Annotated in this window: 86 protein-coding genes (2 of these 86 running past the window's edge); 37 read left to right on the top strand and 49 right to left on the bottom strand. The window is 54.9% G+C overall.

Annotated elements, in window-relative coordinates:
* The 10 genes from J7I43_RS06045 to J7I43_RS06000 form a co-directional block, all read right to left on the bottom strand.
* Positions 1-1,360 carry the 5' portion of a RagB/SusD family nutrient uptake outer membrane protein gene (locus J7I43_RS06045; protein ID WP_209144271.1) on the bottom strand. It extends 425 nt beyond the left edge of the window, so only the first 1,360 of its 1,785 coding nucleotides appear in the window; it begins with the start codon at positions 1,358-1,360; its stop codon lies off the left edge, out of view.
* A gap of 21 nt (positions 1,361-1,381) precedes the next feature.
* Positions 1,382-4,714: a SusC/RagA family TonB-linked outer membrane protein gene (locus tag J7I43_RS06040; protein WP_209144269.1), complete on the bottom strand. Its 3,333-nt coding sequence runs from the start codon at positions 4,712-4,714 to the stop codon at positions 1,382-1,384.
* Between the two features lie 217 nt (positions 4,715-4,931).
* On the bottom strand, positions 4,932-6,611 hold the full coding sequence (locus J7I43_RS06035; protein ID WP_209144267.1) for a DUF5060 domain-containing protein: 1,680 nt from the start codon (positions 6,609-6,611) through the stop codon (positions 4,932-4,934).
* A 189-nt stretch (positions 6,612-6,800) separates the two neighbouring features.
* Positions 6,801-8,228, bottom strand: coding sequence for an alpha-L-fucosidase (locus J7I43_RS06030; RefSeq protein ID WP_209144265.1), 1,428 nt, complete (start codon positions 8,226-8,228; stop codon positions 6,801-6,803).
* Positions 8,229-8,245: 17 nt separating this feature from the next.
* Positions 8,246-10,003 carry a RagB/SusD family nutrient uptake outer membrane protein gene (locus tag J7I43_RS06025; protein WP_209144263.1) on the bottom strand — a complete coding sequence of 586 codons (1,758 nt, stop codon included), beginning with the start codon at positions 10,001-10,003 and terminating at the stop codon, positions 8,246-8,248.
* An 8-nt stretch (positions 10,004-10,011) separates the two neighbouring features.
* Complete coding sequence (locus J7I43_RS06020; protein WP_209144261.1) at positions 10,012-13,089, bottom strand: SusC/RagA family TonB-linked outer membrane protein; 3,078 nt, start codon at positions 13,087-13,089, stop codon at positions 10,012-10,014.
* Positions 13,090-13,125: 36 nt separating this feature from the next.
* The gene (locus tag J7I43_RS06015; protein WP_209144259.1) at positions 13,126-14,784 is read right to left on the bottom strand and encodes a RagB/SusD family nutrient uptake outer membrane protein; all 1,659 of its coding nucleotides are present in this window, start codon (positions 14,782-14,784) and stop codon (positions 13,126-13,128) included.
* Between the two features lie 12 nt (positions 14,785-14,796).
* Positions 14,797-17,616 (bottom strand): SusC/RagA family TonB-linked outer membrane protein, encoded by a 2,820-nt coding sequence (locus J7I43_RS06010; protein ID WP_209144257.1) that lies wholly within the window; start codon positions 17,614-17,616, stop codon positions 14,797-14,799.
* 206 nt (positions 17,617-17,822) lie between these two features.
* Positions 17,823-21,914 (bottom strand): hybrid sensor histidine kinase/response regulator transcription factor, encoded by a 4,092-nt coding sequence (locus J7I43_RS06005; RefSeq protein ID WP_209144255.1) that lies wholly within the window; start codon positions 21,912-21,914, stop codon positions 17,823-17,825.
* A 190-nt stretch (positions 21,915-22,104) separates the two neighbouring features.
* Complete coding sequence (locus J7I43_RS06000) at positions 22,105-22,485, bottom strand: nuclear transport factor 2 family protein (RefSeq protein WP_209144253.1); 381 nt, start codon at positions 22,483-22,485, stop codon at positions 22,105-22,107.
* A gap of 103 nt (positions 22,486-22,588) precedes the next feature.
* On the opposite strand from J7I43_RS06000, the gene J7I43_RS05995 reads away from it, so the two are divergent.
* Positions 22,589-22,999, top strand: a complete 411-nt coding sequence (locus J7I43_RS05995; protein ID WP_209144251.1) for a winged helix-turn-helix transcriptional regulator — start codon at positions 22,589-22,591, stop codon at positions 22,997-22,999.
* Between the two features lie 48 nt (positions 23,000-23,047).
* Here the strand turns inward: J7I43_RS05995 and J7I43_RS05990 are convergent, their stop codons facing one another.
* From J7I43_RS05990 to J7I43_RS05975, 4 genes are all read right to left on the bottom strand, one after another.
* Complete coding sequence (locus J7I43_RS05990; protein ID WP_209144249.1) at positions 23,048-23,452, bottom strand: VOC family protein; 405 nt, start codon at positions 23,450-23,452, stop codon at positions 23,048-23,050.
* A gap of 94 nt (positions 23,453-23,546) precedes the next feature.
* Positions 23,547-24,446, bottom strand: coding sequence for a helix-turn-helix domain-containing protein (locus J7I43_RS05985; protein ID WP_209144247.1), 900 nt, complete (start codon positions 24,444-24,446; stop codon positions 23,547-23,549).
* A 77-nt stretch (positions 24,447-24,523) separates the two neighbouring features.
* Positions 24,524-25,066, bottom strand: coding sequence for a hypothetical protein (locus J7I43_RS05980; RefSeq protein ID WP_209144245.1), 543 nt, complete (start codon positions 25,064-25,066; stop codon positions 24,524-24,526).
* An 8-nt stretch (positions 25,067-25,074) separates the two neighbouring features.
* Positions 25,075-25,551, bottom strand: coding sequence for a hypothetical protein (locus tag J7I43_RS05975; RefSeq protein WP_209144243.1), 477 nt, complete (start codon positions 25,549-25,551; stop codon positions 25,075-25,077).
* A gap of 128 nt (positions 25,552-25,679) precedes the next feature.
* On the opposite strand from J7I43_RS05975, the gene J7I43_RS05970 reads away from it, so the two are divergent.
* Positions 25,680-26,183, top strand: a complete 504-nt coding sequence (locus J7I43_RS05970; RefSeq protein ID WP_209144241.1) for a hypothetical protein — start codon at positions 25,680-25,682, stop codon at positions 26,181-26,183.
* 29 nt (positions 26,184-26,212) lie between these two features.
* On the opposite strand, the gene J7I43_RS05965 is transcribed toward J7I43_RS05970, so the two are convergent.
* Positions 26,213-27,457 carry a PQQ-dependent sugar dehydrogenase gene (locus tag J7I43_RS05965; RefSeq protein WP_209144239.1) on the bottom strand — a complete coding sequence of 415 codons (1,245 nt, stop codon included), beginning with the start codon at positions 27,455-27,457 and terminating at the stop codon, positions 26,213-26,215.
* A 203-nt stretch (positions 27,458-27,660) separates the two neighbouring features.
* Between J7I43_RS05965 and J7I43_RS05960 the strand changes: the two genes are divergently transcribed.
* The 3 genes from J7I43_RS05960 to J7I43_RS05950 are packed head-to-tail and all read left to right on the top strand — an operon-like array spanning position 27,661 to position 31,793.
* Positions 27,661-29,994: a TonB-dependent receptor gene (locus J7I43_RS05960; protein WP_209144237.1), complete on the top strand. Its 2,334-nt coding sequence runs from the start codon at positions 27,661-27,663 to the stop codon at positions 29,992-29,994.
* A 3-nt stretch (positions 29,995-29,997) separates the two neighbouring features.
* Entirely contained in the window at positions 29,998-31,032 is a 1,035-nt protein-coding gene (locus J7I43_RS05955) for a sensor histidine kinase (RefSeq protein WP_209144235.1), read from the top strand.
* Positions 31,029-31,793: a LytR/AlgR family response regulator transcription factor gene (locus tag J7I43_RS05950; protein ID WP_209144233.1), complete on the top strand. Its 765-nt coding sequence runs from the start codon at positions 31,029-31,031 to the stop codon at positions 31,791-31,793. The genes J7I43_RS05955 and J7I43_RS05950 overlap by 4 nt, the downstream gene beginning before the upstream one ends.
* Before the next feature lie 84 nt (positions 31,794-31,877).
* Here J7I43_RS05950 and J7I43_RS05945 read toward each other — a convergent pair whose 3' ends face one another.
* Positions 31,878-32,798, bottom strand: coding sequence for a helix-turn-helix domain-containing protein (locus J7I43_RS05945; RefSeq protein ID WP_209144231.1), 921 nt, complete (start codon positions 32,796-32,798; stop codon positions 31,878-31,880).
* A 146-nt stretch (positions 32,799-32,944) separates the two neighbouring features.
* On the opposite strand from J7I43_RS05945, the gene J7I43_RS05940 reads away from it, so the two are divergent.
* From J7I43_RS05940 to J7I43_RS05920, 5 genes are all read left to right on the top strand, one after another.
* The gene (locus tag J7I43_RS05940; protein WP_209144229.1) at positions 32,945-33,697 is read left to right on the top strand and encodes an SDR family oxidoreductase; all 753 of its coding nucleotides are present in this window, start codon (positions 32,945-32,947) and stop codon (positions 33,695-33,697) included.
* A gap of 54 nt (positions 33,698-33,751) precedes the next feature.
* On the top strand, positions 33,752-34,489 hold the full coding sequence (locus tag J7I43_RS05935) for an SDR family oxidoreductase (protein WP_209144227.1): 738 nt from the start codon (positions 33,752-33,754) through the stop codon (positions 34,487-34,489).
* Positions 34,490-34,634: 145 nt separating this feature from the next.
* Positions 34,635-35,159, top strand: coding sequence for a hypothetical protein (locus J7I43_RS05930; RefSeq protein WP_209144225.1), 525 nt, complete (start codon positions 34,635-34,637; stop codon positions 35,157-35,159).
* A 199-nt stretch (positions 35,160-35,358) separates the two neighbouring features.
* Positions 35,359-36,402 carry an MBL fold metallo-hydrolase gene (locus J7I43_RS05925; RefSeq protein WP_209144224.1) on the top strand — a complete coding sequence of 348 codons (1,044 nt, stop codon included), beginning with the start codon at positions 35,359-35,361 and terminating at the stop codon, positions 36,400-36,402.
* A gap of 123 nt (positions 36,403-36,525) precedes the next feature.
* Complete coding sequence (locus J7I43_RS05920; RefSeq protein WP_209144222.1) at positions 36,526-37,080, top strand: carboxymuconolactone decarboxylase family protein; 555 nt, start codon at positions 36,526-36,528, stop codon at positions 37,078-37,080.
* Between the two features lie 57 nt (positions 37,081-37,137).
* Here the strand turns inward: J7I43_RS05920 and J7I43_RS05915 are convergent, their stop codons facing one another.
* The 4 genes from J7I43_RS05915 to J7I43_RS05900 form a co-directional block, all read right to left on the bottom strand.
* A complete protein-coding gene (locus J7I43_RS05915; RefSeq protein WP_209144220.1) occupies positions 37,138-37,290 on the bottom strand; it encodes a hypothetical protein in 153 nt (50 codons plus the stop codon).
* Between the two features lie 40 nt (positions 37,291-37,330).
* A complete protein-coding gene (locus tag J7I43_RS05910) occupies positions 37,331-38,086 on the bottom strand; it encodes a nuclear transport factor 2 family protein (RefSeq protein WP_209144218.1) in 756 nt (251 codons plus the stop codon).
* Between the two features lie 93 nt (positions 38,087-38,179).
* Positions 38,180-38,548, bottom strand: coding sequence for an SWIB/MDM2 domain-containing protein (locus J7I43_RS05905; RefSeq protein WP_209144216.1), 369 nt, complete (start codon positions 38,546-38,548; stop codon positions 38,180-38,182).
* Between the two features lie 185 nt (positions 38,549-38,733).
* The gene (locus tag J7I43_RS05900; protein ID WP_209144214.1) at positions 38,734-39,141 is read right to left on the bottom strand and encodes a hypothetical protein; all 408 of its coding nucleotides are present in this window, start codon (positions 39,139-39,141) and stop codon (positions 38,734-38,736) included.
* A 184-nt stretch (positions 39,142-39,325) separates the two neighbouring features.
* On the opposite strand from J7I43_RS05900, the gene J7I43_RS05895 reads away from it, so the two are divergent.
* Together J7I43_RS05895 and J7I43_RS05890 are read left to right on the top strand one after the other, a co-directional pair.
* Positions 39,326-41,314 (top strand): tetratricopeptide repeat-containing sensor histidine kinase, encoded by a 1,989-nt coding sequence (locus J7I43_RS05895; protein ID WP_209144212.1) that lies wholly within the window; start codon positions 39,326-39,328, stop codon positions 41,312-41,314.
* Entirely contained in the window at positions 41,301-41,939 is a 639-nt protein-coding gene (locus tag J7I43_RS05890; protein WP_209144210.1) for a response regulator, read from the top strand. Before J7I43_RS05895 ends, J7I43_RS05890 begins: the two co-directional genes overlap by 14 nt.
* 2 nt (positions 41,940-41,941) lie before the next feature.
* Here J7I43_RS05890 and J7I43_RS05885 read toward each other — a convergent pair whose 3' ends face one another.
* Positions 41,942-43,168: a hypothetical protein gene (locus J7I43_RS05885; protein ID WP_209144208.1), complete on the bottom strand. Its 1,227-nt coding sequence runs from the start codon at positions 43,166-43,168 to the stop codon at positions 41,942-41,944.
* A gap of 30 nt (positions 43,169-43,198) precedes the next feature.
* Positions 43,199-44,488, bottom strand: a complete 1,290-nt coding sequence (locus tag J7I43_RS05880) for a hypothetical protein (RefSeq protein ID WP_209144206.1) — start codon at positions 44,486-44,488, stop codon at positions 43,199-43,201.
* Positions 44,489-44,622: 134 nt separating this feature from the next.
* Here J7I43_RS05880 and J7I43_RS05875 point away from each other — a divergent pair, with 134 nt between their 5' ends.
* A complete protein-coding gene (locus tag J7I43_RS05875) occupies positions 44,623-45,744 on the top strand; it encodes a LamG domain-containing protein (protein ID WP_209144204.1) in 1,122 nt (373 codons plus the stop codon).
* A 122-nt stretch (positions 45,745-45,866) separates the two neighbouring features.
* The gene (locus J7I43_RS05870) at positions 45,867-46,685 is read left to right on the top strand and encodes an SAM-dependent methyltransferase (protein WP_209144202.1); all 819 of its coding nucleotides are present in this window, start codon (positions 45,867-45,869) and stop codon (positions 46,683-46,685) included.
* Here the strand turns inward: J7I43_RS05870 and J7I43_RS05865 are convergent.
* The 11 genes from J7I43_RS05865 to J7I43_RS05815 form a co-directional block, all read right to left on the bottom strand.
* On the bottom strand, positions 46,635-47,036 hold the full coding sequence (locus tag J7I43_RS05865) for a RidA family protein (RefSeq protein WP_209144200.1): 402 nt from the start codon (positions 47,034-47,036) through the stop codon (positions 46,635-46,637). The two genes, J7I43_RS05870 and J7I43_RS05865, sit on opposite strands and share 51 nt — an antisense overlap.
* A gap of 82 nt (positions 47,037-47,118) precedes the next feature.
* Positions 47,119-47,712 carry a Crp/Fnr family transcriptional regulator gene (locus tag J7I43_RS05860; RefSeq protein ID WP_209144198.1) on the bottom strand — a complete coding sequence of 198 codons (594 nt, stop codon included), beginning with the start codon at positions 47,710-47,712 and terminating at the stop codon, positions 47,119-47,121.
* Between the two features lie 28 nt (positions 47,713-47,740).
* Entirely contained in the window at positions 47,741-48,781 is a 1,041-nt protein-coding gene (locus J7I43_RS05855) for an adenylate/guanylate cyclase domain-containing protein (RefSeq protein ID WP_209144196.1), read from the bottom strand.
* A 181-nt stretch (positions 48,782-48,962) separates the two neighbouring features.
* A complete protein-coding gene (locus J7I43_RS05850; protein WP_209144194.1) occupies positions 48,963-50,711 on the bottom strand; it encodes a hypothetical protein in 1,749 nt (582 codons plus the stop codon).
* Between the two features lie 2 nt (positions 50,712-50,713).
* The gene (locus J7I43_RS05845) at positions 50,714-51,937 is read right to left on the bottom strand and encodes a glycan-binding surface protein (protein ID WP_209144192.1); all 1,224 of its coding nucleotides are present in this window, start codon (positions 51,935-51,937) and stop codon (positions 50,714-50,716) included.
* 17 nt (positions 51,938-51,954) lie between these two features.
* Positions 51,955-53,598 carry a RagB/SusD family nutrient uptake outer membrane protein gene (locus tag J7I43_RS05840; protein ID WP_209144190.1) on the bottom strand — a complete coding sequence of 548 codons (1,644 nt, stop codon included), beginning with the start codon at positions 53,596-53,598 and terminating at the stop codon, positions 51,955-51,957.
* A gap of 18 nt (positions 53,599-53,616) precedes the next feature.
* Positions 53,617-56,829 carry a SusC/RagA family TonB-linked outer membrane protein gene (locus tag J7I43_RS05835; RefSeq protein WP_209144188.1) on the bottom strand — a complete coding sequence of 1,071 codons (3,213 nt, stop codon included), beginning with the start codon at positions 56,827-56,829 and terminating at the stop codon, positions 53,617-53,619.
* A gap of 394 nt (positions 56,830-57,223) precedes the next feature.
* On the bottom strand, positions 57,224-61,279 hold the full coding sequence (locus J7I43_RS05830) for a hybrid sensor histidine kinase/response regulator transcription factor (RefSeq protein ID WP_209144186.1): 4,056 nt from the start codon (positions 61,277-61,279) through the stop codon (positions 57,224-57,226).
* Positions 61,280-61,397: 118 nt separating this feature from the next.
* The gene (locus J7I43_RS05825; RefSeq protein WP_209144184.1) at positions 61,398-63,290 is read right to left on the bottom strand and encodes a M1 family metallopeptidase; all 1,893 of its coding nucleotides are present in this window, start codon (positions 63,288-63,290) and stop codon (positions 61,398-61,400) included.
* 146 nt (positions 63,291-63,436) lie between these two features.
* A complete protein-coding gene (locus J7I43_RS05820; RefSeq protein ID WP_209144182.1) occupies positions 63,437-64,009 on the bottom strand; it encodes an ASCH domain-containing protein in 573 nt (190 codons plus the stop codon).
* 38 nt (positions 64,010-64,047) lie between these two features.
* The gene (locus J7I43_RS05815) at positions 64,048-66,435 is read right to left on the bottom strand and encodes an ABC transporter permease (RefSeq protein WP_209144179.1); all 2,388 of its coding nucleotides are present in this window, start codon (positions 66,433-66,435) and stop codon (positions 64,048-64,050) included.
* 172 nt (positions 66,436-66,607) lie between these two features.
* Here J7I43_RS05815 and J7I43_RS05810 point away from each other — a divergent pair, with 172 nt between their 5' ends.
* Both J7I43_RS05810 and J7I43_RS05805 read left to right on the top strand, forming a co-directional pair.
* A complete protein-coding gene (locus J7I43_RS05810; protein ID WP_209144178.1) occupies positions 66,608-67,816 on the top strand; it encodes an NAD(P)/FAD-dependent oxidoreductase in 1,209 nt (402 codons plus the stop codon).
* A 217-nt stretch (positions 67,817-68,033) separates the two neighbouring features.
* Positions 68,034-68,726: a DsbA family oxidoreductase gene (locus J7I43_RS05805; RefSeq protein WP_209144176.1), complete on the top strand. Its 693-nt coding sequence runs from the start codon at positions 68,034-68,036 to the stop codon at positions 68,724-68,726.
* An 84-nt stretch (positions 68,727-68,810) separates the two neighbouring features.
* Here J7I43_RS05805 and J7I43_RS05800 read toward each other — a convergent pair whose 3' ends face one another.
* On the bottom strand, positions 68,811-69,305 hold the full coding sequence (locus J7I43_RS05800; protein WP_209144174.1) for an outer membrane beta-barrel protein: 495 nt from the start codon (positions 69,303-69,305) through the stop codon (positions 68,811-68,813).
* A 176-nt stretch (positions 69,306-69,481) separates the two neighbouring features.
* Between J7I43_RS05800 and J7I43_RS05795 the strand changes: the two genes are divergently transcribed.
* Entirely contained in the window at positions 69,482-70,648 is a 1,167-nt protein-coding gene (locus tag J7I43_RS05795; RefSeq protein WP_209144172.1) for a DUF2341 domain-containing protein, read from the top strand.
* On the opposite strand, the gene J7I43_RS05790 is transcribed toward J7I43_RS05795, so the two are convergent.
* A complete protein-coding gene (locus J7I43_RS05790; protein WP_209144170.1) occupies positions 70,645-72,303 on the bottom strand; it encodes an FAD-dependent oxidoreductase in 1,659 nt (552 codons plus the stop codon). The two genes, J7I43_RS05795 and J7I43_RS05790, sit on opposite strands and share 4 nt — an antisense overlap.
* A 62-nt stretch (positions 72,304-72,365) precedes the next feature.
* Positions 72,366-72,875, bottom strand: a complete 510-nt coding sequence (locus J7I43_RS05785) for a DUF4251 domain-containing protein (RefSeq protein WP_209144168.1) — start codon at positions 72,873-72,875, stop codon at positions 72,366-72,368.
* A 161-nt stretch (positions 72,876-73,036) separates the two neighbouring features.
* On the opposite strand from J7I43_RS05785, the gene J7I43_RS05780 reads away from it, so the two are divergent.
* The 3 genes from J7I43_RS05780 to J7I43_RS05770 are packed head-to-tail and all read left to right on the top strand — an operon-like array spanning position 73,037 to position 76,173.
* Entirely contained in the window at positions 73,037-73,351 is a 315-nt protein-coding gene (locus J7I43_RS05780) for a hypothetical protein (protein WP_209144167.1), read from the top strand.
* 44 nt (positions 73,352-73,395) lie between these two features.
* Positions 73,396-74,472 carry a DNA polymerase IV gene (gene dinB, locus J7I43_RS05775; RefSeq protein WP_209144165.1) on the top strand — a complete coding sequence of 359 codons (1,077 nt, stop codon included), beginning with the start codon at positions 73,396-73,398 and terminating at the stop codon, positions 74,470-74,472.
* A 57-nt stretch (positions 74,473-74,529) separates the two neighbouring features.
* Positions 74,530-76,173 carry a glycoside hydrolase family 32 protein gene (locus tag J7I43_RS05770; RefSeq protein WP_209144162.1) on the top strand — a complete coding sequence of 548 codons (1,644 nt, stop codon included), beginning with the start codon at positions 74,530-74,532 and terminating at the stop codon, positions 76,171-76,173.
* Between the two features lie 65 nt (positions 76,174-76,238).
* Here J7I43_RS05770 and J7I43_RS05765 read toward each other — a convergent pair whose 3' ends face one another.
* The gene (locus J7I43_RS05765; RefSeq protein WP_209144160.1) at positions 76,239-77,768 is read right to left on the bottom strand and encodes a S10 family peptidase; all 1,530 of its coding nucleotides are present in this window, start codon (positions 77,766-77,768) and stop codon (positions 76,239-76,241) included.
* A 186-nt stretch (positions 77,769-77,954) separates the two neighbouring features.
* Between J7I43_RS05765 and J7I43_RS05760 the strand changes: the two genes are divergently transcribed.
* A complete protein-coding gene (locus J7I43_RS05760; RefSeq protein WP_209144158.1) occupies positions 77,955-78,302 on the top strand; it encodes a hypothetical protein in 348 nt (115 codons plus the stop codon).
* 98 nt (positions 78,303-78,400) lie between these two features.
* Here J7I43_RS05760 and J7I43_RS05755 read toward each other — a convergent pair whose 3' ends face one another.
* Genes J7I43_RS05755 through J7I43_RS05735 form a run of 5 tightly spaced genes read right to left on the bottom strand, consistent with a single transcriptional unit; the run spans position 78,401 to position 83,164 of the window.
* Positions 78,401-80,524: a TIM-barrel domain-containing protein gene (locus J7I43_RS05755; RefSeq protein ID WP_209144157.1), complete on the bottom strand. Its 2,124-nt coding sequence runs from the start codon at positions 80,522-80,524 to the stop codon at positions 78,401-78,403.
* A gap of 60 nt (positions 80,525-80,584) precedes the next feature.
* On the bottom strand, positions 80,585-81,442 hold the full coding sequence (locus J7I43_RS05750; protein WP_209144155.1) for a metallophosphoesterase family protein: 858 nt from the start codon (positions 81,440-81,442) through the stop codon (positions 80,585-80,587).
* A gap of 10 nt (positions 81,443-81,452) precedes the next feature.
* A complete protein-coding gene (locus J7I43_RS05745; protein ID WP_209144153.1) occupies positions 81,453-81,932 on the bottom strand; it encodes a hypothetical protein in 480 nt (159 codons plus the stop codon).
* 3 nt (positions 81,933-81,935) lie between these two features.
* Positions 81,936-82,316, bottom strand: a complete 381-nt coding sequence (locus J7I43_RS05740; protein WP_209144151.1) for an SRPBCC domain-containing protein — start codon at positions 82,314-82,316, stop codon at positions 81,936-81,938.
* A gap of 11 nt (positions 82,317-82,327) precedes the next feature.
* Positions 82,328-83,164 carry a CvfB family protein gene (locus tag J7I43_RS05735; protein WP_209144149.1) on the bottom strand — a complete coding sequence of 279 codons (837 nt, stop codon included), beginning with the start codon at positions 83,162-83,164 and terminating at the stop codon, positions 82,328-82,330.
* Positions 83,165-83,354: 190 nt separating this feature from the next.
* On the opposite strand from J7I43_RS05735, the gene J7I43_RS05730 reads away from it, so the two are divergent.
* Positions 83,355-83,558, top strand: a complete 204-nt coding sequence (locus tag J7I43_RS05730) for a cold-shock protein (RefSeq protein WP_146864444.1) — start codon at positions 83,355-83,357, stop codon at positions 83,556-83,558.
* Positions 83,559-83,750: 192 nt separating this feature from the next.
* Here J7I43_RS05730 and J7I43_RS05725 read toward each other — a convergent pair whose 3' ends face one another.
* Complete coding sequence (locus tag J7I43_RS05725; RefSeq protein WP_209144147.1) at positions 83,751-84,494, bottom strand: DUF4846 domain-containing protein; 744 nt, start codon at positions 84,492-84,494, stop codon at positions 83,751-83,753.
* Positions 84,495-84,576: 82 nt separating this feature from the next.
* Here J7I43_RS05725 and J7I43_RS05720 point away from each other — a divergent pair, with 82 nt between their 5' ends.
* The 5 genes from J7I43_RS05720 to J7I43_RS05700 all read left to right on the top strand — a co-directional run bounded on the left by J7I43_RS05720 (position 84,577) and on the right by J7I43_RS05700 (position 91,100).
* Entirely contained in the window at positions 84,577-85,467 is an 891-nt protein-coding gene (locus J7I43_RS05720; protein ID WP_209144145.1) for a LytR/AlgR family response regulator transcription factor, read from the top strand.
* Between the two features lie 39 nt (positions 85,468-85,506).
* Complete coding sequence (locus J7I43_RS05715) at positions 85,507-85,863, top strand: bleomycin resistance protein (RefSeq protein ID WP_209144143.1); 357 nt, start codon at positions 85,507-85,509, stop codon at positions 85,861-85,863.
* Positions 85,864-86,060: 197 nt separating this feature from the next.
* Positions 86,061-88,811 carry a TonB-dependent receptor gene (locus J7I43_RS05710; RefSeq protein WP_209144141.1) on the top strand — a complete coding sequence of 917 codons (2,751 nt, stop codon included), beginning with the start codon at positions 86,061-86,063 and terminating at the stop codon, positions 88,809-88,811.
* A gap of 12 nt (positions 88,812-88,823) precedes the next feature.
* Positions 88,824-90,062 (top strand): parallel beta-helix domain-containing protein, encoded by a 1,239-nt coding sequence (locus J7I43_RS05705; protein WP_209144139.1) that lies wholly within the window; start codon positions 88,824-88,826, stop codon positions 90,060-90,062.
* A gap of 9 nt (positions 90,063-90,071) precedes the next feature.
* Complete coding sequence (locus J7I43_RS05700) at positions 90,072-91,100, top strand: SO2930 family diheme c-type cytochrome (RefSeq protein ID WP_236023330.1); 1,029 nt, start codon at positions 90,072-90,074, stop codon at positions 91,098-91,100.
* A 1-nt stretch (position 91,101) separates the two neighbouring features.
* Here J7I43_RS05700 and J7I43_RS05695 read toward each other — a convergent pair whose 3' ends face one another.
* The 3 genes from J7I43_RS05695 to J7I43_RS05685 form a co-directional block, all read right to left on the bottom strand.
* Positions 91,102-91,872, bottom strand: coding sequence for a sulfite exporter TauE/SafE family protein (locus J7I43_RS05695; RefSeq protein ID WP_209144135.1), 771 nt, complete (start codon positions 91,870-91,872; stop codon positions 91,102-91,104).
* Between the two features lie 72 nt (positions 91,873-91,944).
* A complete protein-coding gene (locus tag J7I43_RS05690; protein WP_209144133.1) occupies positions 91,945-94,788 on the bottom strand; it encodes a M16 family metallopeptidase in 2,844 nt (947 codons plus the stop codon).
* Between the two features lie 221 nt (positions 94,789-95,009).
* Positions 95,010-96,842: a glycoside hydrolase family 2 protein gene (locus J7I43_RS05685; RefSeq protein WP_209144131.1), complete on the bottom strand. Its 1,833-nt coding sequence runs from the start codon at positions 96,840-96,842 to the stop codon at positions 95,010-95,012.
* A 68-nt stretch (positions 96,843-96,910) separates the two neighbouring features.
* Between J7I43_RS05685 and J7I43_RS05680 the strand changes: the two genes are divergently transcribed.
* From J7I43_RS05680 to J7I43_RS05670, 3 genes are all read left to right on the top strand, one after another.
* Entirely contained in the window at positions 96,911-97,600 is a 690-nt protein-coding gene (locus J7I43_RS05680) for a 3-keto-disaccharide hydrolase (RefSeq protein WP_209144129.1), read from the top strand.
* A 95-nt stretch (positions 97,601-97,695) separates the two neighbouring features.
* Complete coding sequence (locus J7I43_RS05675; protein WP_209144127.1) at positions 97,696-98,151, top strand: RNA polymerase sigma factor; 456 nt, start codon at positions 97,696-97,698, stop codon at positions 98,149-98,151.
* A gap of 2 nt (positions 98,152-98,153) precedes the next feature.
* Complete coding sequence (locus tag J7I43_RS05670; protein WP_209144124.1) at positions 98,154-98,684, top strand: hypothetical protein; 531 nt, start codon at positions 98,154-98,156, stop codon at positions 98,682-98,684.
* Positions 98,685-99,032: 348 nt separating this feature from the next.
* Here the strand turns inward: J7I43_RS05670 and J7I43_RS05665 are convergent, their stop codons facing one another.
* Both J7I43_RS05665 and J7I43_RS05660 read right to left on the bottom strand, forming a co-directional pair.
* On the bottom strand, positions 99,033-99,488 hold the full coding sequence (locus tag J7I43_RS05665; protein WP_209144122.1) for a YhcH/YjgK/YiaL family protein: 456 nt from the start codon (positions 99,486-99,488) through the stop codon (positions 99,033-99,035).
* A 61-nt stretch (positions 99,489-99,549) separates the two neighbouring features.
* Positions 99,550-100,434, bottom strand: coding sequence for an AraC family transcriptional regulator (locus tag J7I43_RS05660; protein ID WP_209144120.1), 885 nt, complete (start codon positions 100,432-100,434; stop codon positions 99,550-99,552).
* 182 nt (positions 100,435-100,616) lie between these two features.
* Between J7I43_RS05660 and J7I43_RS05655 the strand changes: the two genes are divergently transcribed.
* Genes J7I43_RS05655 through J7I43_RS05625 form a run of 7 tightly spaced genes read left to right on the top strand, consistent with a single transcriptional unit; the run spans position 100,617 to position 115,083 of the window.
* Positions 100,617-103,736, top strand: a complete 3,120-nt coding sequence (locus J7I43_RS05655) for a SusC/RagA family TonB-linked outer membrane protein (RefSeq protein WP_209144118.1) — start codon at positions 100,617-100,619, stop codon at positions 103,734-103,736.
* 19 nt (positions 103,737-103,755) lie between these two features.
* Positions 103,756-105,333: a RagB/SusD family nutrient uptake outer membrane protein gene (locus tag J7I43_RS05650; protein WP_209144116.1), complete on the top strand. Its 1,578-nt coding sequence runs from the start codon at positions 103,756-103,758 to the stop codon at positions 105,331-105,333.
* Positions 105,334-105,343: 10 nt separating this feature from the next.
* Positions 105,344-106,960 (top strand): glycoside hydrolase, encoded by a 1,617-nt coding sequence (locus J7I43_RS05645; protein ID WP_209144114.1) that lies wholly within the window; start codon positions 105,344-105,346, stop codon positions 106,958-106,960.
* Between the two features lie 9 nt (positions 106,961-106,969).
* Positions 106,970-107,653 (top strand): SGNH/GDSL hydrolase family protein, encoded by a 684-nt coding sequence (locus tag J7I43_RS05640; protein WP_209144112.1) that lies wholly within the window; start codon positions 106,970-106,972, stop codon positions 107,651-107,653.
* 16 nt (positions 107,654-107,669) lie between these two features.
* Positions 107,670-109,007: a sugar porter family MFS transporter gene (locus J7I43_RS05635; RefSeq protein ID WP_209144110.1), complete on the top strand. Its 1,338-nt coding sequence runs from the start codon at positions 107,670-107,672 to the stop codon at positions 109,005-109,007.
* A gap of 11 nt (positions 109,008-109,018) precedes the next feature.
* Positions 109,019-112,375, top strand: coding sequence for a DUF5107 domain-containing protein (locus J7I43_RS05630; RefSeq protein WP_209144109.1), 3,357 nt, complete (start codon positions 109,019-109,021; stop codon positions 112,373-112,375).
* Positions 112,372-115,083: a glycoside hydrolase family 2 protein gene (locus tag J7I43_RS05625; protein ID WP_209144107.1), complete on the top strand. Its 2,712-nt coding sequence runs from the start codon at positions 112,372-112,374 to the stop codon at positions 115,081-115,083. The genes J7I43_RS05630 and J7I43_RS05625 overlap by 4 nt, the downstream gene beginning before the upstream one ends.
* Before the next feature lie 56 nt (positions 115,084-115,139).
* Here J7I43_RS05625 and J7I43_RS05620 read toward each other — a convergent pair whose 3' ends face one another.
* Positions 115,140-115,343, bottom strand: partial view of a flavin reductase family protein gene (locus J7I43_RS05620; protein ID WP_209144105.1) — the final stretch only. The gene runs 462 nt beyond the window's last position; the window shows 204 of its 666 coding nt (coding positions 463-666); its start codon lies beyond the right edge, outside the window — the gene reads right to left on this strand; the stop codon is at positions 115,140-115,142.

Raw genomic sequence — 115,343 nt, 5'->3', positions numbered from 1 at the left:
CCATGCGGAAGACGGGGAACTCGAACCAGATCCTGGTGCCCGCCATGTAATAGTATTTCGTGCTCTGCGCCGCTCCTTTACCGCGCCCTTCGTGGTTCTGACCGCTGCTGCACTGCGCGTAGCTCCACATATATTCGCCGGGATTGTTCCAGGTATCGATGCCGTGCGCATAGTTGGAAGCTTTGAACCTCGGTTCCATCGCTTCCATTTTCGCGCGGTAATCCGCGTAAGGCAATGCATTGCCGGCGCCCTGGCCGGGCCATTGCTGGTCCGTACCGTCTGCCCGGTAATAATTTTCCAGGAAGTTGGTGAGCATGCCGTAGTTATCGGTGAGGTACCGTTCGTTGCCGCTGTAACGGGTAGAGTTGTAGAATTTGAAGAATTTATTGCCGCCTTCGTCCAGCTTGAAGCCCAGCAGTACTTCGGCGTTGCCGGGAACGGACGTGGCCGTGCCGTAATCGTCGAACGCTTCCGGATTGGGCACGTTCACATCGCCGCCGGTGTTGATCATATGGTAACCGGCCTGCGTGGCCCAGGTGATCACGGCTTCATGCGCGGCGATGGCGGTGTTCCAGCGGTCGTTGTCCAGGCTGCCGAAACAGATCAGCGCGTCGTTGCCGCCGGTGGGCAAATAGGGCGTGGCGTTGTTGAACAAGGGCCGCGCGGCATAAAGCAGCGCCCGGGCTTTCACCGCGAGGGCCACGCCTTTGGTGATGCGGCCGTAATATTTCGCGTCCCAGTTATCGGGCAGGCCGGCGGCGGCTTCATCCGCCATTTTTACCACGAAGTCCAGCGTTTCCTGCAGCGTGGCGCGGGGGATATTGAGATTGTCGTCTGTTTTGAGCGTTTGCGTAACGATGGGCACGCCGCCGTAACGGATCATCATCCCAGCATAACGGAACGCGATGAGGCCCTTCATTTCGGCTTTTATGTATTCTTTTTCATTCCCGGGAATGTCGCCCACCTTATCGATATTCTCAAGGATGGTATAACATTGACGGATACACTGGAAGTTATCGAAGAAGTTGTCCGTGCTTTGCGCGCGGTTGTTTTCGAAAGGCGTGGGCGCAAACCCGGCGGACACAAAACGCTGCAGGCTGGCCCAGGTTTCGCCGAAAGAAGTTTCGCCGGATATGCCGGAAAGAATGCCGTTGTTCAGCGAGCGGCCGTTCCACAGGTTCTGCACCAGCACCTGGCGGTACGCTGCGGCAATGGCCCCTTCGGCGCCGGCGCGGTTGGAAAATACCGTTTCAATGGTGGTATTGCCCGTCGTTTCCGGCTTTTCGAGGAAATACTTCTGGCACGAAGTAAGGCTGAGCCCCACGATCATCATGCCTGCGATATATTGAAATACTCTCATGGTCTGTAATTTTGATGGGTGTTAAAACCGGACGTTCGCCCCGAATACATATACTCTCGTCATCGGGTACACGCCGTAGCCGCCCGTGTCCGTCGATTCCGGGTCAATTCCTTTGTCTACCGCTTCTTTGCTCCAGGTGATCACGTTGTTCGCGTTCACGAACAGGCGGATGGAGCTGATCTGCGCTTTTTTCAGCACGGGCGTGACCGGGAAAGTATAAGCCAGTTCGATGTTTTTAAGGCGGAAAAAATCCGTGGAGATCAGCCAGAGGTCGCTGGTGAGGTAATTCGCATTACCGCCCGTGCCGCCGTGCATGGTAGCCCGGGGATACAGCGCCTGCTGGCCCGACGCGGCCTTTTCGGGCGTCCAGCGGCCGTCGTATTGCCATTGCAGCGCATTGCCGGCTGTCTGGAAAAACGGTGTATTGAACTGGTAGTTGGCGAGATTGAAAGAGCCTTTCGCCGAGCCGTTGAACAGCAGGTTGAGGTCGAAACCGTGATAGTTGACGCTGGTGCGGAAACTGTACGTGTATTGCGGAAGATTCGAATAACCGATGGGCACAATGTCACGCGTGTCGATCAGGCCGTCGCCGCTGATGTCCCGGTAACGCACATCACCCAATGTGTTTTTATTGCCGTTGAAGGTGTTAAACGGGCGGTTGTTCAGTTCTTCCTGCGTGTTGAAAAATCCGTCCGTCACCAGTCCTTTGTACTGGCCGATCGCGAAGCCGGTCTGCGCCATCCAGTAGTACGCTTTCTCGGATTCCGCGCGGTATTTGATCTTATTGCGCGCATAGCTGAGGTTGCCGCCGATGGAATAACCGACCTTCCCTCTCCTGTCTTCCCAGTTCAGCACCAGCTCGTAACCGTGATTGGTGGTGACGCCCACGTTGGCGGGCGGCACGCTTCCGGCGCTCACGCCAAACGCATAAGGAATGATCTCGCTGAGACTGGTGAGAATGTTGTTGCGGTCGTCCTGGAAAAGGTCCGCGGAAAACGACAGGCGGTCTGCAAAAAAGCGCGCTTCCAAACCGACGTTTTTCTTCACCGCTTTTTCCCAGGTCACCATCGGGTTGCCGATATTGCCTTCCGTAATGCCCGAATAATAAGGGTTTACGGCGGAGCCGTTGCTAGTGCCCCAATAATAGCCGGCCTGGCCGGTATTAAAAGTGCTGGGCAAATAAAGGTATCGCCGCCCGCCGATCTGATCGTTGCCCACTTCGCCGTAAGAACCTCTTACTTTAAGAAAGGTAAAGGCGTCGCCTTTGGGAAAGAAGGGCTCGTTAGACACGACCCAGCCCGCCGAATACGCTGGGAAAAACCCGAAGCGGTTGCCTTCCAGGAATTGTTCCGTGCCGTTGTAACCGGCATTGAACTCGGCGAGGTAACGTTCCTTGTAATTGTAAGACACGCGGCCCACCAGGCCCATAATGCCGGAAGGCGTGTTTTCGCTGGAATTCGGCATGCTGTATTTCTGCGCCTTCGCCAGCAGCAAAGCCGTTACGCCATGCGCGCCGAATTTGTTGGCATAGTCGATGCCCGCATCAAAATACATTTTCCGCCACACGGAGTTATGCCCCGGGTCGGGGTTGTAGCCGTCCGCACCTTTCGCGCCGCCGAAGAAGTCCAGCTGGTTGGGATTGGCGGGATTGCGGCGAACGGAATAAACGGAAAGAGAAGGATAATAGGTATTGGCTTTTACGTAGCTGTCGTCGTAGTTCACGGTGCCGCGCAGCGAAAGGCCTTTAGCGAGGTACTGCATGTCGTGCCGCACCACCACGCTCCCGCTGAGCAGGGTATTGTAGAGTGTTTCGGAACCGCTGATGAGCAGGTTGTAAATGGCGTTCTGCGGGCCTTTCAAACTGCCCAGCTTGATGCCGAGCGGGTTGCCGAAAGAGCCGCCGGGGCCTGAATAGGCATTCACCAGCTTTCCGTCTACCAAACCCGGCGTGGTGATCGGGTTGGAATCGAAAATATATTGCATGATGATCTTGTAGCGGCCCGCCATATCGTACGGCCCCGCGCCGATACCGGGCCCGGTGGTGGTGCCGAACTGGCCCGCGAGATTCACGGATACCTGCAAGTTCTTCACAACGTCGATATCGAAATTGGAACGGAAATTATAGCGGCTGTAACGCGATTCGGTATTCGCTCCTTCGTAAGATGTATTGCGGAGAATGCTTCCCTGGTCGAAATATCCCAGCGAAGTAAAATACCGGATGCGCTCGGTGCCGCCGGAAATATTGACGTTCAGCTGCTTCTGCGGGCCGGTGCCGCTGAACTGGTCGGCAAACAGGTCGCGGCTGCCGTAGTACAGCGCATTGCTTTCTTTCAGCTTTGTTTTTTCTTCGGCGGAAAGCTGCGACATGGCGTCCACTTCTGCCGGCGTATAGTCGCGGTGGTTAGCGAACTTCCAGAGATCGTCGTCCGTAAACAGGTTGTTATCGAAGCTCGTATTGCCGAAAGCGCTTTGTTCCGCCCTGATGGCTTCGTTGCGCATCACTGCATAGTCGTGGGAGTTGACGTTGTGCAGCAGGTTGGTGGCGCGCGTAAAACCGAAATTGGCGGATGCGCCAAGCTGCGCGCGCCCGGAGCGGCCTCTTTTGGTCGTAACGATAATGACGCCGTTCGCGCCGCGGATGCCGTATACCGCTGAAGCGGAAGCGTCTTTCAGCACGCTGATGTTCTCGATCTCGTTCGCGTCCATCGCGTTGAGCTGGTCGTAAGCGCGTTCAGGGGCCTGCTCCACCCCGTCGATCACCACCAGCGGGTTGGCGCTGCCGGCGAAAGTGGAAACGCCCCTGATAAAGATCTGCGTGCCGTTGCGTCCCGGCTCGCCGCTGCTTTGCAGGCCGCTAAGGCCGGGCGCGTTGCCCACCAGCATGCTGGAAATATTGGTAACGGGCGTGCTCACCAGCTCTTTACCTGAAACCGCGGCTACGGAACCGGTAACGGTGACTTTTTTCTGCCGGCCATAGGCTACCACCACCACGTCTTCCAGGCCCACGCTTGCGTCCTGCAATACGATGGTGAGCGCGGCGCCGTTGCCCGCCGCCTGTTCATGCGGCTGGAAAGCCATGTGGCGGAATACCAGTATGCTGCCGGCGGAAGGCACGCGGATGGAGAATTTCCCGGCAGCGTCCGTAGCCGTGCCGTTATTGGTGCCTTTCACGCTGACGCTCACGGAAGGGATCAGCTCCCCGTTTTTGTCTTTCACCTGGCCCGTCACCAGGATGGCGCCCTCCTGGCTGTTCTGCGCCCTCATGCCGCTCCAGGGAAAAGCGCACAGGAGGAGGACAAACAGGTATAAAAGGCGGCGCAAATAGAACGGCTGGCCTTCAGTTACTGATTTCATACGTAGAATGTTTCATGATTTAATGAGATTAATTGCGGAAAGGAATGCCTGTGCCGCGCCTGCCACAAATAATGTACAGGCCGGTAAAGTTGGAATAATGGCTTGTGATTTGGTTGAATGCGATTTTTGTATCCCGTTATCAAAAGTATCAAAGAGTACCGCGCGATTCTGATGCATTCTTAACATTTGCTTATGCATAAACCAATGCCAAACCGCTCTACTTATCAAGTATCAGCACCATGTCCGTATTCGGCGCAAGCTGTATGCCGGCCACCGCGTTTTCCGCGCTCCTGCTGCCTTTCAGCGTGCCGAATCTGCCGGATTCGCAATCGTATGTGCGCCATTGCGGCGCCTGCGTTCCAGGTGATACTATGCTGACGTTCGCGCTAACGGCGGAGGTGGTGGGATTGTACACGTATACGTAGGTACTGTTGCCGCATTTCACAGCGTACACTTCGGTTTCCTTCGCGGAAGAAACGGCGGAAGCATGGGCAAAAGCGCCTTTTCCTGCGCGCGTCATATCGTCCAGCACGGTGCGCACCCGTGCAATGTAAGCGTCTGTGCCGCGGTCGTCGAAAAACTCCCACCACCAGCTGAGCGGCAGTACCGGCGTGGGAACGAACAGGCCGTACCACATGCCGCGTTTGAAATCGCTGTCCATGCTGTCCGCAAACTGGTTAAAATCTTTCTGCCAGTCGTATTCGTAGCCGTATTCGCCGATCACGTATGGTTTGCCGAACTCTTCGGAATATTTTACGATGGTCGTGGGCAGCGCGCGGTTGTTCTTATAAATGTGTTTCTGGTTAAAATCGATGTCTGGTATGGAATTGAGCCCTTCCAGGTCGCGGTGAGAAATGCTGGTGGTCACCAGGTGCTCATACGGGTCGATGGATTTGAGATATTGGCTCATCTCGGTATGCCACTGCGCGATGGAAGCCGCGCTGATGGGGTTGTTCCGGTCGCGGAACTGCACATTGTCGATCTCGTTGAAAAACTCCCAGGCGCCGATGGCGGGGCTATACCCCCACCGCGCAACGATAAACCGCAGGCGGTTCCTGTACTGCGCTTTTGCTTTTTCATCCGTAAAAAATTCGCGGGACGAAACGGCGTACCTGCCCTGGCGCGCATCGTGCGTGCCGGCGCCGAGGGTGAGCATGATGTAGAGGCCCAGCGAATCGGAAAGGTTCACCATTCGGTCCATTTTCTGAATGGCTTCGGGGTGGAAATATTCCTGCGAATCGTGGTAACGGTGATTGTTGATGCCCGTTTTCCAGTCCAGCGGCAGGTTCCAGGAGCAGATCCAGGTGCGGAAATAGTTACCGCCATGCGATGCCAGCGAACGGAGCATGTATTCGTAATTGTATTTCGGCTGTTCATGCAGCGCTTTGAAGAAACGGGAATCGTCGTTGGCGCGGGATTCCCAGCAGATGTTCTCCCCCACGCCGCGGAACAGCTCGCCGTTGTCGAAACGGAACGACCAGCTGTCGTGCGCGTGCAGGATGCCTTTGTCTTTGGTGGCGCGGGCGCTGAATGTGTTTTCTTTTGTGGCGAATGCTGGCCGGCCGTTTTGTTTCAGGCTGAAGCTGTAACGGTATTTACCGGTTTCCTGCGGGGCGAAGCGGGCTTTCCAGCGGGAAATGCCGCCGCCCTGGCCGGATTCATAATAACAGGGCAGCGAGAGTTTTTTGCCGGATGGCGTTACCAGTTCCATATCGAGCAATACTTCCTCCTGCAGGTACGGGTTCCTGAAATCCGCGCGCAGATCGATGTCCCATTCCGCTTTGCGATATTGTTCCGCGCTTTTGGCGGCGGGTTTGGCGGAGATGATCATTGATTGCGCAATGGAATAGAACGAACAAAGAATAATGCCTAATGTGATGAGCACGGTTTTTTTCATGACGTAAGAATATAGAGACGTGAACAATTCAATTTCCGCCTCCAAAACTAGCCCGCGAAACAAAAGGCGGTTAATGTATTTTTAACAAATATGCATGTTTTCCATTTCGGGAACATCAACTTTCCATGAAAAAAGGGCCAGCCTCTAAAGGCCGGCCCTATCCAATTTATCAATTCAAATCTAAAACGATTATGTTTTCGCGTCCTGGTATTGCGCGCCCTTCTTGCCTTCACCCCCGGTTTCCAGCACGATCACTTGCGGCATGGCAAACCATTTCCGCTCAAAATGGACCAGGTACTGGTTTTTGGCGATCTCCTCCACGCGCAGTTTTTTGCCGCCCGTGCTGGCAGTTGATATTTTCACGCCGGCGGGTACTTTTACTTTCAGCAGGCCGCTCACCGGCAGGTTAAATACGACCATGTTCAAGGTGTTCGGCCGGGAAGGAGCCGTGAAATATCCCCAATCCTGCTTTTCCCAACCGGCATAACCCGAGTTGTAGATCACATTGCCGTTGTTCTGCATCCAGGAACCGATCTCCGCCGCGATACGCTGCTCTTCCGGGCGGATGCTGCCGTCGCCGGCGGGGCCGAAATTCAGGAGGAAATTGCCGCCCATGCTCGTGGTATGCACCAGCATTTCGAGCAGTTCCAGCGGGCTTTTCACATGACTGATGCTCCAATCCTTATGGTATCCCCATTGGTTTTCAGGAACGGTCATGCAGGCTTCCCAGTCCCATTTCGTTACTTTCAGGTCGGTAACGGGATCGGGTAAACGGCGCTCGTAGCCGGATTCGTAATCGCCCATCAGCTGGCCGTTGGAATCGAAATGGCGCGCCCCGCGGTCGTCCGCGCGAAGGCGGCTGTTCACGATCGCACCGGGGGAAACCTGTTTCAGCATTTGTTCCACTTCATACGTCCACCAGCCGTTTTTCTTCACGGAGTTATCCCAGGTGCCATCGAACCAGAAAGCTTTTACGGTGGGGTAATTCGTCGCCAGTTCTTTTAACTGGTTGAACGCAAAATCAAGATAACGGCGGAAAGCGACACTGTCTTCCGGCGATTTGATATCGTACCGCCAGTCCGGGTGATGCCAGTCCAGCACGGAATAATAAAAATTCACATCGATGCCTTCCGCGTTGTAAGCGTCGACCAGTTCCTTTAAAATGTCCTTCCCATACGGCGTCCGGCTGATGTTGAATTCTGTGAACCTGCTCGGCCACAGGCAAAAACCTTCGTGGTGTTTGGTGGTGATGGTCATGTATTTCGCGCCCATGCGTTTCGCCATGCGCGCCCATTCTTTGGCGCTGAACTTTTTCGGGTTGAACTGGTACATCAGCGAATCCCAGGTGGAGCCGGGGATCTTCGCGCTGGATTTCAGGAATTCCGCCGCATAATTGTACGTTTTCCCGTTCCAAACCCCGCCGGGGATGGCGTACAGCCCCCAGTGGATGAATTGCCCGAAACGGTTGCCGCGCCAGCGTTCCATGGCAGCGTCCGTTCTTTTGCCGGTACGCTGCGCGCCGTATTGCAGCTTGAATTCTTTTTTTGCGTCCTGCGCGGCCAGGCTTCCCGTGGCGAGAAGCATGGCGCACAGGGCGGCTGTTCTTAATTTTATCATAATCATCTTTCTTTTTCTTACCATCCAGGGTTCTGCAACAATGTCGGCACCTTGTTGATCTCAACCTGCGGCACCGGCATAAAATACATCTGCGGGTTCGAAAACTTCCGGTTTTCGAAGGCGAACTTTTCGAACGTAAAGGTATCGCCATTTTTTATGGCCCTCATACCGTACATATCGCCGCTGCCTTTTTCATGGAATTGTTTCCAGCGCAGCAGGTCGAAAAAGCGGTGACCTTCTTCAAAGGCCAGCTCCACCCTTCTTTCGTTATGGATCGCTTCGCGCATCGCGTCTTTGGTCAAACCGGGGGCTAACTGGTAAGGAACAAGGCCGGCGCGGCTCCTGATGGCTTCCACGGCGGCGTATACAGCCGGCACGGGGCCATCGGCTTCGTTCAGCGCTTCCGCGTATCCCAGCAGAATTTCGCCATAACGGATGGAAGGCAGGCAGTGCGAAGGCGTAACACCGTAGTTGCCGCCGGCGTTTTCGTCCAGCGCTTTACGCCACAGGTAACCCGTGCGCGTGGAGGAACTGTTGGTGTTCAGCCCGTCCTGCGGGGCGAACTGGTACAGCCATACCGGTTCCTGGCGGTTGCTGGTGCGCAGCAGCCAGTTGGCGCCGTTGTAGAGGATAGAGTAATAAAAACGCGGATCGCGGCCGGTATACGGATCGTTTTCGTCGTAACCGCTGCCTGCTTCGCCGATCATTTTGCCGTTGGCCATCGGGAATGCGTCTACCAGCTGCTGCGTGGGAAAACTGTAGGTTTGCCCCCCACGGGACGAAGGCAGCAGCAGGTTTTCCAGGTTGCGAGTGTTGGCCTGCATGATGAGGAAGATCTGCTCCTTGTTCTTACGCTCGATAAACGTGGTGTAAAAACCGTAACCGGGGCGGGTGGTATTGTCCGTCACCAGTTCGTACACGCCCAGTTTCATTACCGCGTCGAACGCGTCGGCGGCGAGTTTCCAGCGTTCCGGGCGGATGGTCGTATTGCCTGTGAGCTGTTTCTGCGCATCGCTGGTGCCTACGTTCCCCTCGTTGAAAAGCGGGCTGGCGGCGTACAACAGCATCTTCGCCTTTACAGCGAGCGCCGCGCCGCGCGTGGGCCGGCCATATTCGCCGCCGAGCTGTTCCAACGGCAGCACAGGCGCAACCGCTTCCATTTCTTTCACAACATAGTCCACACATTCTTCAAAACTGTTGCGCGGCAGGTTAAAATCGTCTTCCAGCCCGTACACTTTATCGCCGATCAGCGGCACGCCGCCATGCGTACGCACCAGGTGGAAATAAAAGAACGCCCTAAGAAAACGCGCTTCCGCCTTTGCCAGTTCTTTGCGCGCGGGCGAAAGCGGGCTGGCCTCCACATTGGCCAGGAATATGTTGGCCCTGCGGATGCAGGTATACGGCATGTTCCAGTGGTCGTTGCGCATGCGGGTAAAGTCTGCCACGCCCTGGAACGTAGCGCTGTTGTAGGCTTGCGCGGTCTGCGCCGTAGCGCCGGACCAGCGGATCTCCGAATCGTCGGTGGCGTCTGAAAAAGACCAGAGGCCGCCGCCGAACAGGCCGTTGTCCATAAAATAAGTGTAAGACAAATTGCGGTAAACACCGTTGAGAAAATTCATCGTCAGCGCACTGTCCGAAAAGGTCTTTTCCCGGTCGATGGTGCCGGTATCTGTTTTATCGAGGAACCCGTCGCCGTCTTTGCGGCAGGCCGCCAGCAGCAGCAATGCGGCCGCGGCGCCCAGGAATATCTTTTTATAGCGGATGTTCTTTTGCATAAGTCGGATTATTTAAGTGAAACCTGTAAACCGAAATTGTAGATCTTCTGCTGCGGATAGTTGCTGTATGCTTCTGTTTGTGCGGAGCCGCGCGGCGATTCAGGGTCTACGTCGTAGATCTTCAGGTTGAACCAGGTGAGCAGGTTGAGGCCGTTGGCGTACAAACGGATGTCCTGCACGCCCAGGCGGCGCACGAGGCGCTGCGGGAAGCGGTAGCCCAGCTCTACGTTCTTCAGGCGCAGGTAATCGCTGGGGCGCAGCCAGAAGGTAGACAGGTCGAAGTTGACGCCGCCGAGGCGCGGGTATTCCGCCACGTCGCGGGTTTCGGGCGTCCAGCGTTTTTTATGTATTTCCGAAGGAATACCGTTGCTGTTGCCGATCTGCAGCAGCGTGGATGCGTCCATACTGCCGCGCGCGGCGCCCTGGAACAACGCGGAGAAGTCCAGCCCTTTCCAGGAGAAACCCGCGCTGATGCCGTAGGTCACCTGCGGGATGTTCGGGTAACCGATCGGGCCGATGTCGCGGGAATCGATGAGGCCGTCGCCGTTGATGTCTTTGAATTTGATATCGCCGGGCTGTACGGTTTTGCCTACTACTTCGGGGCTCTTTTCTATGTCTGCCTCGTCGTAATAAAACCCGTCGAACGTATACCCGTAGATCTGCCCGATGGGCCTGCCGGTTTGCGCCAGCAGCGGGTTGGCGGAGTTCTGCGGTTCGTCGCGGTACAGGACCTTGTTTTTCGCGAAAGAGAAATTGCCTTTCAGGAAATAATCCACGTTGCCGATCTTATGCCGGTGCGTTACATCCAGCTCGTACCCTTTGTTGCTTACGCGGCCTACGTTCATGGGCGGCAGGCTGATGCCGGAATAGTTGGGCACGGTGCCGCGCGTGGTGAGAATGTCGTAACGGTAGTTGTCGAAATAATCGGCGATCACTTCCAGTTTGCCTTTGAGCATCCGCAGCTCAACACCCACGTCTATCTTGCGCTCGCGCTCCCAGCGCACATCTTCGTTCGCCAGCGCGCCGGGTGTTACCACGCCGGACGTAGTGGGGCTTTCCCCGAAGTTATAGTTCTGGTTCGGCGTTTCGTAGATCTCTTCGTAGAGGTACTGGAAAGAGTTGGGGAACTTGTCGTTGCCCACTTCGCCCACAGATCCGCGGATCTTGAAATGATCGACGAAAGTGATGTTGTTTTTGAAGAACGGCTCTTCGCTGATGTTCCACCCGGCAGACACGGCCGGGAAAGAACCGTACCGTTTCTGCGCCTTGAACCTGTCTGTACCGTTGTAACCCCAGTTGAACTCGAACATATAGCGGGAACGGAAATCGTAACCCACGCGAAGCGAATAACCGCGGAAGTTTTCCGGCACATCGGCCGCTTCGAGACGGGTTTGCTGGTTAAACAGCGCGAGACCGTACACGGTATGGTCGCCGAATGCGCGGCGGTAATTGAGCATCAGCTGCGGGTTCACCACGCGCAGCGGTTTGGAGCGGCCGCCTTCCCAGCCACCGTCTGCCGCCAGCAACGGAATGCGGCTCAGCGTGGGAAATACCGGCTGGTAGGTATCCGATCCCGCTACATATTCGTATACCGGGAACTGGCCGCGGGTAAGGCTTCTGCGGCGTTCGTAGTTGTTCGTATAAGCGAGCGTTCCGCGCAGCGACAAACCTTCGGTGATGAAGTCGAGTTTCTGGTTGGCGGTAAGGTTCAGGTTGAGATCGGTGTGATATGCGCGTTTGTAGCCTGCGTATTGCAGGATGCCCACGGGGTTCAGCGTAAAGTCCTTGCGGCCGCCGTAAGACCCGTCAGGATTGTACACAGGGTACACCCAGGGCGCGAGCAGGCCGGACGTGATGCGGCGCCAGAAAGGCCATGCGCCGCCGGCCATTACGTCGGGAAAGTTCGGCTCGTTGATCTCGGAATTGCGGGCGGAAAGGTCGAGCCGGAGGCTGAGGTCTTTCGTTACGTCCACGTCGAGGTTGGAGCGGAAGTTGTAACGTTTCAGGTAATAGTTGCTGTTGAAATCCTCGTCCTTGGGCATGTCTTTCATGATGCCGTTCTGGAAGATGTAGCCGAGGGAAACGAAGTACCGCACATGTTCCGTGCCGCCGTTGATATCGAGATTGTTTCTTTGCTGTACCGTGTTTTTCTTCATCACTTCCTTGTACCAGTTCACGTTCGGGTAACGGTACGGATCGTCGCCGAGGCGGAAATGCTCGATTGCTTCGGGACTGGTATAACCGGGTAGGAACAGCTCGGGGTCCTGGTTGGAATTTTTGTAATGTTCTATCAGCAGCGGTATCGCTTCGTGCGCGGGCAGCGGCTTGCGGTACACGGTAGGCTGCTGGAAGCCGGTCTCGGAGCGGAAGGTGATCTTCGGCGGGCCCTGTTTGCCGCGGCGGGTAGTGATCACCAGTACGCCGTTCGCGCCTTTGATGCCGTATATCGCGGTGGTGGATGCGTCTTTCAGGATCGCCACGCTTTCCACTTCGTTCGGGTCTATCTGGTTCACCTGGTCGTAGCTGTATTCGATGTCGTCTACGATGATCAACGGCTGGCTGCCGCCGCTGTTGTAAGTGCTTTGGCCGCGGATGTAAAACGCCGCGCCGTCTTTACCCGGCTGGCCGCTCGTTTGCTGCTGGAAAAGGCCCGGCAAACGGCCTACGAGCGAGTTCTGCAAACTCGCCGCGGGGCTCTGCCGCAGCTCTTTCCCGGTGATCATGCTCACCGCCCCGGTATTCGTCATTTTTTTCTGCGGCGCATAACCTACGGTCACTACTTCACCGAGGCCCGTCACGGAATTTTCGAGCACGATGTTGATGCTGGTTTTTCCTTTAAAACTGACGGTCTTGTTGGCATAACCGATGGAAGAAATGATCAGTTCGTCGCCGTTGGCGCGGAGCGTGATGGAAAACGCGCCTTTGTCGTCGGTAAGCACGCCGTTAGACGGACTGGCCGCTTCTTTCACCGTAGCGAAAGGCACGGGGCCGTCTTTATCGCTCACGGTGCCGGTAATTTTCTTTCCCTGCGCCATGGCTCCAGCCGCGAGCAGTGAAAAGAAGAGGATCGATATGATGTGTTTCATGGTTGCTGGTTGAATTTTCATAAAAGGGAAAGTCGCTTATTCCCAGCCGGGATTCTGCACCATGCGGCTGTTGGTCTGCATTTCGTTGTTCGGCACAGGGTACCAGTACATCCGCGAGGCGTCGAACACGGAGGTGGACGCGTTGAACGCTGTGTAGGTAAAACTTCCGTCTGCCTGCTTTTCGATGCGCATGCCGCGCAGCGGCTGGTTCATCACGGCTTCCGCGATCTTCCAGCGGCGTATGTCCCAGAAACGCTGTTCTTCAAACGCCATTTCTATCCTTCTTTCATTCTGTATGATCGCGCGCAGTTCCGCTTTGGTAACCGTCGCCAGCTCGGGAAGGCCGTACAGCCCGTCCGCGCCGGCTTTGATGCCCGCGCGTTTGCGCACGAGGATGAGATGGTCGTACACTTCCTGCGCCGGCCCGCTTTCTTCATTACGCGCTTCGGCAATAGAAAGCAGTATTTCAGCGTAACGGAACAGCACCCAGTGGCGCGTTACGTTGGCATAGGCGCTGGTGGATTCAAACTTGCCCATCAGCTTGCGCATGTAATAACCGGTTTTGGTCTGGATGAGAATGCCGCCGGGTTTGTCCAGCCCGCCTTCGAATGTTTCGACGGAACGGTTGAGCCATTTTTTGCCGTTGTACAGCACCGTTGCATCCAGGCGCGGGTCGCGGTTTTTGTATGGCTCCGCGGGATCGTAACCGGATGTGGCGTCGGTGATCGGTTTGCCGTCGAGGGTGAGGAAGGCGTCTACCAGGTTCTGCGAAGGACTGGTCTGCCCCTTGCCCGCCGCGGCGTTCAGGTAACCGATGGGACCGTTGGCCTGTTCCACCGTTTGGTTCGGCGCGAGCATTTTGGCGAAGATCATTTCGCTGGTTTTCCCGGAAATGAACACGCTGAGATAATCTGCGGGAAGACCGTACACGTTCAGGCCGACCACGTCTTTGGCGGCATCGGCGGCATCCGCCCAGCGCTGCGTGTTGCCGGCAGGGTTATAAAGCGGGCTGGCCCAATACAGCAGCACACGGGCTTTGAGCGCCAACGCGGCGCCTTTGTTGGCACGGCCCAGGTCCGCATCGTTCAGGCTGGCGGGCACCAGGTCGTCTTTGATCGCGTCCAGCTCGGAAACGATATAGTTTTTGGTTTCTTCGAGCGTATTGCGGGGCAGGCTAATATTGTCGGTGAACTTAAATACGACATCGCCCACAACCGGCACGCCACCCCAGCGTTTCATCAGTTCGAAATAGAAAAACGCGCGCAGGAAACGCGCTTCCGCCTTCCACTCTTTTTTCAGCTCGTCGGTGGTAGGCACATTATCTATTTTCGACAGGAACATGTTGGTCATGCGGATGCCTTTGTAATTATTGTTCCAGGCATTGTCCTGCACATTGAACGGGCTGATCCATCCGCGCCGGAAATCGCCGCTGCGGTCGCCGTCTGTGGAAGCCATGGCATCGTCTGTTGCCGCATCGAGCACGGCGGAGCCCAGGCGGTTGCCATAAGCGGGCAGCAGGCCGTAGGTGCCGTACAGGAAAGCCTTTGCATTGTCCGCATTCACGTCTATCTGGTCAAACACAAGGTCTTCCGTGAGCTTGTCCATCGGCTCCGCTTCCAGCGTGCGCTTGCAGGAAGTATGCAGCGCGCCGGCCACGGCGAGTATAAGAAGGAAATGATTTTTTTTCATGATCATGGGAAAAATGATTTAAAGCTGAATGTTCATGCCGAAATTGACGATCCGTTGGTTGGGATAACCGGTGAAAAGCGCTTCCGGGTCCATGTTTTTCAGCGGGGTGAACGTAAGCAGGTTGTAGCCGCTGGCAAATGCGCGGATGGAAGCCAGCTTAAGGCGGCTTATCCAGCGTTGCGGCAAAGTGTAACCCAGTTCCAGGTTTTTGAGGCGCAGGTAACTGCCGTCTTTCACCCAGAAAGTGGAAGCGCGGTGATTGTTTACGTTGCCGTTTACCGTAAGCCTCGGGTAAGTGGCCGTGGCGGCGGTTTGCGGCGTCCAGCGGCCGAGGTGGCTTTCTTGCGCCTGCCCGGGCCCGCCGTTCAGCGAAGTGTTGAGGAATTCCCAAACATTGGCGCCGCCGAGATAAATATCGCGGTTGCCAACGCCCTGCCAGGTCATGTTCAGATCAAGCCCTTTCCAGGAAAGGCCCGCGCTGAGACCGTAATAAAAGAAAGGTTTGCCGTTGAAGATAGGGCGCTCGTCCAGCAGGTTGATGGTGCCGTCTCCATTGAGGTCGCGGTAACGGATGTCTCCCGGCACCGGGCTGTAACCCTCCGGCGAGGGGCCTTTCTGTATCTCGTCGTCGTTCTGGTAAAACCCATCGGCCACATAACCGAACTGCATGTTCACGGGCTGGCCGGTACGGCGGTTCCAGTCGTAGGCACGGCGTACTTCCTGCATTTCTTCCATACGCGATTGCAGGAAAGACAGGTTTCCTTTTACAAAATATCCCAAAGCGCCCGCCTGGCCGTTAAAGCCGGCGGTAAATTCCATGCCTTTGTACACCGATTCGCCGATGTTCTCGGAAGGCAGCGAATTACCGATGATGCCGCTGGCATTGTCCCCGCGTATCATCAGCAGGTCTGTATTGCGGTTGCGGAAATATTCGGCGGAAAACTCCAGCCGGTCGCGCAATGCGGAAATGTCCACGCCGATGTTGAGCTTGCTGGTTTTTTCCCAGGCCAGGCCGGGATTGGCCAGCACGCCTTCGGTGATGGCGGCTGCGGAAGTGGAAGGGTTACCGAAATTATAGGAAGTGGTGTTGTTGAAATATTGGATGTACTGGTAATAACCCGCGTCAGACGTGTTGCCGGTGATGCCGTAGGAAGCCCGCAGCTTCAGGATGCTGATGCCAGGCAGCGCAGAGCGGAACCAGCTTTCCCGCGCGATGTTCCAGCCGATGCCCGCCGCGGGGAAATAACCCCAGCGGTTATCCGGATGGTACATGTTGTTGTAGGAGCGCGACATCACGAATTCCAGCAGGTACTTTTCTTCAAAATCATACCTGGCGCGCAGCGCAATGGAAGCGTTCACCAGCGGCAGGTTCCGCACACTGGTGTAGCTGTCGCGGAAACCCACGGCCGTAACACCCACGTGATGCGAGCCGAAAGTGGAATCGTAACCGACCAGGAACTCGGTGTAAGCCTGGCGGTAGTCGTCTGCGATGGCGGACGAGTTATTCTGCTGCCCGTCCGTACCGATCTTGTTGATCAGCGTGTCTTGCCCCGGGCGGGGAATCACGTTGTACACGGCGAAAGATTTGGAGCGGTTCAGCGTTTCGTCGTAATAAGTATTCAGCGAAAAGGCGCCTTTCACGTACAGGCCCGGCAGAAAGGCATCCAGCCGCTGGGTCACGTTCAGGTCCGCCATCAGGTTGCGGTTGTAAGCGGGCCGGTAGCCGGAGCGTACCGCCTGACCGTAGATGTTGTTCTGGTAATCGTTATTGCCTCCCAGGCTGCCGTCGAAATTATGAACGGGGTACGCGTTGTTGGGAGTGCTCATGATGTTGTTGAAAATGCTGGCGGTGGTGGCCCCCGGCTCGTTGCTGTTGCGGATGCGGCCTGCCAGGCTCAGGTTCAGCAAAGTGGTTTTGGTCAGTTCCACATCCACATTGCTGCGGAAAATAAAACGCTGGTAGAAGTTGTTGGTTTTGTAGGTATTGTTCGGATCGGTCACGAAATATCCCTTTTGATTGAGATAATCCAGGTCCACAAAATACCGGGAGATGCGGTTGCCGCCGGAAATGTTCAGATTGTAGCGTTGCATGCCGGCCTGGTCTTTCAGCACTTTGTCGTACCAGTTCACATCGGGGTGACCATAAGGATCGCTGCCGTTTTTCCAGGCGTCCAGGTCGGCCTGGGTATACACGGGCTGGCGGCCGTCGTTGGCGAGGGCTTCGTTGTAAAGACGGGCGTAATCGTACGCGCCGAGGAATTTCGGTGTTTGCAGCATTTGCTGCATGGCGGTTTGCGCGGTGAAGGAAATGCGTTTTTTCCCGTTGTACCCGTGTTTGGTCTGGATCATCACCACCCCGTTGGCGGCGCGGGCGCCATACATGGCGGTGGCCAGCGCGTCGCGGAGCACGCTTACGGAGGCTACCTGTTCGGGATCGATGGAGGTAATGTCCCTGGGCACGCCGTCTACCACTACCAGCGGCGATGCGCCCCGGAGAGACATAGCCGCGCCGTCTTCGCCCGGGGCCAGGTTGTTTTGCGCCAGGCTAAGCCCTGCGAGTTTGCCGTAAAGCGCGTTTTCCACGGAGGTAACAGGGATGTTGCGCAGGGCGTCGTTGTACACGATACCATAAGATTGCAACAATTTTGCACTCGATTGCATACCAAACAATACCGGCACGGTGTCCCTCAAAGGCAATACCCCTCCGGGAGCGGGCAAACTTTGCGGAGCCGGAACTTTCCTGTCGGACGTGTCCGCCGCCGTAGCCCCCGCCTGTGAAGCCAGGGGTGCCAGCGCCGTCATTCCGAGGAAAAAGAACGTAGCGTACTTTTTCATCATGTAACGTGTTGAATTAAAAAATAAAAGCAAAAGCGATAGATCCAAATTGGTTGATGTTCGTTTGTTGGTTCTCTTAGCTGTTGTGATCAAAAATAGGCGGGCGCCCGGTGGCGGCTACCGGTCATTTCTTGCTTTCTTACGGGTGTAATCTGTCAGGAAAGGGGGTCAAATCTGTACGGGGAAAATGAAAGATCAGCCACTATGGCTCATTCCGGAACGGCGCCCTGTTTAGCGGCGGCATATTCCTTCGGGGTGCAGCCGAATTCGGCCTTGAAACATTTCCGGAAATAATCGACATCGGAAAACCCGACCATATAGGCTACTTCGGTAACGGTAAACTCGTTCCTTTCCAGGTATTGCGCCCCCCGTTTCAGCCGGTACACGCGGATGAACTCGATGGTGCTCTGGTTGGTCAGCGCCTTGATCTTCCGGTACAGGGTGATGGGGCTCATGTTCAGTTCGCGGGCCAGCTGCTCCACGTTCAGGGTCGGTTCAAGGATGTTGGCGTCTATGAACTGCATCACTTTATTCAAAAAGGTTTCGTCGGCAGACGTGATGGCGATATTGGCCGGCTGCAGCGTGATGTCTTTGCTGTACCGCTCCCGCAACAGCGCGCGCGATTGCAGCAGATTGCCCGCGCGCAGTTGCAGCAACCCGATATTAAAGGGTTTGGTAATATAATCGTCCGCACCGGTTTCCAGCCCTTCCATCTGGAAGATCACGGGGCTGCGGGCGGTGAGCAATATCACGGGGATATGGCAGGTGCGCTCGTCTTTTTTCAGCTTGCGGCAGAGGTCGGTGCCGTTGAGGCCCGGCATGGCCACGTCGCTGATAATAATATCCGGCAGCACTTCGGTGGCGATGCGCCAGCCTTCGTTGCCGTCCGACGCTTCGTGCACGGTATACCGGTCGCGGAAATGGGAAGCGATAAAGCCCAGCATCTCGGCATTGTCTTCCACGATAAGCATCACCGGCAGTTGCCCCGCTTCGTCCGCCCCGCTTTCTTCCCGCGCGGGCGAAGCCGCCAAAGGCTCCACTGGCGGCATCTCGGGGTTTTCCCGGAGCATTTCTTCCGGCGCGTATTGCGCCGCCTCCGGCGGGAATACCACCGTAAAACAGGTATAACCGGCTTTGCCTTCCGCGGCGGGTTCGCTCTTTACAGTAATGGCGCCGCGATGCAGCGTTACCAGCCCTTTCGTGAACGCCAGCCCGATGCCTGTGCCCGAAATGGGCTGACCGGTATTATTATAATGATGGAACGGGTTGAATATTTTTCCCAAATGCTGCGCGGCAATGCCCGCTCCATTGTCTTCCACATTAATTTCCACCATCCCCTCCCCGTTCACGGCCACGCTCACTTTGATGCGGCCGCCCGGCGGAGTGAACTTCACGGCGTTAGACAGCAGGTTGAACATGATCTTTTCCAGCTTGTCGTGGTCGAACCACAGCGGCATGAGCTGCCCCAGCATATCCAGTTCCAGCCGGATGCCGCGCTGGCGGGCGTATGCGTCGAAAGACAAAATGATCTCCCGCATGAACTTCACCATGTCGTACCGTGCTACCTGCAGTTTCATATGACCGGCCTCGAACTTCCGGAAATCCAGCAACTGGTCCGTAAGCCTGAGCAGGCGTTCACCGTTGCGCTGCATGAGCTGCAGCTGGTGCCGCACTTTTTCCCCCGCATCGTCTCCGCTCAGCAGCTTTTCCAGCGGGGCGAGAATAAGGGTGAGCGGCGTTTTGATCTCGTGGGAAATATCGGTGAAAAAAGACAGTTTCCGTTGGGCCAATTCCTGGTCTTTTTCCCGGCTGCGCTGCTGCATCTGCAATTCGTGCCGAAGCCGCGCGGTTTTGAGGGAATGGTTCCAGAAAAAATACAGCACGCCAGCGATCACGGCGAGATAAAAAAGATAGGCGTACCAGGTTTTCCAAAGCGGCGGCAGCACCGTGATGCGAAGGCTGGTATATTGTTCGTTCCAAAGCCCGTCGTTATTGGCGGCTTTTACTTTAAACACGTACTCGCCCGCGTCGAGGTTGGTGAAGGAAGCCTGTTGAAGGCTGCCTACGTAATTCCATTGCGGGTTGCCCTTCATGCCTTCGAGGATGTAGGCGTACTGGTTCGTGCGCGGGTTGATGTAGTTCAGCGCGGCGAACCCGATCGCGAAAAACGCCTGGTCGTGCCGCAAAGTGATATGTTCGGTATACGTAATGCTTTCGCTGAGCGGCGAGCCCTTCTCCCCGATGGCTACGGGCCTGTTTTTGATCAGGAACGAAGTGAGCGCGACGGGCGGTTTGGTTTTGTTGATGATGAGTTTGCCGGGGTTAAAAGACACGATGCCGTTGGTGCCGCCAAACATCACTTCGCCGGAAGCGGTGCGGCAGGTGGCCGCCAGGAATTCGTTGGAGCCGAGCCCGTTGTTCACAGAATAATTCACCACCTGCACGTCCTGTTTGTCAAACGGCGCATGCGCCTTGCGCAGCACGATGCGCGCGATGCTCTGGTTAAAACTCACCCAAAGATCGCCCAGCTGGTCCTGGATAATGCCGTGCACGATGTTGCTGGAAAGGCCGAAAGTGGTATCGAGGGTGAAGAACTGGTTGCGTTCGCGGTTGAGCAGCTTCAGGCCGCCGCCGCGCGTGCCGATCCAGATGTTGCGGCGGTCGTCTTCATATATGCAGAGGATCGCGTTTTTATTGAACACGCTGTCGTATTCGGCGAGATAGTTGCGGAAACGCCCGCTGCCCGCCGGCAGCCAGGAAAGGCCCAGCTCGGTGCCGATCCACACCCCGCCCTGGCTGTCCTGCATCAACGCATTGATATCGTTGGAAATAATGCTGCCGGGATTGTTCCTGTTGTGCCGGTAACGTACGGTATCGCCGCCTTCGATGCGGAAAAGCCCGCCCTTGGTGCCTACCCACAGGCGCTGGGCGTTGCCGGCAAGACCGTAGATCACTTCGTCCGACACGCTTTTCGGCGTTTCCTTGAGCGGAACGGGCCGTATGCCTCCCGATCCTACGTCGTACCGGTAAAGCCCTTCCAGCGTGCCGATATAGAGGTGCCCCTGCCCGTCGAACTGCAATGCTTTCACCATTTCGGGGTTCACATGATGCGGCGCGGCGGGGCTCACCCGGATATGACGGAACTCGTCGCTGCGGCGGTCGTACACATTCACGCCGCCGCCTTCCGTGGCGATCCAGAGGTTGCGTTCCGCGTCTTCGCGGATGCTGCTCACCACGCGGTAAGTAAGCCCGGGCTTGCGCCCCATCTGTTCGTTGATATAACTGAAATTTTCGTTGCCCGGGTGCTCCACGCTCACGCCGCCCGCAAAAGACCCGACCCACATGCTTCCCGCTTTGTCTTTCATAATGCTCAGGATGCTGTTGCCGGAAATGGAATACGGATCGTATTTGTCCGTCACAAAATGCCTGACGGCCGTGCGCTGCGCGTTCATGATATAAAGGCCGTTGCGCGTGCCGATCCAGGTTTCGCCGTTGTGGCTGTAGATGGCGCGCACCATATCGCTGCTTACGCGCGGCGTGGTGGCGGAATTATAGTTTTCGGTGCGGCCCGTGGCGCGGTCCCACACGATCAGGCCGTCTTTTTCCGTGCCCAGAAAGATGTTGCCCAGGCTGTCTACATGAATGCACTGCGTGGCGCTTTTCCCCATCAGCGGGTTGCGCATCAGCCCTTGGGGCGTGGGCAGCCGCCGGCCGGTAGCGGGATTGTAACAATACACGGAATCCAGCCCGGTAAGCCACAGCAGCCCGTCCGCATCAAAGGCCATGGAGCGCACGTAGGGTTTCCCCGGCTCGCGGCCGAGGTCTACGGGATGCAGCACGCGTTTTTCTTCGTCGTACCGCATCAGGCCGCGCGGCGTGCCCACCCACACGGTGCCTTCGCGGTCGCGTTTCATCACGTTCACGTGTTTGAAATTATACGCGGGCTGAATGTTATCTGGCAGGTCGCCGTCCGGAAGGATGCGGTGGAAACGCTCCAGCCGGCATTCGAACATATCGAGACCAAGCGCCGTGCCTACGAGCAGGTTGCCTTTGCGGTCTTCTTCTATGCTGAGCAGTTCGTTGCTGTTGATGCTGTAACGGTTGCCGGGATCGTAGCGGAAATGGCGGAAATTGTAACCGTCGTAACGGTTGAGGCCGTCGGTAGTGGCGATCCAGATAAACCCGCGGGAATCCTGGAAGATGCTGTAAACGGAGCTTTGGGAAAGACCGTCGGCGATGCCGAGATGGGAAAAACGCATGCTCCCCGCCTGCGCGGACGCGCCGGAAGCAAAGAGCAGCAATCTTATGAAAGCGAATGCAAAAACAACGCTTTTTATTCCCTTGGTTGATATCATTTCAAAAACATCCTCTAAAACCAGGCTAAAAATAACCTTTTAGCAACGAAAAAAAAATGCGGCGGCGAATGGGGCCGCCGTTACCCGCGGATGAACAGGTGTGATGGTATCTTGCTTTAAACCCGCCCCTGCCGTTTCAACGGGGTATGTTCCTGTCGAACGTCAGCGTGTCGAAAAAGATGGTCAGCGAAGCCAGTTTGCCGTTCTCCACTTTCCAGACCTCCGCCACATCCCCATTGATCTTCGCCCCATTGGGGAACACAAAATCGTAATTGCCGGTCACATACGCGCGGCCGCCTTCCACGATCATTTCTTTCACGCGCATACCCGTAAAGGTGCGGGAAAACCGTCTGATCACTTCAATGTAAGCGGCTTTGCCTGCTGCGGGCGCCGGGGCGGTCATATTGCCGCCGGTGAAAAGAAAATCGTCTGCGATCACATCTTCCCAACCCTGTTTGCAGGCAAAACCTTCATAATAAACATCAAGCAGCTGACGGGTAAGAGCGGAGTTTTCCATAATGTGCGTAATTTGAGGGTTATTGTTATCTTAGTACTTGCGTTTTGCAAGCACTAAGATAATAAGTAATTTCAATTTGCAAGTACTTTTCTAACATTCAGGTATGGAAAAAACCAGGTCGGATTGCCCCATCAGCTGTTCGCTCGACGTATTCGGGGATAAATGGTCGCTGTTGATCATCAGGGACGTGATGTTGCGCGGCAAAGTATCTTACGGCCAGTTCCTGGAATCGGAAGAAAAGATCGCCACCAACATCCTCGCCAACCGCCTCAGCGTGCTGGAAGCGGAAAACATCCTGATAAAACGCGTTTCCCCCGCCAACCGGTCCAAATTCATTTACAGTCTTACCCCCAAAGGCATCGACCTGCTGCCGATCGTGATCGAGATCATGGACTGGGGCGCGAAATACAACGCCAACTGCCCGCGAAGGGAACTGGGCCAAAAGATCAAAAAAGATAAAGCGGCGGTGATAAAAGAATATTACCAAAAACTGCGCGGCGACGCGGAACAATAAAGAAAGCCCCGGGCATTCGCCCGGGGCTTTAATTTTTTCAACCGTTTATCAACCGGGCAGCTGACTCATGTCCATGTACGCAAATTCCCATTGATGGCCGTCGAGATCGGCGAATGCGTGCTGGTACATCCAGCCATGGTCTTGCGGTTCGCTGTACACGGTCCCGCCCTGCTCTTTGGCTTTGGCCACGATGCGGTCCACTTCCTCGCGGGATTCCGTGTCCAGCGCGATCAGCACTTCAGTGTTTTTCTTTGCGTCGCTGATCGGCTTTTTGGTGAAGGTGCTGAAATAAGGCTCCACCAGCAACATGGCGTAGATCGCGTCGCTGATCACCAGGCAGGCGGCCTTTTCGTCGGTGAACTGCGGGTTGAAACCAAAGCCCAGTCCTTCGAAAAAAGCCTTTGATTTGTTAAGATCTTTTACGGGGAGATTGATGAAAACTTTTGTTGCCATTACGTTCGGTTTTTATGTGTATGTGTTTAACGATACAAAGGAAAACATTTCCAGCGTCAACGAATGGTCGAAAACTTGGTTAAACCGGTAAATTTTATCGATGGTCCTGTTTACGGAACTCCGAGGGCGACATGCCGGCCTGTGCGCGGAAAAACTTCCCGAAGTTGGCCGGGTCTGAAAAGTTAAGCTGGTAGGCTATTTCGGCGATCTCGACATGCGTATGTTGCAGCAGCGACTTCGCCTCCGTTAATAATCTTTCCGAGATATACGACAATGCATTTTTGCCGGACACGGCTTTTACCGATTGAGAGAGATAGTTCGGCGTCACCGCCAGCATGTCCGCATATTCCTGCACGGTGCGTTTGTCGATGTAATAGTTATTCACCAGCTGCATATATTTTTTCAGCAAAACCTGCTGCGGCGTAGCCGCCATCCTGACGCCCTGCATTCTTTCCGCCGCAAATTCTTTCAGATGGTACAACAGGGCCAGCAATTTCACGCGGGCTTCCACGTGCTGGTCTTTACCGGAGCGTTCGTATGCGGCGAACACTTCTTCGAAATGCGGCGCCAGTTTCTCGAAAACAACATGATCGAAGCGGAAAAGACTGGTATGCAGCACATCGAAAAAAGGAAATTCTTTCTGGAAATCAGGCCTGAAAAAGGAGAAACATTCGGGCTGGAAATAAAAGACATAACCGTGCATGGCTTTATCGCGGTAAAAGCTGTACAGCAATTCCGGCGATTGAAAAACCATGTACGAGCTCATGCTGGTTTCGTTGGTGCCGCCGTGCGTAACCCTGGATTTTGCGGCGTCGGTGAACAGGCCGACAAAATAAAAGCTGCGCCGGAAAGGCGGCCGGTAAATGTTTTCTTTATGCTCCGCCAGGCGCAGGCAATAAAAAACCGGGTTGGCGGTGCGGTGCGCCACATCGATGGATGCGAGGAATTCATTGATATCGTTGTAATAAGGAATGGCGGATTTCGGTTTTTCCATGTTTCAAGATACTAAAATTCTCCGCTGGCGGCGGTTCCTGACAGTCTTTTAATAGCTTCCCCTTTGTGAGCTGTTACCTATTTCCCCGGCACCGGCACAATACGGTTGAACGTATAGCTGTAATATTCGTTCCCGGTCCTGAATGTTTTGTTGTTATCCAGCACGAACAGCACATTATCATCGCCTTTCCAGAGATACAGCTTCGTGTTGACTGTAGCCGGTTCCAGCACGTACAATCCGGCCTTTGCATCGCCGGGCATGCCTTTTTCGGTATGCCAGGTGCCTTCCATGTTGAGGAGGCGGTACGAATCGCCGTCCTGCTGCTTCACTTCTCCCGCGCCCACGATGCGGAGTTTGAAAGTAGTGGGTTTTGAAGAAGCGGGATCGCGGTGAAGCTCGAGGCGGCACTTTAGTTTTTCGCATGGTTTGTCGGTTACCAGCTGCAGTTGCGGCACAATGCCCTCGCAGGGAATTCTTCCTTCAAAAAATCCGTAAATATCCGGCCCTTTCGGGATGGGCTGAAAAGTGATGGCATCGGAAGGCCGGTTGTCTGCCGCGGCGGTTTGCGCGACGGACAGCTGTGCGATCAGCAGGAAAAAAAGCGTGCATATCGTTTTCATGATCAATTTTATTTGGCGGTGACCTTGCTGAGGGTGTAGCTCCATCCGCCGTTGCCGATCATTAAATGACCGTCTGCATCCAGCAGATGAAGCAGTTCGTTACTGAGTCGGATGAAGGAAATGTTTTTATGGGTTTTGCCGTCTTTCAACTGGTAGACCGTTGCCTGCGGATGGGCGGGCGTGCCTTTTTGGATGGTCCAGCTGCCGGAGAGATCCAGGCTTTTCCCTTTGCTGAAACCTTTGGTGCTGGCTTTCGTCATCCCATATTCGCAATGCAGTTCGAACGTGTGTTCGTGCAAGACCAGTTTCCATTTCATCAGTTCGCATCCGATTTCTGCGTCCATACCCGGAAGAGGGCGCGTGCCCTGGCTGCAGGGCGTGCTGGCCGCGTACACGGCGGCCGCGTCATCCGGCTGATGGTTTTGCGAGCAGGATTGGGCGGTGATGAACAACAGCATTGAAACGGTAAGAACGATTGTTTTCATGGACCGGAATTTTTCTGAAAGCTACGGCCTGTGGGCGTTTTTTGTGGAGAATTTACATCTTCTGCGCCAAAACCTTGACAAATGGAGGGGTTCATGGTATATTCGTTGCAGTAAAAAGTAAAAGCAGTATGCCGTTAGAGCCCATTATCATCAAAGAAGGAAAATGGACAAGCGCCGCCATCGGCACGATCTGTTTTTTGCTTTTTTTATATCTCGTCTACTGCATATTGAACAAACCTTCAATTTTCGAAAAGATATTACTCGGCGTGCTGGCGGCATGGCTGCTTTACCTGGCCGTTTCGCAGTGGTACAAATCACGCACGGACGCCATCTGGATGAGGATAGACGCGGAAGGCATCACTCACAGGAAAACGCGGATAAAGTGGATGGATATTGATTATTTCTACACGGTGCTCGACCCCAGCTTCAGCGATTACAAATATTATATGGGCATCGCATTCACCTCCGGTCGTGAAAGCATCAAAATTGAACTCCCCCCGCAACTGGAGGAAAAAGAGCTGCGAAAACATATCATTGCGTTTTCAAATAATCCCGGCATCCGTGATGGCGGGCATGAAATCATTCACTACGATCATTCCGCGCTCAAAAACAAAAAGCCCCCGGTGGAATAACCGGAGGCTTTGTATGTGGTTCTGAAAATCTACTTCTTGAATATCCGGTACAGCTTGCCGCCATCCGTTATGGCGTACAACGCGCCGTCTTTACCTTCGGTAATATCGCGGAAACGTTCTTTTTCGTTTTCCAGCAAACGTTCTTCACCCACCACTTTGTTGTTCTCGATCACGATGCGCGCAATGTGCGTGCTGCTGAGGCCGGAGATGAACAGGTTGTTTTTCCATTCGGGCATGGCGTCGCCGCTGTAGAAGGTGATGCCGCTGGGAGAGATCACGGGGTCCCAGTAATAGACCGGCTGCTCAAGCCCCGCCTTTTGCTGGATGCTGTCGCCGACCTTTTTGCCGCTGTATTCGATGCCGTACGTGATGGTCGGCCAGCCGTAGTTTTTCCCGGCCTCTACCCTGTTCAGCTCATCGCCGCCTCTCGGGCCAAACTCGGTTTCCCACAGATCGCCGGTAACGGGGTGGAACGCAAGGCCCTGCACGTTGCGGTGACCATAAGAGAACAATTCGGGGCGCGCATCGGCTTTGCCTTCGAAAGGATTGCCCGGCGCGGGCTGGCCTTCTTTCGTAATGCGGATCACCTTGCCGAGGCCCGATTTCAGGTCCTGCGCCTGCGGCCTTGTTTCAAGATCGGAACGTTCGCCGGTGCTGATCACCAGGTTGCCGCTTTTGTCGATCAATATACGGCCGCCGTAATGCAGCGTGCCTTTATAAGCGGGCGTAGCGCGGTAGATCACGGTAGCGCCTTCTATCTTTTTTTCGTCGGCCGAAAGTTTGCCTTTGGCCACTGCGGTGAGATTGCCTTCGGGCAGGTTTTCGGAGAACACCCAGTATACGGTGCGGTTACTGGCGAAGTCCGGGTCTACCCGGAGACCGAGCAAACCGCCCTGGCCGGCGGAATTTACCGCGGGAAGGCCCGTGATGGAATCGCTCACTTTACCGTCGGGCGTTACGATGCGCATCGTGCCTTTTTTCTGGGTGATGAGAAAACGGCCGTCCGGCAGCGTGGTAATGCCCCAGGGATTTTTCAGGTCGCTGGTGAGCACTTTGCCTTCGTAAGCCATGGCCGTTTTAACGCCTGCTATCCTCGTCTGGCCCGGGAAGGCGGGTTTATAGTCGGGAGAATTGGCGGCTTTGGTTTCCACCGGTGCGGCGGAACTGTCTGCCGATGCGTCGCCGGTGCTCTTGGGAGCGGATTGACCGCAGGAAGCCAGTGCAAACACGCCTCCGAGGCAGATCGCTGTCAGAAACTTGGGTTTCGAATGCATAATGATGAGGGTTTTATATCAAAGTTTGACGGGTTAAATATAATCGAAGTTTCCTGAATATTCGTTTTCCCCGCTCCCATTCCGCCTGCAATTACATAAACGGCAATAAACAAAATCGTCGTTTCGATCCGTGTTTTCGCCGGTTCACTCCTTTCCGCTTCCCCGGTCGGGGAACAGCCGCCATTTTTGCACAAAAAAAACACATGAAACCATTGTTCTGGCTGCTTCTCCTGCTCTTGCCGCTTCGCAGCTTCCCCCAGCAATCCCTGCCTGTGCAGACCGTTAAAGGCACGGTAACAGACCGCTATACGCATATTCCCCTGCCCGGCGTAACCGTGCAGATCGATCGCATCGGCGCTGTTACGAACGAAAAAGGCGAATTCCGCATCAACAGCGTGCCCGTTGGCCGGCATACGCTCCGTTTTTCGCTGATGGGCTACGAACCGCTGGTGATCGGCAACGTGGAAGTAAACGCGGGAAAAGAAACGGTGGTGGAGATCACGCTAACAGAAAATATCGTGAAACTGAAGGATTATATAGTAACCGCTCAACAGAAAAAAGGCGCGGTCAATCCATTGGCGCAGGTAAGCGCCCGGCAGCTGGGCATGGAAGAAGGCATGCGTTACGCCGGCAGCCGCAACGATCCTTCGCGGATGGCGCAGAACTTTGCGGGCGTTATCGGCGGCAACGATGCGAGCAACGATATCGTGATCCGCGGCAATTCGCCCAACGGCGTGCTTTACCGCATGGAAGGCGTGGACATTCCCAATCCCAACCACTTCAGCACCATTGGCGCCAGCGGCGGCCCGGTGACGATCCTGAACACCAACACCCTCCGGAATTCGGATTTCATGACGGGCGCATTTCCCGCGCCATACGGCAATGCGCTCGCCGGGGCGTTCGATCTCCGGCTCCGCAACGGCAACAAAGACAAATACGAATTTCTCGCCGAAGTGGGCTTCAACGGTTTTGAAGCGGCGGCGGAAGGGCCGCTGGGCAGGCCCGGGAATGCGTCTTTCCTGCTCGATTACCGTTACTCTACCGTAGCGGCCATCCAGGCGCTGGGTTTGTCTGTAGGTACAGGCACGGCGGTGCCCTATTACCAGGACCTGAACCTGAAACTTCACGCGCCCACGAAAAACGCGGGCACGTTCAATCTTTTCGCCCTCGGCGGCCTCAGCAACATTCATTTCGGGCCGGATGAAGACACCACCGGGCTGTACGGCAGCGACAACAAAGACCGCGACCGTAAATACGCCTCCAATACCGGCGTGGCGGGCCTTACCCACAGTTATAATTTTAATGCCGCCACGTTCGGCCGGGCATTCGTTGCATTGTCTTTCACGCAAAGCACCGGGAACGAGTTCATCGTAAAAGACGGACTGCCCGCCGAGCCCGCTGTAAAACTGGATAACCGTCAAACCAAAACCAGCCTGGGTTACCAGCTGGAGCACCGCCTCAACGCCCGCAACCAGCTGAGCGGCGGCATCTCCGCAGACCTGATGCGGTTCCGGCTCGACCAGGCGTATATCAAAGATGGCGACGATGTAATATCCGCCGATCTCGATGCCCGCGAATCCACTTCGCTGGCGAAAGGCTGGATCAATTTGCAGCATCATTTCAGCGACCATCTTACCGCCAACACGGGCGTGTATGCGCAATATCTTGCGCTGAACGGTTCCTACTCGGCGGAGCCGCGCTTTAACATCAAATACCGCACAGCCAACGACCAGGCGCTTAGCCTGGGGCTCGGCATGCACAGCCAGCTGCAGCCGCTGGAAGTGTACTTCCGGGAAACCGGGGGGAAACTCACCAACAACGAGCTGGACTTCAGCCGCAGCCTGCATGCCGTGCTGGGTTACGAATTGCCTTTGAGCAACAAATTCCGCATCAAAACGGAAGCGTATTACCAGCATTTGTACAACATCCCCGTGCAGCGCGAACCGGGCCCCTTCAGCATGCTCAACACCGGCGCGCAGTTCGGTTTCCCGGACGAGCCGAACCTGGTTAACGCCGGCACGGGCAAAAACTACGGTCTTGAGCTTACGCTGGAAAAGTTCCTCGACAAAGGGTTTTACCTGCTCTTTACGCAAAGCCTTTTTAATTCGAAATTCCTTGCCAGCGATAAAGTGTGGCGCAATACGGCGTTTAATTCGCAATACGTGACCAACTTCCTGACCGGCAGGGAATGGACGCTGCGGCCGGGTTTCAACCTGGGGGTAGACACAAAGGTATCTTTCGCCGGCGGCCAGTGGTACACGCCTTTCGACGTGGAAAAAACCATCGCGAAAGGATATGAAGTATACGATGATTCAAGAACATTTTCATTGCGGAACAATCCGTATTTCAGATGGGACGTGAAAATCTCTTTTACCTGGGAAATGGGCCGCACCACGCAGAAATTTTTTATGGACTTCCAGAATGTGACCGTAAAAAAGAATATTTATATTAGAAGGATCAATACCACTACCGGTACGGTTTCCGACATCAACCAGATCGGTTTTTTCCCGAACGTCAATTACCAGTTCACTTTTTAACGCATGAGCAAAAGAAACGTCCGCGAGGCGCTGGGTTTTAACGACAAATGGTTCGTACTGCTGGGAATTCCCATCGTGGGTTTCCTGACGCCCATCGTGTACCTGGGCGCGCGTTTCAACCGGCCTCCGTATTACGAATGGATCGCGTGGGCGTTCTCCACGGCCATCACGGCAGTGTTCTGGTTCGGCAACCGCGCCATCCTGGTATACATGCGGCGGAAATACCCGCTTTTCGGACAATCGCGCAAACGTATTCTCATTTCGGCGGCGGTGATGCTCATGTACACGCTTATTGTCGCAAATTTCAACGGCGTAACGCCGCCTTTCTGGAGTGAAGAAGGCGTGTTTTACGGGCCGAACCTCAACATGCTCGGCATCGTGAACACCCTTGCGATCGTGAGCGTGTACGAGATCATCTATTACATGCGCCAGCTGCGGGAATCGGTGAAACACCAGGAAGAGCTGCGCGCCGAAAACCTGCTGGCGCAGATCAGGGCGCTGAAGAACCAGGTAGACCCGCATTTCCTGTTCAACAATCTCAACACGCTCAGCGCCATCGTGCAGGACGATCCGCAGCTGGCCGAGCCGTTCATCCAGCGGTTGTCCAAACTCTACCGCTACATCCTCGAAATGCCGGAATCCACGCTTATCACCGTGAGGGAAGAGCTGGACCTGCTGGAGGCGTACGTTTACCTGCTCAATACCCGTTTTGGCGACAGCCTGAAAGTGAACATCAACATACCCGCTTCCTTTCACGCGAAAAAAATGGTGCCCTTCGCACTGCAGCTGCTCGTGGAAAACGCGATCAAACACAATATCGCCTCTTCTTCGCGGCCGCTGACGGTCAACATCGAAGCGATGGAAAGCGGGCTGACGGTGAGCAACAATCTCCAGAAAAAACAGCAGCCCGTGATCTCCACCGGCAAAGGGCTCGAGAACATCAACAGCCGCATCCGGCTGCTGCAGCAACAGGAAATGAAATGCATCACCACGATGGACCAGTTTATCGTCACCCTCCCTTTATTCCCTGAAACATGATAAAAACTGTGATCATAGAAGATGAAGCGCCGGCCGCTAAAAAGCTCGGCAATCTGCTCCGGAAAATGAACGGCGACGTTACCGTTTCCGCTACGCTGGACAGCATCGAAGAAAGCGTGAAATGGTTCCAGGTGTTCCCGCAGCCCGATCTCGTTTTTATGGATATCCAGCTGGCGGACGGGCTGAGCTTCGAGATCTTCCGGCAGGTGAACATCACGGCACCGGTAATATTTACCACCGCCTACGATCAGTATATGCTGCATGCGTTTAAGAACAATGGCATAGAATACCTCCTCAAACCGCTGGACGCCGAGCAGCTGGAACAGGCCATGCAAAAGTTCCGGCAGTTTTTCGGCAAAAAAGAGAACAATGATCTCGCGGGGAAGATCGGCGCGCTGCTGCAGCAATTGCAGCCGCCCGTTTACCGCGAACGTTTCCTCGTGAAAAGCGGCCAGCAGCTTTATTACGTCAACACCGCCGACATCGCCTGCCTGTACGCCGAAGGCAAGCTCGCTTTCGCGCTGGACTTCTCCGGCAAACGCCACCTGATGGACGATAATCTTTCCACCCTCGAAACCCAGCTACCGCCCAACGATTTTTATAAGGTCAGCCGCCACCTGGTGGTGAACATCAAAAGCGTGCGCCGCATCCACCCTTGGTTTGGCGGCCGTTTAAAACTGGAACTGCAGCCCGCGCCGGATGTGGAGCTGGAAGTAAGCAGGGAAAGGGTTGCAGGGTTTAAAGAGTGGCTGGGGAAATAAAAGGACGGGGGATGTCGTTGTAATGAGCCATCCAATTTGAAAGAAAAAAAGGCCTGCATATCAAGCGGGCCTTTTGTTTGCGCCTCAGTTACCTTTGCGGTACGCCAGGGCCGTGACCCCGGCATTTTTCTTGAAATACCCGCTGAAATGCGCCGGGTCGTTGAACCCCAGCCGGTACGCGATCTCTTTGATGGATAATTCGGTGTGCCGCAATAAAGACTTTGCCTCGGCCATGTTCTTTTCCATGATCCAGGTGCCGATGGACTTTCCCGTTTTTGTTTTGATAACGGTGCTGAGGTAATTGGGGTGCAGGTTCTGATCGTCCGCATAATCCTGGATATGCAGCACCGTTTCCGCCTTGCCGCTGCTGACGTCGCGGTAATGCCCGTCCAGCAGGCGCCGGAACCGCTTTACGATCTGCGAGCTGCGGTTGCCTTCGTTGATGGGATTGTAATCTTCCCAGAAATATTCCTTCACCTTCAGCAGCAGCACCACGAACAAATGCCCGATCAGCTCGTTGCGGTAAAGGGATTGGGAAACATATTCTTTATGGATCTGCGTATAGATCCTTTCAAATTCGGCGAACGCTTCTTCCGTCATGTTTCTCACCGGGAAATTCTCCGCCAGCAGGAAAGGGAACTGGTCGAAGATATGCGGGTGCACGTATTGTTTGAGGAACGCTTCGCTGAAAGTGATGAGCGTAACGTCTTCTATCGCCGTCCAGGTATAGGAGCGGTAATGGCCGGGGTTGGTAAAATAAAAGCAGCCGGGGCGGATGGCGTACTGTTCGTCGTCTATATGATACATTCCCTGGCCGTTTTTGGTGAAGTTAAATACGAAAAAGTTCAGCCTGCTGGTTTCCGCGCTGAAAGGCAGTTCGCGGAACACCTCCTGCAGCCGGAAGATGGTGAAATTGCTCTCTTTGCCGTGAAATTCGGGGGTTACGCCCATGTGCTGGTACTGGTCGAACAACGTATCGAATACTTTGATCTTCTCTTTTTTCATACAAAAACTAAGTTAAATCATTCCCCGGATACCCGATCTTAAGAATTGGCAGGTTTTGCTGAAGATATTGCAATTTCCGGGGCCCTGCGATCCGCAACTTTGTATTGTCAAACAGGTACAAACAAAAACACTTAAAAATTTATAACATGAAAACGCTCGAAAACAAAGTTGCGCTGATTACAGGCTCCGGCCGCGGGCTGGGTAAAGCCATCGCTGAAAGGTACGCCGCGCTTGGCGCCAGCCTTGTCCTTAATTACAGCAGGGACCAGCGTTCCGCCGAAGAAGTGCTTTCCAACGTTACCGCTATGGGCGTCAAAGCCGTGCTTGTACGGGCGGACGTGAGCAAGGTGACCGAGATCGAAAGACTATTCGCCGAAGGGCTGGCCGCTTTTGGAAAGATAGACATCGTGGTGGCCAACGCGGGCATCGAACTGGTGGAAACCATGGTGACAGATTTTACCGAAGAACAGTTCGACCGCGTATTTACCATCAACACAAAAGGCTCCTATTTCACGATGCAGCAGGCGGCCAAACACGTGGCGGATCATGGCAGGATCATTTACATCGCTTCCAGCACCACCAGCTTCCCCATTCCGGGCATGGCCGTGTACGGCGGCAGCAAAACCACGCCCCGTTACCTGGTAGACGTGCTGGCGCAGGAGATCGGCCATCGCGGGGTAACGGTGAACTCCATCATCCCTTTCGCTGTTGATCATTCCGGTATATTTGCCGATCCGGAGGCTTACCCGGAGCTTCGGCAGTCGCTGATCAACTCCTCTCCCATGCGCAGGCTGGCCGAGGTGGAAGACGTGGCCAACGTAGCGGAATTTTTCGCCGGCGAGCTTTCTTCCTTCGTAAACGGTCAGCATCTGCTGGTAAACGGCGGCGCCAATCAATAAAACCATTCAACATCATACATCAAACCCTTTTTTAAAATTTTCAAAATTATCATCATGAGCACTGTCCATAACAAAGTCATCCTGATCACCGGCGCTTCCAAAGGCATGGGCGCCAACATGGCCCTCAAACTTGCGGGGGAAGGCGCCAGGATAATCGTGAATTATGTAAGCAACGCCGCGGAAGCGGACGAAGTAGTGAAGACCATCCGCGGCAACGGCGGCAGCGCCATCGCGATAAAGGCAGACGTGAGCAAAGAATCGGAAGTAACCGCCCTGTTCGACGCGGCGATCGGCGAATACGGCCGCATCGACGTACTGATCAACAACGCCGGCGTGATGGATACGAAACTGCTGAAAGACAATACGGAGGCGGATTTCGACAAACATTTCAACATCAACGTAAAAGGCACTTTCCATACGCTGAAAGAAGCGGCGGCCAAACTGGCGGACAATGGCACCATCATCAACTTTTCCACTACGCTCTCCCGGCTGATGGTACCCACCTATGCCGTGTATTCAGCCACCAAAGCGGCTGTGGAACAACTCACCCGGGTATTCGCCAAAGAGATCGGCAGGGGCATCAATGTGAACGCGGTGGCGCCCGGCCCGGTGGCTACGGAATTGTTCCTGCGGGGCAAATCGGAAGAAGCCATCACCCGCTTCAAAGGCATGAACGCCTTTAACCGCCTCGGCCAGCCGGAAGACATCAGCAAAGTGGTGCTGTTCCTCGCTTCCGACGATGCAAAATGGATCTCCGGGCAAATAATCGGGGTGAACGGGGCGATGGCTTAGACGTGAAATGCTGATTTTCAACTGACCGGGAAGACCCTGCGCATTTGGCGCGGTCTTTTTTATTCAAACGTTTGCATAAACAGGAAGTTTTGCGTAACTTTTAATGCCCTTTTGTTAATCATTCATCATTTAAAATTCCACCCACATGAAAAAAGCCCTTTTTATCGCAGGCATGCTGCTTGCGCTGGTAACGCACCAGGCCTGGTCCATGCCCGCGTTTACCGCCTCTACCCTCAACCCGAAAAATGTGATCGAATCCAGCGTGAACAGTCTCCATCACCCCACGCTCGTACCCATCGGAAAAATGGCGAACGGCATGATCAAAGCCGTAATCAAAAGAGGTTCCGAAACCTCCGCCACCTGGGTGTACGTTTGGCTGGGCTACATCAACGAGTACCAAAGCGGCGGCGGCCTGTACGGCGACGTGGAAATGCGTTTTTATGAAGACCTCAACGCCACTATTCCCCACACGCCCGCCGGTCTGCAGGTCAACTACGAGATCGTAGGTTACGTGGAAGGCAGCGGCGGCTACAACATCCCGCAGTCCATCAATGCGTACAGCCAAAGCATTATGATCGCCTACAACCAGGAGCACGATTATGACGACGGTACGGACTTCCGCTGGAGGGATTATTATCTCCGCCCCGGCGATTATTCCCCGCTTACGTAAGCTGTTTTGAAAGGCCCCGGAAATACACCGGGGTCTTTTTTTCCCCTTTTTTGCAATATTCGTTTTCCCCGTTCGTCTACCCTATTATACAGCCCTAACCTGTTACCGGATGAGAAAAAAAATATTCAGGGTACTGAAACGCTTCCTGATAGCGGTGTTGAGCCTTCTGGCGCTCCTGGCTGTCGTAACATTTTTTTATATGAAACAAAGCAAATTCGGAAAAAGCCCGGCCGGGGAAAGGCTGGAAAGGATCAAAAGGTCGCCTAACTATAAAGACGGCAAGTTCCAGAATCTCCGGTTCACGCCCGCGCTTACCGAAGGGTACGGCATCGTGGGGGTGACCTGGGAAGTATTGTTCAAAAAATCGCCGCGGCGCAGGCCCGCAGTCAGCCTGCCTTCCATCAAAACCGATCTGCGCAGCCTCCCGGCAGACAAAGATGTGCTGGTATGGTTCGGGCATTCGTCCTATTTCATGCAGATAGACGGCAAACGGATGCTGGTAGATCCCGTGCTGAGCGGCAACGCCTCGCCCATTCCCGGCACCACCCGCTCGTTCAACGGCGCGGATATTTACAGTACAGACGACCTGCCGGATATCGATTACCTGTTCATTTCCCACGACCATTACGACCATCTTGATTATGAAACGCTCGTCAAAATGCGGCCGCGCATCCGTAAGGTGATCTGCGGATTGGGTGTGGGCGCACATTTCGAGCATTGGGGGTATTCCAAAGACCAGCTGATCGAAAAAGACTGGTACGAAACCGTGGAGCCGGACAGCGGCTTCGTGATCCACACCACGCCGGCGCGGCACTTTTCGGGCAGGGGATTTGTGCGCAACAATACCCTTTGGATGTCTTACGTACTGCAAACGCCCAGCCTGAAACTCTACCTCGGGGGAGACAGCGGGTACGACACCCATTTTGCGGACATCGGCAACCGCTTCGGTCCCTTCGACCTCGTGATGATCGACAACGGGCAATACGACCTGAAATGGAAATACATCCATAACCAGCCCGAAGAAGCGTTGCAGGCGGCCCGCGACCTGAAAGCGAAACGCCTCTTCCCTGTACATTCTTCCAAGTTCATGCTGGCCAATCATCCCTGGGACGAGCCCCTCACACGGATCTCCGCGCTGAACAAAGACGTTGGCATTCCGCTGGTAACGCCTTTCATCGGCGAAGCGGTGAACCTCAAAGATCCGGGGCAGGTGTTCCAGCAGTGGTGGACCGGCATCAATTAAATGCCGGTTCCTTTTTGCGCTGGCGGTAAATGATAAAAAATAATCCGGTACCTGTCCAATTCCCGTTTGCCCGGTCATTATTAGGTTAAATACACACATTTAACCACAAAAAACCAGGTAACAATGGATACATATCTCGCACCCGTCGAAAAGCCCAAAGGCTTGATCATGAAATTGGTCTATTATTTCACCAACCGCCAATTCGGCAAAGTGCTGGCGCCGCTGAAAGTGCATTCCGTGCGGCTTCCCGTGGCATTCGGCATGTTTTACGGCAAGGTGTCGCAGCTCGACAAAAAACTGGCGCTTCCCCACGAAACGATACTGCTGATCCGCCAGCAAGTGGCCCGCATCAATATCTGCCTGTTCTGTATGGACGCTTCACGGTACGCGGTGATCAGCGGTTCGATGAACGAAGCGAAATTCGATGCGCTGGCCGAATACAAAGTGAGTCCGCTGTTCAGCGAAGCCGAGCGCGCCGCGCTGGATTACGCCACGGAACTGACCACTACCAAAAAAGTGGAAAAGGCCACGTTCAACCGGCTGGAGCGGCATTACAACGAAAGCCAGATCTGCGGCATCGTATACATCGTAGCCAGCGAACATCTGTACAATCTTACCAATCTCGGGCTGAACATACATTCGGATATGTTATGCGACATCTCGAAGATGAGGCGTTAAACAGAAATCCCCGGGCGGTACAACCTGCCCGGGGATTTTATTGGTTCGTTGAGAAGATTAACACATCCGGAATATCTTCCGCTTAAAGTCGATCACGGAAGGCCCGTCTGAGCAGCCGCCCGCTTCGGGCGCATCCGCATCTTTTTTATCATGCGCGATGATCCATTTGCCGGTTTTCTTGTGCCGCAGGATAATGCCGCTGTCGATCACATCGCCCACTTTTCCGCTCAGGCTGTTGTTGTAAAACAGCTTATTCCTTCACGAGCTCTTCCGCAATCGCGCCGTTTTCCTTTACGATCATGCCCGTTTTGGTGAACTCGAACGTGAGGTCGCGCTCCTTCATAAAAAAGAGATTCTCTTTCTCCGGGTAAAGCGTGAATTGTTTGCCGTTGGTGGTCATCAGCAGCGCACCCTCCCCCGCTTCGATCTGCGAAACGCCGGTTTGTTTGCCTTTGTATCTTCCAGCGTACGCGCGCAGCAATTCCCGCGGAAGCGTAATGGCGGTTCTGCCGTTCGGCGCGGGCCGATGGTCGTAGCTCAGCACGCGGGTCATTTTCCATTCGCCGTTCTCCTTTAACCAGAGATGGGTGAACTTGGCCCATCCGTCGCGGCGCTCGGGCTGGCCTTTCCGGTTGATATAGAAATAATGTTCGCCGCTGATGATGGCGCCGTAAATGATGTCGTTTTTCCGTAAGGGGAACACCTGTACCGTGCCTGGCACGGCTTCCCGCCGCAGCCGGAACTCATCGGGCTGTTTGCAGAAGCCGTCTGTCATAGATTGCACCAGACTCTTCAGCCCCTGCGTGATACCGCCTTTATCGTGGTAAAACTCCACGCTGTCCGAAAAAAAAGCCGCGAAAGCTTTTATGTCGCAAGTGTTGTAGCTAAACCAGAAAAGGCTGTCCTTTTCAAGGATCAGCCTGCTGAGCGCCTGTTCGTTATCCTGTGCGGAAAGCCGGCCGGCGCCGGCCGAAAGCAATAAAACGGTCAAAAAGAGTTTTTGCATATGCTGGCGGATTTAAATTTCCACAAACATAAGCAAAATATAGTACTATGTATAAAATAGTACTATCAAATACCAAGAAAGCCCTTTCGGGGGTTATTTCAGGTGTTTATTCAGCGCCTTGGGCAGTTCGAACATAGACAGCTGGCTCACGCCGTCGCAAACAGCCTTCAGGTTGTCGTCTGTGTTGATCATCCGGCGGTTCTTTTTGTCCTGCAGGTCGTTTTTCCTGATATACTCCCATACCCGTTTGGTGACTTCCGTGCGGGGCATCGGTTTGTTGCCTACCACCTTGGCGAGCGTTTCACTGGGCGTCAGCGGGGCTTTGAGGCCGGTAGCCGCGCCACCGGCAGCAGCTTTTTTAGGCGCCGGTTTAGCGGCAGCTTTTGCCGTTTTGGAAGCAGGAGCAGTTTTCGTGGTTTTTGCAGCCGGAGACTTCGCCGGCGTTTTAGCGGATTTTGCCATTGTGGTGTTTTTAGTGGGTATGATACAAATCTACATACATCTTACCCGTAAAAACATGCCTGAATCAGGATTGTTCAACGTTTTTTTCTAAAAAACCGCCAAACTGCCCTCCAGACAATAAAAAAATGCCCCGGAAGAGACCAGGGCATTCCATTTTTAACTAACTGTGGATGTACGATTCCCGTTTAATTAAATCCGTAGGCGATGGTGCCGCGAACGACGGAGGTGGCGGTGAATGTCTCCGTTTTCACCACTTTGTCGTCTACCACTATCTCCAACACCACCGTACCGGCAAAGTCTGTGCTTGCGCCCAAACCGATCGTCGTGGCATAGGTTACGCCGGTGCGCCGGAATTTCACGGAATAAGGCAAAGCCTGTTCATCCAGCGATGTCTGCCCCCCGGTCTGGTTATCAAACATAATATCCGCTTTCGTGATCCCTGTCGTGGATTTCACGCGGTATTCGATGTTCACGTCTTTCGGGTAATTGTTAAGCGGGTTCACCGGGTCTTTTTTACAGGAGGCCAACAAGGCAACGGCGGCGAAAAAAACAAAAATACCCCCAAGGTATTTCTTCGTAAAAGTGAGGTTCATATTTATTGTTTATGAGGTTTCTCTGCAAAACGGGATAGACAGGACTGCTTACTATTGCATCACAAAGGTATCGGCGGCGGAAACTTCCATCAATACCGTCAAACAAGGAATTTCATCTACCGGTTTTCCGGTATATTCGCCGTACCGGAAACTATTATCCCACATTTATTGTTTATTTGCCCGTATGAAGAGAACGATATGTCTCGCTTTTTGGATCGTATATGCCACACTGTTGGCCCATGCGCAAACGGCCAGTAAAAACGGCGCGTATGCAGACAGTCTCCTGCTGATAACCCAGGGCCGCGGCACGGATAGTACCAAAGCGGCGGCGCACCTGCTGCTCACCTATTCCCTCGTTTTCAGGGACCCCGCCGAAGCCGCCAAACATCTCGAACAGGGCCGCAGGCTCGGTGTGAAATACCCTTTACTCGTGGCATTGACGAGTTATTATGAAGGCATATTGCTCTACGCCTCGTCCGACCCGGTTAAAAGCGAAGCGTCGTTCCTGAAGGCAGACAGCCTGCTTGGAATGATCCATACCAAAGAGGCCGTGAGCTTCCGTTCCAAATCGTGGCGCAACATCGGTATTCTTAGACAGGTTTCGGGGGATGAAGCGGGATTTGCGGACATCCTCGTGCACAAGGCCATTCCGCTGGCGCAGCAGGCGGGCGACAGCCTGGCAGTCGGCAAAAACTACCTCGACCTTTCCCTCGTATTCAAAAACACGATGCAATACGGCAAGGCCACCGGCTACATCCTGCAATCCATCAACGTGTTCAGGCAGCAGCGATCCCTCGGCGACCTGGTGGTGGCGTACAACACCGGCGCGGAAAATTATGTGCTCGACAAAAAATACCCCGAGGCCAAAACGATGCTCGACAGTTCGTGGAAGTTATTGTCCGACGGGTCTTACAAAGAATTCCTCATCGATTATTACACCGCCGAAAGCATGTATTACGATGAAACGAAAGATTTCAAAAAATCGCTGGCCAGCATAGACAAAGGCATCGCGCTTTCCAAACAATACAACAAACGGTACGAAGAGCAGCGTTTGCTGCTGCAGAAATATTACACGCATTATAACCAGAACGATTACACGAACGCCCGCGAAGTGCTCCGGTACCTGGCAGAGCAGCCGGAGATGATGAGCCAGATCAGCAACCGGCTGCAGGTCTACAACGGCCTCGCCGAAACCAACGCCCGCCTCGGCAGCTTGCCCGCGGCCTACAACTGGCTGAAGCAGTACAGCCAGCTGAGCGACAGCGTGAGCGAAGTAAAACTGACCGATAATATCCATGCGCTGGAGATCAAATTCAACACCGCTGAAAAACAGAAAGAGATCGCCGCGCTGAAGATGGAGCGGGAAAGAGCGGCGCTTTCCGCCAAAAACAACCGCCTGATCAACTGGTTACTGGGCACTGCCAGCAGTTTCCTGCTGGTGCTCGCCGTATTTTCTTACCTGTTTTACCGCAACAACAAAAAATTATCGGAGCAGCAACAGCTTAACCATCACCAGCAGCTCAAAGAGATCGAGCAGCAGCAGCAGATCCGTTTCAGCCAGGCGATGCTGCAGGGCGAGGAACGCGAGCGCCGCAGGGTGGCCGGCGACCTGCACGACGGCCTGGGCGGCATGCTGGCCGGCGTGAAGATGAACCTCACCGAGCTCAGCTCCACCCCTGCTTCCGGCGGCGCCGAACTGCACAAAGTGATCGGCCAGCTGGATTCTTCCATCAGCGAGCTGCGCCGCATCGCCCGCAACATGATGCCCGAAGCGCTGCTGAAATTCGGGCTGGACATTGCGCTGAAAGACCTCTGCGGCTCCATGATGACGGAATCCGTGCGCATAAACTACCAGTCGCTGAACATCGAAGACAACATCCCGCAGGCCACGCAGGTAACCATTTACCGCATCGTGCAGGAACTGCTCAGCAACGCCATCCGCCATGCGCAGGCAGGCAGCATACTCCTGCAATGCAGCCAGAATGGCGATACTTTCCTGGTCACGATTGAAGACAACGGCAAAGGTTTCGACACTGCGCAGCTCGGCCAGGCCAAAGGCATCGGGCTGAGCAACGTAAAACGGCGCGTGGATTACCTGCACGGGAACATGGAGATCATTTCCGCCGAAAACGAAGGCACTACCATAAACATCGAACTGAATGTCGGAGAATGAAAAAATAGCGCTGGCTATCGTAGACGATCACCCGGTGGTGATCGAGGGCCTGCAGAAATTACTGGAAAACAAAGATTCCATCCGCATCGCCGGATGTTTTACCACCGGCGCGGGCATTCTTCAATTTTTGAAGACCGGCCGGGCAGACATTGTGCTGCTGGACATTACCCTGCCAGACGCCAACGGCCTCGACCTCTGCAAAGAGATCAGGCAGCTCTCCCCTTCCACCTGCGTGCTGGCGCTGAGCAATCATAGCGAACGCGCCATCATCATGCAAATGCTGCAGAACGGCGCGAGCGGTTATCTCCTGAAAAACGCTTCGGGCGAGGAACTGATGCACTGCATCAACGAGGCGCTCAGCGGGCAGGTCACTTTCAGCCGTGAAGTAAAAGAGATCATTGCGCGGCCCGGCGTGAGTGAATTGCGGCAGCAGCCGCAGCTGACGCGCAGGGAAAAAGAGATCCTGCAGCTTATTTCCGACGGCAAAACCACGGCCCGCATTGCGGAGGAACTGTCTTTAAGCCCGCTGACGGTAGAAACCCACCGCCGCAACCTCCTGCAGAAATTCGACGCGAAAAACGTGGCCGCGCTGATCAAGATCGCCGCGCAGCAGGGGCTCCTGTAATTTTATTGTTTTTTCATCATCGCCAGGATCTTTTCCGTTTGTTCGGGATAGATCGCGATGAGGTGCGTGCGCACGGAATCGGGCGTAGGATTGGCTGCGCCGTTGGTAAGTAGCGTGATGATGTTGCTTGGCAATGCCGGCATATGACAATCGATGCAGTTATGCGAAAGCGTGGCCACCGGCAATGATTTGAGCTTGCAGAACGCCGCGCTGCCGGCCTGGTGACAGGTGATGCACCGCTGCGAGAACGCCTGCATATTGCCGGCTTCGCTGACGTGCGGGTTATGACAGTTGGAGCAGTTCATTTCCTTGCTTTCCATAAAACACTTGCTGGCGGTGAGCAGCTGGTATTGGTTGCCATGAACGTCCAGCGCGGTGGCTTTTGTAATTCCGCCGATCTGCGGGAAATAATAATCGCTGAGGTCGTCGCCGGGTTTAAAACTGAACAACCCCTGCTGCAGGGAGCTGAGGCCGGAATGGCAGAGCGCGCAGTGGTCCAGCCGCTGCTGGTTGCTCAACGCCCTGATGCGCGTCATATGCCGGGGCTGTTTGTCTTCGGGATGCGCGGTATGATACTCCACATGTTCGGCCGCCGGTCCGTGGCAGCGCTGGCAATCGATGCCGTATACGGTACGGTCGCGGTGAAAGGTTTCGACGATCTGCAATCCTTCGATCTTTGTTTCTTTAATGCCCACGGAAGAAGCATGGCAGCCGAAACAAATACTGGGGATCGAGCGGTCGAATTTGGCGTGCGTAGGCGGGAAGCCCGGGCTGTTGGCCCACTGGTGCGCGCCAACGAGGTAAGAAAGCGGGAGCTGGAAGAATTTGCCGTCGTTCCAGTACAAAAAGGTCTGCGCCTTTCTCCCCGACCCGACGGTAATATCAAAACGGTGCGCCTCCTTTTGCTGCCCGTTTTCGTAACTGGCTTGGAATAACCCGCTGTCGCGTTTTTCCATCACCACCTTTTTATTTTCCGTATAGTGATATACGTTATCCGGCGCGGCAAAACTTCCCTTTACGGATTCCGGCGTCGCTTCGGCGGAAGTACGGGAGTGGGCGGTTTGCAGGTAAGCATCGTATACGGCTTTATGACAGCTTTCGCAGGAAGCCTGTACGGCATATCGTTCTCCCCGGAGATCCGTTTTTTTCTCCGCGGTACCGATGCAGCGGGACAAGATAACAACGCAGCAGATGATGAAGCCGCAAACACAGGCCTGGCGCTTGTTCATAGACGGTGGAATTATCCTTAAATATACAAATCATAATTTCCCCAATGTCACATTCCTCACCCTCCCCGTTCCCTTGAACCGGAAATGCATGCCCACGATCTTCGCGTCTTCCGCGATCGTGGACTGGTATGCCGGGCGATCGTCTACCCGTACCGTTACCAGCCCGTCCTTCGCATCACAGCTCACTTTCGTCCATTTGGAAAGGTCCGCCCCGAAGCCGGACAGGTCCTGTTTTTTACCGGAAACGAAATGGTCTACCATCAGCAGGTTCAAATCAGACACGCAGCCTACCCCCGCCAGCGGCAGCATGATGGCGCTGCCTTCGCAAAGGATGATTATTTCGGTATGGCGGCATACGGCCGAACCTTCGCCATAATCGTTGATCACTTCCGCGTCAAAACGGAAATTCTTCACATACAGCGAATCCCATCCGCCGATCTTGCTGTACCGCACCCAGGGTGCATCCGGCTGCATGGGGATGTTCTTTTCCAGTATCTGCGCTTCGCTGATGCCCATTTCGCCGTTCCTGACGGTTTCCTCTTCTTTAAAATACACAGGCACATCCGGCTGCTCTATCATCGGCAGCCAGCCTTTGGTGGTGATCATCAGCGAATGCCGCTTCACTTCCTTCCCATCCACTACCAGCCGCGCGCGGAAATGCCCCGGGTAATAATAAACGGACGTTGCCTGGTGCTGCTCACGCGACACACGGAATCGTTTTGTCGGGTCCCAGTTCTGCTGTATGAATATGGAATCGCCCGTGGGCGCCGCGGAGGCGTCGTAATCGAAGATCACCGAATTAGGTACGCCTTCGGTCACGGTTTTGCGGCTGGAAAATTTGTATTTGTCCGGCGGCGGCATTTCTTCCACCACCATATTTTTTTTGTTGCGGATGGAATTAAACCCGAGTATCACCGTAGCGATCACCGCGCCCAGCGCCACCACTGTCCAGATGTAACGGCTTTTGGATGCTGATGCGCCCGCGGCGGGAATATTTTCTTCCGTGCGCGGCCGCTCCCGTTTCAAGCCGCCCTGGTTTTTTTGGTCTTCGTGCTGCCTGAACGCCCTCCAATGTTCGTACCCCAGGTACCGGGCCAGCGTGTTGAGCGTGGTGGCCGTAGGCGCACTGTCGTATTTCACCCGTCCCCAAATACGTTTGAGCGTGGTGCTGCTGAGCGTTACCCCCGTGGCTTCGAGGATACTTTCGGAGAGATTTTCAAAGTCCTGGTTCGTCCATACCGCGCTCGCCCCCCAGCCCAACTTATCTTCTATCGCCGCGCAACAGGCCGCCAGGTAAACAGGATCATTATTGTTTTTCATTGATATTCAATTTTTTATGCCCATGCACGAGCTTGCACGAAGTTGAAACGGGTTTGGAATGTGCGCTCCTCCTGATCTTTCCATCTTTGGTCCATTCGTTTCCGTCAGCATTCAAAGTTTAAAAAAATATCGATATGAAAAAAGTTATGATCGCACTGGTCTTGTTGCTTCCTTCCGCCATGTTGTTTGCACAGAAAAAAAATGCCGAAGTGCGCATCCCTATGACGCCGGACCGCTGGGAAACCAAAGCGGGCTCCGTCAGCTTTACCGGGTACAAATCCAGGCCCGCTATCCGGCTGCTGACGCAAAACGACGCCGCCGTGGTGAAAGGGCTGGATTTTTCCAGCGGCACCATTGAGTTCGACTGGGCGCCCGAAGGCCCGTACTTTGCCGGGTTTTATTTCCGCAGGAAAGACACGCTCGAGACCGAATGTTTTTACCTCCGCACCCACGTGGAAGGCATTCCCAACGCCATGCAGGCCGTTCAATACGCCCCTTTCCTCGACGGCGTGAACCTTTGGGACCTGCTGCCCAATTACCAGGGGCCGGCCGATGTTAAAAAGAATGAATGGAATCATTTTAAGCTGGTGATCTCCGGCCAGCGGATGGTGGTATACGTAAACGATATGCAGCGCCCCGCCCTCCATGTGCCGCAGCTGCTGGGCAATACCCGTTCCGGCGCCATTGCGTTCGACGGCGCGGGCAAGATCGCCAACCTCGTGATCAGGCCTGACCAGGTGGAAGGGCTTAGCCCCGAACCGGAATCCGACCCCACCTACAACGACCCCCGTTATCTCCGCAACTGGCAGATCTCATCGGTGAAAGACCTTCCCTGGGGCCAGGAACCGTTCAATTACAAGGCGCCTCAGCTGAATGAGAACTGGAAATCCATCAACGCCGAGCGCCTCGGCATGATCAACATTACGCGCACGTACGGGAAAACGAAAGACCGCAGGATGGTTTGGCTGAAAATAAAACTGAAAGCTGCAAAAGCGCAGATCCGCCGGGTAGATCTCGCGTTCAACGACGAAGTATGGATCTACCTGAACAACCTCTCGCTGTTCACCGATAAAAACATTTTCGCCACGCCGCTGAGCAAACAGCCGTTGGGCCGCATGTCGCTGGAAAACACCCATTTCGACCTTCCGCTGAAAGAAGGCGAAAACGAGATACTGGTCGCCATTTCCAACCACTTCTACGGCTGGGGCCTGATCGCCCGGCTCGACGATATGGAAGGGATCGAAGTCATACAATAGAATGTATCAGTTTTGTAATAAGCCCTGCCCTTCCGGGCGGGGTTTTATTTTTTAACAGCTGTGGCCCTTCGGCTTTAAAAACTTATTTTCATGGCGGAGAAGAGAACATTTAATCGCACACGATGATGAACCCGCAACAATTCGAAGAAGGCCTGGCCTATGCCGGGAAAATTTTTTCCGGCGACGGGTCGCACCTTTGGCTGGACAAACACTTTCTTCAAAAAAATTTCGACCTCGCGCACAAAGACATTCTCGATTTCGGCTGCGGCATGGGCGGGCTCACGCTCTGGCTGGCGGCGAATACGGGCGCGAACGTAGACGGCGTGGACCTCGACCCGAACCACATCGGGATCGCGAAAGAGCTGCAGCGCCGGCACAATGTCAGCAATGTAGATTTCAGCGTGCGCAACATTATCGCGCAGCCGGTAGACAAACAGTACGATTACATCATTCTCAGCGATGTGATCGAACACCTCAAACCCGAATGGATCCCCGGCATCCTGGACACGCTCATTCACCGCAACCTCAAAAACAACGGCGTTATTTTCATCAGCTACCCGCCCTGGGAAGGGCCGCACGCCTCGCACCTGCGCAGGGTCATCAACATTCCCTGGGTGCAGTACCTGCCGCAGCGCTGGGTGCACAACATGCTGAAAAAACGCAACCAGCGGCTGATCGGTGTAAACGACCTGCTGACGGAATATCTCGAGCTGAACCATATGACCCATGCACGGCTCAGGCGTTTCCTGGACGCATTCCGGCTTAAGCCCGTATTCAGGCACAGCCATACGAAATTCAGCTCCATACCGCTGCTGAAAAAGTTCAACTTTAACTTTTTCCCGTTCAAATTCCTGGTCACGAAAGAACTGGTGGCTTTCCGGAAGCACGTTTTATCGCTCTGCTACTTCATCAGCGACTGCCACCGCTTCTATTTCGATTAAAGCGTCCGGCGAATACAGCGAACTGATCTCCACGATCGTGTCTGCCGGGTAGGGTGCGGTAAAATATTTGCCGCGCAGGGCCACTATTTTGTCGAAATTTTCCATGCTGCGTAGGAAGATGGTCACTTTAACGACGTTTTTAAGGCTGGAGCCGCCGGCCTCCAGTACTTTTTTGAGGTTCTGAAAGGTTTTCTCCGCCTGCGCATCGAAGTCTCCGATGCCGGTGAGGCGGCCGTCGTCGCCAATGGCGGTTTGCCCTGAAATGAACAGCAGGCCGCCTACCCGGTAACCCTGCGCGAGTTTGTAAGGCTGGTACGGATCGGGCGTGATGGCGATGTTCGTGATCTTCATGATATTTGATTTTATACCACAAAATTATCACGGCGCATGCTGCCGGAAGTTCAGGCAGTTGAAGAAATGGCGTTAAACTGTTTTAATTTTCCATGCGTTTTTTGCGGAGCTGGCTGATGAACACGGGCGTGATGCCGAGATACGAAGCCAGGTGTTTTTGCGGTACCCTGGCGGCGATGGCGGGATATTTTGCGAGAAAGGCCTCGTAACGTTCCATCGCGGTTTGACTGATGCCCTGCAGGATGCGCTCGTTTTGTGCGAGGTAGGCGTTTTGGTGAAGTATCCTGAAAAACCGTTCGAAGGCGGGCACTTCGCGGTAAAGCCGTTCGAGCGATGGAAGGTCGATCTGCAGGGCTTCCACGGGCTCCAGCGCTTCGATGTTGATGAGGGAAGGCGTATGATGAAGGAAACTGCCGAGGTCGGAGATCCACCAGTTTTCGATGGCGAAATGCAGCACATGTTCCTGGCCGTTGTTGTCCGTAAGATAAGAGCGCAGGCAGCCGGAAACGATGAAGGTCTCGTAGCGGCAAACATCGCCGGCCTGCAGCAGGAACTGGCGGCGCAGCAGTTTGCGCGGTTTCAGCAGGCTGGTGAAGCATTGTTTTTCTTCCTCCGAAAGCCGGATATGTTTTTCAACCTGCGCCAGTATTTTGCCGAACATCGTTGTTTCGTTCATAGACCCGAAATTAAAGAATCCCCGGCAATCAGGCTACGGCAGAAGGCCGCAGCGCCACCAGCGCCATTTCTTTTTCCTTTCCCCGCAGCTTGATGCTGCCCAAAGCCTTCGCCTCGAAATGCCCGTTCAGCCGCAGTTCCGCCATCAGATCGCCGGAAGCGATCACTTCGGCATTGTATTCCTTGCACAGGCCTTGTATGCGAGACGTGGTGTTGAGCACGTCGCCGGAATAGGTGATATCTCTTTTTATGATGCCCACTTCGCCTGCCACCACTTTCCCGGAATGAATACCGGCCTTGAACACCGGCATCACGCCGTAACGCCCGAGGTACTTACTTTTCAGCCTTTCGAGGTGCAGTTTGATGTCGAAAAAACACTGGATGCATTTGCTGTTCGCCACGCCTTCTTCGTACTTCCACGCCACGATCACTTCGTCGCCTACGTATTGGTAAATTTCGCCGCGGCTGTCCAGGATGGGATTGGTGATATCGGTGAACAGGTCTTTCAGGAACGCGTGATATTTTTTATCGCCCAGTTTTTCGGCGATGGTGGTGGAAGAATTGAGATCGAGGAACATAAAGATGCGGCGCTCTTCCCGCGGCGTGTTGTACCGCCCGCGGATGATGTTCCAGAACACGCCCGGCCCGAACTTGCTGTTGATCTGCATCAGCAGCTGGGTAACGGCCACCACCACGGCCCACACCAGCCCGTTCTTCAGCATCCGCGCCTTGTCCGGGTTAGCCACGACGCCCAGCACCACCGTCACGATCAGCACTACGCCCACAAAACTGAGCGTAACGGCCAATATCGTGTAGCCGTAAGGTTTATCCTGGAATTTATCGTTCACATAAAATACGATCAGGCTGCCGCCCAGCAGCGCGCCGATCAGCCCGGCAATCATATTCACCACCAGCGATTTCGTGAACGAATACCCCGCGGCAGGCCCGGCGGAATTGGTGGTATGCAGCACCAGGTGATCGTACAGGGCGATCAGGATACCGATAAACAGCCAGCTGACCACGATCAGGGCCAGCTGCCGCAGCTTGATGTGGGTCCTTCGGTTGAGCATGACGCGGGAAAATTGATGTATTCCAATTTATTGATTTCCGCTGATTTGGGGAACAGCCGGGGCAAGTTGGCCCAATCCACCCGCGCAGCGGCTTTCATGCACACCGGCAGGCATAAAAAAGCCCCGTCCCGGAAAACCGGGACAGGGGCGTTATCGATTCTAAGCTATTCAACCATCTTTTTTAATCCGGCTCCACCACCATGCATACTACAGACATCGGGGGGAGGCTCACCTTCACGCCCTGCGCGGCCGTTGCGCTGAAAGCCTTCAGGGTGGCGTAATCCGCCGGGCCGCCCGCGATGCCCGAAGGGCCGGAGCCGTTGATGAATACTTTTCGTGAGAAGCTGCTTACGCCATCGCCGCCGGTGAGCACGTACCAGTAATAACGGCCGCCTGGTTTGAAATTTTTGAACGCCAGTTGCACGTCGCGCGCGGAGCTGGATTTATTCACCAGCGTTACGCCGGCTTCGCCGGAGCTGAAGGTGGACGCATAGGCGTTGATGCCGCTGTTCGCGCCGGATACTTCCGCGTTGATGAAACGGTCGCCGACGAATTGCCTGAAATAATAGAGATAATAAAATGCCGGCCGCGGGTCCCACTTCTGTTCGCCGGATGCGGGCTCGCCCTGGCTGAAAAGACCGTGGTCGTTGCCGTTGTCCCAGGCGTTGGCCAGGTCCCAGCGGCAGGCCAGCCCGTAGCGGTTGCGCATCAGCTCGCCGATCACCAGCACCGCGTGCATGCCCGCCACCTGCGATACCATTTGTTGCGAACCGACGGCGAAAATATTCCATTCGGTCAGCGCCAGTGGCTTTACGGGCACGCCCGCCCGCGCGATCGCAGCGGTTACATGGTCGGCCATGGCTTTGGTAACGGCTTCCGCGGAAGCAAGCACTTCCGGCGGGTTGGAATTCGTGTTGTACGCTGTATAATAACTATGGATGATGTAATAATCCGCCGCCGTGCCCGCCTGTTTCAACACACCGTTGTTCCACTCCCGGTCCGTGGGCGTGGCCCAGTTGGCCGGTTCGTGCTCGAGCAGCTGCACGCCGATGAAGATGGGCTTGCCGTTCTCAGCGGCGGCTTTCCGCATGGAATCCGCGAATACTTTGAAATGTTTGCCGTAAAGTTCGCCGGTAACGATCTGCGGCTGACCATCCTTGTTCTTCGACTGGTCGATGCGGTAACCCGCCTGCCACGTGCCGTTGCTTTCGTTGCCCACTTCCCAGTAACGCGTGCGCCCTTTGTCTGCCCTCACCCAGTCCGCCGCCAGGTGCGCGGCCGCCGCCACAGGATCGGCGCCGGTGCCGTAGCGCGCATAACCGTAATTAACAGTAATGATGCCTTCGGTACCGGTTTGCTGCAGCACGCGGTAATAATTGTCCACGCTCATCGTCCACTCAGCCGTATTGCCGCCGAACCAGTACCCCGCGTCGATCTCGGCGCCGTTGGCATCCTGCAGTTTGGGAGGCGCATCGGCCGGCGGCCAGCCCGCGGAATTCCAAAAATACACGCTGCTGTTATTGCCGCCGGGGAAACGGAGAATGCCGGGATTCAGGTTTGAAAGATGCGTGATCAGCTTCGGCTGGTTGGTCATTTGCGTCATCCAGATGTTGGTGTTGTTGCCAAACAGTGCGGGAGAGATTTTGGTGAGCACGGTAGACGCGTCTACCGTTACCGTGTACGCCGCAGCGGAAGGCGGCGCTTTTTCCGTAAAAGCCGGCGCCGTGAACTTCCTTTGCATCCATCCGTCCATAAAAAAACCGATCGTGCCCGCGGTGTTGGGGTCGGCGGGAGTTACGATCACTGTTCCGCTCGTATCCTCCCGCTGTTCTCCCCCGTTGTTGTATCCTCCGCCGCCGTTCTTTTTGTTACATGCTCCCGCGGTTGTGCATACCAGGCCAAGCAACCAGATCCCTCTTGCAATTTTCATTATTACTTAATCTTTATGATCCTGAAATTATCGAACGCAGCGCTGAACACCTCGATGGGCTGCGCTTCCGAAATAATGCGGAAGCCGAATGGCACAACGCCTCCGGCTTTCAGCAGCTGGCTCATGGAGCTGGCCCCCGCGCCGGTGCCTTCAATGCCGTCTGCCGCCGTTTTGAACTCGCTCAGCGGAACGGTAACGGTCGTCCATGTGTTTTCGGTATGGAACGATTGCCCTGGCGCATTGGTGAACGGCATGAAACGATAAGCATACGTTTCACCGAAACGCAGCACGCAAATGGCCGTGGTCCATGGCTCGCGGGTATTTACCTCGAACTTGAGCGCATAGTCGGACGCCTGTTGCGTCATGATCGCGTTCGTGAACATAGGCACTTCGTTGAAGTTGCCGGAACGCCCACCGTTCCACCATGCCGGGTCGTTTGCGCCCACGCCGCCGAAAATGCAGTGCAGGTACTGACCGCGCGTGCCGGGAAACAATGTGGCGTCGTTCTTGCGTTCCGCGCCCCACCATGCCCAGTTGAAACGCGGCAGCTCGCCCGTTTCGCCGTCGTTGGTAAGATTGCTGATCACATCGCCGCTCTGGTGGTCGTTCAGCGGCCCGTCAGACATCGTGCTGCCGTATTTGGCAATGATGCGGATGCGGCCCGTATCGGTGCCGAGATTGGGCATGAGAAGCCCCACGCGCGTACCTTCCGGGTTGCCGTTCAATGCGGTCACTTCACGGCCGCCCGGGAACTGTATCTTTTCGATCAGCCACAACGCGGAACCGTAAATGATGAGCGAATCGCCCGGCATCGCGTTTTCGTTGGAAATGGCGAAGATGGTAGGCGGCGGAATATCCACCACGAAGGAATAAGAGGTTTCGCCATGCGTGGTCCTGATGTGGATGTTGTTCGGCACATCCGGGTCGGTAGCCTCCGTGGGCGCCTCTTCCGGGATGGTAATGATAAGGTGGGTATTGGTGTTGTATGCGGTATTAAAATAAGCGCTCATGCCGTTGAACGACACGTCGGTAACACCGCCGAGGTTGTCGCCGGTGATCAGTATCAGCGTGCCGGGAAGAGCGCGGGTGAAAGCGCTGTCCTGGCTGGCGGAATCCAGCAGGGTTACGGCGCGCACTACCGGCGGGCCTCCCAGGCCGTTATCTTTCGAGCAGGCCCACAACAGGCCCAGCATAAGGATGCATATAATGGATTGCAGTTTGTTCATGACGATCTTTTTTGACGTTAGAATTCATAAGGCACCGGTGGTTTGCGCAGGTTCGGCGCGGCAGACAGCTCCACCGCCGGGTATGGCAGGTAAAAATTAGCCTCCGTTACAGCATAAAATGCCGGTACATCCGACGTGACCGTCCAGCTGGTGGCATTCCTCTCCGCGTTCGGCACAATGCGGTAAGTACCCCTGTCCTGCGCCCCTATCAGCGCCAGGGCTTTCGCGGGAGAATGGTAATGCATGCGCACGATATCATACCATATCTGCCCTTCCATCGCCAGTTCCAACCTTCTTTCGTTGAAGATGTCGTCCGCGGTGATGATGGCCTTTTCCGGTACGCCCGCGCGTTTGCGCACTTCGTTGAAATATTTCAGCGCCGTGGCGTCTGTTGTAGACGCTGCCGCTCCCAGCGCAGCTTCCGCATACACGAGGTATACATCCGCCAGGCGGAGCATATAGGTGTTGATTTCCGTATGTTGCTGGGTTACTTTGCCTTCATTGTCTTCCGGCCTGCCCACTACATATTTTTTCACCCATGCGCGGGTATTGTAACGTTCCGTACCCACCCAGTTCCAGGGCACCTGCAATTCCTGTATGATCTTTTTGCCGGGATTGGCAGGATCGTCTACCGACTGATGTATATAGGAATAATGTTCGCCCGGGTACATGAAGGTGGCTTTGCGGCGTTTGTCCAGCGTGGAATAGAGCTTCAGCTGATCCAGCGAACCGCCGAGGTCTCCGCCCCAGCCGTCACCAAAACCGGTGATCTCAGAGCCATATGCCAGGAAGGCCTGTACGCTGTTCTGCGTGCCCCAGTCGCCGTCATATTTCCATTGCAGTGAAAAAAGGCTTTCTGAATTGTTGTTATTCTTCATGATGAACAGATCCTCGTAGTTGGTCATCAGCCTGGCACCGCTGTTCACGATCACGTCCAGCGCATGTTTTTTCGCTTCGGTGAGGTCGGCCTGGTTCAGCGTTCCGGAAATGCCGGCGCGGGTGAGGTATGCTTTCGCCAGCATGCCTTTGGCGCTCCAGCTGGTAACGCGGCCGCGCAAAGCAGGCGATGCGGGAAGATTGTCCACGGCAAATTGCAGGTCGCGGATGATGAACTCCCAGATGGACTCCACGGTGTTCCGGGTGATGGAAGTATCCGTGAGCAATACGTTATTGTCTACGATGATCGGCACAGGGCCCCAGTTCTGCACGAGATAGCTGTAGGCCACCGCACGCATAAAACGGCCTTCCGCAATACCCGCCTGTTTTACATTATCCGGAACGGATGGAGCGGTGTATTTCGTGATGTTATTGATCGCCATATTGGACTGTGCGATCACATTAAAAAAGGATGTCCAGGAGGTGTATACTTCACCGGTGACGTCGGTAGTCTGCATACGGATATTTTCCACCTGGTAGGAACCGGACATGAGCGCCCCGCCCCTGCCGTCGCCGATGCCGTGGGATGATTTGTCGTTGTAGGCAAACCATACGATGTTGTACAACGGCGCGGTGCCGGCCAACACCTGTTCGGGCGTCTGGTAAAAGTTGGCGTCCACGATCGCGTCTTCAGGCGGGCGGTTGAGGAAGTCTTTGCTGCAACCGGCGAGCACGCTGCACCAGAGCAACAGGAGGAATATTTTTGAATGATGGAACTTGTTCATGTTGTAACGGTTTATGCTTTAAAAATCAACGCCGATGCTGGCGGAATACATCCTGGTGAGCGGGTAGCGGCCTGCGTCCACCGCGATCAGCTGGCTGTTCAGTTGCACTTCCTTGCCGAGATAAGCGCCCACTTCGGGATCAAATCCTTTGTATTTGGTGAAGGTGTGAAGGTTCTGCGCACCGATACTGAGGCGTACGGCTTTAAGCACGTTCTGCCCGCGAAGCAATGAACTGGGGAGGTTGTATCCCAGCTGTACGTTTTTGATGCGGATATAAGAGCCATCTTCCACGAAACGGTCGGTAAAGCGGTTGCCATTGCCGTTCACGTCGCTGCCGGTGATGCGCGGTACGGAAGTACCGGGGTTTTCGAGTACGTCTTTCCCTCCGCCTGATTTGATGCGGGCATAGTCGAATGCTTCGACGAGAAGATTACGGCCGAGGTTGATGTTGTTCGGATTGGTGTTGGTAAAGCTCAGATAGTTATAGATGTCGTTGCCCTGCGCGCCGGTGAGCAGGATGCTGAGGTCGAAGCCCTTGTACGAAAAAGTATTTGTAAGCCCGAAAGTGAGCTTGGGCCATGGATTGCCGAGGAAGGTCTGGTCCCTGGAGTCGATGACGCCGTCGCCATTCAGGTCGCGGTATTTGATGTCTCCCACCCAAACGCCGCCATCGCGTGAAATAGGCAGCGGGTTGCCCGGTGACTGTTCGGGTATGGCGCTGTTCTGTATCTCTTCTTCAGACTGGAAAATGCCGTCCATGATATAGCCCCAGAACATCCACGGCGCCTGACCGATCATGGAGCGGCTCGCGAAATTGTCCATATACCAGGCGGTGCGGGGAAGGAAAGCGGCGTCTGAATAGAACTTGGTGATCTTTGTTTTGAAAGAAGATATGTTGAAGTTCGTGCGCCAGGTGAGACCGCTCCTGTTATCGATATTCACCGTATTGACAGTGATGCCGAAGCCTTTGTTCTCCAGCGCGCCGATGTTCACGATCGGCGGGTTGATGGCGCCTTCGCCGGCGGTGCCCATGTAGGCTGGCAGCGGGTTCGGCATCAGCAGATTGTCCGTCATACGGATGTAATAGTCGCCTTCTATCTGTATCCTGTTTTTGAAGAGGCTCAGGTTGAGGCCGATGTTTTTGGTTTGCGTGGATTCCCATTTGAGGCCCGCGTTGCCGTACTGGCCGGTGCGGAATCCCGCGCCCCAGGGTGTGGTCACTGAGTTGAGGGCGGAGTATTGAGCACCGCCGCTGCCGTTATTCCCCGTCAGGCCGAATTCGGCGCGTATCTTTAAGTCACTGATAAACGCAAGCCCGCGCATGAAAGGTTCTTCGCTCATGCGCCATGCAACGGATGCGGAAGGGAAATACCCCCATTTGTTCTCTGCCCCGAAGTTGGACGAACCATCCGCGCGGCCAGACAGCTGCACGATATATTTGTTGTCGTACGTATAGTTCACACGGCCCAGCCAGGATTCCAGCGCGCCGGAATTTTTGAAGCTGCCGGTGGTCTGGCCCAGTGCATCGCCCAGGTTGATGCTGGGGATCTCGTTGCTGGCAAAACCGGTGCGGGTGGCGCTGAAGCCCTGTGAATTCCAGGCCTGCGCTTCATGGCTGGCCATTACGCCGATGCTGTGTTTTTTGATCGTGGTATTGTATTGCAGCAGTTCGTTCAGGTTCCAGTAAAAATTGCGGTTATTGGCCACGCTCAGGCTTGCTTTTTCATTGGCGTTGTACCCGAGCCGGTAGGTGGGGGTGAACTTGCTGCCGTCCGCGTATTCAAAATTACCGTTGAAGCTGGTGCGGAATACCAGGCCTTTGATAATGCCCACTTCCGCTGTAACGCCGCCCAAACCGCCTGTTTTTTTCAGGTTGTTGTCTATCAGGCTGGCAATAGCCACGGGGTTCAGCGGGGCGAACTTGGCGTTGCTGCCGTATTCGTTTTCAGTAGCGCCGCCCCAGCTGCCGTCGGGATTTTTCACTGCGATGTTCGGCGCGAGGTTGATGGCGTTGCGGATCACGTCTTCACTGGTGGAAGCGAGTTTTTCTTTCGTCTGGTAGAAGTTGAGCGAAGTACTCAGTTTCAGCCATTTAAACGCCTGGTTGTCCAGGTTCAGGCGGAACGAATAACGGTTGAAGTTGGAGCCGATCGCCACGCCTTCCTGGTCGAAATATTCGCCGGACATATAATAAGTGGTATTGTTCTGCCCGCCGCTTACGGTTACCTGGTGTTTTTGCAGCGGCGCGGTCTGGAACAGTTCTTTCTGCCATTGCGTACCCTCACCCAACACGGAAGGATTGGCGAATTCAGCGGTAGGCGTACGGCCGAGCAGGCGCGCTATTTCGTTGTTCATGATGGCGAACTGCTGCAGGTTCATAACGGGCAAAGCATCCGGTTTGTCCTGCAGGGAATAGAGGTAGTTGTAGCTTACTTTGAATGCGCCGGCTTTGCCCCGTTTGGTGGTCACCAGCACTACGCCGTTGGTAGCGCGGGAGCCATACACCGCCGTTGCCGAAGGCCCCTGCAATACTTCGATGCTTTCGATATCGGCGGGGTTGATGCCGGCCAGCGGGTTCACGGAGCTGGTGTTGCCATAACTTACCGTGGCGGGCTGCATCTGGACGCCGTCTATCACGTACAGCGGTTCGTTGGTGCCGCTCAGGGTATTCACCCCGCGGATCACAACGGAAACGCCGCCGCCGGGCTGACCGGTGTTCTGCGTTACGTACACGCCCGCGGCCCTGCCCTGCAGCGCCTGGTCCATGGTGGTGTTGATGGTCTTATTGATGTCTTCGGAAGAAATGGACACCTGCGCGCTGCTCTGGTCCGTTTTTTTCATGGTGCCGTACCCTACCACCACCACATCTTTCAGGAGGCGCTGGTCTGTTTCGAGGGTGGTATTCATCACGTTGGAAGAGGCGCCTACACGCAGCTCCCTCGTGGCCAGCCCGATAAAGGAGATACCGATCACCTGGCCGGTGGAGGCATTGATGCTGAAGCGGCCTTCGCTGTCGGTCACTACCGCATTGGTGGTACCTCTTACCGTCACGGTAGCTCCCGGAACGGGCCTGCCGGTCTCAGCGTCTGTAACCGTGCCCGTGATCTTGCGGGGAGCGGTTTGCCCGGCCGGCTGTGTGTTTTGTGCATGCGCCGGTAAGGCAAGCAGCCAGATGCAGATCATGGCCCATAATGCCAGGCACGACCGTACTGTAATGCTGTTTTTTTTCATACGTGCAATGAGTTTTGTGGATTGGGAATTGAGCGTTTTAGTTTGGTTGTTCGTTTAGTTTTTTGGTGATTATTTCATAAGTGGACCTGTTCACTGTAATCGTCTGGCTAAAATAAAAAGGGCGTTGGAGAGGGAGGTGACTGCCTTGTTTAAATTAGCGGGCGCGAATGTTGCCCACCCCCGGCGGAATGTTAATTTGATGGGTATCATTTGTAGCACGGAAGGCCGGAAGAAATTGGGTATCAAACGATTAATGCGACATACAAACAAATGCGCCATCCCCGGAAACAGGCCGGCTGCAATTGGTTAACTGTATAAATGACGCTTATTTCAGGAGCAAATAACCGCCCGCGCCGGAAAAGATTTCCGCGGCAAAAGCGACAATAAAACGATGTTACTTCCTCATCGCCGTGGCGTAAGCGGACGGCAGCATATGGTACGCCATCTTGAAATACCGCGCGAAGTATTTGGGATTGTTGAAACCCACTTCATACGCCACCTCGGTAATGTTCATTTCCGTTTTGGTGAGCAGCATGGCCGCCCTTTGCAGGCGCACCGTTCTGATAAATTCTATGGGAGGATGCCCTGTAAGGGCGAAGATGCGTTTGTATACGGACACCCGGTTCATGCACAGTTCCCGGCTCAGCACTTCTACTGAAAAACCCGGGTCGGACAAATGTTTTTCAACGATCTCCAACGCTTTCTGCATGAATTTTTCATCGCCGGTCAAACCGTTGGCCCCTTCCGGCTCTTTTTGCGGGATTACCAGCTGCACGGGCGCCTGCCGCGCCAGCAAATTGCGCACGCGCGACAACATGATCTCGAAATTAAACGGCTTGATGAGGTAATCCGCCGCGCCGGTTTCCAGCCCCCGCAGCTGTTCCCCTTCCCCGGCCAGCGCCGTGAGCAGTATCACCGGGATGTGCCGGGTGCGCGCATCGGCGGCTATCTTGCGGCAAAGCTCCACCCCGTCCATCACGGGCATGGTGATGTCGCTCACCACCAGGTCCGGCAGTTGGCTGAGCGCCGTTTGCCAGCCCGCCGCGCCGTCCTGTGCTTCGATGATGTCGTAGTGTTCCTTGAGATTGTCTTTCAGGTAAAAACGGAAGTCCTCGTTGTCTTCCACGATCAATATGGTCTGTTTCTTTTTGTGCCGGTTTTTCTTTTTGTTGCCGGACAAAAGTTTCTGCGGCTGCGCCGTTATCGCCGTTTCCTCCGCCTGGCCCGCGGGCGTGAAGGGCAGCCTTACGGTAAAACAGGTGCCTTTATCCGGCTCGCTTTCCACGTTGATGGCGCCATTGTGCAGTTTTACGAACTCACGCGTAATGGCAAGACCGATACCGCTGCCCTGGTTCACGTAATGACCCGGCTCGTCGCTCTGGAAAAACCGTTCGAAGATCTTCTCCAACTGCCCCGGCGGCATGCCGATGCCCGTGTCTTTCACTTTCAGCTCCAGCGTTGCCAGCGTGGGCTCCAGCGTTACGTCCGCCGTAACAGACACCCTTCCGCCCTGCGGCGTGAATTTAAACGCGTTAGACAGGAGGTTAAAAAGAATACGCTCCACCTTGTCGTGGTCGAACAGCACGTTCAGCTGACTGCAGTTGGCGGTGTAGGAAAATTCCACGCCCTTGCGTTCGGCCAGGTCGGAGAAAGACTGTGCCACTTCTTCCAAAAAGCCCATCAGCTCGCCCTTCTGGGGCACGGGCCGCAGTTCCTGCAATTCCATTTTGCGGAAGTCCATCAACTGGTTCACCAGGTTCAGCAGGCGTTTGGCGTTACGGCGTATCAGCTGGAACTGTTGTTTTTCTTCTGCGTCGCCGCTTTTGCGGAGCAGGTCTTCGATCGGCGAAAGTATCAGCGCCACGGGCGTTCTGAACTCATGGCTCACATTGGTCAGCAGCTTGATCTTCATCATGTCCAGGTCGTGCAAGCGCTGGGCTTCTTTTCTTTCCTGTTGCAGCGCGAAGCGCCGGTGCGCGCGGCTGATCACCATCTTCCGCGAAAAATACAGCAGCGCGATGGCCAGGATAATGTACAGCGCATATGCCCAGGGCGTTTTCCAGAACGGCGGCAGGATGCGGATCTTCAGCGATATGCCGTCGCTGTTCCATTGCCCGTCTTCGTTGGCGGCTTTTAAATGCAGCGTATATTCGCCCGGGTTGATATTGGTGTAGGTGATGCGCCGCGAACGCCCGTCTGTTACCATCCATTCCTTATTAAAACCTTCCAGGAAATACGTGTAACGGTTTTTGTCGGAATGCACGAAGTTGAGCGAGGCAAAATCGATGGAAAAATCATTTTCGTTGTAGCGCAATTCCAGCGCTTTCATTTCGGGAAGCGCGGCCGGCAGCACTACATGGTTGCGGAATTTTTCATTGACGCCCACGGCTTTGTTGAAAAGCTGCAGGCTGGTGAACACCAGCGCCGGCGCGGTATGATATTGCCTGATCTCTTCCGGCTGGAAGATATTAAAACCATCGGCGCCTCCAAAGACCATTTCGCCGCTTCGCAGGCTGAGCGCGGCATTTACGTTGAACACCTTGCCCTGCAGGCCGTCGTCGTCGTCGTAATTCCTGCATTTGATGCGTACGCCGTCCTTTCCTTCTTCCACCGCAATTTTGCTCAATCCCCGCGAGGTGCTTACCCAGATATGGCCCTGGCGGTCTTCCAGGATGCTGATGATATTATCGTCCGGCAAACCGTGCTCGGTGCGGAAAGTGCGGAAAGTGCGCGTGGTTGGGTCGAACAAACTGAGCCCTTCCCGCGTGCCCGCCCACATGTGCCCGCGGCTGTCGCAGAGCAGGGAGCTTACATTGTCGTTGCTGAGGCCGTGCGTGGCGTGCAGAAGATGGATAAAGATGCCTTTCGATTTGTCCAGCACGTCGATGCCGTAAGCCGTGGAGATCCACAGGTCGCCGGAAGGCGTTTCCGCGAATGCGGTGATGTAATTGGAATGTACGGAATTGGACTGGTCTTCGCTGTTGTGGTAAAAAATGCCGTTGCCCGGGTCGAAACGGTCCAGCCCGCCGCCCAAAGTGCCGATCCAGAAAGTGTTGCGGCGGTCGCGGTAGATCTTCCAGACGGTTTTATTGGCCAGGCTGTTCGGGTCCTGCGGGTTATGCCGGTAATGCGCGAACCGGTGATGGTTGTAATAGTCCATTCCGCCGAAATAATACCCGATCCATAGATTGTCGTACCGGTCTGTATAAAGGCTCACGATCACATCGTTGCTGATGCTGTTATCGTCCTCCGCACTGTGTTTGTATTGTTTGAAAGTTTGCGCTTTCCGGTCGAAATATAGGAGCCCGCCGCCGTTGGTGCCGATCCAGAGATTGCCTTTGCTGTCTTCCGCAAAACAGTTCACATCGTTGAACGGCAGGCTGCCTTCGATACCGTGTTTATGCTCGTAGAGGCGGAATTTCATTTTGTTTTCCGCGTAATAACTCACGCCGCGTTTGTAGGTGCCGCACCAGATGATGCCCTGATCGTCCTTATACAGCGCATAGATCGCATTCTCCGCGATGCTTTTGGTATCTTCCGAACGGCTGGTGATATAGCTGACGCTATAGTCTTTTTTATCGACCACGTTCACGCCGCCATGGTCCGTCCCGATCCAGATGCGGCCGTGCGTATCCTGGATGATGCTGTTCACGATGTCGTTGTTCAGCATCATATTCCTTTTGGAAAACCGGCGTATCGCGCCGCTGCGGGGATTGTAATGCAAGGCCCCGAAATCGCTGCCTGGCATGTACATCCACAGTTCCTGCTGCGCGTCTATGAACAGTTGAAGCGAAAGCGGCGGTTTGGTCATGTGTGCCAGCAAGGTATCCGTTTCCATCAGGCTGCGCCCGCTGCGCGCGTCGAGCCGTGTGAGGCCGCCGTCCATGTACAGCAGCATAAGATGCCGGTCGTTTTCTTTCCGGATATCGGCGATGCGCGCGCCGCGCGGATTGTTCAGCCTGATCCGCTCCGCCTTCCCGCCGGCAACGGTCCGGTACAGACCGGAATCCGCATACGCCAGCCAGCAGGTATCGCCGGACAACAACAGGCTGCTCACGCCGGTTTGCGGCAGCTCCAGGCTTTTCAGCCAGGCCGCGGCCGGGGTAAAACGTTCCAGCACCGGGTCGTACAAATTATCGCCGTTGCGCGTTTTCACATACATCCGGTTGCCGGGCGCGGCAAAAATGCCCATGATATAATCGTCGCTGAGGGAAAGCGAATCGGCGATGCTGTGGCGGAAATGACGGAAACTGCTGCCGTCGTAACGGTTCAGCCCTCCCATGGTGCCAAACCAAAGAAAACCTTTTGCATCCTTGTAAATGCAATTCACCTGGTTGTTGGATAGGCCGTGATGGATGTTAAGCGTACTAAATTCGCGCGGTGACTGCTGTGCATCGCTGCTGTTCAGTACCAGGCAAAAAAACAGTAACAGGTATAATTTCTGTAACATGGAACTCGTGGAACTGTGCTTGTAAGATAACGATTTAGATCGGATTTTCCTGTCGGGCAATGCGCCGTGGAAATGAAAAAGGCGCCTTTCAGCGCCCTTTCCCGGTAATTTTGAATTTTTATTGTTTTGTCCAGCTGTTGTTCGCGCTGTTCACGTCCGGCAAACGCCTTTCGGGATCAACAGTTACGCTGGAGATCTTCCCTGAAACGGTCTGGCGGAAACGGAAGGTCGGCCCGCTCTGCCATATCTCAACGGGGAATTTCAGTCTTTTCACGCTGCCGTCTTCCATTTTAATATCAACGGTCACCGGCATCGGCGCCTGTTCCAGGCATTCCAGCGTAACCACCGCGGTGCTATCGTTCTGGTAGGTCACCGGTGCTACCGCCATGTCTACTTTCCAGTTGTTCAGTATCCACGAGCGCCAGAACCAGTCGAGACTTTCGCCGCTGCTGTTTTCAATCGCGCGGAAGAAGTCCCACTGCGTGGGATGTTTGAACGCCCAGTTATCGATATAATAACGGAATGCTTTGTCGAAACGTTCTTCGCCGAGAATTTCCTCTCTCAGCAGATCGAGGCCCACGGCGGGTTTGTAATATGCCAGCACGCCGAGGCTGCGTTGAGCTACAATGTCCGGCCGGTGCAGGATGCCGGAGGAATCCATGTACATCGAACGGCTCATGTTATGACGGTCGCGGTTTTTATTGCCGTATTCGCCGTTGTTGAAAGCCTTGTCTGCAATGCCGTTGATGAAGGTGTTGAAACCTTCGTCCATCCATGCAAAACGCCTTTCGTTGCTGCCCACGATCATCGGGAACCAGTTGTGCCCGAATTCGTGGTTGGTAACGCCCCAGAGGCCGGCGCGCTGCGCGCGGGAAGAGCAGAACACGATGCCGGGGTATTCCATGCCGCCAACGATGCCGGCCACGTTCACTGCAACAGGATAGGTATAAGGATACCATTTTTCGGAATAATGTTCGATGCAGCCTTTTACGTATTCGGTGGAGCGGCTCCAGGCGGTATCTCCGGCGCTTTCGTCAGGGTACACGCTCATGGCCAGCGCTTTTTTGCCGCCGGGCAGGTTCATGCGTGCAGCGTCCCAGATGAAGGCCGGGGAAGAAGCCCAGGCCACGTCTCTCGTGTTGTTGCATTTGAATTTCCAGGTAAGGCGCTGTTTGGCGGGGCGTGAAGCGGGATCGGTCACTTCGCCGCGGTCGCGGAGCATCACGGTCTTATCGCTCTGCTGCGCCTGTTTGTAACGCTGCAACTGAACGGGGGTAAGTACTTCGGCGGGGTTCAGCAGCTGACCGGAGCCTACCACGATGTGATTCGCCGGCGCGTTGATGCTGTACTCGATGTTGCCGTATTCCAGGTAAAACTCGCCCTGGCCGAGGTATGGCAGCGTGTTCCAGCCCAGCACGTTGTCGAACACGCACATGCGCGGGTACCACTGCGCTATTTCGTAGATATTGCCGTTTTTCGTTTTGAGAATGCCCATACGGTCTGTGCCGTACGCCGGGATCGGGAAAGAGAACTGCACTTTGAGCTGCACGATGCCGCCTTTGGCTTTCAGCGCCTGCGGAAGGTCTACGCGCATGCGCGTGTCCGAAATCTGATGCTCCGCTTTCTGTTCTTTGCCGGCGGTGATGACGGATACGTTGCCGATGGTGTAGCCGCCGTCGAAATTACGGTTGCCCCAGCGGCCCATGCCGCCGGTGGAAATGGAACCGCGCGACTGTGCGTCGTAAATGTTCTGGTCCAGCTGCAGCCAAAGGAACGGCAGGTTTTCCGGGCTGTTGTTTTTATACGTGATCAGCACGCTGCCGGAAATGGTCTCTTTCTGATCGTCGAAGGTCACGTCTATCTTGTAATCCGCGGTGTTCTGCCAGTATTTTACGCCCGGTCGGCCGCTGGCAGTGCGTTCTTCGGTGCCGTCTGTGAGGTAAAATACCGGTTTGAATGCTTCATACTGGCTAAATTTGGATGTGCTCTGTGCGCTTTGCGCTGATACCATGGCGGGCAGGCATAACATTCCGAGGAATGCCGCCAGCCGGCAGGTTGTTGGCTGATTTGCAAGCATAATTTTGTTGATCATATTACGGGCGGTAATCTAGGGATATTATTTTGTTAAAAAAAACGTTGCGGGATGAACGGGAACGGCTACTGCCGCTTCATGGCAGCGAGCACTTCCTCCCCGCGCGGACTGATCCTGTAACCGATCTTCATGCTCTCGGTAAGCCCCAGGTTCTTCAGTTTGCGGATATTGAGCTTTAGCCAGTCTTTGTCCATCCGCAGCGCGGCGGCCAGGTCTGCCGCCCTTTCTTCCGGGTGGCGGCTGATGGCGGTGAGCGCCTGTTTCGTCCAGGGGCCGATGGCGCTGTGTTTGTCGAGGGAAGCGAGTTTTTTGAGGATGCCGGCCATTTCCGCTTCGGTAATTTCATTGTTCTCCCGCAATGCAATGCGCGGGTCTTCACCAAGATAATGAAAACGGATGCGGTACAATTGCCCCGCCGGGTGTTTGGCAAGTTCTTCCATCAGCGCCGCTTTGCCCGCATAACCGGATGCGCGGGCGCTGGCTTCGGTGATGTCCGATTCGGGAACGGGCGTCACTTCGTCTATCATCAGCTGGCCGTAGGCCGTCAGCTGTGTACTGCCTGCCTTCAGTGCGGATTTTTTCCAGTTCCGGTATGCCAGCGTCACCTTTCCTTCGCGGATGGCCCTGAGCTGCTTCATTCTGAATAACATTCCCTAAATATAAGGAAAACGGGGCTTTATTCGGCCCTGAGCGTATCGGCGGGATTGGCCGTGGCGGCCCTTACGGCCTGGTAACCCACGGTCAGGAAGGCGATCAGCAGCGCAACGGCGCCCGCGGCGGCGAACATCCACCAGCTGAGGTCGATCCGGTATGCAAAATCTTTCAGCCAGGAGCTCATCGCCCACCATGCCAGCGGTACCGCGATGGCCACGGAAATAAGCACCAGCTTGAGAAAACCGCCGGCCAGCAGGGCCGTGATATGCGCGATGGAGGCGCCCAGCACTTTGCGCACGCCAATCTCTTTGGTGCGCTGCTCCGCCGTAAAAGCAGCCAGGCCGAACAGACCCATGCAGGCAATAAAGATCGCCAGGCCTGTGAAAGCCAGGAACAGCCGGCGTTGCGTGTTTTCCAGGCGGTATTGCCGGGAAAAATTTTCGTCGAGGAATTGGTACGACAGCGGGTAATTTTTTTCGAAAGCCGCGTACACTTTTTCGATATGCCGCAAGGCTTCCGGGATGTGCGTTTTGTCGAGGCGCAGGTACAGGTTGTCTTCCATCGTCGTCTCCGGCGCCATCAGCATGGCCATCGGCGCGATCTTGTGTTGCAGCGAATAGGTATGAAAATCTTTTACCACGCCGATAATACGCCTGCTAAGCACCATGGTGTCCACGTCGAATTGCAGCACCTCTCCCACGGGATCGTCGAACCCGAGGGCCTTTGCCATCGTCTCGTTGATCAGCATGGCGGTGTAACGCTCTCCCGGCTTGTTTATGCTGAAATTACGCCCTTTTACGACCGGAATGTCCATCGTTTCCAGGAAACGTTCATCCACCATCATTTCTTTTGTATTCACGGATGACTGCAGCTCGCCGTTTTTTGTCGCCTTGAAGCCGTTGCCGCCGAGATTATTGCCGCCGATGGGATTGCTCACGGCGGACACATTCAGTACGTACGGGTTTTTCATCAGCTGCTCCCGCAAAGCCGGGATGCGCCCGCGCAGCGTTTCGTCGTGCAGGTGAAAGGTGAGCACCTGGTCTTTGGCGAAACCAAGGTCTTTCCCGCTCACAAACATCATCTGCCGCCAGGTAACGATAGATGCCGCGATAAGCGCCACCGCCACGGCAAACTGGAACGTGACCAGCACCCTGCGGAAACCTGCGTTGCCAAAACGCATGCTCATCCTGCCTTTCAGCGCGGTAATGGTTTCGAAGCCGGCCATGAACAGCGCGGGGTATGCGCCCGCGGCAAGACCGGTGAACAACGCAAAAACAAATAAAATCAACAGCGTGTACCCGGTACCGTAATTCCAGATGACCAGCTGCATGCCGGAGACAGCATTAAACGCCGGCAGCGACACAGACACCAACACGGCGGCCAGCACAGCGGCGGTGAACGTTATCAGCACAGATTCCGTCAGGAAAAGCCGCGCGATCTGTCCCCTGCCCGAGCCCAGCGATTTGCGCACGCCCACTTCCCGCACCCGCACGGATGCGCGCGCGGTGGAAATGTTCATGTAGTTGATGCAGGCGATCAGCAGGATCAGCGCCGCAATAAGGGAAAAAATATACACGACCCGGATATTCCCGTTCGCGCTGATCTCATAGTCCAGGTGTGATTGCAAATGAATATCCTTTAAAGGCTGCAGCTCGAAATGAAAATCCACGCCTTCGCCCATATGCGGTTGCAGGTATTTCGGGTAAAAGCCTTGCAACTTCGATTCCAGCGATTTTATATCCGCTTCGGGGCGCAGCAGCAGGTACGTGTAAATGCTGAAAGATTGCCAGCCCGCCGTAAAATCCGCCGGCATGGAACGCAACGCTTCGAAATGCAGGTGCGACTGCCCCGGCGCATCTTTCATTACACCGGTAACCGTTTCGGCGTAGTTCCGGTCCCAGGTCACTGTTTTGCCCAGGGCCTGCAAGGGGTCGCCGAAAAGTTTGCGGGCGAGGCTTTCGGAAAGCACCACGGAACGCGGCGTTTTCAGCGCGGTAGCCTCATCGCCCGCCAGCAGCGGGAACGTGAAGATGTTGAGAAAAGTGCTGTCCGCAAAAATGGCCGCGGGCACTTCCAGCCTGCGCTCCCCGTTGCCCAGCAAACCGCCGGCTTCGCCGCTCACCCGCGTAAATGAAACAATCTCCGGGTAATCCTGCTGCAGCACGGGGCCGAAATTAAAGGAAGAAGTAGCGAGGTTCAGTTTGCCCCCCTCCCAACTGGCATGGCTGGCAAGGCGGCAGATCCGGTCCGCATTCCTGTGAAACCGTTCATACCCCAGTTCGTGGCCCACGTACAGGAGCAATACCCAGCAGGCGGCAAGGCCGATGGCGAGGCCTGCCAGGTTGATGACGGTGTAAGTGCGGAATTTCCAGCAATTACGGAGCGCTATTTTGAAATGGTTGCGGAACATGCGGTACAGATTTTGTGTTGATGATGTAATGGTGCCATAAAATCGTACCACCGTCACATTTATTGGGTATCAATGTTTTAGGAACGGGGCACCGTTCACTTTCAGCACAGGGGCGTCCGTTTCCGGACGGCTCAAATGTAGCGGTAATTCCTAAGTTTTAAATCACCTGCTTGTGGACCTCAATTCCGGTTATCCTTTTTCGCTGGTCAAAAACGGGCTTCCGTACGAATATCCAAAACTGGACCGGGATATACGTACGGCCGTTACCGTTATAGGCGCGGGCGTTTCCGGCGCGCTCACCGCGTACGCACTGGTGAACGCGGGGCTGGAATGCACCGTGGCGGATGCGCGCACCGTGGGCCTGGGCAGCACCTGCGCCAGCACTTCCCTCCTTCAGTACGAAATAGACGTGCCGCTGACGCAGCTCACGGAAAAGATCGGGAAAACGGGCGCGGAAAGAGCTTATGCGCTTTGCGCGGCGTCTGTCGGCGAACTGGAAAGGACCGTAAAAAAGTTAAAAGAACCGTTGTTCGAGCGTAAAGACAGCCTGCTGCTGGCATCGTTCAAAAAAGACCTGCCGATGCTCAAAAAAGAATACGAAGCCCGTCTCGCCATGGGCCTCGAAGTGGAATGGTGGAGCGCCGCCACGCTGAAAAACAAAATGGGCCTCAACAACCCGGGTGCCATCCGGAGCGCCACTGCCGCGCAAACGGACGCTTACCTGCTTACGCATGCCCTGCATCAGCACAACATCCGCAAAGGCGCGCGGGTATTCGACCGCACGTTGGTGAAAAATATCCGCTTCCATAAAAACGGCGCGGAATTGCTTACGGACGGCGGCCCGGTGATCCGCACCCGGCACATCGTGATCGCCACCGGGTACGAAGCGCTGCAATATGTGCCCGCCGGGATCGTGAAACTGCAGTCCACTTACGCCATCGCCAGCGACCACCGCGAGAGCGGGCCGGCCTGGTACCGCGATAGCCTCATATGGGAAACCAAACAGCCTTACCTGTACATGCGCACCACGCCGGACGGCCGCATTATCGCCGGCGGGCGCGACGAAGATTATTACAACCCGCACCGGCGCGATAAACTGCTCAAACTGAAAGCCCGTCAGCTTGAAAAAGACGTGCAGAAAAGGTTCCCGCAGCTCGGCTTCCGGCAGGAGTTTGCCTGGACGGGCACTTTCGGCAATACGCAGGACGGCCTGCCCTACATCGGCGAATATTCCAAAATGCCGCATACTTATTTCGCACTCGGTTTCGGCGGCAACGGCATTACTTTCAGCCAGATCGCCGCGGAGGTCGTTTGTAAGCTGGTACAGGGCAAAAAATGCCCGGATGCGGAACTGTTCTCCTTCAACCGTTTCAAAGGTTAAGAAAACATCTGCCGGCGCCTGAAGCCCGGTTAACAGCGGGCGGGCAAAGATCACAGCCAGTAATAAGGCCAGGCAACGTAAACGATCATTTCAACGCATTATCTATACACCGCAAATGCGCTTACCGGTAAGTAAGTGCCTCGCACTGCCCGCATGACACGGCGCTGACAACCAGGCGCCGCTTATTCCGTAAATTTGTGCCTTAAATTTAGCGCGTATGAAGATCGATATCTGGTCGGATGTGGCCTGCCCCTTCTGTTACATCGGCAAACGCCATTTGGAAGCGGCATTGGAGCAATTTCCCAACAGCAAAGACGTACAGGTTACCTGGCACAGCTTCGAGCTGGACCCTTCCGCAAAAACGGAGTATGAAGAAGACCATTACCAGCTGCTCGCCAACAAATACGGCATGAGCCGCGAACAGGCCGAGGCCAACAGCGAACGCGTAAGCGCTTCCGGCAAGGCGGTGGGGATTGATTTTGACTTCGACAAAGTAAAACATACCAATACCTTCAACGCGCACCGGCTTATTCAGCTGGCGCACAAAGAAGGCAAACAGGATGAAATGGAAGAGCGCCTGTTCAAGGCTTATTTCACCGAAGGCAAACACATCGGCGACCCGGCGGTTTTACAAACTATTGCCGCCGAAGCCGGGTTGGACGCGTCTTCCCTGTTCAACGGCAACGCCTTTACCGACGAAGTGCGCAAAGACGAAGCGGAAGCACAGGGCCTTAACATCCGTGGCGTTCCGTTCTTTGTGTTCGACATGAAATACGCCATTTCCGGCGCGCAACCGGTGGACGTGTTCACCCAAACGCTGCAGAAAGTGTGGGAAGAAAACCACCCGAAAAATATTACGCCCGTTGGCGGAGAAGGCGGTGTTTGTGAAGACGGCGCCTGCAACGTCTGAACAGGTCTTTCATAAAAACGAAAACCTCCTGCGGCAAGCGCTTGCGCCGGCCGCAGAAGGTTTTTTTATTGTTCTGAAAGTTCGTTAGAAATTATACCCGGCCTTCAGCCCGAAGAAACTCATGGTGCCTTCGCGGAACCATGCTTCGTATTTGGCGGCCACGTCCAGCCCCAATACCCTGATGCCCACGCCGGGCGCAACGATAAAAGCGGAACCGGTGATATTGCTGTTCACAAAGTTCGCCGCGCCGCTTTCAACTTTCACATACAGGATGGAAACCAGTTTGTATTTCAGGCCCACCCTTACCGGGATCGCCGCGATCTTGTCGTACTCCACATTGTTCACCGTATTACCGCCAAACTGCATGTAACCGACGGAGCCCGTTACGCCAAAACCCGCCACCAGTTTAATATCTGCATTCAGACCGGCGCCCCAGCCCGTGTTATGCGTATCTTTTAAGTCCCCTACCGGGAAACCTGCTTCCACGTATGGCCCGATACTGAAGCGTTTTAATTGCGCCTGCGTGGCCACGCTGCATACCAGCAGCAAAGCGATAAACAGTGAGATCTTGTTTTTCATTTTCAGGATTTGAATGGTAAAAATCAGAATGATTTGGGTGGTTAATCGTATACCGAAATTATTACTTATTTCGCACACAACCCAAAATAAACCAAACGATTACACGTTATGCAGCTTCCTTTTGGCGCAACTGCCGATTACCTGATTTTTTGTATCTTCCGCTTATGCCCGCTGTTATGAAACACCTGCCGTTACCCTTGTTTTTCTGCTGCTTTTTCGCATCCGCCCGCGCCCAGCCTGCCGCTCAATGGCCCTGGTCCTGCACGGTCACGATCAACACCACGCTTTCCGGCGGCAACGTGCAGGGCGACGTGGATAATTACCCGCTTGCCGTACAGCTGAACGCAGATAATTTCGATTTTTCCAAAGCCCGCGCCAACGGCGCAGACGTAAGGTTTTCCGCCACGAAAAACGGCCCTTTCCTGCCGCACAGCATCGAGTGGTGGGACCCGGTGAACAAAAAGGCGCTCGTATGGGTGAAAGTGCCCCTCGTAAAAGGCAACACCGATCAGCAATCGATCTTTATGCACTGGGGCAACGAGCGCGCGCAGGCGGAAGATCATGCTGCTGAAATATTTTCAGTGAAGGAAGGTTTCACCGGCGTATGGCATCTCAACGAGCCGGGCAATACGCTGCCCGACGGATATAAAGACGCTACCTCCAACGCCGCGCATGCCACCGGCGTGAACATGCGGCCCGTTTGTTCGGTAGACGGCCCGCTGGGCAAGGCGCAGCAGTTTAATTACCAGCATCGCCAATGGATCAAAATAGACAACGAAAAACGCAAGCTCTTCGATCTCACTCAACATCTTACTTTTTCCATCTGGGCGCTGGCTGAATCGTACCCGAACAAAGGCGACGAAAACAAACGCGTGCTGCCCGGCTACGAAACCATGTTCGCCAAAGGCGACAACAGCTGGCGGTTGCAGAAATTCGGCATCCGCAACTGGCACCAGCCCGAAGCGGAACTGATCGAAGTGTGCGTGGAAAGTGCCAGCCCGCGCGGCGATCTCTGCGTGGCAGGCCGCACCGATATGAAAACGAGGCAATGGTATCACATCACCGGCGTGCACGATTATCCTTACGTAAAACTGTACGTGAACGGCGTGCTGGACAAAACGGAAAAGTTCGACACCGAATGGAAAACCGACGACCACCCCGTGGGGATCGGCAACCAAAGCCAGTTTCCCGAAAAAGGCGGCCGCAACTGGGATGGCGTGCTCGATGAAGCGCGCGTGCTCAGCGTTTCCAAAAACGAATACTGGATCAAACTCGATTATGAAAGCCAGCGGCCCGGAAGCAGGCTGCTGCGGTTCGGAAAGGCGGAGAAAAAAACGTTTTAACCGCCGTCCGCCATCGTGAGTGCCGCGATGTACCCGAACGTCATGGCCGGGCCGATGGTAGCGCCCGCGCCGGCGTAACTGCGGCCCATTACAGACGCCGCATTATTTCCCGCCGCGAACAATCCTTCTATCACGCTGCCGTCTGCCCGCAACACGCGCGCATGTTCGTCCGTTACCAACCCTCCTTTCGTACCAAGATCCCCCGGCACCATTTCAACAGCGTAAAACGGCGGTTTGTCCACCGGCGCGAGGCATGGGTTGGGCTTAATCCGCGGGTCGCCGTAATAGCGGTCGTAAGCCGATTCCCCGCGATGAAAATCCTCGTCGATCCCTTTGCGCGCCATGTCGTTGAAGCGCCGCAGCGTATTCACCAGGTTTTCTTCGGGGATGTTGATGCGCCGGGCAAGCTCGTCCACCGTATCGGCCTTTATAATGATCTTTTCCCGGAAATATGCTTTCGGCACTTTCTGCCGGGGAAACATGCCGAGGAAAAGATACCGGTTGCGGAAACGCTGGTCCATGATGAAAAAACAGGGGATATGCTGAATGCCTTTGGCGTTGAGGCGATACATGTCGTGCACCACATCGGTGTATGCGGCGGCTTCGTTGGTGAATCTTTCGCCGCTGTGGTTCACCATGATGGAACCCGGCTGCGAGCGTTCAGCCACGCAGAAAAACGGCTCCCCGCCCGGCGTCCGGACGGATGGGCCCCACCATGCATCGTCCATCAGCGACAATGCGGCGCCCGCTTCGAGGCCCGCGCGGTGACCGTCTCCCGTATTGCCGGGCGAGCCCAGCGTCCATTCCGTGGTTTCGGGCGCGGGCATAAATTCGCGCCGCATGTGCAGGTTGCGCTCGAAGCCGCCTGCCGCCAGCAATACGCCACGGCTGGCGCGCAATGTCAGTTCTTCCCCATTCCTTTCCACCACAATGCCCACTACTTTTTCATCTTCCATAACGAGGCGTTTCATCGGCGAGCCCAGCCACAAGGGAATATCAGCTTCTTTTATGCTTAAACGCAGGCGGCCCGCAAGCGCCTGGCCGAGGCTCAGCATTTTTTTCCCGGCGATCTTACTGCCAATGGCGCGAAATGTTACTTTCACGGCGGTACCAAAACCTTTCCAGGTGCGGAAGGCCATGTTCATGCGGTTAAATTCGGCGGAATTGAAGGAAAGGCCCATGGGAATGGGCACTACGGGCGGGTTTAACAGCGCAAGGTCTTCTTCCAGCAAAGCGCCGTTAAACAAATACGGCTCGATGGTACGGCCGGCTGCAAGCCCGCCGGGCCTTTCAGGGTAATAATCGGCGTAACCGCGGGCGTAGGAAAAACGCATGTGACGGGTATGCGCCCGCAGGAAAGCAAGCATGGCGGGGCCATGGGAAAGAAAAGCGGATTTATTGGCGTCCGGTGCGGCGTTGCCGGCAACGGCATCGAGATAGGTGCGGGCATTCTGCGGATCGTCGTGTATGCCTTCCCGTTGCAGCACATAATTGTTCGGCACCCAAATGCCGCCGCCGGAGCGGGCGGTAGAGCCGCCGAAATATTGTTCCTTTTCCACAACGAGCACTTTCAGCCCCTCATGATGCGCCTTGAGCGCGGCCGTCATGCCCGCGGCGCCGGAGCCCACGATAATTACGTCAAATGACTGTTCCATGCCTGTACAACAATGTCCGTTTTGATGTTAAGGCGGGATATACAGGACCGGTTAACGGGTGATCATTTCTTTTTGTTTTTCCGCGGCCGCTTTTCGGTGATCACGCCGTTGTACGAAATAGGCTGCCGGTTAGTGCTGGTGACCTGGAGGCTGGCATACCCGTTGTCTGACACGCTGAGCGAAAATTGCTGCACGTCCTGCACGTCTTTCGGTTTGATGACAATATCCCACCCGCCGTTACGCCCGGGCTTTTCGTCGTATTCGAATTGCTGCGAAATAAACTGGATGCCGCCCTGCGAGGGGTTGATGGGCGCGGAATAAGCGCGTCCGAAATAAGGCAGGAAAGAATTGATCGTATCCTTCGACACCGTTACATCGTAATTATCGCCCGTAACCTGGCGCGTGCGGCCGCTCATGGGCAATACCGCCTGCACCTGGAACACATAGTTCCGGCTTTCGATCAGCTGCTTTATTTTCTCCGGGCTATCCGCCGAAGCTGCCTGCTGCGTGCCCGAGCACCCGAAACCGGCCAGAACGATGGCGCATAACGGTATAAGTTTCAACCATTTCATATGCTGAAGATTTACTACCATAAAACAAAACACAGGCCATAATGTTGAAAACCTTCCGCCGTTTCACAATCAGGCAGTTACAACTATTCAACGCCAAATGAACGCAGCTTATGATATTTTTATTATATTGTTTAACATATCCTAAAACAATACCATACACTATGATCTTACTTACGTTGTTCGTTGCCGGAGCCGCTATCTTCTTTGTGGCCCATGTTCTTTTATTGTTCACCTCATTTGGAAAATTCGATTACAGCCGGACAAAATATCTCTGGTCGCATCTCACGTTGTGGATCTGCGGCATCCTGCTATTCACGGCCACATCGATGTACGCGGGCAAAGGCGTTTCGCCCGTCCTCGACGTGTTCGATACGCGGGTGAAACAATTACTGATCCCCGGGGTGGTGATCGTGCTTTCCATCGCGGCGCACACGATCGTGAAGCTGCTGGTGATGCCGAAGTATCAAAGCCGGTAAGCTCCCCTGCTCCCGCTGCTCCGATTGTTACGTATATTGCATGCATGGCCGTGCGCAAGATTATTCACATAGACATGGATGCGTTTTATGCGTCGGTGGAGCAGCGGGACAATCCTGACTACCGCGGGAAAGCCATTGCCGTGGGCGGCTCGCCCGAAGGGCGTGGCGGCGTGGTGGCCACGGCCAGTTATGAAGCCCGCAAATACGGCGTCCGTTCGGCGATGCCATCCAAAAGAGCATTGCAGCTTTGCCCTCACATCATTTTCGTATATCCCCGGTTTGCCGTTTACCGCGAAGTAAGCCAGCACGTGCGCGAAATCTTCAGCCGTTACACCGATCTCATCGAGCCCCTTTCCCTGGACGAAGCCTATCTTGACGTGACCGAAGACAAAGCCGGCATCGGCTCGGCCATCGCCATCGCGCAGCAGATCAAACAGGCCATCAGAGAAGAATTGCAGCTGACGGCTTCGGCCGGCGTTTCCATCAATAAATTCGTGGCGAAGATCGCGTCGGACATGCAAAAGCCCGACGGGCTCACATTCATCGCGCCTTCGCAGGTGGAATCGTTTATGGAGAACCTGCCGGTGGAGAAGTTTTTCGGTGTGGGAAAAGTAACGGCGGAAAAAATGAAACGCATGCACCTGCATACCGGCGCCGATCTCAAAAAACTCACAGAAAACGACCTGGTACAACACTTCGGCAAAACCGGCCGGTTTTATTACCGCATCGTGCGGGGAGACGACGACCGGCCCGTGCAGCCGCACCGCGAAACAAAATCCGTTGGCGCGGAAGACACCTTTCCCCACGACCTCACCACCGTAGAAGAAATGTACCCGCAGCTGGAAAAGATCGGGCAAACGGTGGCCAACCGCCTGCAGAAACACCAGCTCAAAGGCAAAACCGTGACCCTCAAGATCAAATACAGCGACTTCCGGCAGATCACCCGCAACCAGTCGCTGCCGCATGGCATCAACGACCTGGAGACCATAGTTTCCACGGCGAAACAATTGCTGCTTAAAACCGAGCCAGACGATGTAAAGATCAGGCTGCTGGGCATTACCCTGTCCAATTTCGGGGAAGACAGGCCCGCGCAGGATTCCCCGCAGCTGTCGTTGTTTTAAACCCGTTTTTATATCTTTAGGAACATTCGCGTTTCAACCTCACCAGATCTATCGCACATGAAAATCGCATTAGCGCTCCTGTTATCCTGCATCGCTTTTACGGCCGCAGCGGCGGATACCACGATCTACATCACCAGGAAATACCTGAACCTCCCTGTATCGCAAAAGCAGGAAAGAGCGGTAATGACTTACAGCGTCGACGGTGCGGAAGAACGACGTTTCGTTATCAGGCTGAGCAAATCGCCGGAATACTGGGTATTTTCCGACGTAAGCGCCTGGCATGGCAAATCCCTCCGCATCAGCTGCAACGGCGACAGCACGGCACTGCGCATGCTTTACCAGGCAGACCGCATTGCCGGTCACGATTCGCTTTACAACGAAAAACGCCGCCCGCAATATCATTTTTCCGCGCGCCGCGGATGGATCAACGATCCTAACGGGCTGGTGTACCACGAAGGGGAATACCATCTTTTTTTCCAGCACAACCCCTTCGAGCGCGAATGGGAAAATATGTCGTGGGGGCATGCCGTGAGCAGGGACCTTGTACATTGGGACGAGCTGCCCGTGGCGCTGCACCCGGACAAGATCGGCACCATGTTTTCCGGCTCCATCGTGATCGACTACGATAACACGTCCGGTTTTGGAGAAGCCGGAAAACCGGCCATGGTAGCGCTTTACACGGCAGACAGCCCGGAGCGCCAGGTGCAATGCGTAGCATACAGTTCCGACAAAGGCCGCACCTGGACGAAATACACGAAAAACCCGGTAATAGATTCGAAAGAAAAATGGGACAGCAAAGACACCCGCGACCCGCGCGTGTTCTGGTACGCGCCCGGCAAACATTGGGTGATGGTATTAAACGAGCGCGACGGCCATTCCATCTACACTTCTTCCAACCTGAAGAAATGGAAATACGAAAGCCATGTGACCGGTTTCTGGGAATGCCCGGATCTTTTTGAACTGGCGGTGGACGGCGATCGGCAGCAAAAGAAATGGGTGATGTACGGCGCGTCCGGCACTTACATGATCGGTAACTTTAACGGGAAAACCTTTACGCCGGAAAGCGGGAAATATTATTACACCACCGGCTCCATTTACGCCGCGCAAACTTTCAGCAACATCCCCGAGGCGGACGGGCGGAGGATACAGATCGGCTGGGGCCGCATACAGCAGCGCGGCATGCCTTTCAACAACATGATGCTGCTGCCCACCGAGCTTACCCTGCGCAAGACGAAAAACGGCATCCGGCTTTTCAGCGTTCCGGTAAAAGAAACCGAACAATTATTTACATCTGTGGCAAAAATACCGGGAATGTCTACCTCCATCGCGGAAAAACACCTGGCGGTTTCTACTGAAAACGAAATGCGCATGAAAATAAAGTTCCGGCTGAACCATGCTACAGAAGGGGGTTTGAGCCTGCTGGGCCAGCGCATTCTAACTTATAACATGAACTTCAATACCATCAACGGCGTGTTCTATTCGCCGGAAGACCCTACCAGCATGGAAATCACCGCCGATATTTACATAGACCGGTCGTCCGTTGAAGTGTTTATAGACGGCGGCGCTTATTCCTATTCCATGGAACGCATGCCGGAAGAAGGATATATGGGGATGCCGTTTAAATTCTTCGGCGCCGTCGATCTTGAATCCATTGAAGTGTTCAGGGCCAACAAGATCTGGCCGCGGAGCGGTTCAAACTGATGTATATAAAACAGGAAGGCCGGACAAACTAAGTCCGGCCTTCCTGTTTATGCGATCTTTTACGGTTAGTATTTCGCTGCCTGTCCCGCTTTGGGAATGGCTTTGAGGATGAACTCGCGCAGATGATCGTTGCTGGTGGCCAGATCGTCTTTGCGCAGGTACATCATATGCCCGCTGCGGTAGCCTTCCCAGGACAAACGGTCTTTCATCCTGCCGCTGGGATCGAGCTGCCACATGCTGTATTTCGCGTTGAAATAATCGCAGGCGCCGTCGTAATACCCGCTCTGGATCATTACGTGCAGGTAGGGGTTTTGCGCCATGGCCTGCCGCAGGTTTTCGCCGGTGCGGTTGCCGTTGTTGTCCCAGGGGAATACGGGGCCGAACATGTAATATTTCAGGTCTGTCTTGTATTTCAGCTCTTCGCGCAGGTACATGTTGATGGCGGGCGTGAAGGAATGCAGCCATGATGTAAGCTCTGCGTTGAAATCCGGCCTTTCGCCGCCGTCTCTCCGGTCGATGCCGAGGTAGCGGGAATCGAGGCGGCCGATGGTATAGCCGCGGTCGCGGAGCAGTTCTTTCCAGAACAGGTTCGTGGAAATATCGAGGTTGTTTTGCAGCACCACTTTTTCGGGCAGGCCGGAATAACGGGCCACTTTCGCCGCTATTTCCTTTTTCTTCGCATCGCTGATAAAACCGCCTTCGGCGAGCGCGGGCAGGTATTCTTTGATCGTGAAGGTTTCCACTTCCGGCAGCATGGCGGTAAGGTCTTTCTGCTGCAGGTCAGAAGCCAGGGCTTTGTGATACCAGGCGGTGGCCGCGTAATAAGGCAGCCTCAAAGCCGCTTCCGCCGGGCCGCTGCGCTCGATGCCCAAATCCGTGGGCGATACCAGCACTACGCCGTTCACATAGATCCATTGCGCGTTCATCAGCTCCAGCGCCAGGCCTGATACGCGGGTAGTGCCATAGCTCTCGCCCACGAGGTATTTGGGCGAAGCCCAGCGTTTATAACGGGAAATAAAAGTATTGATCCATTCGGCGAGGTATTTAACATCCTGGTTCACACCGAAGAATTTGGAACCGGGCACGTCTTTGCCGGCAGTGCGGGAAAAACCGGTATTCACGGGGTCGATGTACACGATGTCCGCCACGTCGAGGATGGAGTGCGGATTGTCTTTCAGGCCGTAAGGCTGCACGGGGTAACCTTCGTCGTCGATCTTCAGCACGCGCGGGCCGGTATAACCGATCTGCATCCATACGGAAGCCGTTCCGGGGCCGCCGTTGAAGGAGAATACAAGCGGGCGGGCGTCCTGGTCGGCCACGCCGGTCCTTTCAAAATAAGTATAAAAAACGCCGGCGATGGTCTTCCCTTCTTCGTCCCACACGGGCAGCGAGCCGGCGGTTACTTTATAAGGCACGCGCTGGCCTTTGATGGTCACTTCATGATTGGTGGTAACGGCGGCGTCGATCTTCAGCGCGCGGGTGGCGCCGGACTGGGCATAGAATTTTCCATCTGAAGAATCGGGTTTCTGGGCCGGTTTCTGGGCATATAGGCTGATGCAGCCAAGCAGGAGGGCTGCGGTAAGGATGTTTCTCATATTTTAAACATATCAATAAATCTTAAATCCGCATAAAAATTATGATCTGCTGTAAAAAGTTTCCAAACCTCAAACACATTAATATTATTTCTATCCATCGTTTTTTAATGATATCAAATAAAAAATAGCGCTAAAAAGGATAAATACATATCATTTTCCATTAACCCAGATCATTATTTTGTGAAAATGAAAACACTTCTCCTTTTTCTTGCACTTCACCCTTCAGACACTACCGTTAAAAAACAGCGCGCTTTCTCCGCAGGGCTCGAAGGCGCTGCGGCGGTATCCGTAGGCAACCAGATCGTTTCCGTGAATGTGGGCGGCCCGAACCTCCGGCTGAAGCTCAGCCCTAAATGGGCGGTAGGCGTTTGCGCCGTACCGTCGCTGTTTATTTACAAAGGTAAAGCGGAGCCCAAGCTGGGACTGGCGCCCAGGCTCGATTACGGCAAATGGCTGCTGCAGGCGCCCGGTTTTTACATGGCCAAAACCGAAAAATGGGCATGGACGTTCGGTCTTGGTTACAAATTCATGTAACCCCTTTAGAAATTCCCTGAAAACGTTATGGAGTAGGTGCAAAAAACGGTTGCGGCCGGCGGGCCGCAACCGTACCGGGACTGTATTGTCTTTGATTGTTATTTGGTCATGAACGTCCAGCTTATCTTTTTCTGGTAGCCGAACGGTTTGCCGGTTTGCGGCGCGCTCATCGTGCCTTTGCCGGCGCCGGCCTTCAGCATTACGCGGCTGAAAGCGCCTTTTTCGAAATCGAAGCTCACGCCATCGTCGTCGTACAGCTCAAACGTACCGGGTGCGGAGCCATACACACGTACTTCCAGCGGCAGCACCTCTCCTGCTTTCGGGGCCTGCCTGCGCGCGGGGATCATGGGTATGATGCCGCCATCGCGCACGTACAGCGGTATTTTGTCCAGCTCGGCGGTTACGGTGATCACCTCGTCTTCCCCCGCCAGTTTGCCGGTATAAAAGTCGTACCACTTGCCTTTCGGCAGGTATACCTTGCGGCTTTTCTGTTCGGCGAAAAAAGGCGCCACGATGAGATTGTCGCCCATCATGTATTGATCCTTCAGGTCGGAGCGGGTTTTGGCTTCGTATGGGTTGAGCGTTGCGTCCAGCTTGCCGCCGCTTACCTGCGGGGTGTACGCGAAACCGTCCACGAGGTTCATGGAGCGGAAAGGCGGTTTTCCTTCGAAATGATACTGCGCAAAAGTGGAATACAGGTAAGGCAGGAGGCGCATGCGCAGCATGGCTACGTCCTGCACGGCTTTTTCCACTTCGGGGAACGACCAGGGTTTGGTGCCGTCTGCCCAGGCGTTGAGCATGGCCATGGGCGAAAAACAAACGCTTTGCATTCTTCTCACCCACTCTTCCGCGCTTTTGGAAGCGCGCACTTCGGGCGTCCACAACACGCCGATGAAGCTGCTGTTGACGAGCGCGGTGATGAAGTCGGGATGCGAATAATAATCGTTGTAGATCACGTAGGGAAAGTTGCTGGCGCCGGCGTTGGAAGCCCTTACCAGTCCGTATGTGCGGCGGTTCTGTTCGCGGAACCATTCGTCCGTCATTTTCTGCATGGCGATGCCGTAGATCTGCCGCATCTGCTCGGCGCTGGTGCCGGAGGGGAACGTGGCCACGTCCGGCCAGAGCCATTTGTCGTACCCGTCGTTTTCGTCTATTTTATAACCGCTAACGCCGAGGGATATATGATTTTTGATGAAATGTTCCTTGAACAGCTGCCGCGCTTCGGGCATGGTAAAATCCGCCACGATGCCGTTCCACACCGTATGGCTGCCGGAAAACGGTTTCACTTTGGGATAGAGCGAGCTTTTGGGCGACACGTACGGGTTCAGCCAGAGATTGGCGCGCACGCCTTTGGCCATCAGGTCGTTGATGAAGCCCTGTGGGTCGGGGAAACGTTTGCTGTCCCACTCGAAGGTGCAGGGATACGCCATGGAATGCCAGCCCGGCTCTACGCCGATGAAGTCCAGCGGGAAGTTGTGCTTTTCGAATTCGGCGGCTTCGCGGAGAATGTCTGCCTGCGAATACAATGTGGGCACCCTTTGCGTAAAACCCAGGCCCCATTTGGGCGGAAGGTAACCGCCGCCGTTGAACAGGTTGTAGCGCTGCACGGCGTTCATGGCAGTGGGGCCGCCGAAGATATAGATATCGGCGCCCGCGGCGGGCACAAGTATTTCCACTGCGTCGGAATAGGGCTGCGAATCCCAGTTTTTGTCGGTATTGCGGTCTTGCAGCTCGGGCGGGTTCTTCGTATCTACGCGCACCGCGGTGCCGGCGTAAACGGTCAGATAACGCGCGGCATCCACCAATACGCCGTATCCCCGGCTGGACACATAAAACGGAACGGGAGCATGCGTGCGCCCGTCGTCTTTCCCGCCGTAGTGGTCCATATGCAGCTGGCTTACCCGGCCGCGCTGGTTCACGGTCTTGAAGTTGAGGCCGAGGCCAAAGAGCTGTTCGTCTCTTTCCAGCGGAAAACGCAGGTACACTTTGCCGTCGCGGTAAGTAACGGCGATGTCTGCCTCCGGCAGCGGGAACGAAGCGGCCGGAAGGGCCTGTAAAGCGGATTTGCCGGCCTTGTTATTGGCCACGCTGAGAAGGGTCACCTTTTCAGGTTGCCCGGCGGTGGCTTTCCAGATGCCGGGCTCTACTTCCTTCCATTGTAATTGCGCCCGTGCGCCCGCGCTGAGCAGCAGGCAAATGAGCACGAAGCGTAGTGTGCACATGTATTTCATATCTCGTGGAAACTTCTGCGCATAAGGTATAAAGGATTTCCTTTACACACTTTATTTTGTCAAAATTGACCCAGTTTCCGCTAAAATATTACTGTTCACCGGCTCTTTCACATCGGGGTTCACCTGGTAACACAGCACTTCGCCGTCTTCCAGCACTTCCACCACGCGGTAGCCGTAATAAGGCGTTCCCCAACTTCCCGCAATGTGGCTGTCGAAGAAATAGTGTTTACCGTCCTTTTCCTTCATGCCGTCTTCCGCATGGTCGTGACCGTGGAACACGGCTTTGAGGTTGGCTTGTTTGCTGAACATCTCCACCAGTTCGGGACAGTCGATGCCGTGCTCCGTCCATTTAATGGGTGTGATGTGCATGATCACGAAAAGGTGTTTTTTGTTTTTGTACATGTCCAGCCGGGCTTTGGTCCAGTCCAGGTCGGGACAGATATATTTCCCTTCCACGTCCGCCGTGTTAAGCACGATAAAACCGCAATCTTCTTTTTCAAAGTCGTGGTGCCAGGCCGTGCCGAAGGTTTTGAGCCATTCGGGCTCGGGGATCATGTCGTGGTTGCCGTGAGACACCACGAAGGGCATGGCAAGCTTGCTCCAGGTGGCTTTCACGTCGGGCAGGAATTTGGGATCGTTGTGAAAAAGGTCGCCGTTGATCACCGCCATATCCAGGCCGCGGCCTTTCTTTTCCTTGTTCAGCCACTTCACCATACGCTGGTGGTTTTCGTAATAAGGCGTTTTAGGCTGGCCGTAATGCCCGTCAGACGCGAGCGCAAAACGGAACTTCACCTTCTTTTTGGCGGGCAGCGTGAAACCTTCGGGGGCAAAGGATTGCAGGGTATTGCCTGCACCGATGAGCACGATGCCCTTCAGGGTCATCTCAAGGAAATTTCTGCGGGAGATCATACGTTGTGGATTAAATAAATGTTAACGCATCGAGCTGTTTACGGTAATCGAACTGCAGGTCTTCGTGCTGGTTTTCTATCGCTTTTTCGATCTTGCGCAGCTGTTGCTGGTAAAGATTCGCCAACTGAACGCTGGCGCCGATCTTTAAGCCGCTGCGGCGCATTTTCTGGCAGAAGAAAAGCAGGAGTTCCGTTTCAGCCTGTTTTGATCCGGTAAATCTAATATGTTTGTTCGTGATGCGGAGAATTTTCCGCAAAGTTTTCTTTGAATGGTACAGGTGCGTGGTGGAAAGGGAATCGAATTCCAGCGCGATGAACTCTTTCACGGAGGCGATATAACCGTCGATACTGTGCGATTCGAACAAAAGATACGTGAGCAGTTCCTTGCTTTCTTTTTTGTATTTGGCCAGTCTCAGGCAAAGCTCCACCAGCTGCGCATGCGGCACGGCGGCCAGTTCCTTTTTCAGTTCGTTGATGGTGGCGGTCTTCATTTCCTATTCTTCGTAAAAATCGATCAGCGAGCCGAAATACGCGTCTTTCCAGCCTTCCGTGATATCGTCGAAATCTTCGTCGGGAATGTTGCTGTGTTTCAGCTCGGCGGAGGTGCCTTTTTTATGCGGGTGCAAAATAATGGTTACGATGGAAGGGGTTTCCTGTTCCCCGAAATACCATTCCTGCACGATTTTCCGGCCTTCCTCGAATTCGAGGTTGCGCCCGGAAATGCTGCCATCCCAGAGCGAGAACTCTGAGCCCGGCTCGGTGCTCATTTCCACCTTGTCGCCCGTCCACAGCTGGATGGTGGGCGCGTAAGTGAGCGCGCGGTACACTTCTTCCGGCGGGGCCGGTATCACGAAATGCTGCTTAAAATCTTTCATAATGTGTATTGTTACGCGCCTTCCACCAGCTGGATGCCGGTTTTGGTGAAAGCGATCTTTTGTTGTTTGTATAAACTGCCCGTCGTCATTTTAAACGTTTTTTTGCTCATGCCGAAAAACGCGTAGATCTCTTCCGGGTCGGACTTGTCGTGGTAAGGCAGGTAACCGTCGTGCTCGCGCAGCAGCCGCAGTATTTTCTCGCCTTCGTCTTCCACTTTTTTGTAGCCGGACTGCCCCGCCACCACATCCACTTTATTCCCTTCCTTCACGGCTTTTACAAAACCCTTGAAGCGGTCGCCGATATCCATCGGTTTGAACTGGTCGCTGTAATGCAAAATGCCGGTGTGCAAGTTGTTGATGATGCAAACGAAACCGATGTCCGTCCGGCGGTAGATCACCAGGTCCACCACGTCTTTTTCCTTTACGGTAAGTTCTTCATTGCTGAGATACTGATCGATCTTTTCGGTGGCGGCCACACGGCCGGTGAGTTCATCCAGGTAAATGCGCACGAGGTATTCCTGCCCGTTGACCATGGTGGAATATTGCTGCGATTTGGGCACGAAAAGGTCTTTCATCAGTCCCCAGTCGAGGAAAGCGCCTTGCGGCGTAGTGCTTACGGCTTTGAGGCTCACGATGTCGCCCACGATGCCGAAAGGTTTGTCTGTAGTGGCGATGAGCCTGTTCTCGGAATCATGATAGAGGAATACTTCCAGCTCGTCGCCGGGTTTTGTGCCGCGGGGCACATAACGTTTGGGAAGAAGGATCTCCTGGTCGCCGCCGTCGAGGAACACGCCGAAGTCCGTTTCTTTTTTCACTTTTAATAGGTTGTAAGCACCCGTTCTGATCATGATTTTCTGGTATAATTGGCGCAAAGGTACAATAAAATAAATGGGGCAGGAAGGTGAAAAAGCACACATGATCGTAATATCACATCTATAAACAACTATTTCACAGCGCGCGGAAATTGTATTTTCTAATATTAGGTGTAACAGATTATTAATCATACCTTCGTGACCATTTATTTTTAATTTTTACACAATGGAACAAAAATTCACAGGAACTGTAAAGTTCTTCAACGAAACCAAAGGTTTCGGTTTCATCAAACATGATGAATCAGCAAAAGAAACCTTTGTACACGTTAATGGTCTCATTCATGAGATCCAGCAGGATGACCGCGTGGAGTTTGAACTGCAGGAAGGAAGGAAAGGCATGAATGCTGTTAATGTTAGACGCATCGATTAAGCTTGCTTAATATATCGTTTACCGGGCCGGTCAGATTTGACCGGCCTTTTTTTTGTGCCTGCATGATGTTTTTTTCCCGTTCCAGGGGCGGACCAGGTCCGGCTCACCTATAACGCTCCCTCGCTGTGGATTTAGCTTTCGTATATCTTTCCGATACTTTTCCCGCTTTGTTAAAATAGTATAACGTGTTTGTCATTTGAAACGCCGCAGCGACCCTGCGGGGAAGTCCCATTCCGGCGTTTGCAGCGCCTGTTGCGGCGTGTTGCCGTACCATGGCGAGGAAGAAGCGGGATTTTTCAGGATATGGATATCCTGCGCGGGCATGTAACTCTGCGCCAGCAAAAAGACGCGCTGTCCTCCGGCGTTCTGCGCCACGTCCATCACGATCACGGCGTGGCCGGGCGAGCCGCCCTGGATGAACACGTCGCCCGGGTTTATTTCCGTGGCGGGTTTCAGCTCGCGTTCGAGCGAAAGCGTGCCGGCGTAAGCAAACACAGTTTCGAGGTATTGCTCGAAACAGGCGCGGGTATTGCAGGCGGCGGCGCTGCATTTGCGCACGAGGCGGTTGCCGGACAGCACGAAACGGTCGCCCTTGCGCCAGCCTTCATAATCCATCAGCGTGCCGTCTGTGGCATGAAACACAATATGGCCGTACTCCCCTTTCGAAAAACGGAATTCAGCGTACAGCCGCATCACCGCGTCCGCGCATTGCTGAAGGTCCCGTTTGCCCACGGGAATATCGAGCACCGCGTATTGCGCCTGCTGGTTGTTTTTGGGGCGACCGTTGAAAAGATAGACGGTGTTGTTCGGTTTGAGGGAAGTATTGCGCAGCCATTCGCCGAAGGAGCCTTGAGGCTGGGGAATGCGCTGGAAACCCTGCGGCGCGGCGATGGCGCCGGTGGTGAGCGAAACAATGTACAAGGCGGTCAGGAACATGGGATCGTTTTGAGGAAGATGCAAACGGGAAGAAATTTCATAATTCAAAAAAGAATTCTACCTTAAATGCAAATCCACGCGCATGAAAAACACGCTCACTATCCCGATGAACGGCGGCATGGCGCTGCCCGGCTGGCTGAAAGCGCCTTTTCACCTGCTGGACCCTGTGGGCAACAGGATTTTCCTGATCCTGTTCTGCGGGGTGTTCAGTTTTCTTTTCATGTACATCTTCTCTCCTTTTAACATGAACCAGTGGTATGGCGGCGGACCGCTGACGGTGGCCGGGGTGTTCGCCTCGTTTTCGCTGTGCGGCATCGCGGGCATGGGTATTTCGCAGTTCGGGCTGGTGAGGCTGAAGGGGAAAAGGCCGCTCACGCATATGCAGTTCCTCTGCTGGTTTACCGGCGAAGTGATGCTGGTGGCGCTGATCGTGAACGTGGTGAATGTGAGCCTGCACGATTACCTGGAATTTTCGTGGCCGGAATATATGGATACGCTGAAATACGGCTTCGGGGTGATGGCGCTGCCTTATGCCATGGCGTTGCTGTGGTTCCAGGGGCGCGCGGCCGCGGGGAAACTGAAGCACCTTGCCCAGGCGCCCGTTCCCGCTTCCGCAGTTATTCCCGAAGAGCTGCATATCCGCGACGAATACGACAAACTGGCGATGACGCTGCATCCTTCCAGCCTGCTGCTGCTCAAGGCGGAAGATAATTATGTGCATGTGTATTACCGCAATGGCGGCGCGGTGAAAAAGGAACTGATCCGCAGCTCGCTAAAGAAGCTGGAGCCGCAGCTGGCTGGCTACGGTTTTGGAAGGGCGCACCGGTCTTACATGGTGAACCTTTCCAAAGTGCTGCTTTTCAAAAAGAACGGCAAAGCTTATACGCTGCTGCTTGACGGGCTGAACGAAATCGCCGTGCCGGTATCCACTTCTTACCTGCCGGAATTCCAGCAAAGGTTTACGCCGGACTGATTTCAGGGGAACGAACGCATTACGATACACAAAAGAAATATGCTTACAGCCATACATCCGAAATTACCCATGCGCAACAAAGCCGCAACAAGGGCCTTCTACATCGGTCAGTTAGGTTTCCGGGAATTTGGAAATGCCGACTATGCGGGCTACCTGATGGTGGAAAAAGACAATATCCACATTCATTTTTTCGAGTTTAAAGCGCTTGACCCGGCAGAAAATTACGGACAGGTCTATATCCGCACAAACGATATCGACGCCTTGTATAAATCCCTGCTGGACAATAAGGTAACCATTCATCCCAACGGGAAATTGGAGGCTAAGCCCTGGGGGCAGAAAGAATTCGCCCTGCTTGACCCCGACAATAACCTGCTGACTTTCGGACAGCCGGCATAACAAAATCTTCACTGTTTCCTTTTTCCCGCGGCAGCAATATTGCAGGGATTCAACCTGTTATGCTCACCGGTTTACCCCGGCAGGGAAATTTCACCCCGCAACTCCCTCCCTTCACCCCGGAACGGCCCTTACCCCCTGCGCCACAGCCCCCTTTTCCCTAATATCGCTGCTACCATTCCAACCAAAATACCCTGACCATGATCAAAACGATGCTACTGTCAGTCTTCGCTTTTTGCGCCGCCATAACCGGGGCAAACGCCCAGCACGTGATCTCCGGCAACATCCGGAACAGCACGACGGGCGAAGTGATCCCCGCCGTGTCTGTCAAAGCCCAAAACACCCCCTACGGCGATTATACCAACGACCAGGGGAATTTCCGTTTCACCGTTCACGCGCCCCTGCCTCTTACCCTCGTGATCAGCTCCATCGGCTTCACCAGCCGCGAAATTGCCGTCACCAATACCGAACCGCTGAAAATAACGCTGGAGCCCGCCTCCATCCTGGGCAACGAAGTGGTCGTGTCCGCCAGCCGCCACGTACAACGCAAGATCGAATCGCCGGTCACCATCGAAAGGATCGACAACAAAGACATCATCAATTCCGCGCAGACCAATTATTACAACATGCTGCAGGGACTGAAAGGAGTAGACATCACCACATCGAGCCTCACCTTCACCACCGTTACCACCCGCGGCTTCAATACCAGCGGCAACACCAATTTCACGCAGATCGTGGACGGGATGGACAACCAGGCGCCCGGCCTCAACTTCCCGCTGGGCGCTTCCATCGGGCTTACCGAGCTGGATGTGGACAACCTCGAAGTGCTCTCCGGCGCGTCTTCCGCCCTGTACGGCTCGCGCGGGCTGAACGGCACCATGGTAATGACGGGCAAAGACCCCTTTAAATACCAGGGCCTCAGTTTTCAAATCACACAAGGCGTAAACCACATCAAAAAAGGAAAAGGCAACGACCCCATGGGGCCTTCGCCGTATTACGACTGGACGGTGCGCTGGGCCAAAAAGATCAACGACAAGCTGGCCTTCAAAGTGAACGTACAATACACCCTCGCCAAAGACTGGCTGGCTGCGGACACCAGCAATACCAACAGCACCGGCACTAAATACACCGACCCGAATTATAACGGCGTGAACTCCTACGGCAGCAAAACTTCCGTAGACATCAATCCTTTCCTGGAAGCCGCTCTTGCGCAAGACCCTTCGCTGGCGCCCATTATCGATCCGCTGCTGGAGAAACCTTCCAACTACGTGGCGCGCACCGGTTACCCGGAATACGGTTATCTCAGCAACGAAGCCAAGCTGCTGAAACTCAACGCGGAAGTGCGTTACAAGATCCGGCCCCGGCTGGAAGCCATCGTATCCGGCACTTACGGCAGCGGCAACGCCGTGTACAGCAACGACACCCGGTACGCGCTCACCGGTTACAAGATCAGCCAGTACCGCGCCGAGCTGAGGAGCGAACAATGGTTCCTGCGCGGGTACACCTCTCAGGAAAATTCCGGCAACACGATCATCGCCAGTCCTACCATGCAGCTGCTCAACGAAGCCTGGAAGCCCAGTTTCAACCCTTCCACCATGGACGGCTGGTACCCGCAATACACCGGCGCGCTGCTGCAGGCGCTGGCCACAGGCAGCAGTCTTGACGAAGCCCATTGGGCGGCCCGCCAATTTGCCGACCAGGGACGGCCCGAAGCCGGCAGCGCCACGTTCAACCGGCTCAAAGACAGCATCGCAGGGCTGCCCACCTCGCAGGGCGGCACGCTGTTCCTCGATCGCAGCAGGCTGTACAACGCCGAGTTCCAGTACAATTTCACGAAACTGGTTTCCTGGGTGGAACTGATCGCCGGACTGAATTACCGGATGTACAAGCTCGATTCGAAAGGCACGCTTTTCCCGGACAAAAACGGCCCGATAGACGTGGCGGAATACAGCGCCTATGCGCATCTTTCCAAAAAATTGATCGACAACAAACTCAGGCTGGGAGCGGCTTTCCGGTACGACAAAAACACCCTGTTCGAAAAACCGCGCATCACCACCCGGGTTTCCGCCGTGCAGGAAGTGGCGAAAGAACATTTCATCCGTTTTTCATACCAGAACGCGTACAGTTTCCCGTCCAACATCCAGAGCCTGCAAAGCACGCTGGTGGATTACAATTCCTACGCTTCCGGCGGCTCGGGCAGGCTATTGTACGGCGAGTACCAATTCGACGAATACCCGCCCTACCTGCTCAGCAGCGTAACGGAATACCAGCAGACCGACGATCCCTCGAAACTCGAGCGGTTCAACCCGAGAGACATCAAACCGCAGAGCGTGGACGCGTTCGAGCTGGGATATTCCGGTCTTTTCGGCAGCTGTGTGCTGGTAGACGTACTGGGATATTACAGCACCTGGAAAAATTTCATCGGGTATGTAAACGTGGCCAATACGCCCGGTACGGACGATGTTACGGCCTTTAAGGAGCGCAGTAAATATATTTCCTATAATATTGCATATAACGGCGCGGAAAAAGTGAATACGTACGGATATGCCGCCAGCGTGAGCGTGGACCTCAGCCGCAACTTCATGGCGAAAGCCAATTTCTCTTCGGATTTTCTCAAAAACAGGAACAACAGCCAGATCAATAATTTCAACACGCCCAACTGGAAGTTCAACGTGGAATTCGGCAATACGGGTTTTGGGAAGAACCAGGTATTTTCTTTCAACACCAGTCTCCGTTACCGCCCCGCGTACTTTTATTCCATCGGTTTCGCGAGCGGCACGATAGACGCGAATGTAGTGCTGGATGCACAGGTAAGTTATAAATTGACCAAAGCCCGCTCGCGCATCAAGCTCGGCGCCACGAACCTGACGAATAAATATTATTACACCGGCTTCGGCAGCCCGGGCATCGGCGGGGTGTATTACGCAACGTTCGCTTACAATGTTTTTTAAAAAAATATCATCATGCGATACTCTATTCTACTGTTAGCCCTCCTGGCAGGATGCGCGGCACCCGAAAAACAGCCTGAAGACGGCTACAAAACACGGCTCAGCTTCGGCCCCGGCGAAGAAACGAAGATCACCGAAGCGTTCCTGACCATGACGGACAGCAGCAGCCTCGAGCTGAAAGCAGGCACATACAAATTCAATAACCTCAGCCTCGTGCAGCTGAAACACATCCGCATTACCGGTGCCGGGCCGGATAAAACGCTGCTGGACTTCTCCGCGCAAACGCAGGGTGGCGAAGGCATCCGCGTGGCCGAAGTGGAAGGTTTCGAGATCAGCGGCATGACCATCAAAGATTCCAAAGGCGACCTGCTGAAAGTCAACAAAAGCAAAGACGTAACCATCTCCAACCTGCACGCCGTCTGGTCCGTATCCGATTCCACCAGCGGCGGCTACGGCATTTACCCCGTGCTTTGCACGAACGTGCTGGTAGAGAACTGTTACGCACAGGGCGCATCTGATGCGGGCATTTACGTAGGGCAGTCCAACAAAGCCATCGTGCGGAAAAGCAAAGCTTTTAAGAACGTGGCCGGCTGCGAGATCGAGAACACGACCAACGCCGAAGTGTACGACAATGAATTTTACGGCAACACGGCAGGTTTCCTCATTTTCGACCTGCCGGACCTGAGCCAGCGCGGCGGGCAGGTGAAGGCGTACAACAATTTCATCCACGACAACAATGAAAGGAACTTCGCAAAATCCGGCAGTTTCGGCACTACCTGGGGCGTGGGCAACGCGGCGCCCGGCAGCGGGGTGATCATCCAGGCCACGTCGAACATCGAGCTGTACAACAACCGCGTGATCAACAACAACTCCAGCGCGATCATTCTCGTGTCCGGTTTTTTTGTAGATGAAAAGGCCGGTGAAAAGATCAATGCGAATTATTTTCCCATTTCGAAAAACGTACTGATCCACGACAATACGCTGGAAATGGGCGACAAATTCCCGGAACCGGTGTACACGCACCATACGGGCAAAATACTGGTTGCCATCGAGCAGGCCATGAAACAGCGCATTCCCATGATCGTGTACGACGGTATTTCCACCAATATGCTGACGCAGGAAAAACACCTCAATCCCGATTCCATCTGCATCCGGCAAACCGGCGATAATTTGTTCGTGAACGTGGACGCGACGAACATGGGCAAACCGAAATGGAGCCCGTCCACAGACATGACCGCTTTTACCTGTAAATAATTTTTTGTGATGAGATTTTTTGTGATCGTATTGATCCTGTCTATGCCGACCCTTTACAGCTGCGGGCCTAAAAAACCCGCGGCTCTTCCCGTTTTTAAGGAAAAGTTGTCTGACTACGGATTTTTTAAAGGAAAACTGAACGAACTGCAGCCGGAAGCCCGCGTACACCGATACGAGCTGGCCACGCCGCTGTTTACCGATTATGCGCTGAAAGACCGTTTCATCGTGCTGCCCGAAGGCACCGCTATGCAATACCGCGACAGCGGGGCGATCGATTTCCCGGCGGGCGCCTATATCATCAAAAACTTCGCGTACCGCGACACGGCGGGCAGAAAGGTCCTGATCGAAACGCGGCTGCTGCACAAAGACGCGCAGGACGGCAAATGGAAAGTGATGAACTATCTCTGGAACGAACAGCAGACCGACGCCGATAAATGGATCGCCGGCAAACAGCTGCCCATTACCCTGCTCGACGATCACAACCAACGCGTAAGCACCGTGTACCAGATGCCGAACACCAACGATTGCAAACGCTGTCATTCCAGCAACGGCACGCTGCTGCCCATCGGCCCGAAAGCGCGCAACCTCCATTACGGCGAAGGCGAACAATTGCTGGCATGGGCCGCCGCAGGCATTTTACCGGGCATGCCGGACATTGCGAAAGTACCTGCCCTTCCGGTGTGGACAGACAGCCTGCATTTCACTGTCCCGCAGCGCGCCCGCGCCTACCTGGATGTAAACTGCGCCCATTGCCACACCAAAGGCGGTGATGCGGACAATACCGGCCTGTTCCTCGAATACGACCAGCAGCAGCCCGCGCACCTCGGCATCCTGAAAGGCCCTGTATCCGCGGGCAACGGCGCCGGCGGCCTCGATTTCGACATCGTGCCGGGCAATGCGGGCGCTTCCATCCTCGCCCATCGCATGAACAGCACCGAACCGGGCACGGCCATGCCGGAACTGGCAAGAACGCTGATACACAAGGAAGGCGTCGCCCTCATCGTGCAATGGATCAACGAGATGAAGCAGGAACGATAGATCATTTGAAATACAAACGGTAGATATCCCAGGCGAAACGCAGCATGGTGGCCAACACCACGCCGAGGAAAAACAGCCTGATGAACTTGTTGCCGCGCAGCAGGGCGAGCCTTGTGCCGAAGTACGCCCCGGCGACGTTGCAAACCGCCATGGGGATGGCAAACTGCAGCAGCACATGCCCTGTGCTTCCGAAAAAACACAGTGCGGCAAGGTTGGTGGAGATATTGATGAGTTTGGCGCTCGCGCTGGCGTGCAGGAAGTCGTAGCCCATGCAGGTAATGAACATCAGTATAAAAAAAGTGCCCGCCCCCGGCCCTATCAGCCCGTCGTAAAACCCGATAATGAAGCCAAACAGCAGGCCCAGCAATAGCTGCGTGTTGGTGCTGTGCTCGCGGCCCGTGGGCTGGCCGAACGTTTTGTTGAAATACGTGTACGCCGCCACGCCGAGCAGCACGAAAAAAATGACGGGTTTGGTGATGGAATTGTCGATCAGCGTAACGCAATACGCGCCGAGCAGCGCCCCGCTGAAGGCCAGCATGGCCACAAAAGCTACCAGCCGCCAGTTGAGCCGCACATGCCGCGTATACCGCCATGCGGCGAACGCGGTGCCGGACATGGAAGGCAGTTTGGTGGTGCCCAGCAGCGTAGCCACCGGGTATTGCGGCAAGATCACCATCAGCGCGGGCGTTTGCAGCAATCCGCCGCCGCCCACGATCGCATCGATAAAACCCGCCCCGAATGCCACCAGGCACAGCAACAATATCTCCGTCATGGCCGCGAAATTAATCAAAAAGGGCTGTCTCTTGTGCGAGACAGCCCTTTTCAGTATTTAACCTGTTCAGGATTATTTTTCAGGCATCAGCACTGCTTTGAAATAGTTGGCGTTGCTGAGATATTTGTTCGCCGTTTCTTTCACGCTTTCGGGCGTTACTTTTTGCAGGCGCTCGTTTTGTGTAAGCACGGAAGTCGGGTCTTCGCCGTCTTTGATCTTGCTGGTGAGGTAGTTCAGCCAGAAGCCGTTCTCTCTCAGGCTCACTTCCATGGCCCTGCGGCTTTCCGCTTTGAATTTCTCCACGTCTACCGCGGTAGCGCCTTCTTTTTTGATCTTCTCGATCTCGTCGAGCGTAGCGGCCACCAGTTTGTCCACATTCGCGGATGCGCAGCTGAACGAAATAGTGAGGCCGTAGTTGGCGTAAGGCAGTTTTTCGTAAGCGATGCCTACGTTCGGGCTGTACACACCGCTTTCTTTTTCGCGGAGGCGCTCCAGCACTTTAAACTCGAGGATGTCGCTGAGGGCGCTGAGCTGCATGTTGGTCTGCGGCGCAAATTCGTATTCGCCGTAGAAGAACAGCCGCACCTGCGCCTTGTCTTCGATGCCTTTTTTTACGATGCGGGTGGTGTTGCCGGTAAGCGGGCGCACGCCGCGGTCTACGAACTTGCTGGTACCGTTCGCTGAAGGCAGGCCGCCCAGGTAGGTTTCCAGCAGCGGCGTGACCTGCGCCACATCGAAGTTGCCCACGAATATGAAGGTCTGGCCGCTTGCATCCGCAAAACGGCTTTTGTAGAACTCGAAGGAACGGTCGAGGCTGATCTGGTCCAGGTCTGCCACGGTCGGTTTTTTCTCGCGCGGGTTGTTGGAAGAGAACACGGCGGCGATGGTGTCGCCGAATACGTTATCCGGCGCATCGTCTGCATTCTGGAGGAACACTTTATAATCGTCCATGTTCTTTTTGAACGCCACCGGGTCTTTGCGTGGGTTGGTAGCGTATGCGTACACCAGCTGCAGCGCGGTTTCCAGGTCTTTCGGCGATGCGCTGCCGCTGAAACCTTCGTACAGCTCGTTCAGGTAACTTGAAGCGCCCGCGGTGGTGCCGGCCAGCATTTTGCGCAGCGTGGTCACCTCGAACTCGCCGATGCCGTCGCCGGGAATATTGCCGGCATAGTTCATCGCTTTGTAATCGTTATCGGATATCAGCGAGGTGCCGCCGGGGCGGAAGGAGGTGAACATGATCTGGTCGTTCTTAAAATCGGTCGGTTTGAGGTATACCTGCACACCGTTGCTCAGCGTGAGTTTGGTTACGCCGATCTTTTCGATCTTGTCTGTGCTCACCACTTTGCCCGCAGCCGGTTTCTTTTCCAACAGGGGTTTGTTCACGGCCTGGTCTACATAAGCGGTAAGACCTTTGCCCGCGTTCTGCAAACCTTCCAGCAATTGCGCGGCGGTAGGCAGCTTGTCTTTATCTTTTTCCGGCGCCTGCACCAGTACGGTCACGTTTTCTTCCTTCACCATTTTTTTCGCGGCTTTGTTCACATCGTCGAGCGTGATCTCTGCCAGGAATTTTTTGGTGAGGTTATAACGTACATCCGGGCTGATTATAGGCGATTCGTACATGAAGTTTTTCAGGTAAGCCTGCACGAAGCTGGCGGAAGGAATTTTGTCTTTTTCCTTGTAAGCCCTTTCGTTGGCCGCATCGATGTTCTTTTTCACCACTTCCAGTTCTGATGCGGTAAAACCGAATTGCGCCATTCGTTCGGCTTCCGCCATTACGCCGGCCAGTCCTTTGCTGATCTCTGAAGCGTCTTTGGTAACGGCGATCACGGAGAGCGCGTTCAGCCCGTTCACCAGGCCGCCCTGCCAGGGGCCGTAGCTCAGCTGGCCTTCCACGAAGGGCGCGGTGCCTTTCTGTTTCAGCTCCTGGATGCGCGTGCCTACCATGGCGTTCACCATCGATACGATCATGCCGCTTTTCACGTCCGCGGTAGTGCGGGTGGGTTTGGAATGATGACGGAAGGTAACGGCAGCCACGTTGTAGGGAAATTCTTTGTCGGTGATGAATTTCACCATCGGTTCTTTATTATCGGGTACCCCGTACACCTGGTGCGGTTTGGCACCGGCGGGATTTTTCAGCGAACTGAAATTTTCTTTGATCAGCGCTTCCACCTGCGCAACATCGAAGTCGCCCACGGCGATCACAGCCTGCAGGTTGGGGCGGTACCAGTCTTTGTAAAAAGATTTGATCTCCTGGTGCCTGAAGTTCTGGATAATGTCCAGTTTGCCGATGGGAATACGCTCCGCGTAGCGGGAACCATGCAGGATCACCGGCAGCGCTTCCTTCTGCATGCGCGACTGTGCATTTTTGCCTCGCTGGCGCTCTTCTTCCACGATAATACCCCTTTCCTCGTCGATGTCCGTGTCTTCCATGCTGATGTGCCCGGCCCAGTTGGCGAGGATCTTGAAACCGTTGTGGAACAGCGCCGTGCTGTCTGTCGGGATGGGCAGCTGGTACACGGTCTGGTCGAACGACGTATAGGCGTTGAGGTCAGCCCCGAACTTCACGCCCGCTTTCTGCAGGTAATTGATCAGTTCGTTTTTGGGAAAATCTTTGGTACCGTTAAAGGCCATATGCTCCGTGAAGTGCGCAAGCCCTTGCTGGGCGTCGCTTTCCATGAGGGAACCCGCTTTGAGGGCCATGTACAGCACTGCGCGGTTGCGGGGCTCTACGTTGCGGCGGATGTAATAAGTGAGGCCGTTTGCCAGTTTCCCGATCTTCACATCGGGATCGGCGGGGAATTTCTCTCCAGTGGCGTTTTTTGTGGTGGCCTGCTTGGGCTGGGCCAGTACAGGGTTTTCGGCAAAGGAGAAGACGCTTGTGGCGGCAAGCGTCAGCAATAGAAAGTTTCGTTTCATAAACAGTGACTTTTGTTACCGGTTGGTTTTAGGGGCCGAATATACTCAGATTCGTTCATTCCGCCCTAAAGTTGTTACACGACCGGTACGAATCGCCCGGCGGAAGGAAGTTTCTTTCCGCGGAAAGGTCTGGATAAGTTGAACGGCCGCCTGAAACGAACAACGCCCGGCCGTTTCAGCTGAAACAACCGGGCGCCGCCCTTATTTGCAATATTTTTTGTTTACGGCATGGTCACCAGTCCCGCCTGGTACAGTTTTTCATGCACCTTGCTGAACGATTCCACGGGATTTTTGAACACCTTGCGGTCGTAGGTCATCAGCCCGTTGGTTTCCACTTCCACGTCCGTGGTTTGTGTGTACACGGCGGCGGAAAGGCCCATTTTGATCAGGTCTTCCAGCTTGTTCATATAAACGCTGTAACGCGCGAACAGCTCCTGCGCGGTTTTGAAGGTCTGGTAGCCCCAGTTGTCCTTCTGCTGCCACACATGCCCGTCTACCGGCAGGCCCAGCCCGCCGAACTCGCCCAGTACGATCGCCTGGTCGGTTTTGCCGTAGATCTCGGGATCGGGCATTACGGGATCAGGATAGTTGTGCAGGTCGATGATATGGCCGGTATGCACGAAGTTGCCGCCGCTGGCGCTGTTCACCAGGCGCGAAGGGTCGTTTTTCATCGTCCACTCGGTGATCTCTTTTGTTTTGAACTGGCCCCAGGCTTCGTTGAACGGCACCCACACCACGATGGAAGGCACATTGTGCAGCACATGCATGATCCTGTCCCACTCTTCGCGGTAATGTTTTTCGGATTCGGGGCTGCGTTTCTGGTCGGTTTGACGGCCCACGATGCCCGGGCGCTGTTCCCAGCGGTTGCCCAGGTCGCCGCTCGGCATGTCCTGCCAAACGAGCACGCCCAGTTTATCGCAATGGTGGTACCAGCGCGCCGGCTCCACTTTAATGTGTTTGCGGATCATGTTAAAACCCATGGCTTTGGTTTTCTCCACGTCGAACTTCAACGCTTCGTCCGTGGGCGCGGTATACAGCCCGTCCGGCCACCAGCCCTGGTCGAGCGGGCCGTACTGGAAAAGGAATTTGTTGTTGAGCAGCATCCGCTGAATGCCCTGTGCGTCTTTCCCGAGAGAGATCTTGCGCATCGCGAAATAACCCTGCACTTCGTCTACCGCTTTGCCTTTCCGCACGATGCTCATTTTCAGGTCGTACAGGAAAGGATCTGAAGGGCTCCACAAATGCGGGTCGGCGATGTTCAAAACAGCCGTAGCGCCGGGGGCGGCTTCCACTTCGGCCACTTTTTCGGCGCCTTTCCAGGCGGAAAACACCACTTTATCGTCCTGCGCGGGATTTACAACGATGCTCGACAAAGTCAGCGTTTTAGCGTCGATGTCCGGCGTTTGACGAACGGAGGAAAGATACGTGCCGGGCACGGTTTCGAGCCAAACGGTCTGCCAGATGCCGGTTACCGGCGTATACCAGATGCCTTCGGGCTTGCGTACCTGCTTGCCACGGGGCTGCGGGCCTTCGTCCGTCGGGTCCCAGACCTTCACGGTCAGCTCCTGCTTTTTTCCTTTTTTAAGCAGCGGGGTGATATCGAAAGAAAACGGGTCGAAACCGCCGGTATGTGTGCCGGCCAGCTGACCGTTCACATAAACGTCCGCTTTCCAGTCCACCGCGCCGAAATGCAGCAGTGTTTTGCGGGCTTTGGCGCCGGCGGGCAGCTCGAAGGTTTGCTGGTACCACAGCACCTGGTCTTTACCGACCGTTTTACCTACGCCAGACAGCGAGGATTCGATCGCGAAAGGCACCAGTATCTTGCCCTGCCATGCGGTTGGCGCGCCGGCGTTGCGGGCAGTGAGCGCATAATTCCATAAGCCGTTGAGGTTTTTCCAGCTGTCGCGCACGAACTGCGGGCGCGGGTATTCGGCCAGCGTACTGGCCGGGTTGAGCTGTTCAGCCCACGGCGTGCTGATTTTCCCCGGTACGGGTTTCCATTCCTGTGCTTTCGCGACAGAAGCCACGAAAAGCAAAATAAGTAGTTTCTTCATAGACCTGTTAAATAATTGACGTGGTGAGCGGCAGACAAAATAGACATAAAATTTTATATCTTCCATATATGAAAACTTTTGTTATTTCCGCTATGCTGCTTTGCGGCGCCACGTTATGTTCTGCGCAGACCCGCAGCCTTTTCAACGGCAAAGACCTTACCGGCTGGCACGTAGACGTGCCCGCGCTGGACAAGGATACCGGCGCCATCAACCCCTTTATCGTCCGGAACGGCATGCTGGTAAGCCTCGGCAGGCCTAACGGCCACCTCATTACAGACGCTTCCTATCACGACTACCGCCTCGAAACCGAATACCGTTTCGCCGGAAAACCCGGCAACTGCGGCGTATTGGTGCATGCGTCTACTCCCCGCGTGCTGTACGATATGTTCCCCAAATCGCTCGAAGTGCAGATGATGCATAAAAACGCGGGCGATTTCTGGTGCATCGGCGAAAACGTGACGGTGGACAGCATGGCAGTATACCGCGGCCCGAAAGAAAAATGGGGCGTGGTAGACGGCACTACCCGCCGCGTAAAAAACCGCACGGACGATTCCGAAAAACCCCTCGGTGAATGGAACACCATGGTAATCGAATGCGTGGGGAACAGGATCATGGTGTGGGTGAACGGCGACCTGGTGAACAGCGGCTACGACATCACCACTTCCAAAGGCAGCATCGCGCTGCAGGCGGAAGGGGCCGAAGTGGAGTTCCGGAAAATAATGCTCACTCCCATCAAGCGGTTCACCGCTAAAAAATAATGAACCGTCCCGGCACACCGCCGGGATTTTTTTTGCCTGTTTTGTAAGTTTTCCCTTTTTTCCGCAACTAACCGGGAAACGAATACCGAAAGATTATGGACGAAAGGCAATTTCTGCAGCTGCTGGCCGAACACGAAGGCATCATTTTTAAAATATGCCGGCTGTACCGGGACGTGCCCGAAGACCGGGAAGACCTGTTCCAGGAGATCGTGTACCAACTGTGGAAAAGCCTGCCCGGTTACGAGGCGCGTTCGAAGTTTTCCACCTGGCTTTACAAGATCGCGTTAAGCACCGCCCTGGTACATTTCAGGCGCAGGCGGCCGGCCATCGTATACATGCCCGCGCTGCCAGAAGTGCCTTCGCAGGCGGAAGAGAACAGGCTGCTGGAATTGCTCGCCCCGCTGGACGCGGCGGAAAAGGCACTGATGGCCTTGTACCTGGAAGACCTGAGCTACGCCGAGATCGCCGAGATCACCGGTATCACGGAAAACAACGTTGGCGTGCGGCTCAACAGGGTGCGCGCCAAAATTAAAAAACATGTAAAATCCTGATCATGGAAGATTTAAAAGCCGCCTGGCAAAATATGGGCGCGGGCCATAAAAGCCCAGAAGAACTGAAAACGTATCTCCGCAAAATGCCGGTACGCCGCAACGTTTTGTTCCAGATGATAATGGAAACCTCCTTGTTCGTGCTGTTCCTGGCGTTTTATTACGACGCTTTCGACGGGCACCAAAAACCATTTTACCTTAACCTGCTGTTGTGCGGCGCATTTGGTTTTATCGTGCTCCACAATATTGCGGGCATTGTTCAGGCCATGAATGTGCTGAAAGGAAAACACCTGCGCGGGGTGCTGGCAGCCTACTCCTCCCGCCTGAAAGTATTTGCGGCCATTTCCGTGGCCAGCCGCGCGGCCATGTATATCTGCTTCATGCTGTTTTTTACTTACGCCGTTGAAATGAATACATTTAAGGTATGGGTGCTGATCGGCGCGGCGCTCGTGTTTTTGGGGCAAATGGTATGGTTGGTAAGGATCTGGCTGAAACGTATAGCCGTTATCGATGGGGCGCGTTTTGCGGGGGAATAAAAAAACCTTCCCGTGGAGACAGAAAGGCATGTTTTTCCAGATTTTATCAGTTAGAAATGTCAATGTATGCATACACCCTGTGAATCCAATGCAAGACCAGTCTTGCATGAGCGAAAGAAAATAAGATGCATGCTCTGGCGGAAAGAGCCTCTTTGCAGGCCGGCAAAAAAGAACTTTGTTAATAAGGTGGTATCTGAAACGATGGAGAAAGCGTAATGTGGCCCTAAGATAGCGCAATAAACAGATACGGGGCGTTAAACGGTTGTTAAGCAAAGCGGGCCGCACCCGGTGGATGTGGCCCGCTTTTATTTCGTACAGCCTGGGCATGAGCACGCCCCGTTACAGCAATTAATTCACGCTTACCTTCATCACTACTTTCTTCACCTGCTCCGGGCCGTCTGCCCGGAGGTTGGGCATATGCAGGTCTGTCGGAAAAAAGATCGCGAAACAACCGGCTTCCAGCCGGGAGAAGAACGACGGTTTCCCGGCAAACAGCATATAATCGGCCGCTTCGTCGTAATCCTTGCTGGGTTTCTTTTCCAGCATAAAATCATGCCCGATCAGCTCTTTCCCGGTATGGACGTATTGCACGTCGATATACTTTTTGTGAGATTCCATCTGTTCCCCGGCAGGGTCGATGGTTTCGTATTCGTTGACGATGGCGATAATGTCTGTTCCATCTACTTCATATTTCCCCTTTTCCAGTTTGGAAAAATCCGTTTGGGTTAAGTATTCGAAGGTTTTCACGAATTTGGGCCCGAGGCCGTAATACAGCGCGGCGTTGTCCAGCGTATCAATAATCATAATAAAAAATTAACAGGCAGAAATATACGGAGTTTTTGATACCCGCCGGAGAAAATTTCTTTTAAGACCCTCTCTTCGCCCGGTAATGGTTCGGGCTTACGCCCATCAGCTTGTTGAACATCCGGGAGAAATAATACGGGTCCGTCATGCCCAGCTTATAAGCGATCTCCTTCACCCGCATATCCGTAAATATCAGGTATTGGCATGCTTTCTGGATCTTCAGGTGATTAAAATATTCCATCGGCGAAAAGCCGGTGCGTTTGCGGAAAATGTAGGAATAATGCGAAGTGGAAAGATTCACCGCCTGCGCCAGCCCGCTGAGCGTAAGCGCCTGCGCCAGCTGTTCCTGCATGTAACTGATAGACAGCTCCACCGCGTCTTTTCGCCGGTTCTTTTCCGACAGGCTGAATTGATCGTCGTACAAAAACGACGATAAAAAATGCCATAAGCACATGTTGGCGTAACAAAGATTATCGCTGCCGTATCCTCTTTCAAGACTGGCGTACATGTCTTCGAACAGCGCGATCCTTTTCTGCTGAAAGGTAATGCCGCCCACATGCCCCCCGTAACGGCGTATCATGGCATCGGTGATCTCCTTTGCCAGCGGGCCTTTGAAGTGCGTCCAATAAATGGTCCAGGAATCGGATTCGTCTGCCGCGTAACTATGCGCGCTGCCCGCCGGGATGATCACGAAAGAATCCGGGCCGAGCGTATATTTTTTCTTGCCGATCTGCGCCTGTCCTTTTCCTTCGCGGCAATAAATAAGAATGTGCTGATCGATGCCATGCAGGCGCTGCCGGAAGTGATACCGCGCTTTCGGATAATAACCGATATCGGTCACGTAGGCGCCGCCGATCACCGCGTCGCCCGCGCATCCTTCGGCCACGATCTTGCGCGGCAAAATAACGGCCCGCTGGCCTTCGAAACCTTCTTTTTTCCGGATCATACCCAAATGTAAGGAATAATAAAAAAATCCATGAATTCCCGCAATGGATCAAAGTTATCTGTGTATTAACAACACACCTCCGTAAGATAATCCATCATATCCGTAATAATGGCTATTGAAACCGCAAAGCGGAAGTGCAATATTTGTGAGAATTCTTTCCACGGCGTTAAAAACGTAATGTTATGAAAAAACGACTACTGCTCTTATGGGCATTCCTCCTATGCCTGTACCAGCTTTCTTTCTCGCAGGCCGCAACCGTTACCGGAAAAATTTCCGGTGCAGACGGTTCACCGCTTCCCAACGTATCCGTGCAGGTAAAAGGCACATCTACTGGCGCCATAACCAACGCACAGGGCGTATTTTCCCTGCAGGCCGGCCCAGACGCCGTGCTGCTGGTTTCTTCCATCGGTTTCATCCACCAGGAAGTGGCTCTAAAAGGCCGCACATTCATTGCGTTAACCCTTGAAACGGACAACAAAACACTCAACGACGTGGTCGTGATCGGCTATCAGAGCACCAGCCGCAAAAATGTGACCACTTCCATTTCCTCCGTTTCTTCGAAAGATATCGAGCCTTACACCACCGGTACCGTCGCCACCGCCATCCAGGGCAAGCTGGCCGGCGTGCAGATCATGGCGGCAGACGGCAGCGTAGGCTCGCAGCCCCGCATTCTCGTGCGCGGGCTGAGCAGCATCACCGCCAACACCAATCCCCTCGTGATCGTAGACGGGATGGAGATCGGGTACAATTTTATGAACACCATCAACCCGCTCGACATTCTCAGCATCGACGTGCTAAAGGATGCGTCCGCCGCATCTATCTACGGCGCACGCTCTGGCCAGGGCGTGATCCTCATCACCACCAAAAAAGGTAAAGGCGCGCCGACCATCAATTTTTCCGCCACTTACGGCATCACACAAGCGCCTAACATAAAACTCGCCGGCGCGCAGGAATACGCCGGGCTGATGAACGACATTGCCGCCAAAAGCGGCGCCACACTGCCTTTCCCGGACGTGAACAGTTTAAAGAGCACCAATTACTGGGACGAAACCTTCGGCAACGGCCAGCGCCAGAACTATAACCTGAGCATTTCCGGCGGCGGCAACGGGCTGTCTGTATTCGGAAGCCTGGGTTATTACGCCGAAGAATCGTACGCCGGCAAACAGGCGGGGCAGTGGAAAAAAATCACGGGCAGGCTGAATGTGGACTGGGACATCAACAAAGTGGTGAAAACCGGTATCAACATCGCGCCGCGTTATGAAAATTATCCTTTTGCGCCGCAAAACCTTACCTGGGGCGCTTTCGCGATGGACCCTACCGTGGCGCCGTTTCGCAGCGAGGCGGACGTGATGTCTTCCCTCCCGCCGCTCACCGGTGTATTCGCCGACTTCATGACCGCGTTTAATCCTTATTACAGCACACCGGGCAGATCGTTGTTCAACGGCCTGATCAACCCCGAGTTCAACAAACGCGTCAACTTCGACGAACGGGAATATTTCGGCGGGCAGTTCAGCACTTATCTCGAGATCAAACCCCTCAAGGGCCTCATCCTCAAAACCGTGCTGGACGCTACGGCCAACTTCTCGCAGCAGAATAACTATTCTCCCAAATATTATTTCGCGCCCAACAGCTACAACGCCAAAACGGCCGTAACCTCCGCCACCGCTCAGAACAGCCGCGTGAAGATCACTAACACCGCCGACTACACGCTGCCGCTGCCGGAAGACCATTCGGTGAACGTGCTGCTGGGCCATAGCTACGACAGTTATTCCACCAAAGGCACCAACGCATCGCGCGAAAACATCCCGTTCGACAGGGAGCCTTTCCGATACATTAACGCGGGCAACCTCGTAACCGGCGCCAGCGGCAGTTATCAGCCCGGGGCTGCACCCTTCGGCAAAATGCTGTCTTTCTTCGGATCGCTGCGTTACAACTACCGCGAAAAATATTACCTCACCGGCACCATGCGCGCCGATGCGTCCAGCCTCGTAAACCCGCTGTACCGCTGGGGTTATTTCCCCTCCGTGTCCGGCGCATGGGTGATCTCGCAGGAAAGTTTCTTCGAGAACCTGAAAGACCAGGTGAGCTTCCTGAAACTCAGGGCCAGCTGGGGCAAAAGCGGCGGCAACCTGCCCGGCACCGTGGGCGAGTATATGTCTTTCGTGAACATGACCACATACGTGGACGCTGAAGGCAAAGTGATCAACGGTTACGCGCCCAGCTCCATCAGCAATCCCGAACTGAAATGGGAGATCCAGCAGGACCTTTCCATCGGCCTGGACGCGGCACTGTTCAACGACCGGCTGAACATCTCCGTAGACCGTTACACCCGCACCCCGAAAAGCCTTTTGCTGCCGGTACGGGTAGACTTCACGCTCGGTTACCCGCAGGGGTATATCGCTTCCCAGTATGCGAACATCGGCGAAATGACGACCAAAGGCTGGGACGTTGCGATCGGTTATAAAGACAACATCACCCGCAAGCTGAGCTTCGGTGTAAACCTCACGCTCACGCAGTTCAAAAGCAAGGTAGATTACCTCTCCAGCTCCGACCCCATTCTCGGCGGCGAAAACAACGAGGTGATCAGCACCTTCCGTTCCCGCACCACGGTGGGCCATGCGCCCGGTTCCTGGTGGGGCTTTATTGCGGACGGCGTATTCCAGACCAACGAAGAAGCCGCCAACTACGTGAATAAAAACGGCGAAAGACTGCAGCCTCAGGCGATTGCAGGCGATCTTAAGTTCCGTGACTTTAATAACGACGGCAAGATCGACAACAGCGACATGTCCGACCTCGGCTCGCCTTATCCCAAGTTCTCCTCCGGCCTCGCGCTCACGCTCGCATACGGCAACTTCGATTTCAGAACGGAACTGTACGGCGTATTCGGCCAGCAGAACTTCAACCAGTACCGCAGGAACATGATCGCGGGCAGCAACTACAACTTCATCTCCGGCTTCCAGGACCAGTACTGGCACGGGCCCGGCACCAGCAACAGCTTCCCCGAACTGCGGAAGACCGACCTGAACGGCAACTTCACGAAGATGTCCACTTTCTTCCTTGAAAAATCAAATTTCCTAAGGGCCAACCTGATGCAGCTGGGATATAAATTGCCCAACGGGCTCATCAAAGGCATCAAAAACCTGCGTGTGTACGTATCGGCGCAAAACCTGTTCACCATTTCCAACTATTCGGGCCTTAATCCTGACATTCCCTGGTATTCGACGATCTCCTACGCAGGCAACGACAACTACCAGATGGTGCCGCCGCGCATCTATACGTTCGGGTTAAACCTTGCTTTATAAACCAATCAATCCAAGCACGATGAAACATCTTTTTCCATATATCCTCGGCGGCGCAATGCTGGTTACGGCGGCGGGCTGCAACAAACTCGACCAGGCGCCTTACGGCTCGGCCATCGTGGCCGACCAGTATTACGGCACGCTGGAGCAATGCAACACATCCACGATGGTAGCTTACCGCTACATCAATTACAGCACCTGGTGGGAAATACTCAACTGGCGTTACCTGGCGGGCGAGGCCGCGTCTGACAACGCCTGGGTGGGCAACACCTATCAAACTCACCCCACTTACGACGCCGTGGCGCAATACACCCTCGACGCGGGCAACGACCGCAACGAGGCGCAATGGGTGGACCTTTACAAAAGCATCGGCCGCTTCAACAGCACCATGGCGGGCATCAGCAGCGCGCCCATTTCGGACGAAAACAAAAAACAGTTCATCGCCGAGCTGAAGTTCCTGCGCGCCTGGTGTTACTTCGATCTCATCCGCAACTGGGGGCCCGTGCCGCTGGTGCTGGAGATCTACCCGCCCAACACGCACCTGTCGCGCTCTTCCGTGCAGGACGTGTACAACCAGATCGACAAAGACCTGAACGAATGCATCGCCACCCTGCCGAAAAAAGGCGCCTACCCGGCCGCGGACCGCTTCCGCGCATCCCGCGGGGCCGCGCTCACGCTGCTGGCCAAAGCAAGCCTGTACATGGAAGACTGGCAGAAAGCAGAAACGCTTTCCAAAATGGTGATCGACGAAGGCGATTACAACCTGGAGCAGCAGTTTTCCACTTTATGGCAATACACTTATAAAAACGGTATCGAATCCATTTTCGAGATACAGAACGGTTCTTCGCAGGTGCCGGCGCTGCCGTACAACGATTTTCAGAAAATGATCAATTCCACGGGAGACGCGGGATGGGGTTATTACTCCGCTTCCAGCGACCTTGAGAACGCTTATAAATCGGAAGGCGACAGCATCCGCCTGCAATGGACGATCAACCGCCACGGCCTGCCCGTAGCCGGCGACCCGAACACGCCTTCGTTCGATGGAAGGCCGTTCCCTTCCCCGAACCATTCCAAATCGGCCCGTTACAGCCGCAAACATTATACGCCCAAGGCGGAACGCCCGGCCAACGGCCTTTCCAGCCTGAACGACAAGATCCTGCGTTTTGCGGACGTATTGCTCATTCACGCCGAAGCCTGCGCCATGCAGCAGAAAAGCGGCCCTGCGCTGGCTTCGCTGAAACGCGTGCGCGACCGTGTGAACCTCGTTACAGACATGTCGCTCACCGGCTGGAACCTCATCAATGCCGTGCGGAAAGAACGCAGGCTGGAAATGGCGTACGAAGGCGACCGCCTGTACGACATCCGCCGCTGGAAAGACCAGAGCGGCAAACCGGTGATCAGCAGCATCATGGGGCCGAACGGCAGCTTCGTGAAATATAACACCGAAGTAAGCACCGATCCCTTCGAGACCAAAAACACAACAGAAGCGCAAAACAAAGGCATCCACTTCAAGGAAAACACGCATATGCTCTGGCCCATACCGGCCAACCAGCTGCTGCTTTCCGAAGGGGCCATGCAGCAAAACCCAGGCTATTTCTAAAATGAAACGGATGAAGACACTCTCGATCATAGGCATCGCGTTTCTCGCGGCCTTCTGTGGAAAAGGTTCCAACCCGGGCCCCGGCCCGGGCGGTTCCTCCTGCATCTATCTGGGAACAGACACCTGTCAGCAAAAAACAGCGCAGAAAGTGACCATACAGCTGCAAAACGTGAAACAGACCATTCACAGCTTCGGCGCGTCTGACTGCTGGACCACCAAGTACATCGGCACCTGGGGCAATACCGCCAAAAAAGACCAGGTGGCGGATTATCTTTTCAGCATGGACACGGCGGCGGATGGCACGCCCAAAGGCATCGGCCTTTCGCTCTGGCGTTTCAACATCGGCGCCGGCAGCTTCGAACAGGGCGCGGCCAGCAATATCACCGACGAATGGAGAAGGGAAGAATGTTTCCTGAATGCGGACGGATCGTACGACTGGAGCAAACAGAAAGGCGCGCAATGGTTCCTGCAAGCCGCCAAACAGCGCGGCGTAAAATACACCCTCGGCTTCTCCCTTTCCGCGCCCGTGCACTTTTCGCAGAACGGCAAAGCCTTCAACGGCTCCGGCGGCACCATGATGAACATACAGACCGGTAAAATGGGCGCGTATGCGGATTTCCTCGCCAACGTCACCAAACATTTCGGCTTCGACTTCCTGAGCCCCGTCAATGAACCGCAGTGGGCTTGGGGCAACGGCAACACCGCCAACCAGGAAGGCACGCAGGCCACCAACGACCAGATCGCGGAGCTGAGCCGTCTTACCGCGCAAAAACTCGCGGGCACCAATTCCCGCATCGTGGTGGGCGAAGCCGGCACGCTGGAATTTCTGTACGGGAAAAACACAGACAACCGCGGCGACCAGATCAACCAGTTCTTCTCTCCTTCCGCAGCATACTACCTCGGCGATCTGCCGAACGTAGCCAAAATAATCTCAGGGCACAGCTACTTCACCACTTGCCCGGACAATACGCTCATCAACACGCGCACACAACTGCTGAACAAGGCACGGCAGGTGGACGCGGACCTTGAGCTGTGGCAGACCGAATTTGGAATCCTCGGTAATATCTGCAACATCTACAATGGTTCGCCCCGCAATACCGGCATTGATTACGGCCTGTATGTGGCAAAGGTTTTGCATCACGACCTCGTGATCGCAGGCGTTAGTTCCTGGCAGTGGTGGCTGGCCGTGAGCCCGTACAATTACAGCGACGCGCTGGTGTACATCAACGATCCCGCCGGCCAGATGAACGCGGCCAATTGCAAAACGGACGGCATCGTGCTCGATTCCAAACAACTGTGGTGCTTCGGCAATTTCGCGCGTTTTGTAAGGCCCGGCATGAAACGCGTGGAAACCAGCGTGGAAGGCAATAACGACCCGTCCATCGCGGCAGCCACGCTCATGATCTCCGCTTACAAAAACGAAACGGACAAACAGCTGGTAGCCATATTCGTAAACCCGGAAAACAAGGAAAAATATATCCGGCTCGATGGCGTGAACATTTCCGGCAATACGCTCGACCAATACACAACAGATGCTACCTTTAACTGCAAACGCGCTACCGCGAAAGCAGACAGGATAGTGATACCCGCCAAATCGGTAGTGACCGTACGCGGAAAATACCAATAAACGATGCGCATGAAAAAACACCTTCTCGCGGCACTCTTTATTTTGTTCAACATACACGCCCTGCCGGCGCAGGACACGGCTTTGCTCGGCAAGGTGAAAACCGCGCTGCAAAAAACCTGGCCGAACAACCGGGCCATCAACCTGGTGTTTCACGGTCATTCCGTGCCGGCAGGCTACTTCGCCACGCCCGCCGTGCATACGTTGGACGCTTATCCGCAGCAGGTGCTGCGCGGGCTGAAGGAAAAATACCCGAATGCGGTGATCAACGTGATCGTGACGGCCATTGGCGGGGAAAATTCCCTGAAAGGCGCGGAACGTTTCGCCGGGGACGTGCTGGTTCACAAACCCGACGTGCTTTTTATAGATTATGCGCTGAACGACCGCGCCCTGGGAACGGAAAAAGCGCGGGCCGCCTGGGAACAGATGATCCGCGAAGCGCAGGCGAAAAACATTCCCGTGATATTGCTTACGCCTTCGCCGGATATTTCCACCGACTGGAAAGCCGCGGGCAACCCGCTCCGCCGGCACCGGGACCAGATCGTGGCGCTTTCAAAACAATACCACACCGGGCTGGTGGACACCTACGGCATCTTCCTTCAGCAGCCCGATGTAAAACCGCTGATGGCGCAGAGCAATCACCCGAACGAAAAAGGGCACCGGCTGATTGCGGAAGGAATATTACATTGGTTCTGAAAAAAAGAAAGATAACATGCAGCAAAGATTCAACCACGCCTACATCATCGGCATTTCATTCATTTCCGCGCTCGGCGGCTACCTGTTCGGTTTCGACTTCGCGGTGATCTCCGGCGCGCTGCCTTTCCTGCGGGCTACGTTCGCGCTGAACGCCTGGTGGGAAGGTTTCCTGACGGGCTCCCTTGCTTTGGGGTGCATGGCGGGCTGCCTTGCCGCGGGCGCGCTGGCAGACCGTTACGGGCGCAAGCCCGGGCTGATGCTCGCCGCGGTGATCTTTACGCTTTCTTCGCTGGGCATGGCCTTTTCGCAGGGGCTCGCCCTGTTCGTGACCATGCGTTTCGCCGCCGGCATCGGCGTGGGCATGGCTTCTATTTTGAGCCCCTTGTACATTGCCGAAATTTCTCCCGCACATCTTCGCGGCAGGAACGTGTCTATCAACCAGCTTACCATCGTGATCGGCATATTGATCACCAACCTGGTAAATTATAACCTCGCCGCCAAAGGCGATGAGGCCTGGCGCTGGATGTTCGGCCTCGGCGCCGTGCCCAGCCTCGTATTCCTGCTCGGCGTATTGCTGCTGCCCGAAAGCCCGCGCTGGCTCATGGGCAAAGGCAGAACGGCGGAAGCGGAAAAAACTTTGTCGCGCATCGGCGACGCCGGTTTTGTGAACGACACCACGCGCGACATCCGCGCATCGCTGCAGGGAAGCGACCGCCCCAGCCTCAAAGCCGTTTTCGAAAAAGCGGTAAGGCCCGCCGTGATCGTGGGTATCACGCTTGCGGTGTTCCAGCAATTGTGCGGCATCAACATCGTATTCAATTACACTTCCACCATATTCGCATCCGTGGGCGCGGACCTGGACAGCCAGCTGTTCGAAACCATTTCCATCGGCATCGTGAACCTCGTGTTTACGCTGGTGGCCATGTGGCAGGTAGACAAACTCGGCCGCAGGCCGCTGATGCTTATCGGCTCGCTGGGCTTGTCTGTCGTATACATCGTGCTGGCGCTGCTGCTCCGCAACCAGGCGGACGTAAAGTTTGTTTCGTTTTTCGTGCTGCTGGCCATCGCCATGTACGCCACTTCGCTGGCGCCGGTTACCTGGGTGCTGATCTCGGAAATATTCCCCAACAAGATCAGGGGCCTGGCGTCTTCCATCGCCATCGTTTCCCTGTGGGGCGCGTATTTCATTCTTGTATTCACATTCCCCATCCTGGCTGAAAGCCTCGGAACATACGGCCCCTTCTATCTTTATGCGGCCATCTGTTTCCTCGGCTTCCTCTTTGTGCGCAGTAAAGTGCGGGAAACAAAAGGCAAAACGCTGGAACAACTCGAGCAACATTTAATAAGACACTAAATAAACAGGCAATGAGCGATTTTTCTGTGCAGGTCTGGGAAGAAAAGATAAGCATCCCGACGTACGGCATTGGCAAGCCGGATAAAAACCCCATGTTCTTCGAAAAACGCGTGTACCAGGGAAGCAGTGGCGTGGTGTACCCGCACCCCGTCATAGAAAAGATACTGGACGAAAAAAAAGATGAGATATGGGACGCTGTTTTCCTCGAAAACCGTTACCTGAAGATCATGATCCTGCCACAACTGGGCGGCCGCGTACAGATGGCCTACGATAAGATCGGCAAAAGACATTTCATCTATTACAACCAGGTGATAAAACCAGCGCTGGTAGGCCTTTGCGGCCCATGGATCTCCGGCGGCATCGAGTTCAACTGGCCGCAGCACCACCGTCCCAGCACTTACGAGCCCATCGATTTTACTATCGAAGAAAATGCGGACGGCAGCAAAACCGTGTGGGTGAACGAAGTGGAGAAAATGTTCCGCACCAAAGGCATGGCGGGTTTCACACTGCACCCGGACAAAGCTTACCTTGAAATAAAAGGCAAGCTCTACAACCGCACGCCCCTTCCGCAAACTTTTCTCTGGTGGGCCAATCCCGCCGTGAAAGTGAACGATCATTACCAATCCGTATTCCCGCCGGACGTGCATGCCGTGTTCGATCACGGCAAACGCGACGTAAGCGATTTCCCTATCGCCACCGGCGTATATTACAAGGTCGATTACGCGCCCGGCACCGACATTTCCCGTTACAAAAACATTCCCGTTCCCACTTCGTACATGGCGATCCGTTCGGATTATGATTTTGTGGGCGGATACGAAAACGATACGCAGGCGGGCCTGCTGCACGTGGCCGATCATCACATTTCACCCGGTAAAAAACAATGGACCTGGGGGCACAGCGACTTCGGCCGCGCCTGGGACAAAAATCTCACCGACGAAGACGGGCCGTACATCGAGCTGATGACCGGCGTTTATACGGACAACCAACCGGATTTCAGCTGGCTGATGCCTTACGAGGAAAAGTCCTTCACACAATATTTCATGCCCTACAGGGAGCTGGGAGTGGTGAAAAACGCGACGAAAGATTTCCTGCTGTACACATCCATGAAAACAAGCGCGCTGGAAGTTAAAATTTTCGCTACCGGCGAACAGGCGGCAAATACGCTGGAAGTGTTTGCAGACGGGCAGTACCTTCATAAAGAAATTTTCAATGTTTCCCCCGAACAGGTATTCACGCGCAACATCCCGCTGCCGCCGGGCCTCAGCGAAGAATCGCTGCTGGTGGTTATCACCGGCGCAGACGGCAGGGAAAAGATCCGTTACCAGCACAAACCCAACGGCAACGCCACGCCTCCGTCCCCCGCATCCGCTGCGCTGCCGCCGGAAGCCGTGGAAAACAACGAGCAGCTGTACCTCACCGGTTTGCATCTGGAACAATACCGCCACGCTACCTACAATCCCGTCGATTATTATTCGGAAGCGCTCCGCCGCGACCCGAAAGACGTGCGCAACAACAACGCGCTCGGCGCCTGGTACCTGCGCAGGGGCCAGTTCGTTAAAGCAGAGCCGTATTTCAGGAAAGCCGTGGAAACGCTCACCCAACGCAATCCCAATCCTTACGACGGCGAGCCGCTGTACAATCTCGGCCTTTGCCTCGAAATGCAGGGCCGGCGCAACGAAGCGTACGACCAATATTACAAGGCCGTGTGGAACAGTGCCTGGCAAGACAGCGGGTATTTTTCCCTCGCCCGCATCAGCGCGTACCGCGGTCAATATGCCGAAGCGCTGGAGCAGGTGAACCGGTCCCTGGACAGGAATGCCCGCAACAATAAAGCCTGGTCGCTGAAAGCCGCCATCCTCCGCAAAACGGGCCGTTACGCAGAAGCGCTGGATGTATGTAAGGACGGGCTGCGCCGCGACCTGTTCAACCTCACTTTATATTTCGAGCAGCAGCTGAGCCTCGAAACATCCGGCGACGTGAAATCCGCCGCCGTAGCCAGCAATACGCTGGTGCGCCTCGGCAGGGATTACGATCATAATTTCCTCGAATATGCAGGCGATTACGCCGCCTGTGGTTTTTACGAAGAAGCCATCGGCCTGATGGGCCTGCAATCGCGGGAAAAATCGCCGATGCATTATTATTACCTGGGATGGTTTTACCAGCAAAACGGTGATGCCGAAACAGCAGCGCGTTTCTTCCAACAGGCCGCTGAAGCCGATCCGGCGCTGTGTTTCCCTAACCGGATAGAAGACGTGCCGGTACTGCAGTTCGCTATGGAGCAAAATCCCCGCGACGCGAAAGCCCCCTATTACCTGGGCTGCCTCTGGTATGATAAAAGGCAATACAACGAAGCGATCGCGATGTGGGAAGAATCCCTGCGCCGCGACGATACTTTCCCCACCGTTCACCGCAACCTCGGCATCGCGCTGTTCAACAAACGCGGCAAATCCGCGGCCGCGCTGCAGCATTTTGAAAAAGCCTTTTCGCTCGATACTTCAGACGCGCGCGTGCTGATGGAGCTGGACCAGCTGCGCAAACGCCTCAACGCCGACCCCGAGCAGCGCCTCGCCTTTCTCGAAGCCAACGAAACGCCCGTGAACTGGCGCGACGACCTCTATCTCGAAAGGGCCGCGCTGCACAACTTCCTCGGCCGCCACGAACATGCCTACCGGCTCATCATGCAGCGGAAGTTCCACCCCTGGGAAGGCGGCGAAGGCAAAGTATCCGGACAGTATTGTTACAGTCTTTCCGCGATGGCGCAGCAAGACCTGCGGCGCGGCGATTACAAGGCCGCGATAACAAAACTCGAACAGGCGCAGGTATATCCCGATTCGCTGGGTGAAGGCAAACTGTACGGCGCGCAGGAAAACGACATCTTTTACTGGCTGGGTAAGGCTTACGAAGGATTGCAGGACACGACGGCCGCCACGGCGTTTTTCCGCAAAGCCACCGAAGGCCTCAGCGAGCCTGCAGCCGCGATGTATTACAATGACCAGCCGCCTGAAAAAATATTCTACCAGGGCCTGGCCTGGGAAGCGCTGGGCCAGCAGGCCAAAGCGGAAACGATCTTCCGCAGGCTGATCGCTTACGGCGAAGCGCATGAAAACGACGAAGTGAAGATCGATTATTTCGCCGTCTCGCTCCCCGACCTTTTGATATTCGAAGACGACCTGAACGTACGCAACGCCATGCACTGCGAATTTATGAAGGGGCTGGGTTATCTTGGCCTGAAAGAGACCGCAACGGCCATAGCTTGTTTCCGGAAAGTGCTCGGGCAAGGCTTTCACGCAGGCGCAAAAGCACATTTATCCATGGCCCGCGAAATGCAGGCCCCTGCCGCAGCAGGCAATCAAAAAAGCAGCACATGATCCGCAGACTGATTATCATATTCCTGTTCGCCAGCCTCGGCGCATCCGCGCAAACCATGCCGCTGGCCGGCAAATGGCAATACCGCCTCGACCCAGAAGACAAAGGGGTGAAAGAAGAATGGTTCAACCAGCGTTTCGAAAGATCGCTGCAACTGCCCGGCACGCTCGACGATGCCGGCGTCGGGAACGCCACGCGGCTGACGCCCGATTCGCTCAACAAAGAGATATTGCTGATGCTCACGCGTAAACACTCCTATACCGGGCCGGCCTGGTATGCAAAGGAAGTAACGATACCGGCATCGTGGCAGCATAAAAGCATTCGACTGACGCTGGAACGCGTACTGTGGAATACCCGTGTGTGGGTGGATGGCAAGGAGTGCGGTGCGGACGAGAGCCTGATAGCTCCCCATCGTTTCTCCGCCACCACCGTTCTGACGCCCGGCAAACACCGGCTGGTAATACGGGTAGACAACCGGAAACGTTACGACATGAGCACGCGCGACATGGCGCATGCCTACACCAACGGCACACAGATCGTCTGGAACGGCGTGATCGGCAAACTGCAGCTGGAAGCGCGCGACAAAGTGCACATCCTGCAAATGCAGGCTTATCCCGATGTGACCAACCGTTCCGTTCGTGTGGCGGTACAGGTGAACAACGAAAGCGCCGCCGCCGCGAACGGCCGCGTGAGCATACAGGCCGGCGGAAAAACACGATCGCTGGAAGCCGCATTCCCCCCAGGCGTTTCCACGCACGAGCTTCAATTGCAATTCGGCGAAAACATGAAGACCTGGGACGAGTTCCATCCCAACCTTTATACCCTCAAAACCAGCATCACCGCGGGAAACCTGAAAGACGCCGCCAGCACCACTTTCGGGATGCGTGAAGTGACGAACAAAAACGCGCTGCTGCAGGTGAACGGCAAACGCATCTTCCTGCGCGGCACGCTGGAATGCAACATCTTCCCGCTTACCGGCCATCCGCCGATGGACCGCAAGGGCTGGCAGAAAGTGTTCAGCTCGGCCAAAGCCTACGGCCTCAACCACCTGCGTTTCCATTCCTGGTGCCCGCCGTCCGCCGCTTTTGAAGTGGCCGATTCGATGGGATTTTATTTGCAGGTGGAATTGCCTTTCTGGAACAAAAACGCCGGAAAAGATCCCGCGATGAACGCCTGGCTGGAAAACGAAGCGGCGCGCATCAGCGCTGAATACGGCAATCACCCGTCTTTCTGTTTCTGGTCTATGGGCAACGAGCTGGAAGGCGATTTCCAGTGGCTGGAAAACATCGTGGCAAGCCTGAAGAAGTCCGACCCGCGGCACCTTTATACCACCACCACTTTCAGTTTCCAGCGCGATCACGGCAAATGGCCGGAGCCGGGAGACGACTTCTATATCACGCAATACACGCGTAAAGGCTGGGTGCGCGGCCAGGGCATTTTCAACAGCATCCCTCCTTCTTTCGCCACCGACTATACGAAAGAAACAGACAGCCTGCCCGTACCCATCATCACCCACGAAATTGGCCAGTACTCCGTATTTCCGAACCTGAACGAGATCAAAAAATACACCGGCGTGCTGGACCCGCTCAATTTCAAGGCCATCAAAAAAGATATGGAGCGCAAAGGCCTGGTGCAACTGGCGCCGCAATACCTGCTGGCCAGCGGAAAATTCGCGGCGAACCTGTACAAGGAAGAGATCGAACGCGCGCTGAAAACCCGCAATTTCAGCGGTTTCCAGCTGCTGGACCTGCACGATTTCCCCGGCCAGGGCACCGCGCTCATCGGCATACTCGATGCTTTCTGGGACAGCAAAGGACTGGTAACGCCCGCGCAGCACCGTATGTACTGCTCGGCCGTAGTTCCCCTGCTGCGCTTCGAAAAAGCGACCTATACGAATAACGAAACTTTCACCGCCACCGCCGAAGCGGCCAACTTCAGCGAAAACGCGATAACAGGCGTAACGCCGGAATGGACGGTAAAAAACAAACAGGGCGCGCTGATCGCTTCGGGGAAACTGGAAGCCGGGCAGATACCGCTGGGCAACGGGCATACGCTCGGCAACATCAGCGTGGACCTCGGCAAGATCAAAACCGCTTCCGAGCTCACCATCACGCTCCGCATCGGCGAGCACCGCAACGAATGGAGGATTTGGGTTTATCCGTCTGAAACGCCCACCGCGCCTGCGTCCGTGCATTACACGCGTTCGCTGCCCGAAGCCATGCAATGGCTGAACGAAGGCAAAACGGTATTGCTCAACCCGGACACGGCTTCGCTTAACGGCGTGGAAGGCCGCTTTGCGCCCGTGTTCTGGAGCCCCGTGCATTTCCCGTCGCAGCCCGGCACCATGGGCATTCTCTGCAACCCGCAACACCCCGCGCTGGCGGCATTTCCCACGGCGGCGTACAGCGACTGGCAGTGGTGGGACCTCATTACCTCGTCCAAAACCCTGGTGATAGACAGTTTGCCCAACCTTACGCCTGTTGTGCGCGTGATGGACAACTTCTTCAAAAACCGTAAAATGGCGAATGTGCTGGAAGCGCGCGTTGGCAAGGGGAAACTCGTCTTCACTTCCCTCGACCTTCACCGCAACCTCGCCAGCCGGCCGGCGGCAAGACAATTACGGTACAGCATCGAAAAATACATGGCGGGCGCGGCCTTCAGGCCCACAGTGGTTTTAACGGAGCAACAGCTGAAAGGACTGATGAAATAACGAACGGCAAAACATACGATCCTACACGGCAGCGGGCAGAAATGTCCGCTGCCGTTTTATTTGGAGCGCGTCTTTTCTATGTCCGGCGAGGCATACAGCGCCTCGGGTATTTCCGCCAGCGTGGAATAATGCAGCTGCGGCCCCAGCCCGTAAAACTCCTGGAAACTCATGATCAGCGGCCGCCACTTCTCCGGGTCTACCCGGTTGGGATGGCCGTTCATCAAAATATCTTCGCGCAAATGCACTTTCGTGATGCGCAA

Origin of the sequence: Chitinophaga chungangae (genome assembly GCF_017742215.1) — a bacterium.
Taxonomy (GTDB): domain Bacteria; phylum Bacteroidota; class Bacteroidia; order Chitinophagales; family Chitinophagaceae; genus Chitinophaga; species Chitinophaga chungangae.
The sequence above is the reverse complement of the archived record's forward strand: the minus strand, read 5'-3'. Positions and strand labels throughout refer to the sequence as shown.

Excerpts from the sequence above, each read along its gene's own strand:
- J7I43_RS06040 (WP_209144269.1), bottom strand. The coding sequence starts at position 4,714 with ATGAAATCAGTAACTGAAGGCCAGCCGTTCTATTTGCGCCGCCTTTTA.
- J7I43_RS06035 (WP_209144267.1), bottom strand. The coding sequence starts at position 6,611 with ATGAAAAAAACCGTGCTCATCACATTAGGCATTATTCTTTGTTCGTTC.
- J7I43_RS06030 (WP_209144265.1), bottom strand. The coding sequence starts at position 8,228 with ATGATAAAATTAAGAACAGCCGCCCTGTGCGCCATGCTTCTCGCCACG.
- J7I43_RS06025 (WP_209144263.1), bottom strand. The coding sequence starts at position 10,003 with ATGCAAAAGAACATCCGCTATAAAAAGATATTCCTGGGCGCCGCGGCC.
- J7I43_RS06020 (WP_209144261.1), bottom strand. The coding sequence starts at position 13,089 with ATGAAACACATCATATCGATCCTCTTCTTTTCACTGCTCGCGGCTGGA.
- J7I43_RS06015 (WP_209144259.1), bottom strand. The coding sequence starts at position 14,784 with ATGATCATGAAAAAAAATCATTTCCTTCTTATACTCGCCGTGGCCGGC.
- J7I43_RS06010 (WP_209144257.1), bottom strand. The coding sequence starts at position 17,616 with ATGATGAAAAAGTACGCTACGTTCTTTTTCCTCGGAATGACGGCGCTG.
- J7I43_RS06000 (WP_209144253.1), bottom strand. The coding sequence starts at position 22,485 with ATGGAAAACTCCGCTCTTACCCGTCAGCTGCTTGATGTTTATTATGAA.
- J7I43_RS05995 (WP_209144251.1), top strand. The coding sequence starts at position 22,589 with ATGGAAAAAACCAGGTCGGATTGCCCCATCAGCTGTTCGCTCGACGTA.
- J7I43_RS05990 (WP_209144249.1), bottom strand. The coding sequence starts at position 23,452 with ATGGCAACAAAAGTTTTCATCAATCTCCCCGTAAAAGATCTTAACAAA.
- J7I43_RS05985 (WP_209144247.1), bottom strand. The coding sequence starts at position 24,446 with ATGGAAAAACCGAAATCCGCCATTCCTTATTACAACGATATCAATGAA.
- J7I43_RS05980 (WP_209144245.1), bottom strand. The coding sequence starts at position 25,066 with ATGAAAACGATATGCACGCTTTTTTTCCTGCTGATCGCACAGCTGTCC.
- J7I43_RS05975 (WP_209144243.1), bottom strand. The coding sequence starts at position 25,551 with ATGAAAACAATCGTTCTTACCGTTTCAATGCTGTTGTTCATCACCGCC.
- J7I43_RS05970 (WP_209144241.1), top strand. The coding sequence starts at position 25,680 with ATGCCGTTAGAGCCCATTATCATCAAAGAAGGAAAATGGACAAGCGCC.
- J7I43_RS05965 (WP_209144239.1), bottom strand. The coding sequence starts at position 27,457 with ATGCATTCGAAACCCAAGTTTCTGACAGCGATCTGCCTCGGAGGCGTG.
- J7I43_RS05960 (WP_209144237.1), top strand. The coding sequence starts at position 27,661 with ATGAAACCATTGTTCTGGCTGCTTCTCCTGCTCTTGCCGCTTCGCAGC.
- J7I43_RS05955 (WP_209144235.1), top strand. The coding sequence starts at position 29,998 with ATGAGCAAAAGAAACGTCCGCGAGGCGCTGGGTTTTAACGACAAATGG.
- J7I43_RS05950 (WP_209144233.1), top strand. The coding sequence starts at position 31,029 with ATGATAAAAACTGTGATCATAGAAGATGAAGCGCCGGCCGCTAAAAAG.
- J7I43_RS05945 (WP_209144231.1), bottom strand. The coding sequence starts at position 32,798 with ATGAAAAAAGAGAAGATCAAAGTATTCGATACGTTGTTCGACCAGTAC.
- J7I43_RS05940 (WP_209144229.1), top strand. The coding sequence starts at position 32,945 with ATGAAAACGCTCGAAAACAAAGTTGCGCTGATTACAGGCTCCGGCCGC.
- J7I43_RS05935 (WP_209144227.1), top strand. The coding sequence starts at position 33,752 with ATGAGCACTGTCCATAACAAAGTCATCCTGATCACCGGCGCTTCCAAA.
- J7I43_RS05930 (WP_209144225.1), top strand. The coding sequence starts at position 34,635 with ATGAAAAAAGCCCTTTTTATCGCAGGCATGCTGCTTGCGCTGGTAACG.
- J7I43_RS05925 (WP_209144224.1), top strand. The coding sequence starts at position 35,359 with ATGAAACAAAGCAAATTCGGAAAAAGCCCGGCCGGGGAAAGGCTGGAA.
- J7I43_RS05920 (WP_209144222.1), top strand. The coding sequence starts at position 36,526 with ATGGATACATATCTCGCACCCGTCGAAAAGCCCAAAGGCTTGATCATG.
- J7I43_RS05910 (WP_209144218.1), bottom strand. The coding sequence starts at position 38,086 with ATGCAAAAACTCTTTTTGACCGTTTTATTGCTTTCGGCCGGCGCCGGC.
- J7I43_RS05905 (WP_209144216.1), bottom strand. The coding sequence starts at position 38,548 with ATGGCAAAATCCGCTAAAACGCCGGCGAAGTCTCCGGCTGCAAAAACC.
- J7I43_RS05900 (WP_209144214.1), bottom strand. The coding sequence starts at position 39,141 with ATGAACCTCACTTTTACGAAGAAATACCTTGGGGGTATTTTTGTTTTT.
- J7I43_RS05895 (WP_209144212.1), top strand. The coding sequence starts at position 39,326 with ATGAAGAGAACGATATGTCTCGCTTTTTGGATCGTATATGCCACACTG.
- J7I43_RS05890 (WP_209144210.1), top strand. The coding sequence starts at position 41,301 with ATGTCGGAGAATGAAAAAATAGCGCTGGCTATCGTAGACGATCACCCG.
- J7I43_RS05885 (WP_209144208.1), bottom strand. The coding sequence starts at position 43,168 with ATGAACAAGCGCCAGGCCTGTGTTTGCGGCTTCATCATCTGCTGCGTT.
- J7I43_RS05880 (WP_209144206.1), bottom strand. The coding sequence starts at position 44,488 with ATGAAAAACAATAATGATCCTGTTTACCTGGCGGCCTGTTGCGCGGCG.
- J7I43_RS05875 (WP_209144204.1), top strand. The coding sequence starts at position 44,623 with ATGAAAAAAGTTATGATCGCACTGGTCTTGTTGCTTCCTTCCGCCATG.
- J7I43_RS05870 (WP_209144202.1), top strand. The coding sequence starts at position 45,867 with ATGATGAACCCGCAACAATTCGAAGAAGGCCTGGCCTATGCCGGGAAA.
- J7I43_RS05865 (WP_209144200.1), bottom strand. The coding sequence starts at position 47,036 with ATGAAGATCACGAACATCGCCATCACGCCCGATCCGTACCAGCCTTAC.
- J7I43_RS05860 (WP_209144198.1), bottom strand. The coding sequence starts at position 47,712 with ATGAACGAAACAACGATGTTCGGCAAAATACTGGCGCAGGTTGAAAAA.
- J7I43_RS05855 (WP_209144196.1), bottom strand. The coding sequence starts at position 48,781 with ATGCTCAACCGAAGGACCCACATCAAGCTGCGGCAGCTGGCCCTGATC.
- J7I43_RS05850 (WP_209144194.1), bottom strand. The coding sequence starts at position 50,711 with ATGAAAATTGCAAGAGGGATCTGGTTGCTTGGCCTGGTATGCACAACC.
- J7I43_RS05845 (WP_209144192.1), bottom strand. The coding sequence starts at position 51,937 with ATGAACAAACTGCAATCCATTATATGCATCCTTATGCTGGGCCTGTTG.
- J7I43_RS05840 (WP_209144190.1), bottom strand. The coding sequence starts at position 53,598 with ATGAACAAGTTCCATCATTCAAAAATATTCCTCCTGTTGCTCTGGTGC.
- J7I43_RS05835 (WP_209144188.1), bottom strand. The coding sequence starts at position 56,829 with ATGAAAAAAAACAGCATTACAGTACGGTCGTGCCTGGCATTATGGGCC.
- J7I43_RS05830 (WP_209144186.1), bottom strand. The coding sequence starts at position 61,279 with ATGTTACAGAAATTATACCTGTTACTGTTTTTTTGCCTGGTACTGAAC.
- J7I43_RS05825 (WP_209144184.1), bottom strand. The coding sequence starts at position 63,290 with ATGGTATCAGCGCAAAGCGCACAGAGCACATCCAAATTTAGCCAGTAT.
- J7I43_RS05820 (WP_209144182.1), bottom strand. The coding sequence starts at position 64,009 with ATGAAGCAGCTCAGGGCCATCCGCGAAGGAAAGGTGACGCTGGCATAC.
- J7I43_RS05815 (WP_209144179.1), bottom strand. The coding sequence starts at position 66,435 with ATGTTCCGCAACCATTTCAAAATAGCGCTCCGTAATTGCTGGAAATTC.
- J7I43_RS05805 (WP_209144176.1), top strand. The coding sequence starts at position 68,034 with ATGAAGATCGATATCTGGTCGGATGTGGCCTGCCCCTTCTGTTACATC.
- J7I43_RS05800 (WP_209144174.1), bottom strand. The coding sequence starts at position 69,305 with ATGAAAAACAAGATCTCACTGTTTATCGCTTTGCTGCTGGTATGCAGC.
- J7I43_RS05795 (WP_209144172.1), top strand. The coding sequence starts at position 69,482 with ATGAAACACCTGCCGTTACCCTTGTTTTTCTGCTGCTTTTTCGCATCC.
- J7I43_RS05790 (WP_209144170.1), bottom strand. The coding sequence starts at position 72,303 with ATGGAACAGTCATTTGACGTAATTATCGTGGGCTCCGGCGCCGCGGGC.
- J7I43_RS05785 (WP_209144168.1), bottom strand. The coding sequence starts at position 72,875 with ATGAAATGGTTGAAACTTATACCGTTATGCGCCATCGTTCTGGCCGGT.
- J7I43_RS05780 (WP_209144167.1), top strand. The coding sequence starts at position 73,037 with ATGATCTTACTTACGTTGTTCGTTGCCGGAGCCGCTATCTTCTTTGTG.
- dinB (WP_209144165.1), top strand. The coding sequence starts at position 73,396 with ATGGCCGTGCGCAAGATTATTCACATAGACATGGATGCGTTTTATGCG.
- J7I43_RS05770 (WP_209144162.1), top strand. The coding sequence starts at position 74,530 with ATGAAAATCGCATTAGCGCTCCTGTTATCCTGCATCGCTTTTACGGCC.
- J7I43_RS05765 (WP_209144160.1), bottom strand. The coding sequence starts at position 77,768 with ATGAGAAACATCCTTACCGCAGCCCTCCTGCTTGGCTGCATCAGCCTA.
- J7I43_RS05760 (WP_209144158.1), top strand. The coding sequence starts at position 77,955 with ATGAAAACACTTCTCCTTTTTCTTGCACTTCACCCTTCAGACACTACC.
- J7I43_RS05755 (WP_209144157.1), bottom strand. The coding sequence starts at position 80,524 with ATGTGCACACTACGCTTCGTGCTCATTTGCCTGCTGCTCAGCGCGGGC.
- J7I43_RS05750 (WP_209144155.1), bottom strand. The coding sequence starts at position 81,442 with ATGATCTCCCGCAGAAATTTCCTTGAGATGACCCTGAAGGGCATCGTG.
- J7I43_RS05745 (WP_209144153.1), bottom strand. The coding sequence starts at position 81,932 with ATGAAGACCGCCACCATCAACGAACTGAAAAAGGAACTGGCCGCCGTG.
- J7I43_RS05740 (WP_209144151.1), bottom strand. The coding sequence starts at position 82,316 with ATGAAAGATTTTAAGCAGCATTTCGTGATACCGGCCCCGCCGGAAGAA.
- J7I43_RS05735 (WP_209144149.1), bottom strand. The coding sequence starts at position 83,164 with ATGATCAGAACGGGTGCTTACAACCTATTAAAAGTGAAAAAAGAAACG.
- J7I43_RS05730 (WP_146864444.1), top strand. The coding sequence starts at position 83,355 with ATGGAACAAAAATTCACAGGAACTGTAAAGTTCTTCAACGAAACCAAA.
- J7I43_RS05725 (WP_209144147.1), bottom strand. The coding sequence starts at position 84,494 with ATGTTCCTGACCGCCTTGTACATTGTTTCGCTCACCACCGGCGCCATC.
- J7I43_RS05720 (WP_209144145.1), top strand. The coding sequence starts at position 84,577 with ATGAAAAACACGCTCACTATCCCGATGAACGGCGGCATGGCGCTGCCC.
- J7I43_RS05715 (WP_209144143.1), top strand. The coding sequence starts at position 85,507 with ATGCTTACAGCCATACATCCGAAATTACCCATGCGCAACAAAGCCGCA.
- J7I43_RS05710 (WP_209144141.1), top strand. The coding sequence starts at position 86,061 with ATGATCAAAACGATGCTACTGTCAGTCTTCGCTTTTTGCGCCGCCATA.
- J7I43_RS05705 (WP_209144139.1), top strand. The coding sequence starts at position 88,824 with ATGCGATACTCTATTCTACTGTTAGCCCTCCTGGCAGGATGCGCGGCA.
- J7I43_RS05700 (WP_236023330.1), top strand. The coding sequence starts at position 90,072 with ATGAGATTTTTTGTGATCGTATTGATCCTGTCTATGCCGACCCTTTAC.
- J7I43_RS05695 (WP_209144135.1), bottom strand. The coding sequence starts at position 91,872 with ATGACGGAGATATTGTTGCTGTGCCTGGTGGCATTCGGGGCGGGTTTT.
- J7I43_RS05690 (WP_209144133.1), bottom strand. The coding sequence starts at position 94,788 with ATGAAACGAAACTTTCTATTGCTGACGCTTGCCGCCACAAGCGTCTTC.
- J7I43_RS05685 (WP_209144131.1), bottom strand. The coding sequence starts at position 96,842 with ATGAAGAAACTACTTATTTTGCTTTTCGTGGCTTCTGTCGCGAAAGCA.
- J7I43_RS05680 (WP_209144129.1), top strand. The coding sequence starts at position 96,911 with ATGAAAACTTTTGTTATTTCCGCTATGCTGCTTTGCGGCGCCACGTTA.
- J7I43_RS05675 (WP_209144127.1), top strand. The coding sequence starts at position 97,696 with ATGGACGAAAGGCAATTTCTGCAGCTGCTGGCCGAACACGAAGGCATC.
- J7I43_RS05670 (WP_209144124.1), top strand. The coding sequence starts at position 98,154 with ATGGAAGATTTAAAAGCCGCCTGGCAAAATATGGGCGCGGGCCATAAA.
- J7I43_RS05665 (WP_209144122.1), bottom strand. The coding sequence starts at position 99,488 with ATGATTATTGATACGCTGGACAACGCCGCGCTGTATTACGGCCTCGGG.
- J7I43_RS05660 (WP_209144120.1), bottom strand. The coding sequence starts at position 100,434 with ATGATCCGGAAAAAAGAAGGTTTCGAAGGCCAGCGGGCCGTTATTTTG.
- J7I43_RS05655 (WP_209144118.1), top strand. The coding sequence starts at position 100,617 with ATGAAAAAACGACTACTGCTCTTATGGGCATTCCTCCTATGCCTGTAC.
- J7I43_RS05650 (WP_209144116.1), top strand. The coding sequence starts at position 103,756 with ATGAAACATCTTTTTCCATATATCCTCGGCGGCGCAATGCTGGTTACG.
- J7I43_RS05645 (WP_209144114.1), top strand. The coding sequence starts at position 105,344 with ATGAAGACACTCTCGATCATAGGCATCGCGTTTCTCGCGGCCTTCTGT.
- J7I43_RS05640 (WP_209144112.1), top strand. The coding sequence starts at position 106,970 with ATGAAAAAACACCTTCTCGCGGCACTCTTTATTTTGTTCAACATACAC.
- J7I43_RS05635 (WP_209144110.1), top strand. The coding sequence starts at position 107,670 with ATGCAGCAAAGATTCAACCACGCCTACATCATCGGCATTTCATTCATT.
- J7I43_RS05630 (WP_209144109.1), top strand. The coding sequence starts at position 109,019 with ATGAGCGATTTTTCTGTGCAGGTCTGGGAAGAAAAGATAAGCATCCCG.
- J7I43_RS05625 (WP_209144107.1), top strand. The coding sequence starts at position 112,372 with ATGATCCGCAGACTGATTATCATATTCCTGTTCGCCAGCCTCGGCGCA.